Genomic DNA, 115,343 nt, shown 5'->3' with positions numbered 1-115,343 from the left:
GTTCAGAGCCCCTCCTTGCTCGATCCGCCTGGCGCATCGAACCCTTCGCCCTCAGCCGGCAAGAAATCCGGCAAGAGCGGCAAGAAGGGGCGCACCCGGCGGAAGGACCCTCTCTGGGCCCGGATCACCCTGGTCTTCGGCGCCGTGCTGATGATGACCAGCGGCCTCGCCATCGTCGGCAGCAAGGCCGTGATCGGTCAGGCCACCGGCAGCATCTCGCAGCGCAATCTGCTCGGCGAGGCAGGCAAGACGGTGGACGAGGGCGGCAACAACCTGGAAGGCCCGATCGACATGCTGCTGCTGGGCGTGGACGCCCGGGAGCGGTGGGCCGCCGACGACGTACGCGCGGACAGCATCATCGTGCTGCACATTCCGGCCACCCACGACCAGGCGTACCTGATCTCGATTCCTCGGGACACCGAGGCCCGCATCCCCGCCTTCCCCAAGACCGACTTCCCGGGCGGCACCGACAAGATCAACGCAGCGTTTCAGGCCGGTGCCCGCAACGGCGGCGGCTGGGAGGGCGGCGCCCAGTTGATGGCCCAGACCATCAAGGGCATGACCGGCGTCGGCTTCGACGGTGCGGCGATCATCAACTTCGGTGGCTTCAAGAACGTCATCGACGCCCTCGGCTCGGTGCGTATCTGCCCGAAGCAGGAGGTCAAGTCGGCCCACATGTCGTACGTCGACGGCAAGGTGATGTGGAACGCGGACGCCAAGAAGACCGGCAAGCAGCGGACCCCGGTGGTGCACAAGAAGGGCTGCCAGGAGATGGAGGGCTGGGCCGCGCTGGACTTCTCCCGGCAGCGGTACGGCCTGGCCAACAGCGACTACGACCGGCAGCAGAACCAGCAGCAGCTGATCAAGGCGATGGCGAAGAAGGCCAGCCAGAACGGCACGCTGACCAACCCGCTCAAGCTCAACGAGCTGATCAAGGCGGCGGGTAAGGCGTTCATCCTGGACACCGGCGGCGTGTCGGTGGAGGACTTCGTCTTCACCATGCGCGGGGTCACCGGCAACGAGCTGATCATGCTGAAGACCAACGGTGGCACCTTCAACGGCAACGAGAGCGGCCGGGAAGCCCTCAGCGAGCAGACCCTGGACATGTTCCACGCGGTCAAGCAGGACAAGCTGGCCGAGTTCGTTTTCTACAACCCCGAGGTGATCTCCAGCCGGAAGTGACCGGCGGGCGTACCCGGAAACCGCCGTCACGCCGCCGTCACCGTCCGTAGTCTGACATGAAGAAGATTCATGTCAGACGGACGGGGAGGACGTCACGGTCAGGAGGGCACGCGACGGCGGACCACGGGCAGCGGGCGGAGAGTACGGGCACCCGCGTTGGCCACGCGTACTGCTGGGGATCGGGCTGGCGGTGGTGCTGCTGGCCACGGTCGCCGTGGTCGGCCTCCGGGTGCTCGCCGACCGGTATGAGCGCACCATGACCCGGGCCGAACTGCTCGACCCGAGCGCCCGCGCCGACCGCACCGACCGGCATGGCCCGCTTAACTACCTGCTCGTCGGCTCGGACCGCCGCCCCGACGACACCGGCCCGGAACAGCGCACCGACACCATCTTGATGGTGCACGTACCGGCCGGACTGCGCGAGGGCTACCTGGTCTCCGTACCGCGTGACCTGCTGGTCGACATCCCGCCCGGGTCCGGCTACCTGGGCGGGGAGGACAAGGTCAACGCCGCGTACGAGTACGGCGGCGGCGGTGAGGCCGGTGCCCGGCTGCTCTCGGCCACCCTGACCCGACTCACCGGCGTCCGCTTCGACGGCGCCGCCCTGGTCGACTTCGCCGGTCTGCGCAGCGTCATCGACCTGCTCGGCGGGGTGACCATGTGCGTACGTACCGAGGTGCGCTCGATCCACACCGACCGGGTCTTCTCGCCCGGCTGCCAGCGGATGGACGGCGCCCAGGCGCTGGACTACGTCCGCCAGCGCTACGACCTGCCCGGCGGCGACTACGACCGGCAGACCCACCAGCAGCAGCTGCTGGGGGCGATGCTGCAACGGGCGGGGGAGACCCGGCTCCGCGAGAACCCGGTCCAGTTGCACCGGCTCGTCCAGGCCGTCGGCGGCTCGCTGACCGTGGACACCAACGGCGTACCCGTGGAGGACCTGTTGCTGGCGCTGCGCGGCCTTTCCACCGACGCGCTGCGCGGCGTCCAGGTGCCGTCCTATCCGCAGACCATCGACCAGGTCTCCTACGTCGTGCTCGACAACGGCGGGGAGGGACTGTTCGAGGCGGTCCGGGGCACCCGGATGCCGCAGTGGGCGGGTGCCCATCCGCACTGGGTCACCCGGCTCTGACCCGCCGGCCTACGCGATCGCCCCGACGGCCCTCTAGGCTTGGTAGCCGTGTTCGGATCCCACGTACCCACCATGACGGTGCCCGAGATCAACGACGAGACCTACCTGCTCGACGTCCGGGAGGACGACGAGTGGGAGGCGGGTCACGCACCCACCGCACACCACCTGCCGATGATGGAACTGCCGGCGCGCATCGCCGAGGTGCCCGACGACCGGGACGTCGCGGTCATCTGCCGCTCCGGCGGACGGTCCGCCCAGGTGGTCGCCTACCTCATGCACAACGGCTGGGACCAGGTACGCAACGTCGAGGGCGGGATGGGCGACTGGGAGGCGGCCGGACGACCGGTGGTCGACTCGAACGGCCAACCGGGCCGGGTCCTCTAACGGCCGTGCACACCCCGCTCGTCTTCGCGCACCGTGGCGCGTCGTACGACCTGCCGGAGCACACCCTCGCCGCCTACCTGCGCGCGCTCGACGAGGGCGTCGACGGGCTGGAGTGCGACGTCCGGCTGACCCGCGACGGCCACCTCGTCTGCGTGCACGACCGCCGACTGAACCGCACCAGCAACGGTCGCGGCCTGGTCAGCGCCCGTACCCTGGCCGAGCTGGAGGAGCTGGACTTCGGCTCCTGGCACCCGGGCTGCGTACCGGCCGACGGGGACGAGGTGCTCGACGACTCGCGGACCCGGCTGCTGACCCTCGAACGGCTGCTGGAGGCGGTCCTCGCCGCCGGGCGGCCGGTGCGGCTGCTGGTGGAGACCAAACACCCGTCCCGCTACGGCGGCGACGTGGAACGCCGGCTGGTCGCCCTGCTGCGCCGGTACGGCCTGACCGAACCGCGCCCCGACGACCCGGTACGCGTGACGGTGATGTCCTTCTCCCCGCTGGCCGTACGCCGGACGCGGGCGTTGGCCCCGGCGCTGCCGACCGTACTGCTGCTGGAGGTGCTGCCCCGCTGGCTGCGCCTGGGCCGGCTGCCGTTCGGTGTCGGCATCGCCGGTCCCGGGATCGGCCTGGTCCGGGCCCGCCCGGCGCTGGTGCCGTCGCTGCGGGCCGCCGGCAACCAGGTCTACGTCTGGACCGTCAACGAGCCGGCGGACCTGGATCTCGTGCTCGCCGCCCAGGTGGACGGCGTGATCACCGACCGCCCGGCGCAGACGCTGGCCCGGTTGAGGGGATAACCGACCGTCGGGGGTGCCGAAGAAGGTGAACGGAGGTGCACACTCGGGGACATGACGGACCGTACCGATTACTCGGCTCTCATCGCCGGGCACACCGTCGTCATCGAGATGATCAACTCGGGGGACGCGGGCCTTCCGGTACTGACCCAGCTACTGCGGGTGGCGCAACCGGCACTCGGTGCCGCCGGCATGGCCTTCGTCGAGTTCGCTCCCAGCGGCGGACGGGTGATCGCCGCCACCGGTGCCGCCGAGTGGACCATCGGGCGTCCCCTGCCACCCAGCGACCCGATCACCGCCTGCCTGCTCGCCGGCCCCCGCGTGCAGTGCGTACGCACCGACCGGCTCGGCAGCCAGCTCGCCGACGAGCTGACCGATCGCGGCCTGCGCCGGATGGTCGCCTCCCGAGCGGAGATCGGCGGGCACGCCGTCGGCAGCCTCCAGGCCCTGTACCGGGCCGGGGACGACGAGCCCGGCCCGGAGCAGCGGGGCGTGGTCGGATTCCTGGGCGCCTGCATCGCGCACATGTACGGCGACCAGAGCGGCCTGCCGGTGCACGGCGACGGCCCGGTGGTGGCGGCTCTCGCCGACGGGCTGGCGGTCGTCGACCGGGACGCCCACGTACGCCTCTGGAACCCGGCCGCCGCCGACGTCACCGGCCGGTCCGCAGCCGAGGCGATCAACAAGCCGCTGCCCTTCCCGGTGCCCCCGTCCGGGCAGGTCCTCGACCACCGTCTGCCGGACGGACGCTGGCTGCGGGTCACCTCGGGTGAGCTGCCCGGTCCGGGCGCGCTGCGGGTGGTCACCTTCCGGGACATCACCGACCAGCAACGGCACGACCACGAGCGGGACCTCTTCGTCGCGGTGACCAGTCACGAGCTGCGCACGCCGGTGACCGTGATCAAGGGGTACGCCGACACGCTCAACGACCACTGGGAGTCGCTCAGCGACGCCGATCGACGCCAGGCCGCGCAGGTCATCGGCCAGCGCGCCAACGAGCTGGCCCGGCTGCTCGACCGGCTGCTCTCCTCCGCCGCCGAGGCCTGGCCGGACGACGGGCCGGCGGTGCCGTTCGACCTCGGCGAGACGCTGCGCGGGGCGGTCGCCAACCTGCCCGGTGAGCTGCGTCGTCGGTCCACCCTCCAGTTCCCGGCCGACCTGCCCCGGGCGATCGGGCGTCGGCAGAGCCTGGTCACCGTGCTGACCGAGCTGGTCACCAACGCCGGCAAGTACTCCCCACCCGGCTCGCCGATCGAGGTGAGCGCGGCCTCGGACGGGCCGACCGTCTGCGTCCGGGTCAGCGACCGGGGCATCGGCGTACGCCCTGAGCACGTCGAACGGGCCTTCGACCGGTTCTGGCAGGGCGACTCGGGTGACAATCGTCGCTATCCGGGCACCGGACTCGGCCTCTATCTCGTCCGCCGGATCGTTGAACAGCAGAATGGATGGGTATTCCTCCGGCCGAGAACTGGTGGAGGTACGGTCGCAGAGGTGCGGCTGCCCCGTAGGTGATCGTGGGGGTCACCGGGGCGGAAGAGGGGCGGGACGTGTCGACGGGAGCGGTCGAACGAGCGTGGTGTGTGGTCGTACCGCACCACGCCAGCGGTGCGCGCGCCGCCCGGCACCGCCTCGCCGCCGAGCTGGCCGAGGTCGTGTCCCCGGTGGTGCTCGCGGATCTCGTCGCGGTCCTGGCCGAGCTGGTCGGCAACGCCGTCCGGCACGCGGACCCGCTGCCGGGCGGAGTGGTCCGGGTGGCCTGGCGGTTGATGACGACCGACGACGGGGCGCACGTCCGGCTGCGGGTCACCGACGGCGGCGCAACCGGTACGCCCCGGATCCGTCCGGCGGACATCGACGCGGCCGACGGCCGGGGCCTGCACATCGTCTCCGGCCTGGCGAGCCGCTGGGGGGTCGAACGGGACGGTCTGGGGCAGAGCGTCTGGGCTGATTTCGACGCGGTCCCCGAACGACCGGACCTGCTCGTCGCCGGCTGAGCCCGCGCAGGGCGGGTCCGGCCCCCGGCATCGCGTCCGGGCCTCTAGGCTGTGTCGCCGTGAGCAAGCGTCGAAAGAACCAGCGGGCCGCCGCGCCGACGAACCCGAAGCGGGAGAAGGTGCGGGACGTCTTCGTCCCCCGGCCCTTCGAAGGGCTGACCGACGAGCCGGAGTGGATCGCGCTGCGGGAACTCGTGCCCGCCGCCTCCGCACCGCTGCGGCTCACCCCCGAGCTGGTCGAGGAGTACGGCGACCGGCCGGTGACGCTGGCCACCGTGCTGCCGATGGCCGCCCCCGCGATGAGTCGCGCCGACGGGCAGGTGTTCGTCGGGCTCCAGCGACACCAGCAGTCCGGTGACGTATCCCGAGACCTGGCCGAGTCGCTGCTCTGCGCGCTGCGTACCGAGCCGGGTGCCCCGGTCCAGGTGCCGCCGCTGCCCGGCCCCGGGCCACGGCTCCAGGACATCCTGGTCGACGGCCCGTTGACAGTCACCCTGCACGAGAGCTTCGACTTCTGGCTGGTCCCCGAGGCCGTCGACGACCCGACCGTGCAGGCGTCCCTGGAACGGGCCAACGCGGCGATCTACCCGACCGTGGGGCTGGCGGCGGCGCGGTCGGCGTACTGGTGCCAGGTGCCGGAGAAGGCGCACGTGCGCTGGGTCCTGCCCGAGGCCGAGGAGGCCGCGCTGGACGCGTTGGCCCGGCTGGGTGCGGCCGGCTCGCTGACTCTCGGCGAGGGGACCAAGTTCGCCGGCATGTTCCGTGCCCACGGCCGGCTGGTGCCGGTCTGGGATCTGCCCGAGCAGACCCCGGCCGCCGAGTGGGAGGCACCGGTCGCCGACTTCGCCAAGCGGTACGCCGAGGCGTTGACGGAGACCGAGCCGCTCGACGCCGCCGCCCGCCGGTCCCGTCAGGGCCTGCTGGGTCGCCAGCTCACGCTGCGCTGAGCGTGCGCTTCTGGTGTTAGGAAGGGACCCCTGCTCTACCGGAGACGTTAGAAGGGGACCCCTCCTTACTCGCGCAGCAGTGGGCACGACATGCAGCGCGGGCCGCCCCGACCCGACCCCAGCTCGGAGCCGGCGATCGGGATGAGTTCGATCCCGGCCCGTTCGAGCTGGGCGTTGGTCTCCACGTTGCGTTCGTAGCCGACGCAGAGCCGGGGCGCGAGCGCCAGCGTGTTGTTGCCGTCGTCCCACTGCTCCCGCTCGGCGGTCACCGGGTCGAGCCCGGTGTCGATCACCCGGAGCTGGTCGAGGTCCATCGCGTCGGCGGCGGCCCGCAGGAACGGCGCCGGGCCGTCCACCCGTGGGTCGTCGCCGTCCGTCCCGGCGATCACCGTGTACGCCGACAGCGAGTGCGCGACGTTGGGATACATCAGCACCGCGTCGACGTCGACCATGGTGCAGACCGTGTCGAGGTGCATGGTGGCCCGCTCCTGGGCGATCGGCACCACCAGGATGGTGTGCGCCAGCCCGGCCGCGAAGACCTGCCGGGCCAGCCGCTCGGCACCGGCCGGGGTGGTCCGCTCGCCCACCCCGACGGCGAGCACCCCGGGAGCGAGCAGCAGCACGTCGCCGCCTTCGAGGTGCTCCAGGTCGGGCCGGTAGACGTACTCGGTGCCGGCGAAGCGCGGATGGTGCCGGTAGATCGCGTCGGTCAGGGTGGTCTCCCGCCGGCGGGCGGGCATCGCCAGGCTGGTCACGCCGACCCGCCCGCCGATCCACAGTGACGAGTCGCGGGTGAACAACAGGTTCGGCAGGGGCGCGATGACGAAGTCGTGCCGGTCCATCAGCGTGTAGACCAGGCCACCGCGCCGGTCACCGCCGAGCCGTAGCTCCTCGTGGGCGAGGCCGGCGACGAGGACGCCGGCGAGCGCGGCCGGGTCGAGGTAGGTCAGGTGCGCGGCGACCCGGGCGCGCAGGGTGTCGCCGAGCCGGGGCGAGGCGAGGACCTGTTCGGTCAGTTCGGCGCGGGCCTCCGCCACGGCCAGGGTCTCGGTGAGCAGATCGGTGAGATAGAGCACCTCGACATCGCGCTCGCGCAGCGCGGCGGCGAAGGCGTCGTGCTCCTCCTGCGCACGACCCACCCAGGGGATGGCGTCGAACAGCAGGGAGTCGTTGTTGCGCGGGGTCAGGCGGGCGAGTTCCGGCCCCGGCCGGTGCAGCAGCACGGTGCCGAGCCGACCGACCTCACTGTCCACGTAGTGGGTCACACCCGAAGCCTAGGGCAGGGTTTGGCGGCATCCGATAAAACAGCTGTGGGTGAATATGGCATTCATCCACAGTCATTCCGGCGTTCCGGCTTGCCGACTACCGGGACCCGCAACGTAGGGTAGTGAGAAAGTAACTTCGAGGGACCTTTTGCCGGAGGTCGCGATGACTGTCTTCCCCGCTCGTCGAGCCGTACCGTCCGCCCGGGCGCTGCCGCAAGCGGCGGTGCCACACCCTCGGGTCGAGGCGCCGGGGGTGGTCGCGGCCCCGCGTCCGTCGCCCTTGGAGTGGGCCCGCCGACGTCGCGCCGAGCGGGGCGCTCGTCGGCTGGAGGCCGCCGGTGCCCGCGCGCTCGGTCAACTCGACCATCTCGGGCCCGCGTGGCACGTGATCGACTGGCCGCGCACGGACGCCGCGGACGCCCTGCTCGACGAGAGCGACGACAACCGGGCCGGGTTCCTCGCCATCGGCCCGAGCGGACTCTTCGCCGTCACCATCGCCGACCACGGCCGGGCCCGCGTCCTGGTCGCCGGTGACGTGGTGCAGATCAACGGCAAGCGCCCGCCGTACGTGGCCGAGGCCCGCCGCGACGCCCGGCGCGCCAGCAAGGCACTGACCAGCGCGGTCGGCCATCCGATCCCGGTGACGCCAGTGCTCACCTTCGTGGGCTCCGGCGTCATCAGCGTCTACGGCCTGCCCAAGGACTGTCTGATGGCCACCCACCGGGAGCTCGACCGGATGCTCGTCGCCGGTGGCAACCGGATCAGCCCGGCCACCGCCGAGAAGCTCTCCCGGGTCGCGCAGCACCCCGGGACGTGGATGAGCGGCGGCTATCCGCCAGCAGCCGACTACCGGTGGTATGAGGACGGCCGAATGGCCGCTGACAAGCCGGCCACCCGGCGGTAACGTCTGCGGCGACGCCACGCGGCCGGGCCCCTGCACTCCGCACCGGCCGGCCGCGCCGTCGCAGACCGGCAGCGATCAGCACCGATGGCGTGGATACCAACGCGGTCAGCGGGGGCCGAGACGACCGGCTAGCGTGGACGTTCCGTCGGTGTGCATAGGAGGCGCGGTGGCCCACGTCGAACTCTCGCTCTCGGAAGTGTTCGTGCCCGACCCGGGAACACCGACAGAGCTGGGGTACGACAACATCGGCCGGTGGGCGGCCACTGTGTCCAGTGCCGACGAACCCTGCCTGCTGATCGACGCCGAGAGCCGCGTGGTGGCCGTCTCCGCCGCCGGTTGTGATCTGCTCGGCCTCGGCAACCCCGAGGACGTCATCGGACTGCCGCTGCTCGACGGCGGCCTGCGGCTGCTCGACTTCACCGCGTACCGGGGCGAGTTGGCCGAGCCGGACATCGACAAGATCCCGCCGCTGCTGGCGCTCGCCTCCGGCCGGATGGCCCGTGGCCTGTTACGGATCATGGCAACCACCGAGGGTGTCTCCGACGCGACCGTCGACGCCATCTCCACGCCGGTGCTCGCCGACGGGGCCGTCGCCGGCTCGCTCACCTTCTTCTCCGAGCTCTGACCCGGGCACCGCGTACCCGGCGGACCTTCACGTCGGCGGCGGATCCTCCTACCATTGGCTCGGCTCCGGCCGCCCCCGACGCTCGCCCCCCATCGAGGATCATCCCCGTGTCGCCCACCCCGATCCGTCGTGCCGCCCCCGGCCGCCGGCCCGCCCGACCGGGTGCCCGCCGGAGTCGTACCCGGCTGCCCGCAGTCGCCGGGCTGGCCATACTTGTGCTGGCCGCCTGCGGCGAACCGCCGGAACAGCGCGACGGGTCTACCCTGCCGACGCCGCCGCCCACCACCGCCGCGGCCGGGTCGGCCACCCCGACACCACCGCCCTTCGGCGAACCGCCCAGCGCCGCACCGACCGTCGCGCCGACCGACGCCGGCCTGGTCGCGGTCGCCTGCCCCGGCCAGCCGTCCCGGCAACGGATCGTCGACCTGGTCCGGGGACGCGACGGGCTGCTCCCCCGCAACGCGCGGGTGCAGGTCACCAGGGGGCCGCTCTGCGCCGCCGGCTGGCACTTCACCGGCATCGACGTCACCGGGTACGAGCCGCTCCAGGTGGTCACCCGGGACCAGGCCGGCACCCTGCGGCTGGTCACCGCCGGCACCGACGTCTGCTCGGTCGAGGTACGCGTGGCCGCGCCCGTCGGGATCAGGACGCTGGCCTGCGGCGACGAGGGGTCGGTGCCGGTACCGGTGGCGCCCGTGCCCTCTCCGCCACCGGTGCCCACGCCGACGCCGTCCGGGCAGTCACCGACGCCATCGGCGTCCACACCCTCGGCGGGTGCGTAGGCTGTTCGCCATGCCGGGAACGCCGCCGACCCGTTTCGTCTACCTCGGGCCCGAGGGCACCTTCGCCGAGCAGGCGTTGCGTACCCTGCCCGCCGCGGAGCGGGGCAGCCGTACACCGGCCCGCAGCGTCGGCGAGGCCATGGAGGCGGTACGCACCGCCGACGCCGACGCCGCGCTGGTGCCGCTGGAGAACTCGATCGGCGGAGCGGTCGGGGTCACGTTGGACGAACTGGCCGAGGGCGAACCTCTGGTGATCACCCGCGAGGTGATCCTGCCGGTGCAGTTCGTGCTCGGCGCGCGCACGGACACCCTGCTGCCGACCATCCGCAGCGTCGCCGCCCACCCGCAGGCGTCCACCCAGTGCCGGGGTTGGCTGCGGGCACACCTGCCCGACGCGGTCGTGGTCGACGTGCTCTCCAACGGCGCGGCGGCTGCCGGCGCCGCCACCGGTGAGTACGACGCGGCGATCTGCGCACCCATCGGCGCGGCCCGGCACCGGCTCGCCGTGCTGGCCGACAAGATCGCCGACCATCCGGATGCGGTCACCCGGTTCGCGCTGCTCTCCCGCCCCGGCCCGCCTCCGCCGCCCACCGGCGACGACGTGACCTCGCTGGCGGTCTACATCGCTCACGACGAGGTGGGCGCGCTGCTGTCCGTGCTGATGGAACTCGCGGTACGCGGGGTGAACCTGACCCGGATCGAGTCCCGGCCGACCGGTGAGGCGCTGGGCCGGTACGTCTTCTTCCTCGACTGCACCGGTCACGTCGCCGACAGCCGGCTCGGCGAGACCCTCCAGGGGCTGCGGCGGGTCTGCGCCGACGTCCGCTTCCTCGGTTCGTACCCCCGGCACCGGTGGGACGGCACGGCCGGCGAACGGCCGGTGCCGGCCCCGGCGGGACTCTCCGACGCCGACTACACCGACGCCGCAGCCTGGCTCGCCCGGCTCCGTGCGGGCGAGCTGGGCTGACCGACCGGGCTCAGCGGAACAGGCCGCCGAGCACCCCGCCCTGCTCCTGCTGACCGCTGCCCATGACCGGCGGCTCCTCGGACGGCTGGACGACGACGAAGCCGCGCCCGGCGAAACTCATCGTGTACGCCTCACCGGTCGTCCGCCCCAGCAGCGTGCCGAGCCCGAGCTGGTCGGCCCGGTGGTAGCCGGTCTGCAACCCCGCCGACCAGCAGACGGCGGCCTGCGGGTCCACGTAGGTGGGTGCGTCGACGCTGAGCACGACCGGGGTGCCCCGGGTGGTGACCGCGATCCGGCCGTGACCGGAGAAGACGCAGTTGAACAGGCCGGTCGAGGCCATGCCCGCGCCGCCGACCATCTTGATGTCGTAGCTCAGCGTCGAGTCGAAGGCCAGCACGCTGGACCCGTTGATGGACAGGGCATCGCCCGGCTCCAGGTCGATGACGTGCACGTCCTTGGCAAAGTCGGCGAGGAAGACGTCGCCGTGACCGGTCAGCTTCATCAGCGGCACACCCTCACCGGTGAGCTTCTGCTTGAGGAAGTTGCCGATACCACCGGAGCCGAGCGCCTGGAACTGCACCTGCCCCTGGTACGCGACCATCGAGCCGACGCGGGCCATCGCCTCGCCGTTCAGCTCGATCTTCAACATCTTGGCGTTCTGCAGCCGCATACCGGGCTGCGCGGACTCCTTCTCCAGGTTCGCCGCTGAGAACAGCTCGCTACGCATGGGTCCCTCCCGTACTCGCCGTGTCTGGCCGAGACGGTAGGGCAGCACCGCAAGAGGGCCGGCGGGTCAGCCCCAGCCGAGGTCGTGCAGGCGCGCGTCGTCGATGCCGAAGTGGTGGGCGATCTCGTGCACCACGGTCACCGCCACCTCGTCGATGACGTCGTCGTCGGTGTCACAGATCCGCAGGATCGGGTTGCGATAGATCAGGATGCGGTCCGGCAGGACTCCGGCGTAATCCCAGCCCCGGTCGGTCAACGCGTGTCCCTCGTAGAGGCCGAGCAGGTCCTCGCCGGGGGGCGGGTCGTCCTCGACCAGGATCACCACGTTGCTCATCAGCGCCAGCAGTTCCTCCGGAACCTCGTCCAGCGCTTCCCCCACCAACTCCTCGAACCGCTCGCGCTCCATCTCGACCGCCACGCCCTCATTGTTCCTCACCCGACGCGCGATCTCGCGCCTCCGAGGCCCCGGAGGGGTGCCGGGGTGCCGGAGGCGCGAGATCAGCGCGGGATGGTCAGGAGGTGAGGCGGGCGGTGAGGGTGATCTCCGCGCCGGGCGACAGCAGGCGCGAGATCGGGCAGTTCTGCTTCGCGGTCTCGGCCAGCTTGGTGAACTGTGCCTCGTCGATGCCGGGGACGTCACCGACGGTGTCCAGCTCGATGCGGGTCACCGTCATCCCGGCGTCGGTCTTGTCCAGGTGCACCGTGGCGGTGGTCTCCACCGACGTGGCGGTGGTCCCGGCGTCGGCGAGCGCCTTGGAGAAGGCCATCGAGAAGCAGCCGGCGTGCGCGGCGCCGATCAACTCCTCGGGGTTGGTGCCCTCTCCCTCCTCGAAACGAGACTTGAAGGAGTAGTTCCCCTGCAACCCGCCCTTGCCGGTACGGATCGTGCCGGAGCCCTCGGGAAGGTTGCCCTGCCAGCGTGCGGAAGCGGTACGGATAGGCATGCACCTGACGCTAGTCGACCCGACGCCGACAGGCGACCGACCAGCAAGGCTCACCGCCGGGAACCCGACGTCACCGGCCGGCTGTGGAATGATTCACGCGGACCCGCCGACCTGGTCAGCGCCTTCCGGGGCGTCCAGGCTCCGAGGAGAGGGCGAACGATGACCAACGACCTCCCCATCCCTCGTCAGGACGAACGCGCCGACGGTGCCAGCGTCCTCGAATGGGGTACGGCGGACGAGTCGGAGGGCGGAAGCCGCCTCCGGCGGGCCGTCACCGGCCTCGGCCGGGACCACCGGGTACCGATGCTGCTGGCCGGACTGGGTGCGGCCGCCGCTGTCGCCTCGCTGCTCGGCGAGTGGGTGACCATGAACATCCCCACCGGCCCGGACCCCGCCAGTCCGCTGGAGGTGACCAACGGGGTCGCCGAGATCGGCGGAATGGGCACCGGCTACCTGGTCGGTCTCCTGGTGCTCGGTTGCGCGGTGGCGCTCGCGCTACGCGGCACCAGGTCGGCGCAGGTCAACGCCCGGATCGCCGGCCTGGCGCTCGCGGCCGGCATGATCGCGCTGCTCGCCGCCGCCACGTCGTCGCTCGGCGACGCGACCCGTCGGAGCCTGATGTACTACTCCGGCGAGGAGAGCCTTCGCATCGAGCACGGGCGTGGTCTGTTCATGGCCTTCGCGGCCGTGCTGCTGTTCGCCGCCGCGCTCGTCCGGACCACCCCCGCCGGGGCCGAGATGCCGCCGAGCGGTGAGCCGGTCGGCCCCGACGACGCTTCCCCGGAGTCGACGTCCCGGCGTTCCCGGCGACGGTCCGAGCAGACGGATCCGGACGAGGGACGTCCGCCGGCCGACATCACCGTCAGCCCGACGGTGCCCTTCGCCCGTGAGGCCCCGCCCGACTGAGGTGTAAGGAGGGGTCCCCTGCTAACGCCTGGTGTATAGGAAGGGTCCCTTCCTAACAGCTCAACGCCGTGCCGCGCACCGAACGAGCGCCGAGCCGCGCGCCGAACGAGCGCCGTGCCGCGCACCGAACGAGCGCCGGATGAGCGCCGCGCCGCGCGTCGACAGTGCGGCGAGGTCCTGGCCGAACGTCATCTTCGGTGCGCCGTCCGTTGGCATCCGATTCGCCGGGAAGCCATGGTTGCGACCTGTTTCCCGAGGTACGGTTGCTGCCCGCCGTCACGCCGGGTCGCCTACTGGCGACCAGTACGGCTGGCTGCGACGGCGGCGGGCGAAGGAGGAACCATGACCCGCCCGGGCCTGCCCAAGCTGATCGCCACCGACCTGGACGGGACGCTCGTCCGCAGCGACGACACCGTCTCGGCGTACACCCACGAGGTTCTCGATCGGGTGCGTGCCGCCGGCATCCCGGTGGTCGGTGCCACCGGGCGCGGCCCCCGGCTGACCGAACTGACCCGCAACGACATCCGTGCCGCGGACTTCCTGGTGCTGGCCGGCGGCGGCCGGGTGGTGGACCAGAGCGACCCGGCCGGGCCGGTGGTGCTGCGCGACGAGCGCCTCGGGAGCGAGGTGCTGGCCGCCCTGCTGGCCGATCTGGAGGTCGCGGTCGGCCCCCTGACGGTGATGGTCGAGGCCTCCGACGAGCACGACGCCCCGCTCTGGGGCGACTACCACCCGGACTGGCCGTACCAGGACCGGTTCGAAGTCCGTACCCGGGACGAGTGCCTCGCCGGTGACGTGATCAAGGCGTTCGCGCGTACCGCCGACCACCACGTCGACGAGTTGCTGGCGGTCGCTCGGGAGATCGTGCCGCCGCATCTGGCCACGGTCACCCAGGCCGGGCTCGGCTTCATCGAGATCTGCCCGCCCGGGGTGGACAAGGCCGCCGGCCTCACCGTGGTCGCGCACTCCCTCGGCGTGGACCCGGCCGAGGTGCTGGTCTTCGGCGACATGCCGAACGACCTGCCGATGTTCGAGTGGGCCGGGTGGGCCCGGGTCGCCGTCGCCAACGCGCACCCGAGCGTGCGGGCCGCCGCCGATGACATCACTCTGCGTAACGACGACGACGGGGTGGCGGTCTACCTCGACCGGCTACTGTCCAGGTGATGGACGCGACGCCCGGCCTGATCGCCACCGACATCGACGGCACGCTGCTCCGCGACGACCGCACGCTCAGTGCGCACACCGCCGCGGTGCTGGCGCGGATCTCCGACCAGGGCACGCCGGTCGTGCTGGTCACCGGCCGTCCGATCCGCTGGCTCCGGCTCGTGTACGACCAACTCGCCGAACCGCTGCCGGCGGTCTGCGCCAACGGCGCGGTGGTCTACGACCCGGTCGACGACCAGGTGCTGCGCGCCGATCCGCTGGCTCCCGAGCTGCTCGCCGAGGTGGCCCAGCGCCTGCGGGCGGAGGTGCCGGACGTGAGCCTCGCGGTGGAGATCGTGGACAGCCGGGAGATGCGGCACGAGGCGCACTATCCGGTGCGCTGGGAGGCCGGTGACGCGGCGATCCGGGTCGTGGACAAACCGGAGGAGTTGCTGTCGGTGCCGGCGGTGAAGCTGCTGGTCCGAGCCGGCGACCAGGATCCGGACCGGTTCACCGAGCTGATCTCGGCCGCGTTGGCGGGGCTGGCGGAGGCCACCCACTCGTCGAACTCCGGGCTGGTGGAGATCTCGGCTGCCGGGGTGACGAAGGCGGCCGGGCTGGCCTGGTACTGCCACCGGATCGGCGTCGACCCGGCCGACGTGCTGGCCTTCGGCGACATGCCGAACGACGTACCGATGCTGACCTGGGCCGGGCGGGCGGTGGCAGTGGCCAACGCGCACCCCACCGTACTGGCGATCGCCGACGAGGTCACCTCGACGAACTCCACCGACGGCGTGGCCGCGTACCTGGAGAAGGTCTTCGGGGCCGACTGAGCGCGACGCGGCGTGCGGCCCGGCGGGGTCGCACGCCGCGTGCGGGGTCAGAGGTACTGACCGGTGCTGTGTCCTTCGCCACCGCCCGGCTGACCCATGCCGGGCATCCCGGGCAGCACGGCCCCGCCGCCGGGACCGCTAGGCAGCGCCTGCCGGCCGGAACGCATCTGTTCGAGCTGCACCCGGGCGGCCATCTGCTGGGCCACCAGGGCGGCCTGGATGCCGTGGAACAGCCCTTCCAGCCAGCCGACGAGCTGGGCGTGGGCGATCCGCAACTCGCCCTCGCTGGGCGCCTGGTCCTCGGCGAACGGCAGCGAGAGCCGTTCGAGTTCCTCGCGCAGCTCGGGGGCCAGCCCCTCCTTGAGCTCGACGATCGAGCGCTCGTGGATCTCCCGCATCCGGTGCCGGCTGGCGTCGTCGAGCGGAGCCGCCTTCACCTCCTCCAGGAGCTGCTTGATCATGCTGCCGATCCGCATCACCTTGGCCGGCTGCTCGACCAGGCGCGTCGGGTCCTCGCCGGGGCCGTCGTCGGTCTGCACGGTGCCGACCGGCCGGCCGTCCGGCCCGACCACCACCACCGTGCCGGAGTGCCCGGCCCCGTCCAGGCCAGGCTCGTCGTTCTGTCCAGCTGAGTGTGCTTCGGTCATGGCACCCATCTTTACCCAGTGGCCGCCGTCGCCGCCCGTCGGCCCGGCGCACCGGTCACCGTGTGTTCCGCCTGTCTGCCGACCTGGTCACCGTGCGTCGCACCCGACGCCGGATGCGGCACGTTCCGCGCTACGGTCGGCCGATGACCTCCGACCCGCGAGCCGTGCTGACCCGGCCCGCTCCCGCCCCGGACGTCACCGTCGCCTACGGCGAGCACCCCGACCAGGTCGCCGACCTGCGCCGGCCGTCCGGCAACGGGCCGCCCCGACGGCTGGTGGTCGTGGTGCACGGGGGCTTCTGGCGCCACGAGTACGACCGGCGGCACACCGACTCGATGGCCGCCGCGCTTGCCGCGCTCGGTCACCCGGTGGCGCAGGTGGAGTACCGGCGGACCGGGCAACCCGGCGGCGGATGGCCCGGTACGCCGGAGGACGTGCTGGCCGCGGTGACCGCGCTGCCCCGGCTGGCGGACGAGGCGCTGCCCGGTCTGGTGACGCCGACGCCAGCGGTCCTGGTCGGTCATTCCGCCGGTGGCCACCTCGCCCTGCACGCGGCGCGACACGTGCCGGAGGCGGTGGCCGGGGTGCTCGCTCTCGCGCCGGTCGCCGACCTCGCCGAGGCGTACCGGCTCGACCTGGACGGGGGTGCGGTGGCAGCGCTGCTCGGCGGTGGTCCGGGGGACGTACCCGACCGTTACGCGGCTGCCGACCCGCGATCCGTGGTACCGCTCCCGACACGCACCGTAGTGATGCACGGCACTCTCGACGAACAGGTTCCGGTCGCGATGAGCAGGGCTTACGTGGCCGCAAACCAGGCAGCAGGGGCCGATATGCGCCTTGTAGAGCTTTCGGGATGTGAGCATTTCGGGCTCATCGACCCCGAGGCGGCGGTCTGGCCCAAGGTAACCAGCGCGTTGCGGTCTCTTGGCGAAGATCATTAATCATTGACGCAGCGTCGCGAAGCAGGTAGAACGCCGATGGGGCGCACCCGCCTAGGCAACGCGTGTTGAAGGGAACCCGGTGTCGCACATGAACCGCAGGCGAGCACTACAGTTGCTGGCCGCGCTCGGAACAGGGAGCCTCGTCGCCGCGTGTGGCACGGACGGCGACGAGGGGACCACCACCGCCACCGGCGGCAGTCCGATCAAAATCGGTCTGATCGCGCCGCAGGCCGGCCCGAACAAAGCCATCGGCGACGAACTCACCAACGGCTTCCAGCTCTACCTCGACCTGAACGACCGGAGTCTCGGCGGTCACCCCGTCAATCTGGTCTCGGCAGACGAGGGAGACACCGTGAAGTCCGGTCAGGCCGCCGTGAGCAGCCTGCTCGAACAGAACGTGCTCGCGATGACCGGTGTCGCCAGTTCCGCCGTCATGTTCGGCATCCGGGACGCGGTCGAGCAGGCCCGGGTACCGCTGATCGGCTCCAACGCCTCGCCACCGAGCCTGCAGAGCGTCGTCTACATCTGGCGTACGTCGTACGTGCTGGACGAGGCGGGCCGGGCGCTCGGCCGCTACCTCAAGGACGAGTTGGGTACGGCCGACCGGGTGGCCATCATCCTGCCCGAGGGCGGTGGCGGTGGCGAGGACGTGCTGCGCGGCTTCCGCCAGGAGTTCGGCGAGTCCGACCCGAGGATCTCCGACCCGGTGATCTGGACCACCGGCAACCCGAACCCCGGCAAGACGGCCTACGTCAGCGACATCAACCAGGCGTTGAACCGCAGCCCGTCGACGGTCTTCTGCTTCTACTCCGGCGCTGCGGCCGTGGAGTTCGTCATGCAGTTGCGCGACGCCGGGTTCCGGGGCCGGATCTACGCGCCCGGGTTCCTCACCGAGGGCACGGTGCTGGAGAGCATCCGGCCGGCCAACGACGCGCTCGGCATCCGGACCGCCCTGAACTACTCCGCCGACCTGAACAACGCGGCGAACCGTCGCTTCGCGTCGGCGTACCGCAAGAAGCACAACGCCTCGCCCACCACGTACGCGATGGCCTCCTACGACGCGGCCAAGGTGCTCGACCAGGCGATCCGCCTCGCCGGTGAGACGCCGACGGCGCAGGAGGTGAACCTGGCACTCGGCCGGATCGGGCAGATCGACAGCCCGCGCGGCGCGTGGCAGTTCAACCAGCCACGTACCCCGCAGCAGAAGTGGTACCTGCGCGAGGTGCAGCGCGACGGCCAACTACTGTCCAACGTGCTGGTCAACGAGCTGGCCACGCTCGGCTGAGTCTCGACACGATGCCCAGGGCCGGACCGGTGCGATGGCCGGCCCTGGAGCGTCGGATCAGGGCCGCAGCTCGGCGACGCAGCACTTCACGCTGCCACCGCCCTTCTTGAGTTCGGCCAGTTCCACTGGCACCGGCGTGTAGCCGGCCGCCTTGAGCCGGCCGGTGAGCCGGGTCGCCTCGCTGTTGAGCATCACGTTGGCGCCGTCGCTGACCAGGTTCAGCCCGAACGACAGCGCGTCGTCGTCGTCCGCCACCACCGCGTCGGGAAAGAGTTGGGCGAGCACCCGCTGGCTGGCGGCGGAGAAGGCGCCCGGGTAGTAGACGACGTTGCCGTCGTCGATCGAGGCGAGCGCCACGTCCAGGTGATAGAAGCGCGGGTCGACCAGGTGCAACGACACCACCGGACGGCCGAGCGCCTCCTGTGCCTCGGCGTGCGCGGGCAGCTCGGTGCGGAAGCCGTACCCGGCCAGGACCAGGCCGCCGTGCGCCTCCGGCAGGTACGCGAAGTCACCCTCGCCCTCGTTGGTCTCGTTCGGCGCGATGAACCGCCAGCCCTGCGACTCGTAGAACGCCCGGTGCGCGGCGGCCTCGGCGGCCCGCTGCGGGTGCTTGAACCGCGCCCCGTAGGCCGTGCCGTCCACCGTGAACGCGCCGTTGGCGGCGTAGACCATGTCGGGCAGGCCCGCCTCGGGAGCCAGCAGGTGCACCTCGTGGCCGAGGCCCACCAGGGTCTCCCGCAGGCGGTCCCACTGCTTGACCGCCAGTTCCGGGTCGACCGAGGCGGTCACGTCCATCCACGGGTTGATCGCGTACTCGACCGCGAAATGCTCGGGCGAGCACATGAGATATATCCGCTTTCGCGGTACTCGCTGCTGGTTCACGGTGACCAAGGGTAGGTAGGCTGCAACTTTAGTAACAGCCGCAAACATTGCTTCTCAGGAGCAGAACATTGCAGATTGACGCCGTCGACCAACGAATCATTGCGCTGCTCGTCGCGGACGCCCGCGCGTCGTACGCGGACATCGGCACCCGGGTGTCACTCTCCGCTCCGGCGGTCAAGCGGCGGGTCGACCGGCTGCGGTCGGCCGGGGTGATCCGCGGATTCACCGCCATCGTCGACCCGGCCGCCGTCGGGTGGACCACCGAGGCGTTCGTCGAGCTGTTCTGCGCCGGTCGCACCACCCCGGCCCAACTCGGTGCGGCGGTACGCCGTCACCCCGAGGTCGTCGGGGCGTACACGGTCTCCGGCGAGGCCGACGCGCTCGTCCATCTGCGGGCCGCCGACATCGCCCACCTCGAAGAGGCGTTGGAACGACTGCGGGCCGAGTCGTTCGTCACCTCCAGCCGTAGCACCATCGTGCTCTCCCGGCTGGTGGAGTCCCCCGGTGTCGGACCCTCCACGAGCTGAACCAGCGTCTCGCCTGGCTGTCGTCCACTTAGCTCACCGTCCCACCTCCGTTCCCCGGCCGATGCCAGCGGTCGGGGAACCGGAGCGCCGGACGCCGCGTCGAACCGCGCATGACACGGGGAACCAAGGCCACCGCGGCCGGTGGCACGCTGATCGCACTGGCGCTGCTCGCCGGCAGTGTGTCGGCGCCACCGGTCGTGACACTGCCCATCGGCACCGACGGGCCGCGGATGGTGCCGGTCGGCCTGGTCTCCTTCGACTCCTGCGCGGACGCCCTCACCGAGCTGCGCGCGGCGGCCACCGCCTCGGTCGGCCCCTACGGCTTCGGCGGCGGCTGGCGTACGTTCAGCGACCGGGCCGCCCTCGGGGCCGGCGACGTGGCGAAGGGTGCCGAAGCCCTACCCGCGCCGACGGGAGCCGCGCCGGAGCACTCGACGACCAACAACCACGAAGTCGGCGTCGACGAGCCGGACCTGGTCAAGACCGACGGACGGCGGATCGTCACGACCACCGGCGGCGTCCTGCGGGTGGTCGACCCGGCCAGCCGGCGGATCACCGGCGAACTCGACCTCACCGACGGCCACGAGCGCCTGCGCTGGAGGGATCAGCGACTGCTGCTGCTCGGTGACCGGGCGCTGGTCCTGACCGAGGCCACCCCGCGCGCGACGCCCACCGGCGTCGCGGGTCGCATCCGGGGCCCGGTCGACGACACCCGGCTGGTCCTGGTCGACCTCTCCGGTGCACCCCGGGTGCTCGGCACGTACCGGATCCAGGGCCGCACCATCGACGCCCGGCTGGCCGGCACGACCGCCCGGGTGGTGGTGAACTCGGCACCCCGCCTGGAGTTCGCGTTCGAGCGGACCGGCAGCGACCGGGAGCGGACCGCACGCAACCGTGCCGTCATCGCGCGGGCGGGCATCGAGGCCTGGCTGCCCGAGTACGAGTGGACGGCGGGCGCCGAACGGCACAGCGGGCGGATCGGCTGCGACCGGCTGAGCCGCCCGGCACGGATGACCGGCACGTCGACGCTGACCGTGCTCAGCTTCGACCTGGCCACCGACCGTCTCGGCGACGGCGACCCGGTCGGCGTGGTCGCCGATGCGAGCACCGTCTACGGCACCGCGACCAGTCTCTACCTCGCTGGTCGTCGTCCGGTGGTCGACCCGGCCCGCTCGCGTCCAGCGGCGGACGACGAGGTCACCGAGATCCACCAGTTCGACACCGCCGCCCCGGGGCGTCCCCGCTTCGTCGCCTCGGGCACCGTGCCCGGCTGGCTGATCAACCAGTACGCGCTGTCGGAGTGGGACGGGCACCTGCGGGTGGCCACCACCGGTGACGTCTGGGGCGGCAGGGCGCAGGGCCAGACCTCCGAGTCCGCGGTGCGGGTGCTGCGCCGCGAGGGCGGATCACTGGTGCCCGCCGGAGTGGTCGGCGGGCTCGGCCGGGGTGAACGGATCTACTCGGTGCGCTACCTCGGCCCGGTGGCGTACGTGGTGACCTTCCGGCAGACCGACCCGCTCTACTCGCTCGACCTGACCGACCCCGGCGCGCCCCGGGTCACCGGCGAACTCAAGATCACCGGGTACTCGGGTTACCTGCACCCGCTGCCCGAGGGCCGGTTGCTCGGGGTCGGCCAGGAGGCCGACACGCGGGGTCGGACCCAGGGCGTACAGGTGTCCCTCTTCGACGTACGCGATCCGGGCCGCCCGTACCGGCTGGACCAGTGGCACCTGCCCCGGGGACTGTCCGGTGCCGAGTACGACCCGCACGCCTTCCTGTACCGGCCGGACAGCGGTCTGGTGGCCCTGCCGGTGGACGCCGGCATCCGGCTGCTGCGCGTCGGCGGCGACAGCATCCGCGAGATCGGCGAGGTGACCCATCCGGCGACGGACCGCGAGAGCCGACGGATGTGGTCCCCGGTGCGCCGGTCGCTGGTGATCGGTGACGTGCTCTGGACCGTCTCCGACACCGGCCTGCGCGCCACCGACCCGACCACCGCACGCAGCGTCGGCTGGATCGCGACGACCTGAACCTTCCTCCCACGCGGGTGGGGCCCGGTTTCTCGGGGTTTCCGGGTCCCACCCGCCCCTACCGCACGCAGAATCGGAACGGCCGACGGTCAGAGGTACATGCCGGTGCGGTGCTCACCCCGTCCCGGCTTGTCCCCCTCGCCGAAGAAGCGCTTGCCACCGAACTCGCCGTGCAGGCGGTCGTCCAACTCGTCCGCCAGGCCGGTCATCACCTGCACGGCGAGCATCAGATGGGTGGGTTGGAAGTTCCGGCCGAAGACCGGGATCGAGGCCCACACGGTGTCGTCGGCACAATAGAGCCGACCGATCGGCATCCGGTTGGTCAGCTCGGAGAGCTTGACGTACAACCGCTCGGTGGGCTCCACCTCGGTGAGGACCGGGGAGAAGACGTCGACCAGCGGCGGATTGTCCCGGACCCGGACAAAGACCATCGCCGAGCCCGCGCGGATGTTGATGTCGCCGTCGGAGTCGACCTGGACCCGGTCCGCGTCCGACTTGAGCATGGTGGAGACGACCGTGCGTACCCGCTCGGCCAGGTCCAGCACCTCGGTCTCCGGACTGTCCCCACCGGCGGCGGCCAGCGCCTCCTCCAACTCGGTGCCGATCTCCCGCACCAGGCCGAACTCGCTGCGCGCCGTACCCAGCGGGGCACCCGCAAGCGGCTCACCCTCGGCGTCCTCGATCTGATAGACCAGGAACGCGGGATGCGGCGCGCCATAGATGTCCCGCAGCGTACGGGAGAGCACCGCAGCCAGCCGGGTGGCCTCGTCGACCCCGCAGTGCAGGCCGAACTGGTCACCGGAGCCCTCCACCACGCCCGGCGGCGACCAGCCCAACGCGACCATGTCGGCGACGGCCGCGCGGTCCAGCCGGTACCCCTGCGGCAGCGTGGCGTTGCCGACCGCGCGCGCGTTGAGTCGGCCGTCCGTGTCGACGTCGGCCCCGACGGCGTAGACCGCGTCGTCCGTGCCCGAGGCGGTCGGGTCGAGCGTCAGCTCCACGCGCGCCCCCGCCGGCAGGTCGACCAGCCGGTCGGCCAGCGCCCTCGCGAACTCCCGCCACGCCTGGGTCACCTTCGCCCGCAGGTCGGCCGTGGTCGGCTCGTCGAGCAGGATCGACTCGTGGTGATGCGCCGGCGTGCCGGGCGGCGCCGAGGGGTGGTCTGCCGTCATGATCGCCTCCGTCCGTTCCGGTCACCCTACCCAGCCGCCGAATCGGTCGGCGCGGCCCGGACCGTGATCGGACAGCCCCCTCGGTTGCGGTCAGTCGGCCGGCCGGTCGCCGCCCAACTCCACCGGCCAGGTGCCGGCCAGGTCGGCGAGCCGGGCCGCCGCCGCGACCGGATCGGCGCCGCGCCCCACGGCCAGCCCGAGCAGGTACGCAGTGACCGGGGCACCCGGACGCACCACCTGGTGGGCCACGTCCCGGGCCAGGTCGAGCACGGTCGGCACCGGCACCTGGGCGGGTTCCAGCCCCAGTTCCGCGCAGACCGCCGTGACCCAGTCGTCCAGCACCGTCATCGCGCCCACTCCTCCGCCCGGCGTACGTCACCGTCAGTGTCGCAGTCGAACCACGGCGGTGGGCCGCCACCGGACCACGTCACCTCGCGCACGGTGAGCCCGGCGAGAAGCTCCCGCAGCGGCGCTCCGGAGTGCCGTCCGGCGAGCCGATCCAGCGCCGCACGCAGGGCGTCGGTACGCCACACCCCGCACAACGTCTGCCGCCGTCCCGAGGCGTCCACGAAACACACCCCGTCCACCTGCGGCGGCATCTCCAGCGGCGTGCCCGGTGGGGCGTTCGGTGGTGTGCCCGGTGGGGTGTTCGGTGGTGTGCCCGGTGGGGTGTTCGGTGGCGTGTCCAACTGGCGCAGCAGGTCACCGACGGCGGGCCGGGTCAACAGCGGCAGGTCGGCGGCGAGAAGCGCGACGACCGGTACCCCCGGTTCGAGCAGAGCCAGTCCGGCTGCGGTGGCGGCGACCGGCCCGCCACCGGGCGGCGACTCCCGGGCCGGGAGCACCCCCGCCGGGGCCGGCCCGGGACCGACCAGGATGCGGGGCGTCGCGTCGGCGACCGCCGCGAGCACCCGCTCGCGCATCGGTACGCCACCGACGGGCAGCGCCGGCTTGTCCCGCCCACCCATCCGGCGCGCCGCCCCACCCGCGAGCACGATCGCCGCGTACGCCGTCACCGGATCACGGTAACCCGCACGGCTCGGCCGTCTCCGGCGCTGCCGCCGGGCGGGGTGGCCGGGCGGGGTGGCCGGGCGGGGTGGCCGGGCGGGGTGGCCGGGCGGGGTGGCCGGGCGAGGTGGCCGGGCGGGGTGGCCGGGCGGGGTGGCCGGGCGGGGTGGCTGTTTCCGGCGCTGCCACCGGCCAGCTTTGTGGCCGGGTAGCCGGGCGGCCGGGTGGAGCGGTCGGATGCGGTGGGGTGTGCGGGCGGGGCAGGATGGCGGGGTGGGACGGGCCAGTGACCGACGTGGGGTGCTCCGCGTCGACCTCGACGCGACGGACACCGGACGCGTCCGGGTACGTCGACCGGACACTCTCGCCGCCGAGGAGCCGCTGGAGATCCGGGTCGGGCCGGCCGGTCCGGACCGACGCCGCCCGCTCTCGGTCACCATGCGGACCCCCGGAGCCGACCTGGATCTGGCGCTCGGCTTCCTGTTCACCGAGGGGCTGATCCGCTCGGCCGACGACGTGTCCACCGCGCAACTCTGTGCCGGCACCGAGACGCCGAACACCTACAACGTGGTCGACGTGACCCTGGCTCCGGGCGTGCCGTCGCCCGGAGCCGAGACGACCCGGCACTTCCAGACCACCAGCGCCTGCGGGGTCTGCGGCAAGGCGAGCATCGACGCGGTCCGTACCCGGTCCCGGTTCGACGTGGCCGCCGACCCGCTCGCCGTCCCCGCCGAGATTCTGGCCGAACTCCCGGAGCGGCTACGGGCCGGTCAGCGGGGCTTCGACCGTACCGGCGGGTCGCACGCGGCGGGACTGTTCTCCGCCGACGGCGAGTTGCTGGTGCTGCGCGAGGACGTCGGCCGACACAATGCGGTGGACAAGGTGATCGGCTGGGCGCTCCGCGAGCGTCGGCTGCCGCTGGCCGGGCACCTGTTGCTGGTCTCCGGCCGGGCCAGTTTCGAGCTGACCCAGAAGGCGTGGATGGCCGGGTTGCCGCTGCTCGCGGCGGTGTCGGCGCCGAGCACGCTCGCGGTCGACCTGGCTGCCGAGGCCGGGCTCACCCTGGTCGGCTTCCTGCGCGGACGGACGATGAACATCTACACCGGCGCCCACCGGGTGACCGGCTGACCGCCGCTTCGGGCGAGACCGCCCACCCGGTTGCTCAGCGGTTGGCCAGCAGCTCGAACAGTTCCAGCCGGACGGCGGCGTCCCGGGCGATGAGGAAACCCGCGATGCCCAGGATCCAGCCCAGCATGCTGCCCGACGACCGCACGATCCACGCGTTGAGGCGGGCGAGCAGTGGCTCGATCCGCCTCGGCCACGCCACCCGCGCGCCCAGCAGCACCAGCGCCGGCAGGATCATGACCAGGCAGTATCCCGCCAACAACGCGATCACCTGCGGCACACCCAGACCCGAGGTGGTGAGCAGACCCAGGGCACCGAGGTACGGCAGCATGGTCGCCACCTCGGCCAGCGCGGCGAACACCGCCAACCCGACCAGCCAACGGGCCGAGGAGTCACCGGACGTCGCCCGGTCCCGCCAGCGCAACACCCGACCGCCGCCACCGCCGCGTTTGCCGTCGTAGCGGAAGCTCAGCACGAACAACCCGACACCGAGCGCGAGCTGCCCCCACAGCACCGGCCGGTTGTCCAGCGCGCCGCCCAGCATCTCGGCCAGCCCGCTGCCGCCGAAGTAGAGCAACAAGCCGACCAGGAAGTAGAAGCAGGCGATGGTGCCCAGGTAGGTCGACACCCGCCCGAGGCGAACCGGGCCCGGGGCGAGCAGCAGCCAGACCGGGATGAACAGGGTGCCGATGCTGGTGCTGTCGACGAGCGCCAGACCCGCGAGGGACAGCAGTAGCGCGGCGCTCATGCCGGGCCTAGGGGACGCACGCTCATGCGGTGATTATCCGGGTGTCCCGGTCCGACGGCTGCCCTGGCACCGTGATCTGTCGAGCCTTCGGGACGGTCTCCTGAGGTGGGTTCGGGGGACGGTTCATGGTGCGCCACGGGCCACCGAGGAGCGGGGTGAGGACCACCAGGAGGTAGCCGACGCCGGCCACGACGAGGGTGGCCGTGGTGCCGGCATGTTCGCTGGCGAAACCCGCTGCGAGCGCGCCGAGCGGGATGGCGGCCCAGGCCACCGCGCCGATCACGCCGTACACCCGGGCCCGCATTCGGGCCGGTACGCGTTCGAGCTTGATCGCGCCGATCAGGGGGTTGATCGCCCCGGCGGCGAAACCGGCGCTGGCGAACACGACGAGCAGGACGGGCAACGGCAGCCCGGCGGCCATCGCCCAGAACGGCGGGGGACCGGCCACCGCGAAGGCCACCACGAAGGTGACCCGGCGGGGCAGCCGGTGACCGACGGCGCTGAACACCAACGAGCCCGCCAGCGCGCCACCGCCCATGGCACCGACGAGCAGCCCGAGGGCCGCCGCTCCGCCGAGGTCCCGGTGCGCGACGACGGGCAGCAGCACGTTGGTGTTGGTCGCGTCGAAGAAGTTGGTCACCAACACCAGCAGGACCAGGACCCGCAACAGGGGCTCGGCGAGCAGGAACCGTACGCCGGCGGCGAACTGGCGCCAGTAGCCGGTGTCGTGGCTGGTCGCTGGCCCGTCGACGGTCGCGGCCTCGTCGGCGCCGGGCTGGAGGTTCGCCGGCACCAGCACGGCGACGACCACTGCGGACAGCACGAACGTGGCCGCGTCGAGGACCAGCACGGGCAGCGCCCCCAGGGTGGCGACCAGCAGGCCGGCCACCGGTGCACCGAGCAGTCGGGCACCCCGCTCGGTCGCCTCGAACCAGCCGATCGCCCGCTCGGTCGGCAGGCCGGCGGCGGTGGCCGCCTCGGGCAGCAGGGCGACCCGGGCGGTCTGGCCCGGCGTGTCGAGCAGACCGCTGAGGAAGACCAGCGCGAGCAGCGCCCAGAACGGCAGACCGACCGTGGCGTGCAGGAGGGGGATCGCGGCGACCGTCAGGCAAGAGACCAGATCGGCGAGCACGCTCGCGCGGCGGTAGCCGATCCAGTCGACCAGGACTCCGCCCAGTGCGCCACCGAGCACGATCGGCGCGGTCGCGACGGCAGCGGTGAGGCCGGTGGCGGCCGGCGAGCCGGTCTCGGCGAGTACGTAGAGCGGCAGCGCGATGATCGTGAGCATGTTGCCGGTCAGCGAGACCGTGTGCCCGACCAGCAGACCGATCAGCGGCGTGCGGGACGGGCGGCTCATTCGGGTCGCCGGAACGCGTGATAGATCATCGTGACCGGGCGGGCGTCGGCGCGGTCCGGATCGCTGCGCTCCTGCCAGCGCGCGGCCAGCGCCTCCAGGTCGGCCCGCAGTTCCCGCAGTTCGGCCGCGGTGAGGTGATAGGCGTTGTCGCTGCTGGCGGTGCCGCGTACCCACTCCGGCTCGAAGGTCGCCTCGGCGGTGAGGTAACCGTTCAGGGCCGCCTGGTACCGCTCCAGCACGGCACGCCGCAACAGGTCCGAGGCGACCTTCCGCTCCGGGTCGTCGAGTGCCTCCAGTGGCTCCCAGGAGGTGGTGGCGTGCGCGGCTCGCCACCACCGTTCCCGACGGTTGCGCGCGCACTCCGGAGCCTCCCGCACGAAGCCGTGCTCGGCGAGCTTGCTCAGGTGGTAACTGACCGAGCCCACCGCCTCGTCGACGACCTCGCTGAGCATCCCGACGCTCTGCGGCCCCCGCAGCCGCAGTTCGCCGAGCAGCCGAAGCCGGGTGGGGTGGGCGAGTGCCCGCATGGCGCGGGGGTCGGTCAGGTGCAGCACGGTCTCGTCGTTCGTCATGTCGCCACCGTAGACGTACAAGAAATGACGTACAATACTTCTTGTTAATCATCGCGGGCGACGCCCGGATCGACGCCTGCCCCGCCGCAGCGCCTTCGGCGATCTCGGCCAACCGTCCAGGCGTGACGGCGGCACTCCCCGGCGGAGCAGGTCGTCCAGCAGCAGGCCGAGGGAGTAGTCCGGGTGCTCGGCCAGCACCCGCTCCAATGCCACCGCCGCCAGCGCGCCCTGCCCCGCGCGCCAGGCGGCGAAGGCGAGCAGGGCACCGGGCGCGGCGGACAGGTCCGGCTCGGTCCGGCGCATCATCTCGGTCCAGAACGCCACGTCCTCGTCCCGGCCGTCGGTGCGTTCCCAGGCGTGGTCCCGCACCGGCAGATGGGTCAGCAGCAGGCAGAGCCACGCCACCTCGTCGTCGGTCAACGGCTCGCCGTCGCGGTGACGTCGTCGGGTGGCCCGCAGCGCCGCCACCCCGGCCGTCCGCAGCGCCCGACCGCCGAGCAGGTCGGCCGGGGGCGCCTCCGCCAGCAGGTCGGCGAGCCGCCGGTCGGCCCGTTCGGCGGCGCGCCGCATCTCTGGCCCGTCGACCGGGGCCACCGCCGCGGCGAGAGCAGCCCGGTCAGGCAGCGCGACCTGGCCGGCGAAGACCGCCGCGGCCGGCACCGCACTGGCCCTCGGGTCGTACCGGGTGCCCTCGGGCGGGCAGCACTCCGGCTCCTGACAGACGTACGACCACCACCGGTCACCGGTGACCCGTAACACGTCCAGGACAGTGAGCCCCGCGTCGGCAAGCGCCACCCGGACCGCGTCCACGGCCGGAGTGACCCGCTCGGGCGGGCCGTACCCGATCGCCGTGGCCGAATCGGCGCCCTGCCGCGCGGTCACCGCGGCGATGTGCTCCGCCGACTCACGCGGATCACCCTCGCCGGGCAGGTCCGTCCGGGCGGCGAAGACGATCCGGGAGCCGGCCAGCGCCACCACCACGACGCTGTCGGTGGGGTGGAAGCCGAGCAGGTACGGCACGGCCGCGATGAGGTCGGCGGGCGATCTGACGGTGAGCCGGGGCAGGTCCGTGGAGTTCATGAGGGCAGCTTGCGAGCCGTCCGGTTCCCACCGCTGCCCCTGTGGACGACACGCGGGTTATCCACAGCCACTCTGCGTATCTGCCCAGCTCAACGCGATCCGCCTACTCCCCCGCACCGAGCACGGATGTTAGGAAGGGACCCTTCCTATACACGAGGCGTTAGTAGGGGACCCCTCCTTACACCCGAAGGGATACCTTGCGGGGATGGATCTGGCGTACCTGCGGGCGCATCCGGAGCAGTTGCCGACCTTCCTGACCCATCAACGGATCCGGGAGACGCCGGTGAGCGGCGGCGACATCTGCGCCGCCAGCCGGCTGACGCTGGACGACGGGCACTCGGTGTTCGCCAAGACCTGGCCGGAGCACGCCGACCGGCAGGTGCCGGACGACTTCTTCGCCACCGAGGCGGCCGGGCTGCGCTGGTTACGGGAGGCCGGCGCCGTCGCCGTACCGGAGGTGCTGGTGGCGCTGCCCGACCTGCTCGCGCTGGAGTGGGTGCAGCCGGGTGAGCCCCAGCGGGCGGCGGCCGACCGCTTCGGGCGTGAGCTGGCCGAGATGCACCGGGCCGGAGCGTCCGCCTTCGGGGCACGCTGGCCGGGCTTCATCGGCGCGCTGCCGGCGGACAACACCCCGCACGACGGTCCCTGGCCGGTCTGGTTCGCGCAGGCCCGGATCGTGCCCTACCTGCGTCGCTCGGTCGACGGAGGTGCGCTGGACGCCACCGCCGCCGCGCTCGTCGAGCAGGTCGTGACCCGGATCGACGAGTTCGGCGGTGACGAGCCGCCCGCCCGCATCCACGGCGACCTCTGGCCCGGCAACCTTCTCTGGGGCGCCGACGACCGGGTCTGGCTGGTCGACCCGGCCGCGCACGGTGGGCACCGGGAGACCGACCTCGCGCAGCTAGCGCTCTTCGGCGGGGCACCGTACGGGGACCGGATCCTAGCCGCGTACGACGAGACCTGGCCGTTGGCCGACGGCTGGCGGCACCGGGTGCCGCTGCACCAGTTGCACCTGTTGCTGGTGCACACCGCCCTGTTCGGCAGCGGGTACCGGGATTCGGTCGTGCACGCCGCCCGGGCGGCCCTGAGCGGGGCCGAGCGCGCTACGGTCGACGGGTGACCGTCGCCCCGCCGACCGCCGGCGCCCTTGTCGACCGGTACGGCCGCGTCGCCCGGGACCTGCGGGTCTCGCTGACCGACAAGTGCAACCTGCGCTGTACGTACTGCATGCCCGCCGAGGGACTGCCCTGGCTGGCCGGGCCGCAGCTGCTCACCGACGACGAGGTGGTCCGGCTGATCCGGGTGGCGGTGTGCCGGCTCGGCGTGACCGAGGTCCGGTTCACCGGCGGCGAACCGCTGATCCGCCCGGGTCTCGTGGGCATCGTCGCGGCCGCCGCCGCACTCGACCCGCGTCCCCGGCTCTCGCTGACCACGAACGGCATCGGGCTGCACCGGCTGGCTCCGGCGTTGCGCGAGGCCGGGCTGGACCGGGTGAACGTCTCGCTGGACACGCTGGACCGTGAACGCTTCACCCGGCTCACCCGACGTGACCGGCTCTCCGACGTGCTGGCCGGTCTGGCCGGTGCCGCCGACGCCGGGCTGACCCCGGTCAAGGTCAACGCGGTGCTGATGCGGGGCGTCAACGACGACGAGGCACCAGCACTGCTCCGCTTCGCCCTCGACCACGGCTACGAGCTGCGGTTCATCGAGCAGATGCCGCTGGACGCCCAGCACGGTTGGGACCGTGCCGCCATGGTCACCGCCGAGGAGATCCTGACGACGCTGCGCTCGGCGTACGCGCTGAGCCCGGACCCGACCGCGCGCGGCACCGCGCCCGCCGAGACCTGGCTGGTCGACGGCGGCCCGGCGCGGGTCGGCGTGATCGGCACGGTGACCCGGCCCTTCTGCGGAGACTGCGACCGGACCCGGCTCACCGCCGACGGCCAGATCCGCAACTGCCTGTTCGCCACCGAGGAGTCGAACCTGCGCGACGCGTTGCGGGCCGGGGCCGACGACGACGAGGTGGCCCGCCGCTGGACGGCCGCCACCTGGGGCAAGCGGGCCGGGCACGGGATCGACGACCCGACTTTCCTGCAACCGACCCGGCCGATGTCGGCCATCGGAGGGTGACCGTGGCGACCGTGACCGTCCGCTACTTCGCCGGGGCCCGGGCCGCCGCCGGTCGCGCCGAGGAGACCACCACCGCCGGGCGGTCGCTGGACGAGGTGCTGGCGGAGCTGTCCGACCGGCACGGCGCGCGGCTGGTGCCGGTGCTCAAGGTGGCGAGTTTTCTGGTCGACGGCGTCACCTGTCATGATCGGAAGCAGCCGCTGCCGGCCGGAGCGACGATCGACGTCCTGCCTCCCTTCGCCGGTGGCTGAGGGGGATCACACGTGTTCGCGGTACTCGGCTTCGTGGCCACGCTTGCCCTGATCACCGGGCTGATCCACCTCTACCTCTGGAAGCGGCTGGTCAAGGACACCACCACCGCCGGGCGCTGGCGGCGGATCGGCACGGTCACCGCGGTGGTGCTGGCGCTGCTCGTACCGGCGACCATGATCGGCACCCGGTCCGGGATGTACTGGCTCGCCTGGCCGGGCTACCTCTGGCTCGCGGTGATGTTCTACCTACTGGTGATCCTCGTCGCGCTGGAAGTGCCGATGCTGGTGACGCGGCTGGTGCTGCGCCGCCGGGCGGCGGCCGTCGCACCGGAGCCGGCCCTGGTCGGTAGCGCCACCCCGGCGGACCCGCCGGGCACCGACGACGCCGAGGCGAGCACTCCGGCAGCCGACCAGGCGGGTGACCCGCCGGCCGCCGGCGCGGTCGGCCCGGACCACGACCCGTCCCGCCGGCTGCTACTCGCCCGTGGCGCGGCGATCTTCGCCGGGCTCACCGCCACCGGCCTGGTCGGGTACGGGGTGCGGACCGCGATGGGCCCGCCCCGACTGGACCGGGTGCAGATCCCGCTGGCGAAGCTGCCGCGCAGCATGGATGGCCTGCGCATCGCCACCGTCTCCGACATCCACATCGGGCCGCTGACCGGGCGGGCGCACACCGAGCGGATCGTCGCCGCGATCAACCGCCTGGACGCCGACATCGTCGCCGTGGTCGGTGACCTGGTCGACGGCACGGTGGCCGAGCTGGGCGACGACGCGGCCCCGCTGCGCGACCTGCGGGCCCGGCACGGCAGCTACTTCGTCACCGGCAACCACGAGTACTACTCCGGCGTCGAGGAGTGGGTGGCCGAGGTCGACCGGCTCGGGCTGCGGGTGCTGCAGAACCAGCGGTTGGAGATCGCCGCCCGGGGTGGCGTGCTCGACCTGGCCGGCGTCAACGACGTCAGCGCCGTGGGCACCGGTGTCTCCGCCCCGCCCGACTACGCGGCCACGCTCGCCGACCGGGACCCGTCCCGGCCGGTGGTGCTCCTCGCCCACCAGCCGGTGGCCGCGATGGAGGCCGCGAAGTACGGCGTCGACCTGCAACTGTCCGGTCACACCCACGGTGGTCAGATCGTGCCGTTCAACCTGCTGGTCAAGCTGGAGCAGCCGGTGGTCTCCGGCCTGGGCGAGGTGGACGGGACCAAGGTCTACGTGACCAACGGGGCCGGCTTCTGGGGCCCACCGGTGCGGGTGGGCGCGGAGCCTCAGGTCACTCTCGTGGAACTGCGTTCGGCATAGCGAACCTCACGCCCGAGCGTGGCGGCGCGCATGGGCATGGCCGGTCGTGGCAGGATGCGGCGTGCCTCCGTTCAACGCCGTACCCCCCGGTGGCCGCCCGCCCTTCGTCGCGGATCTGCACATCCACTCGAAATACTCGCGGGCCTGCAGCCGTGACCTGACCCTGCCGAACCTCGGCTGGTGGGCGAAACGCAAGGGCATCGCGGTGCTCGGCACCGGTGATTTCACCCACCCCGCCTGGTACGACCACCTCCGGGAGACCCTGCGTCCCGCCGAGCCCGGTCTGTACCGATTGTCCGACGAGACCGAGCGGGACATCGCCCGCCGGTTGCCGCCCCGGCTCTCCAGTCACGCCGAGAGCGACCCGGTCCGGTTCATGCTCAGCGTGGAGATCTCGACGATCTACAAGCGGGACGACCGGACCCGCAAGGTCCACCACCTGATCTATCTGCCGGACCTGGACTCGGTGGGCCGCTTCAACACCGCGTTGGGCCGGATCGGCAATCTCGGGTCCGACGGTCGCCCGATCCTCGGCCTGGACTCCCGCGACCTGCTGGAGATCACGCTGGAGGCGAGCCCGGACGGCTACCTGGTGCCGGCGCACATCTGGACGCCGTGGTTCTCCGCGCTGGGCTCGAAGTCCGGCTTCGACGCGATCGCCGACTGCTACGCCGACCTGGCCGAACACATCTTCGCGGTGGAGACCGGCCTCTCCTCGGACCCGGCGATGAACTGGCGGGTCGGCAGCCTGGACGCCTACCGGCTGGTGTCCAACTCGGACGCTCACTCGCCGCCCGCGTTGGCCCGGGAGGCGACCGTCTTCGCCTCGGAACGGGACTACTTCGGCATCCGGGAGGCGCTGCGGACCGGCGACGGGCTCGCCGGCACGATCGAGTTCTTCCCCGAGGAGGGCAAGTACCACGCGGACGGCCACCGGCTGTGCGGGGTGAACTGGGCGCCGGAGCGGACCAGGGCGGCCGGCGGACGCTGCCCGGAGTGCGGCAAGTCGCTCACGGTGGGCGTGCTGAGCCGGGTCGAGGACCTGGCCGACCGGCCCGAGGGGTACCGGCCGGAGCACGCGCCCGAGGTGACCCACCTGATCCAGCTCGCCGAGATCCTCGGCGAGATCAACAAGGTCGGCCCGCGTTCCAAGAAGGTCGAGGGCAAGCTCACCGACCTGGTCGCCGCGCTCGGCTCCGAACTGGACATCCTGACGCGTACCCCGTTGGACGACATCGGGCGGGTCGGCGGCGAACTGCTCGCGGAGGGCATCGGCCGACTGCGCCGCGACGAGGTCCGCCGGGTGCCCGGCTACGACGGCGAGTACGGCGTGATCACCCTCTTCGAGCCGACCGAACTGGGTGCCGGCGCGGCCTCGGGCGGGCAGGAGACGCTGTTCGACGTACCGGTGCAGGTGCCCGTGCAGCGGCGACCGGCCGAGTCGAGCGGCTCGGAGACGAAGGCGAAGCGGCCGACGGCCAAGGCGGAACCGAAACGCAAGGCGGGTCCCGTGCCGGCCCCGGCACCGCCGATCGCGCCGGCACCCTCCCCGCACGAGCCGTTCGAGCCGATGCTCGCCGGCATGGAGGAGGTGGGCAGCGGGCTGCTCGACCGGCTCGACGCCATGCAGCGGGTGGCCGCCTCGGCACCCGGCGGTCCGCTGCTGATCGTCGCCGGACCGGGCACCGGCAAGACCCGTACGCTGACCCACCGGATCGCGTACCTCTGCGCGGAGCTGAACGTCTTCCCCGAGCGGTGCCTGGCGATCACCTTCACCCGACGCGCCGCCGAGGAGCTGCGGCACCGACTCGACGGGCTGCTCGGACCGGTCGCCGAGGACGTCACCGTGGGCACGTTCCACTCGCTCGGACTGACCATCCTGCGGGAGAACGCGGCCACCGCCGGTCTGCCGGACGACTTCCGGATCGCCGACGACGCCGACCGGACGGCGGCCCGCGCGGAGGCCGGGGACGATCCGGCGCGGTACACGTCGCTGCTGCGCAAGCAGGGCATGGTCGACCTGGACGATCTGCTCACCCTGCCGGTGGCGCTGCTGCGCGACGACCGCAGGCTGGTCGAGCGCTACCGGGACCGCTGGCAGTGGATCTTCGTCGACGAGTACCAGGACGTCGACCCCGTGCAGTACGACCTGCTGCGTCTGCTGAGCCCCGCCGACGGCAACCTCTGCGCGATCGGTGACCCGGACCAGGCGATCTACTCGTTCCGGGGCGCCGACGTCGGATACTTCCTGCGCTTCTCCCAGGACTTCACCGACGCCCGCCTGGTCCGGCTGAACCGCAACTACCGGTCCTCCGCGCCGATCCTGGCTGCCGCCGTGCAGGCCATCGCGCCGTCGTCGCTGGTCCGGGGACGCCGACTGGACCCGGCCCGGCTCGACCCGGAGGCCCCGCTGGTCGGACGGTACGCCGCGGCGTCCGTCGCCGACGAGGCCGACTTCGTGGTACGCACCGTCGACGAGCTGGTCGGCGGGCTGTCCCACCGGTCGCTGGACTCCGGGCGCATCGACGGTCGGTCGAGCACGCTGTCCTTCTCCGACATCGCGGTGCTCTATCGCACCGACTCGCAGGCCGCGCCGATCGTGGACGCCCTGGCCCGGGCCAACGTCCCGGTGCAGAAACGATCGCACGACCGGCTGCGGGACCGGCCCGGCGTGATGGCCATCGCCCGCGAGCTGCGGCACGTCACCGGCGTCGACGGCACACTGCCCGCCCGGGTACGCCTCGCCGGCCAGTCGCTCGCGGAACGCTTCGCCACCCCCACCCTCGACGGCTCGCACGGGGTCCGGCCGGAGGACGTGCGGACCGCGGTCGACCTGCTGACGCCGCTGGCCCGCCGCTGCGGTGACGACCTGGAGATGTTCCTGTCCCAGCTCGCCACCGGGGCGGAGGTGGACGCGCTCGACCCCCGTGCCGAGGCGGTCACCCTGCTGACCCTGCACGCCGCCAAGGGCCTGGAGTTCCCGGTGGTCTTCCTGGTCGGTGCCGAGGACGGACTGCTGCCGTTGCGCTGGCCGGGCACCACCCCGGACGACGAGGCGATCGCCGAGGAACGACGGTTGTTCTTCGTCGGGCTGACCCGGGCACAGGACCGGCTCTACGTCAGCCACGCGGCACGTCGGGTCCGGCACGGGTCGGAACGCGACTGCCGACCGTCTCCGTTCCTCGACGTGATCGACGCCGGCCTCTTCGAACGACTCGGCGACGCCGCCGGACCTCGTCGACCTAAGGACCATCAGCTCCGGCTCATCTGAGCGTCCGCCGACCCGCCCCGCCCTCGGCAGGGCGGGTGGGGCGGGGGCCGCAGTGACCGGTCCGTGATCGCGTAGGGACGATCAGTGAGACGGTCACACGCTACGGTGACGTGGGCGACGACCGGCTGCGGCCCACCGATTCCACCCACGGCTTCAGGAGTGCGTGCATGGCGAACTACGGACCACCGGCGGGCGGCGGTCCTTCGCCGTGGCACGAGCCGGGCCATGATGAGGGGTACGGCTCCGATCGTCGACCGCCCGACCGCCACCGCCCCTATAACGCGGCGTCACCACCCGACGACGGCCGGCCTCCCTACCGCGACGGACAGGGCCACGGCGGCCAGCCCTACGGCGCTCAGCCCTATGGCGGTCAGGGATATGGCGGTCAGGGCTACGGCGACGGGCGGTCCCACGGCGGGCAGCCCTACGGCAGCATCGGGCAGGGCCATGGCGGTGGCGAGTCCTACGGTGGCGGCTACGGTCCGGGGACGAGCGGGCCGCAGTACCCGGGCAGTGGACACGAGGCGGGCCACGGATCCGACTCGCAGGACACCGCGACGTACCCGGCCTATCAGGACGGCACGGCGGAGACCGCGTACGCCGGACAGCCGCCGCCGGAGCGCGGGCGCGGTCGGGGCCGGATCTTCGCGGTGCTGGCGACGGTGTTGGTGCTCGTGCTCGGCGGCGCGACCGCGTTCTACCTCATCGGACAGAACGACGAGACGCCGACGCCGGTGGCCGCTCCCACGCCCGAGGAGGCACCGGTGACCCCGGCCGGGCCGGACGACGAGGGCGAGGAGCCGGCCAGCTCTCCGTCGGACGCCTCGTCCACCGATCCTCGGTTCGTCGAGCCGGGCCAGTGCGTGCGCAACGAGGGCCCCGCCGGTGGCAAACCCAAGCTGGTGATCAGCGAGTGCGCGCCGAAGTCGTACGAGGTGCTGCGCCGCTTCGACGGCAAGACCAGCGGGGAGCGGGACGCCGAGGCGAAGTGTGCGCCGGTCGACGGCTACACCAACTGGTACTTCTACGACAGCGAGCTGGACTCGCTCGACTTCGTGCTCTGCCTCAAGCAGCGCGGCTGACCTCAGGCCCGCTGCCGACGATCGGTAAAACTAGTGCTGTCTAGCGTCCACGCTAGACAGCACTAGTTTTGGCTCGACCGGCAACACGCCGGTAGCCCCGTCTATCCATGTCTAGCCTCCCGCCTAGACGGCCCGATACTGTGCGATTCGTGGATCCGGTCCGCAACCCGTACGCCCCGGGCGCTGGTCAGCGCCCGCCCGAACTGGCCGGGCGGGGGCGGGAGCTGGACGTCTTCGACATCGTGCTGGAACGCATCGCCCGGGGACGTCCGGAGCGGAGTCTGATGCTCACCGGGTTGCGGGGCGTCGGCAAGACCGTGCTGCTGAACACGCTGCGCTCGCAGGCGATCAACAGTCTCTGGGGCAGCGGCAAGATCGAGGCCCGCCCGGACCAGTCGCTACGCCGGCCGATCGCCGCCGCCCTGCACATGGCCGTCCGGGAACTGGCCCCACGGCATCGCGCACCGGACCGAATCGACGCGTTCCTCGGAGTACTCAAAGCCTTCGCCCAACGGGGTGCCCCGACCGGTCGCGCCGGTGCCGCCAAGCTGCGCGACCGGTGGCAGCCCGGCATCGACGTACCGGCGGCCACCGGTCGGGCCGACTCCGGCGACATCGAGATCGACCTGGTCGAGCTGCTCACCGACGCCGCCTCGGTGGCCAGCGACGTCGGCACCGGCGTCGCCGTCTTCATCGACGAGATGCAGGACCTCGGGCCGGAGGATGTCTCCGCACTCTGCGCGGCCTGCCACGAACTTTCCCAACTCGGCGCACCGCTGATCGTGGTCGGTGCCGGTCTGCCGCACCTGCCGGCGGTGCTGAGCGCCGCGAAGTCGTACTCCGAGCGGCTGTTCCGCTACCAACGCATCGACCGGCTCGACCGCATCGCCGCCGACCAGGCACTCTGCGCACCGGCCGAGCGGGAGGACGTGGAGTACGAGCCGAAGGCGCTCGACCTGCTCTACGAGAAGTCCGGCGGGTACCCGTACTTCGTCCAGGCGTACGGGAAGGCGACCTGGGACCATGCCCCCCGGTCACCGATCACCGCCGCCGACGTACGGGTGGCCGCCCCGGAGGCCGAGGCCGAGCTGGCGGTGGGTTTCTTCGGTTCGCGTTTCGAGCGGGCCACTCCCGCCGAACGCGAGTACATGCGGGCGATGGCGACGCTCTCCCTGGTCGAGGGGGCAGCCGACGGAGGCGGCCGGGACGACATGGACGCCGCGGTGCCGACCGCCGAGATCGCCCGTGCTCTCGGCCGCAAGCCCGCCAGCCTCTCCCCGGCCCGCGACGCCCTGATCAAGAAGGGCTTGATCTACTCCGGGGAACGCGGCACGGTCGCCTTCACCGTCCCGCACTTCGGTCGCTACCTGCGCACCCAACCCGCCTGACCCGACCTGCCAACCTCGCCGCGAGATCACGCTCGATCCGGTATCGAGTGGTCTCGGGGCGAGGGTGACACCACTCGATTCCGCATCGAGCACGACCACAACTCCATAATCGCGGAGGCAGGTGAGGTGGGGCGGGTCAGACCTTGGACCACGGGGGCGGGAAGACGACCTCACCCCGTGGGGCGGCCGGCTCGCCCGAGGTCGTCGGAGGGAGGACCAGGGCCTGCCATGGCTCGCCCAGACCGGACCAGGGACTGGTCAGGCCCATCCGGTCGGCTCGGCTGAAGCCGAAGCGCCGATAGTACGCGGGGTCGCCGAGCACCACGATCAGCCGCTCGCCGAGTTCCGTGGCCGCCTCCAGGGCGGCCTGCACCACCGCGCCACCGAGCCCGATCCGTTGCCGGTGTGGTGCCACCGCCACCGGCCCGAGCACCAGCGCCGGGGCGTTGACCCCGTCCGCGCAGACCCGAACCCGGGTCAGCAAGGCGTAGCCGACGATCTCACCGCCGTACTCGGCGACCATCGCCAGGTTCGGGAGCCACGCGTCGCCGGCCCGCAGTTCGTCGACGAGGCGTACCTCCGGCGGGGTGGTCACGTCGGGGCGGGCGAAGGCGGCGGCCAGTACCCGGCGGACCGCGCCGGTGTCTGCCGGGTCCTCGGGTCGGAGCCGCAGCGTCGTCACGCGGGGAGGTTACCGCGCGTGACGCATCCATCAGTGACGGTCGCTGGAATCGGCGTGGCGTGTCGCCACTCGGGCCATCCGGCCCACCCGATCGATCGAGATGGGCCGTTGCGGGGCATGTCGAGGTCACGGACGGGGTATGACTGTTCCATGACGCCCGTACGATCCCTCGCCCGCGCCATGTTGAGCGGCATCTTCGTGGTCAGCGGCGCCCGCAACTTCACCAGCCCCGAACGTCTGGTGCCGGCGGCGCAGCCGGTCACCGACCGGGTGGCGCCGCTGCTGCAACGGGCGGACGCCCGCATTCCCACCGACACGGTGAGCCTGATCCGCGCCAACGCAGCCGTCCAGTTCGGCGCAGGGCTGATGTTGGCCACCGGGAGGTTCACCCGGCCGGCGGCGCTGGTGTTGGCCGGCACCTTGGTGCCGGTCACCCTCGCCGGGCATCCCTTCTGGCGTAACGACGACCCGGCGGCGCGGAACAACAACCAGATTCACTTCCTGAAGAACCTCGGTCTCCTCGGTGGGCTGTTGCTCGCCGCGGCGGACACCGAGGGGAAGCCGGGGCTGCGGTGGCGGGCCGGTCACCGGATCGGCCACTCCCGACGGTCGGTACGACGTGCCGTCCGGACCGCACGTCGCGAAGCCCGGATCGCCGTCCGCTCGGCGGCAACCGCGCGCCGGATCCCCGGCTGAGTCTCGTCACCCCTCGCTGACCTGCGTTTATCCCACCCCCAGTCTGGCTAAGGCCGCGAATCACCTGAACCGCCCGGTAGGCGTTAACGCGGTGGAAATGTCAAAAGATGGTGTGGGATCGGACACGGTCGCATAACGCGGGAGGCACTGACGTGAGGCGCCGTTCTAGGCTCCCTACCGGACCTGGACGGGTAGGACGACCTTGGTACGGGGGTGGCCGAGCCATGCCGACGAGCGTCGGTAGAAGGCTGGACCGCCTCGCCGCAGTCCGTCGCGTAACGCGTGGGATCGATCGTAGGACAGTCGTACGGGCCGGCATCGTCGCCGCCGTCGCCTATGCCGCATGGCTTGCCATCGGCGCTTTCGGGCGTCCGTACAACTTCTTCGACATGAAGATCTATCACGGCGCGGTGGTCTGGTGGGCGAGCGGTCACGAGCTGTACGAGTTCGTCGCGCCCGACACCACACTGGGTTTCACCTACCCACCCTTCGCCGGGCTGGCGATGCTGCCCATGGCGCACCTGCCGGTGGCTGTGGCGGGGCTGGTGAACGCGCTGGTCAGCATCGCCGCGCTGGCCGTGGTGCTGGCCGCCCTGCTGCGGCCGATCGTGGACCGGCTGGGCTGGCCACTGTGGTACACGGTGGCCATCGCCACGCCGGTCGCGCTCGCCATCGAGCCGACCCGCGAGACCCTCGGCTACGGGCAGGTCAACCTGTTGCTGTTCGCCCTGATCATGGCCGATCTGGTGGCGCTGCGCTGGCGGTCCCGGCGCGGCACGCACCAGGCGGACAGCGACGGGCCCCTGCTGCGGTTCGTCTACGGTGGCGCCTGGGCCGGCGTGGGCATCGGTCTTGCCACGGCCGTGAAGCTCACCCCGGCGTTGTTCATCTTCTACCTGATGATCACTCGCCAGTGGCGGGTGGCCGCGACCGCGATCGGCACCACCGTCGCCGTGACCATCGGCAGCTTCGGCATCGTGGGCGCCGAGTCCCGGGCCTACTTCGGCAACGTGCTGTGGCAGACCGAGCGGGTCGGCGCCGCCGACATGACGCCCAACCAGTCGCTGGCCGGTCTGCTGGCGCGGCTGTACGACTCGATCGAGACCCCCACGCTGCTCTGGCTCGCCTTCGCGGTGCTGGTGCTGGCGCTGGGCCTGTCCCGGGCCTCGCAGTCGCACGCCGACGGTGACGAGCTGACCGCCTTCACCCTGGTCGGCCTGACCGCCAACGTGATCAGCCCGATCTCCTGGACGCACCACCTCGTCTGGGTGATCCCGGCGATCATCGTGCTGGCCGACGCGGCGATCCGCCGCCACGACGCCAGCCGAGGTCCGGCTCTGCGGGCCACCTCCGGCGCGTACGGCGGTCCACCGGGTGTCTCCACGCTCCGCCCGCCGATCTGGTATCCGACGTTGACCGGGCTCCGGCACGGCATCGCCGCGCTCGGGCTCTATCTGCTCTTCCTGATCTCGCCGATCTGGCCGTACGAGCACCAGCTCCCCGAGGTCTCGCACTACGAGAACGGGCTGTTCGGGGTGCTGATGGAGAACTCGCTGGCGCTGGCCCTGATCGTGCTGGTCGCCGCTCTGCCGTGGCGTCCCGGTGCGGAACCCGCCTTCTACACCGACCGGATGGCCCGCATCGCGCTGCTGCACAGCCGGCGCTGACCGGGGCGTCGCAGGTGCCGGGTCGACGGACGTCACCCGGCACCTGCGGATCACGGGCAGTTGACCCATTCCTCGGTGCCGTCGGCGAAGACCTGCCGCTTCCAGATCGGCAGCCGGGCCTTCACCTCGTCCACCAGCTTGGCGCAGGCGGCGAACGCGGCCGCCCGGTGCGCGGTGCTGACCGCCGCGACCAGCGCCGCGTCGCCGATGGCGAGCGGGCCGATCCGGTGCGACACGGCCACCGCGTAGACGTCGGGATCGGCGGCGATCTCGGCGGCCACCTCCCGCAGGATGGCGGCGGCGCTCGGGTGGCCCTCGTACTCCAGGCTCACCACCGCACGGCCGTGGTCGTGGTCGCGTACCACCCCGGCGAAGGAGACCACCGCGCCGGCCCGCCGGTCGGCGACGGCCGCCTCGTGGGCCGCCAGGTCCAGCGGTTGCTCGGTGACGTCCCCGACCACGATCACCACGCCCGCTCCCCGGGCAGCAGCGGCAGCGGCACCAGCGGCACCCGGTCCCCGGCGGCACCGGTGCTGCCCGGCCGGATCACGGCGAACCCGTCCGCGCCGGAGAGGCCGCGCAGCATCGCCGACCCGACGTGCCGGACCGGGCGGGCCGTCCCGGCGGCCCGGTCGAGCCGGACCAGGGCGAGGTGGGTGTGGTCGCCGCGTCCCGGCACCGGCTCGGCCAGCGTGACGTGCGGCAGCACCGGTGCCACCCGGCCGGCTAGGCCTGCCAGCAGCGGCGCGACCAGCGAGACCAGCGCGACGACGGCGGACTGCGGGTTGCCGGGCAGCCCGGCGACGAACCGGACCCGACCGTCGTCGCCGACCACCCGGGCCAGCAGCATCGGGAAACCGGGGCGTACCGCGACGGTGTTGACCACGTAGTCCGCCCCTAGCTCGGCCAGCGCCGGATGCAGGTGGTCGACCGGCCCGTGCATCGTCCCGCCGGTGGTGCAGACCAGGTCGGCGTGGGCCAACGCGGTCCGCAGCGCGGCCACGTGGTCGGGCAGCGTGTCGGCCACCGGTCCGACCACGTCGGCCGGACGGATCTGACAGCCGTACCGGCGCAGCCAACTCGGCACGGTCGGGCCCAGCGCGTCCCGGACCCGCCCGGCGGCGGGCGGACCGGCGGTGAGCAGTTCGTCCCCGAAGACCAGCAGCGCGGCCCGGGGCTGGCGGCGTACCCGCAGCGTGTCGTGGCCGCAGGAGGCGGCCAGGCCGATCACGGCCGGGTCGACCGGGGTACCGGCCGGGAGCAGTTCCTCACCGGCCGCCGCCTCCTCGCCCGGATCCCGCCACTCCGGCGTCCCGCGCGGCACGCCGTCGACCGACCCGTCGGCGGTACGCGTCGACTCCTCCACCCGCAGCACGGCGGAGGTGCCCGACGGCACCATCGCGCCGGTGGCGATCTCGACGGTCGTCCCGTCCTCGGTCAACGGGGCCGGTGTGCCGCCGGCCAGCACCCGCCCGACCACCCGCCACGGACCGGTGCCGCGGACCGCCCAGCCGTCCACACTCGACGTGGGGAACGCCGGCAGGTCCGTCCGGGTGGTGAGCGGTTCGGCGAGGGTGTACCCGTCGACGTCGGCGAGTGGGCGCTCGACTGCGGGAAGTGCGGCGGCCAGGCCCACCGCGTACACCCGGGAGCGCGCCTCCTCCCAACCGGCCGGCGGCGGCGCGGCGGCGCCCTCGGTGGCGGATGCGGTTTCCGTTCTCACCCGGCCGAGCCTATCGGTTCGCCTAGTGGTCGCCACCGCGCAACTGGTCGACGGTGTGCGCGAGGATCGGCCCCAGCACGGCGAGACCGTCCCGCGCGCCACCGGTGGAGCCCGGCAGGTTCACCACCAGGGTGCGACCGGCCACCCCGGCCACCCCCCGGGACAGCACCGAGGTGGGCACCCGGTCACGGCTGTGCGCGCGCAGCGCCTCGGCGATGCCGGGGATCTCGTAGTCGAGCAGGGCCCGGGTCACGTCGGGAGTGCGGTCGGTCGGCGTGACCCCGGTCCCGCCGCTGGTGACCAAAACGTCGACACCGTCGGCCAGTGCGGCTCGGATGGCCTGACCGACCGGGTCGCCGTCCGGCACCACCACCGGCTCGTCCACCTCGCAGCCCAGTTCGCGCAGGCCCTCGACGAGCAGCGGACCGCTGGTGTCGGCGTAGACGCCGGCGGCGGCGCGGTTGGAGGCCACCACCACCCGGGCGCGGATCACGGCCGGTCCGCCGGACGCTCCCACAGGCCGGTCTTGCCGCCCTCCTTGCGCACCACCCGGATCGACTCGACACTCGCCGCCGGGTCGACCGCCTTGACCATGTCCACCAGGGCCAATCCGGCGACGGCCACGGCGGTCAGCGCCTCCATCTCGACGCCGGTCCGGTCGGCCGTGCGGGCGGTGGCGGTGATCTCGACGCTGTCCGTGGTGGGCACCAGGTCGACGGTGACACCGTGCAGCGCGATCGGGTGGCACAGCGGGATCAGGTCGGGGGTGCGCTTGGCGCCCATGATCCCGGCCAGTCGGCCGACCGCCAGCGCGTCGCCCTTGGGCAACCCGTCCCGGCGGAGCAGCTCGATCACCTCGGACGTGGTGCGCAGCCGACCGGCCGCGACGGCCACCCGGCCGGAGACCTGCTTGGCGGAGACGTCGACCATGCGCGCCGCACCGGTCGCGTCGACGTGGGTGAGCTGGGCGGGTTCCGTCACGCTGGCGAGCCTATCCCTCCGCACCGACGTGCCCGGTGTGCGGTGCTTCGCGGAAGGAGTGGCGCTCGCGCGCCGCCCCCTTCCGCACCCTGCCGTGGTAGTCGAGACGTACCGATGGCAGGTGTCGCGACGAGATCCGTCGGTGGCGGATCTCCCCCCGTCGGCGAACGTCGAGACGCTACCGAGCCGGTCGATAAGAAATCGATAAGCGACGGCAGCCGGGACCGAGGCTCAGGAGGACTCCGTGACGTGGCGGTGCCCGGTCTCGGTGACGTCCGCCAGTCGGCGTTCCATCTCGAACCGCTCCGGCACCCCCATCCGGCGGAAGATCGCCAGCGCACGCTCACAGTGCCGGCGCGCGGCGACCGGATCGTCGGCCCACAACTGGTCGGCCAGTCCCGCGAGTGCCCTTCCCTGCTCGTACGGATGACCGATCCGCGTCGCCACCTGCAATGCCTCACGGTGCAGGCCGATCAACCGGTCGACGTCCCCGGACTCGGCGAGGGTCAGCGCCAGGTCGTTCAGAGCGGCGGCTTCGACGTGGCGCTCACCTGAATCGATCGCCAGTCTCCGGGCGGTCTCGTGCTGGTCCACCGCCTCCTCGATCCGACCGAGACACCGGAGCACTATGCCCATCTCGTTGCGTGCCTCCGGCTCGGCGTACCGGTGACCGGTGCGTTTGCGGAGGATCAGCACGGTCCTCAGGGCTCGGAGCGCCTCCTCGTACCGTCCCATCCGGCACTTCACCCCACCGATGTGACTCAGCGCGTTGAGGATGTGGAAGGTGCTGCCCGCCTGACGCCCGGAGAACAGGTGCAGGCGATGGAGGTGCAGCGCCTCGTCGTACCTGCCCAACAGCATCAGGGCGAGCCCGATGTTCGGCAGGAAGCTGGGCACCTCGTCGGCTCCGTACCCGTTGGCGCCGCGGAGGCACCGCGCACCCACCCGTACCGCTTCCTGGAGTTCACCACGCATCCAGTGCACCGCGACGAGATTCGTCCGGTACCGGCCGAGGTTCGGCAGGTCGTCGCGCCGCTCGGAGATCCGTACCGCCTCGGTGACGTGGGCGAGCGCGTCCCGATAGTTGCCGGTGCGCAGGTAGGCAGAGGCGACATAGTTGTGCATGGCGGCCACGGCATCATCCGCCCCGGCCGCCTGGGCCGCCAGGAGCCCCTGTCGGTGGGTGAAGACGATGTCGTCGAAATAGGCGCGCACGTACAGAAATCGCCAGAGCAGCCTGGCCAGTCGCCATGCCTGTTCGTGGTGTCCCTCCTCGTACGCCCGGGCGACGAGTGCCACCAGGTTGACCCGCTCCGCCGCCATCCATTCCTCGGTGGGTTCACCCGCAGCGCTTCGCAGGTCGGGACGGCGGGGTGAATCAAGGGCCACATGCCGGCGGACGAATCTGGACTCGAGACGGTCGGCGACCGGAAAGCTCAGATGAAGCATGGTGTCGATCAGATTGCCGAAGGCCTCGTCGCGAACGGCCGCCACATCGTGTCGTAGCGACAGTTCGTGCGAGTACTGCCGGATGAGGTCGTGCATCCGGTAACGGCCGATCCCGACCTCCTCGACCAGATGACAATCCAGGAGGTCATCGAGTGCGTGGGCGGTGTCCGCAGCTTCGAGTCCGGACAACGCACTCGCGATCGTCATATCGAATTCGTCACCCGGATGAACGCTGAGCAGCCGGAACAGTCGTCTGGCGGCATCAGGCAACGACTCGTAGGAGGCAGCGAAGGCACCCGCGACGGTTCGGTCGCGCGACGTGAGGTGATCCAGCCGCCGGACGTTGTCCCCGAGCAGGGTCGCGAGGTCGGCCAGCCGCCAGGTTGGGCGATGTGCCAGCCGCGAGCCGGCGAGCCGGATCGCCAGCGGTAGCCGTCCGCAGTGCTCCACCACGGCCGCTGCCGCCTCCGGTTCCGCCGCCACCCGGTCGGTGCCGACGGCCGAGGCGAGCAGGGCCACACCTTCCGCTCGGTCCATCACCGGCAGGGACAACGGCGGGCTGACGTCCAGGCCGGTGATCCGTCGCCGTGACGTCACGATCACCACGCATCCCGGTGACGTGGGCAGCAACGCGGCGACCTGCTCGGCATCCGCCGCGTTGTCGAGCACAATGATCAACTTGTGGGCGGCCAGTTCCTCACGCCAGAGGGCGAGGCGGTCCTGGAGTTCGGGAGGTATGCGGTCACCGGGAATGCCGAGCTGCCGCAGCAACGTGGCGAGTGCCGCGGACGTGTCCACCTTCTCCGCACGGTCGTGCCCTTTGAGATCGATGAACAGTCCGCCGTCCGGATAGTGCTCCCGTAACTGTCCGCCCACGTGGACGGCCAGCGAGGTCTTGCCGCTGCCGGCCATACCGTCGACGAGGTGCACGACTGGGGCGCGCCCTCCGACCCGGCGCGTCTCGGTCAGCAGATGTTCGACGGCGGCATCCCGGCCCACGAAGTCCGGGACTGCGCGTGGCAGCCAGACCACCCCCCGCCGCGGCGCCGACCCGAGGCGCGGCTGCTCCCGTGGCTCGGACGTGCTGGTGGAGGAAGCCGGTGCGAGGTCAGGGCTCCGGAGAGGCGCACGTTCCTGCTCGACTATCTGCTGGTGGAGCTTCCGGAGTTCGGCTCCGGGCTCGATGCCGAGGTGTTCCCGCAGCAGACGGCGAGCCCCGGCGTATGCGGCGATAGCACCGGCGTGGTCGTTCCTGAGGTACAGGGCGCGCATCAGAAGCAGATGGGCCCGCTCCCGCAGCGGTTCCCTGGCAAGCAGTTCCCGCAGCAGCGGCAGGACGGGTTCGTAGCGACCGAGCCGGATCTGCAACTCGGCCAGGAGCTCGGTCGCCAGCATCCGGTCCTCGGTCGCCGAGGCCACGTGCGCCAGCAGAGCCGGCCCGAGGGCCACGCCGGTGAGCATGGGTCCCTGCCACCGAGCCAGAGCCTGGCCGAGCAGCCTCGCCGCCTCCTCCTCGTCCGTGCCGACGAGTGCACGTGCCGCCTCGGCCTCCGACTGGAAGGCGTAGACGTCCACCTCGGCCCGCTTCACCATGAGTCGGTAGCCGTCCCCGGCCCGGACCAGGACCTCACGCCCGGGAAGCATCGACTCGATGCCACGACGCAGATTGGCGGCGTACGTCCGGACGTTCGGCACGGCGGAGAGAGGCGGATCGTCCGGCCACAGTTCGTCGACGAGCTGATCGACCGAGACCAGATGCCCGGGATTGCACGCGAGTACCGCGAGCACGGTCTGTTGTTTCGGCGTGCCGAGGGTGAGCGTGACCGAGCCGAGACGGACGGCGAGCCCACCGAGGACCTGAACCTGCACTTGTCCCTCTACCGCATCCACCTGATCACCGTGTGCAGTTTAGCGACCACCAACCGGACCGATACCCCGCCCCGATGTGGGCATGCTGGCCGAAGCGGCGATGATATGGGCAGACACTTCGGCCACCCTTGTCGAAAGGGAAAGCCCGGCCATCACGCGCGCGAGAGAGCCACAACTCCACCAGCTGCGACCTTTAGACCCTCCGTTAGGGCAGTGGGACAGACCGTCACATAACACCATCATGTTGGCCCATTCTGCGCAATACGACATTTATTATAGCTAAATTGAGCAATCGCCCCCTAGTGTTCGGTCATCGAACAGGCCGGAACAACCAGGGGGTCGAGATGAACTCGCACGAGTGGAAGTAATCCGTCTTCTGCGCCAGCGACGACAGAAGTACGATTGCGGAGCGCAGTCCCTCGGTGACGAGTGAGGACGAGGTGTGGCTCCACAGCAACGACAGACCGGGACCGATCGGCGGCTACGCCCGCTAGTCGGTCTCGTCGTCGTTTCAGCCGGGCTGGCCGGCGCCGTGGCAATCGCCCACCTGCCAAGCTACGGCGGACGAGAGGCCACCATCGTCTGGGCCACGTTGATCTCACTGATCGCCGTCGCCTTCACCGTCACGGTCAGAATTCGAATTCGCTCCACGCATCACGAGATCGCCTGGACCGAAACCGCCATCGTGATCGGCCTCGCCGTGGCACCGGTACCGGTGGTGATTCTGGCCACCGGCCTAGGCGTCGCCATCGCCACGACTCCGACCCGACTGACGCCGGTCAAACGAGCCTTCGGCATCGGCAAGAACATGCTCGTGGCAGCCGGCGCGGGGCTCGTCCTACAGAGCTTTGAATGGTCACCGAACAACCCGGGCGTAGCCCAGACGGTCATTCCGCTGGCGGCCGCCTATCTGACCGCTGTATTGCTCGACGAAATCATCACCCTGCCGGTGATCGCAATGGCGACCGGTACCTCGCTACGAAAGCTTTTCCGCGACGACTGGGATCTCCGGCTGACCGCGGCGCTGACCCGCCTCCTCGTCATCGTCGGCACCGTTCTCACGATCAAGATCGACATTCGGCTGCTGCTCGCCGTACCCCCTCTGGTACTCAGCCTCCACCTGCTCTACTCGAGCAGGGTGCGCACCCGCACCGAACAACAAGCCTGGCAACGCCTCGCCCAGACCACCGACGCGCTCAACGTCGTCGCACTCGACGACGTACTCACCACGGCGGTCACCCGCGCCGCCGAACTCTTCTCCGCCGACGAAGTCGAGATCGAACTCCGCGAGGACGGCCGCGTGGTACGCGGCTCCACCGAGACCATCACGTACGACGGACCCATCGGCGAACCCACCGAGGTACACGGCGCCACCGTCCCCGTACGCCTCGAAGGCCACGACAAGACCGTCGACGTCGGCATGCTGCGTCTACGCTTCCGCGGCCCGGTGCGACTCTCCGAACGAGAGCGGTACACCCTGCACACCTTCGCCTCCGCACTGTGCACGGCCGTCCGCAACGCCCAGGCGTACGCCGAGCTCGCCCGGGTGGCCCAGGCCCACGCCCACGCCGCCGCACACGACGCGCTGACCGGCCTGGCCAACCGACGCCACCTGCTCGAAGAAGGCAACGAGCAGTTGCACCACCGGCACGCCGACGGCATCACCGCCCTGGTCCTCATCGACCTCAACCACTTCAAAGAGGTCAACGACACCCTCGGCCACGCCGCCGGCGACCAGATGCTGATGCAGGTCGCCGAACGACTCCGCACCGCCGCCCGCGCCGACGACCTGGTCGCCCGCCTCGGCGGCGACGAATTCGCCGTACTCCTGCGCGCGCTGCCCGCCCCCGCGGTCGCCGCGCACCGCGCCGACACCCTGCTCGCCGCCCTGCACGAACCGTTCGACGTCGACGGCATGCGGATCAGCGTCGAAGCCAGCGGCGGCATCGCCGTCGCCCCCGCCACCGGCGGCATGGTCGAGCTGCTCCGACGCGCCGACGTCGCCATGTACCAGGCCAAACGAAGCGGAAACCGGATCGCCACCTACGCACCCGCACGCGACACCGCCGACATCGGCCGACTCACACTCGGCGGCGAACTACCCCGCGCCGTCGCCGACCAGGAATTCACGGTCAACTTCCAGCCCATCGTCGACCTCGGCACCGGCGAAGTCATCGCCGCCGAGGCACTCGCGCGCTGGCACCACCCCACCCACGGCATGATCGACCCACTGCGCTTCCTGGAAGCCGTCGAACGCTCCGGACTGCTGCCCGCGTTCGCCGAAGCCATCCTCGACCAGGCCCTGATCGCCGCCGGCACCTGGCGCGACGCCGGCTTCGACGTCCCGGTGGCGGTCAACGTCTCCCCCCGCAGCCTGCTCGACGCCCGCTTCCCCGGATCCGTACTCGCCCGCCTACGCGCCCACGACCTACCCCCCGACCGGCTGGTCCTCGAACTCACCGAGACCCTCACCCTCAGCCAACTCGACGTCGTCGACCAGGGACTCACCCGACTGCGCGACGCCGGCATCCGCCTCGCTCTCGACGACTTCGGCACCGGCTACTCCTCGCTCTCCCTGCTCTCCCGGATCCCGGTCCACGAACTCAAGATCGATCGAAGCTTCGTGACCGCCATGGAATCCGCCACCGAAGCCGCCGCCATCATCCGCTCCACCCTCGACCTCGGCCGCAGCCTCAACCTGGCGGTCGTCGCCGAGGGAGTCGAACGCGACGCCCAACGCCGCGCCCTCTGGGAACTCGGCTGCACCGCCGGACAGGGCCACCTCTTCGCCCGCCCACTCGCCGCCGGCACACTCCTCGCCGCCCTCCAACGCGGATCCGGCGGCCGACCGGGACACCTCGCCACACCCCTGCACGACGCCGGATCCGTCGTCCGACTACCCAAGGGACGACGGCAGGGGGGCCGGGGCCACCACCAGCCCGCCTGACACACTGGCCGACGTGAGCGCCGCCACCTCGACCCCCCACCGCCCCGGCAGGTGGCACCGCCTCGACACCGCCGCCGACGGCCTCGCCCTCGACCTCGGCCTGTACGCCGCCGCAACCGTCTTCGCCGCGATCACCGCCGCCACCAGCACCCTCGTACCCCACCGGGCCTGGGGCACCATCGCCGCACTCGGCTACCTCGCCGCCGCACTCGCCGCCACCGGACAACTCCTCCTGCGCCGCCACCGGCCGCACTCGAAACTGGTCACCCTGCCCGGACGCGCCCTCGTCACCGCACTCGCCTGGGCCGGCACCGCCCTGCTGCCCCTGATCTGGCAGAGCGTGCAACGCACGGCCGGACGCACCGACCGCGCCCAGGAAGAGGTCCTGGTCGTCGAGGACTCCGGCGCCCGCCTCGTCGACACCGGCACCCCCTACCTCGGGCCCGACGCCATCGCCGCCCTGCCCCCCGGCGAACAACTCCTCGGCTACACCCCCTACCAGCCGGGCATGGCCCTGTTCGGAATACCCCGGGCGTTCGCCGACACCTGGTGGACCGACGCCCGGGTCTGGTTCGCCGTCGGCACCGCCGTGGCGCTGCTGCTCGCCATCCGCATCCTGCGTCCACCCACCGCCCGCACCGACACGACCCGGCACGAGGCCCTCCTGCTCCGCGGCGTACAGGCCGCCACCGTCCTGCCCGTCTGCGCCCTCACGCTCGCCACCGGCGGCGACGACCTGCCCGTACTCGCGCTCTGCCTGCTGGCGCTCGCCCTCGCCGCCACCGACCGACCCGGCTGGGCCGGCGTCGCCGTCGGGCTCGCCGGAGCCCTGAAACTCTTCGCCTGGCCGGTCGCCGCAGTACTCATCATCTGGGGCCTCACCCGCCGCGCCGGCCTCCGCGTCGCCGCCGGGGCCCTCGGCCTCCCCGCCGCCGCGCTGCTCCCCACCCTCCTGGTCGACCGCAACGCGCTGGTGGAGAACGTCCTGCGCTTCCCCCTCGGGCACGGCCTGGTCTCCAGCCCCGCCGCCAGCCCGTTCCCCGGCTACCTGATCGCGAACGCCCTGCCCGCCGGCCGGGTGATCGCCGCCGCGCTGCTGGTCGCCGCCGGCATCGCCATCGCCGTCCTGCTCGCCCGCCGCCCGCCGCGCACCGCCCGCAGCGTCGCCCTGATCTGCGGGTACGGCCTGCTCGTCGCCATCCTGCTGATGCCCGCCACCCGATTCGGCTACCTGCTGTACCCGATCGCGTTCCTGCTCTGGGCACCCGCACTCGACCTTCTCGGGATCCGGCAACCGCCGAGCGCGGACGACCGACAGGGCGTAGACCTGAGGACATGACCACCTACCGCGACCGCACCGAGGCAGGCCAGGCACTCGCCGACCGACTCACCGGCCTGATCGGCGAACCGGACCTCGTCGTGCTCGGCCTGGTACGCGGCGGCGTACCGGTGGCCCAGATCGTCGCCGAACGTCTCGGCGCACCCCTCGACGTCCTGGTGGTCCGCAAACTCGGCGTGCCCTGGGCACCTGAGGTCGCCTTCGGCGCACTCGGCCCCGGTGGCGAACGCGTCCTCAACGAGGTCGTCGCCGACCGGCTCAGCCCCGACGACATCGCCGCAGTACAGGCACGCGAACAGGCCGAACTGGACCGACGGGAACAGCTCTACCGGGCCGGCCGTCCACCCCTGGACCTCACCGGCCGTACCGCCCTGATCGTCGACGACGGCCTGGCCACCGGCGCGACCGCCCGCGCCGCCGTCCAGGTCGCCCGCCACCTCGGCGCCCGCCGCGTGGTGGTCGCCGTACCCGTCAGCGCGCCGCAGGCCCACGAGATGCTGGCCGCCGAGGCCGACGACGTGGTCAGCGCCCTGCGCCCCGCCGACTTCGGCGCGGTCGGCGCCTACTACGACGACTTCCACGAGGTCTCCGACCGCGAGGTGACAGCGGCGCTTACCACTATCGGGTGAACCGACCAGGTACCTTCGGGTCATGAGCCTGACCTGTCCCAAGTGTCGCGGTGAGATGCGCCAGTACGAGCGCAGTGGGGTCGTCATCGACCAGTGCGGCGAGTGCCGTGGGATCTTCCTCGATCGTGGCGAACTGGAGAAACTGTTCGAGGCAGAGGCCAACTGGAGCGCCGCCCAGCAGGCCCCGCCCGCCCCCCAGGGTGGCTACCAGCCCCCACCGCCGCCGCCCCCGGCGCCCGCCCCGCACCAGCCCGGTTACGGCGCGGTCCCGCCGCCCCCGCCTCCGCCGCATGGCTACCCGGCCCCGGCACCCGCGTACGGCCACTCCCAGCAGCACTACGGCTACCACGGCCACTATCGGCGTAAGAAGCGCAAGAGCTTCCTGGACGACATGTTCGGCTGAGCCACCCCGCGACCGGGCCGCCACCTCGGCCGGCCCGGTCGCCCGCCCGCTCGAACCGGTCCCGAACGGCTCAGACGATGGCCATGTCGACGAATCTCGACAGGTGCAACTGAGCTGCGACGGTCACCGTGTCGGTCGGACCATTTCGATGCTTGGCAACTATGAAATCCGCCTCTCCAGCCCGAGGCGATTCCTTGTCGTAGTAGTCGTCGCGATGCAGAAGTATGACAACGTCGGCATCTTGTTCAATCGAATTGTGGGCGGCGATTCCGTTTGCGACAAAGTTGTGCGTCCCGAGCACGGTCGCATCGAAGACATCCTGCTCACCGACTGACTCGATGGACACGACCTCGTCCCAGAAGACGTCGTTCGTGGCATGCAGGTCCAAGTCAGCGGCGTCCAGGACCCGAGCGATGTTCGCCAGTCGGGAACGACTCGGTGCACGCTTCCAGAGCGCACTCCCGCAGAACTGGGTGCCGATGGCCTTGGCGAAGTCACGATGACTCATGCCATTCTCGACAAGAATCTCGCGTACCCGATCCCAGACCTCGCGCGGCACGGTGTCGACGTTGGTGTTGGCCGTGGTCTCCGCCAGGAGGGCGAGCAGGGCGTCGCACTTCGCCGACCTGGCCCCGTGCACACCGATCTCGCGCAGGAACCGCAGTTGGTCGTCCCGCCCGGAGATGTCGAGGGTGTACTGCGGGCGATGCCGGGCCACCGGCACCGTCTTCAGCCGGGCAGTGATGCCGTATCTGAGCAGGAGACGAGAGATGTCCTCCAACATCCGCCGGCTGGTCGAAGCGAAGTAGATCCGTCCACCCCGACCGGACTTGTTGACGTGCACTGACCCGTCAGTCGCCCAGATGTGCCGAAGAAAGAGGGTGACCTGCTCCTTGGGCAAGCTGAACAGGCGTTGCGGTACGAACTTCTCGTGTGACCTGAGCCCGAAGAGGCCGAACCCGTCCAACCACTCGGCGATCGGGTTCCGTCGCCCACGAGCGAGTGGGTACGGAGCGGGAAGACGAAGAGTCGTGACCCGGGCCGCCGGATAGTCGTCGCGTACCGCCGTGATGCCGAAGTACTTTGCAGCTTCCGACACCGCCTGCAGGTTCGCCTCGTCGACGCTGGCGTAGCGAATGGGTTGACGCCGTACGAAAGAACCGTCGCCCAAGAGGTGTGCCAAGAGCACCACCTCTTCCTCGGCCATGGGTCGGACAGCCAAGGGCGGAGGCACGTGCCGCGGCGTCGCGAGACGCGTCCCAGGAGTCAACTCGCCGAGCGGGACCCAGCCCGCGAACGTGAGGAACGGATGGTTCGCCGTTGCGTCGACCTGCTTGCCCGACGTCAGCGTCAACCGGAACACCTCGCGATGGCCGCTCGGGAAGACGTGCGTCATCGTCCGTGGCGTGTACCGCAGGCTCTCGTCGAGTGCCCAGACCGGGATGTCCCTCGCACCGTCGGCCAGGAGTTGACCCAGCGTGACCTCAGAGTTGTCGTCGGCTCGGATGAGCCTCGTCTCGGCGGTCAGACAGCCGCTTTCCCGCAAGTCGGACAATTGCGGGCGCTTGTCGGTGCGCTGTTCGGGGCCACGGTTCAGCTGACTGACCGCGATGACTGGGCACTCGACCTCCTTGGCCAGCAGCTTCAGACCCCGAGACAGGTCCGCGACCTCCTGCTGCCGACTCTCGGTGCGCTTAGGGGAGGTCATCAGCTGGAGGTAGTCGACCACGATCAGCTTGAGGTCGTGCCGCTGCTTGAGCCGGCGGGCCTTGGCCCGAATCTCCATCAGGTTCATGCTCGGCGTGTCGTCCACGAAGAGTGGCGCCTCACTGATCTCACCCATGCATCGGGCGAGCTTCGTCCAGTCGTCGTCGGAGAGCTGCCCGCTGCGCAGCACGTGCAGCGGCACCCGCGCCTCGGCCGAGAGCAACCGCATGACGATCTCGACCTTGCTCATCTCCAGCGAGAAGATGGCCGACGCATGATTTGCCCGGATCGCTGCGTTTCGCGCGAAGTCCATGCTCGCCGTGCTGTTGTGCGTGGGAATCATCGACCGACCGGCCAGGTACAGATGATCCTCGTTGTCGACCGTCACGCACCGCACCGGGACGCTCGACACCGGTCGCACATCCACGATGTAGCGGGACCGAGTACCCGCACGGCCGGTCGCGTGCCGGCGCGTTGCGTGTGACTCCCGCTTCCGGGCCAACCGGAACACCTCGTCCGAAGTCGAGAAGTTCAGTATGAAAGCAATCGAGCTTTCGGGAGTGCGACCGTTGACTCGCTTGCGGTTGATCGAGCATCGGTAGCCGAGGCTGACGACGAGCTCGTACACGTCCTCGGCCAACCGCTCCGAGGTGGTCACGTATTGGACATGTCCGGCCGGCACGGCGGTACCGTCGGTGTCGAGCAGTCCGGCCAGCAGCTCCCGTCGCTGCTCCTCCGACGCTCGGAGGTACGCCTGCGGAATGTGCTTGTCGTCAAGGACACCGGCGGCTCGGAGCAGGCCCGTGAACGAGCCGCGCAACCGGCGACACGACGCGCACTGGCGGGCACCGTTCCAGCTGGACTTCGTCGTCGTACCGCACGTCTCGCAACCCTCGCGGTCGACGGTCTCGACCATGCCTCTCGACCTGGCACCACAGGTCCTTCCGCAGGTTCGCACCGCAGACGCGCGGGGAGTGAAGGTGACGCCGCAGACGATGCAGCAACGCTCGTCGAGTGGTGCCGGTGGCGGCAGCTTGATGCCGTAGGAGTAGGTCCCGCTGCCCGGGGTGACCCTGAAGCCGTCGGCTTCGACGTACTGTGCGATCTCCGGATCCGCCGATGTGAATCGGGCACCTGCGGAGTGCCCGTCACCCAACCACACCCCGAGTGTGTACGGGGGAATGGGCAGGTCCGCGCGGGCGGGCAGGGACAGCGGCCGAGCATTGGTCACCGCGTGGTTCGCGCGTCCGTCAGCCGGATGCCGCAGTGTCGCGGCGATGTGCTCGGTGGTGACGGTCCGCGGGTGAGCCACAGTTGTCTCGCTGTTGATGAGCCGACTCACCCGGCTCAGGTGCGCGTCGAACAGGACATGGGCGCTGTAGGCGTCGACCGTCCGACGCCAGGGCTTGCCGTTCCGGGAATACTGGCGTTCGACCTTGCCGGCGATGCCGACCCCGGCCGCCACGACATGCAGGACGCTCCGGAACTCGGACCCGGCGATCTCCACAGCTTCCCGGTACGTGACGAGCCGGTCGGGGGCGGAGGTGACTGCCCGGTGTACGGCTGCCGCCTTGGCGCATGCCGAGGCTTCCCACTGGTGGCGCGGCCGGAGTTCGTTCTGCTGGCGGCGTGAGGCGCGGGTGGTCGTCGTCCAGAGATGCTCGGCATCGGCGACGATGACCGAGCCGTCGGAGAACTCGACCTCGTAGCAGGGGCGGTTGTGGCGCACCTCGTAGGCGTGCGTCACCGTGGTGGGTCGACCGTCGGCACCGATCAGCTGGTCGCCTACCTTCACCTCGCCCATCGTGGTCCAGCCGGTCGGTGTCGGCAGCTGCGTGTCGAGCGCGAGCGCCTTTCCCAAACCGGGTCGACCTGCCACGATGATCAATTGGCCGGCGTGTAGGCCGTTGAGCAGGCGGTCCAGGTCCGTGAAGCCGGTCGGTACGCCGGTCATCACGCCGCCCTGCGCGCCGACGGCCTCGATCTCGTCCAGGGTCGGTTGGAGCATGTCCGCCAGGACGGCGAAGTCCTCGCTGACCCGGCGTTCGGTCACGTCGTAGACGGCCTGCTGGGCCAGGTCGACGACGTCGTCGACGTCGCGAGTGCCGCCGCCTCCGGTGCCGTATCCGAGTTGGACGATCCTGGTGCCGGCCTCGACCAGCCGTCGGAGTACCGCCCGCTCGCTGACGATGCGCGCGTAGTACGCGGCGTTCGCCGCAGTCGGCACGCTCGCGATCAGCGTGTGCAGGTACGGTGCGCCGCCGATCCGGGCCAGGTCACCGGAGTCGGCCAGCGCCGCGGCGACGGTGATCGCGTCGGCCGGTTCACCGCGACCGTAGATCTCCAGGATGATGTCGAAGATGGTGGCGTGCACCGGCCGGTAGAAGTCGTTGGTCTTGAGGATCTCGACGACGTCGGCGATGGCGTCCTTGGACAGCAGCATCCCGCCCAGGACGCACTGCTCGGCCGCGACGTCCTGGGGTGGCGTCTTGTCGAACTGGCCGTCGCGCGGTGGCGGGCCGGACGGCTGCCCTCCGTTGGGAAACGACTCTGTCCGCATGTCATCCGTGACCGACACCGAGCCCCCCTCCACTGCGTCGGATCGTTCCTGGGCCTGCACAGCCCGGGTGCGAGAGTCGACCGGCCGTCGATCGGGGGCATCTGGCGGCGGGTCGGGGGCTAACGATACGGAACCCGAGGTCAGCCACTCAACCAGACCGGTGGATGAGCCTCGGGACAACCTGTGGATGGCGGTGGACGAGCATGTGCGCAGCGTGTGCACAGCATGTGGATAACTCCTGGGGAACAGCGAGGCGCACGCCGCTGAGCTGGACAGGTAATGTCCACAGCCTGTGGACGGGAATTTCCGGGTAGGGCTTTGTCCTGAACGTCCCGTAGGATCGGTGCCCTACGGCTACACCTGGACAGCGGATTGCGCTTTCGGTTGAGAAGGGTCACGCTCCGGCCGTGAGTTACCGGGACTGGGTACGCGGGGAGGACGGCCCGCGTGAGCGGCCGACCGCTTCGTGGGCCGAGCCCGTGGAACGGGACCCGGACGAGCGGTACGACTCTGCGGTCGAGCGGTACCGCACCCCGAGTCGGCGCCGGGCCGCCGAGCGTGGACAGGAGGAGCCGGCCGAGCCGTACCTGCCGCGGTGGGCGCTGGAGTCCGGCGTGCGCAGTGTCGACGGTGGCGGGCGGCACGCTGCTCCGGATGAGGATGACGAGGTCGAGCGGCCACGGTACGCGGGGGGTCGGCGTTCGGCCGAGCGCGGTGGGAGCCGCCGGGCTGGTGAGTCGAGTTGGCGCGAGCCCACGGCACGGGCTGCCCTGCCGGCGTCCGATCACACCCGGGAGTGGACGTTCGACCGTCCACAGGAGGAGGGGTATGTCGGGAGTCGTCGCGCCGAGGACGACGACCCGGTCTCCGGTGTGACGCCGCAGAGCCGGCCGCGTCGGGCCCAGTCGCGGCGTCGCCAGGTGACCTGGTCGGGGCTTGCGGAGGAGGACGCCGAGTCCGACGCGTCCGAGCCGGCTGCCGAGCCACCGACCCGGCGTCGGCGGCGTGCGGCGGAGCCCTCGACGCCGGCGGTCGACCCGTGGCAGCGGGGCACGGAGCGGGCCGCCGAGCCGGAGTACCAGCAGCCGGCGGTGGATCCGTGGGACGCGTCCGGCCTGCACGCGTGGGACCGCTCGGCGGGTGATGGTCGCCGCGTCGACCCCGCGTCGGCCGATCCCTGGGACGCGGACAGTACGAGCCAGTGGCTTCAGGCGGCGGGTACGGATCCGTGGATCGAGCCGGACAGCACCGGCCAGTGGGATCGCTTCTCGGAGCCGGAGCCGAAGTCCGCGCCTGTGCCGGAGCCACGGGAGCGGGATCGGCCCCCGGAGCGGTGGGCCGGTTCCTCCGAGCCGGACCGGTGGGACCGGACGGAGCCGCCTCGTTCGGGGGCTGCTCCGGCGACCTCGGGTGCCGGACAGTGGTCCTGGACGGAGCGGGCGGAGCCAGAGCCGGCGCGGGAGCCCTTCTGGCCGGGTACGCGTCTGGCAGGCGACGATCCGCGGTGGGTGGACGCGCCGGAGTCGGCGCCTCGTTCGCCGGTGGTCGGGTACACCGCGCCTCGGCCACGGGCGGCACCTCGGCGGCGCTCGTCGCCCGCACCGGCTCCGCCTCGGCCGGTCGGTATGGCGGCCGTACGGCGGCGGATCGAGGCGGTCGGTTCCGGGGGCTGGAACCGTCGGCTCGAGGACGACCTGCTCGATCCGGATCCGGGTGGTCCGTGGTTGCCGTTGCTGTACACCGCGGCCTGTTACGTGCTGCCGGCGGTGGTGATCTTCGTCTGGCTGTTGACGCTCGACGGGGCGCCGCCGGCCGGCTGTGTGACGGATATCAGTGGCGGCGGCTGTGATTCGCCGCGGGCTCGGGCGTTCGGCGCGATGGTGGGTGGGTTGCCCCGCTTCGGGCTGGCGTTGATGAGCAGTTTGGCGGTGGCGATGTTGCTGCGCCGGGTGGGTACGACGTGGCGGTCGACCACGGTGGCGCTGGCGGCCGCGGTGGTCGGTGGTGGTCTCTCCACGGTGATGATCAGTGCGGTGACGGGCCAGCCCATCGGCTGACGGTTCGGTCGTCGCGTCCCGTCGTTCGTCGGTCGGATACGCGTATGCGACAGGGCCCGCACCGGTGATCGGTGCGGGCCCTGTCGGGTACGTCCAGCGGGGCTCAGCCCTGCACGACGTTGAGGTTGAACGTGGCGGTCACCTCGGGGTGCAGCTTGACCCGCACCGCGTGCGACCCGATCGCCTTGATGTGACCGGGAAGCTCCAGCCGACGCCGGTCGAGCGCCGGGCCGCCGGCCGCCTTGACGGCGTCGACGATCTCGGCGGAGGTGACCGAGCCGAAGAGCCGGCCACCGTCGCCGGCCCGGGCCTTCAGGTTGACCTTGAGACCCTCGAGCTGGCCCTTCACCTCGTTGGCGTGGCCCAGATCGCGGATCTCCCGTGCCGAGCGGGCCCGCTTGATCAGCGTGACCTGCTTCTCCGCGCCCTTGGTCCAGGCGATCGCGAAGCCCTGCGGGAGCAGGTAGTTACGGCCGTAGCCGTTCTTGACCTCGACGATGTCGCCGGGGGTGCCGAGCCCGGACACCTCCTGAGTCAGAATGATCTTCATGGCGGTGCCTCCTCTCAGCGGGCCGTAGCGGTGTACGGCAGGAGCGCCATCTCACGGGCGTTCTTGACCGCACGGGCGATCTGCCGCTGCTGCTGCGAGGTCACGCCGGTCACCCGCCGAGCGCGGATCTTGCCGCGGTCGGAGATGAACTTACGCAGCAGCGCGGTGTCCTTGTAATCGATGTAGGTGATCCCGTCCTTGTCGAGCGGGTTCACCTTCTTCTTCGGCTTGCGCAGTGCCGCAGCCTTCGCCATTGCTCTTGCTCCTGGTTTACGATCACGGGCGCTCGGCGCCATTAGAACGGAGGCTCCTCGTCGAAGTTGCCGCCACCCGAACGGGAGGGGGCTGGTGCGGCCGAAGCCCAGGGGTCGTCGAAGTTGCCTCCGCCGCCGCCCTGGCCACCACCACCGCCGCTGTTGCCGCCGCCGAAGCCGCCGCCGCTACCGCCGGAGCGGGACATCTTCTGCACCTTCGCCGTGGCGTAGCGCAGAGACGGGCCGATCTCGTCGACCTCCAGTTCGATGACGGTGCGCTTCTCGCCCTCGCGGGTCTCGTAGGACCGCTGGCGTAGCCGGCCCGACACGATTACGCGGGCACCGCGCTGCAACGACTCCGCCACGTGCTCCGCGGCCTGACGCCAGACGGTGCACGCGAGGAACAAGGGCTCGCCGTCCTTCCACTCGTTGGACTGCCGGTCCATGTACCGGGGCGTCGAGGCGACCCGGAACTTGGCGACGGCTGCCCCCGAGGGGGTGAACCGCAACTCGGGGTCATCGGTCAGGTTGCCGATGACCGTGATGGTGGTGTCTCCTGCCATGACCAACTCCTCGCGCACTCAACCGTTCCGCCGTACAGGTTCTCAGAACCCTCTGACAGCGCGGCTGAGGCTGTTCCGGGTGGGGCTAGGTGGATGGATTAGCGCATTTCCGGACGGATGACCTTGGTGCGCAGCACAGACTCGTTGAGTCGCAGCTGGCGGTCCAGCTCGGCCACCGCCTCAGGCGACGCCTGAAGGTCGACGACGGCGTAGATGCCCTCGGCCTTCTTGTTGATCTCGTACGCGAGGCGCCGGCGGCCCCACACGTCGGTCTTCTCCACCGAGCCACCCGCGGTCCTGATCACGTTCAGGTACGTGTCGAGCGACGGGGCGACGGTGCGCTCCTCGAGGCTGGGGTCGAGGATCACCATGATCTCGTAATGACGCAAGACGTGCTCACCTCCTGTGGGCTAAGCGGCCACGGTCCTTCCGTGGCAGGAGGTCGTGCGTCGCTGCCCGTCCCGCACCGGGGGAACCCGACCGGGAGCGGACAACCGGACCAGGATACCCGGCCCGGACGATCACCAGCACCGAGGTGACCGGCACAGCGAACCGGGGGTCCGCGCCGACGTCGCTGTCGACCCGGACCCCCGGTCACGGGACCGCGGGACGTCCCGTCCGCATTCCTTGGGTGGGACCTGGGGAGGAACGACCACACCGATGAGGTTGGACCGAAGACGCCCCGCGGAGCTTTATCACGTTGTTATCTGACGATATCCCGGAAGTCAGCGCTTCATGGGGCAAATCCCAGAATTACCGACATTCTTCTTCTGTTGACCTCTGTCGACGTCCCACCGATGCCGCTGCGCCGACCGGCTCCGGTCGGGCATCGACAGGCGACCGGTACGTCGACACCGGGATCAGGAACGTCCGAAGCGCCGGATCCATCGGTATCAACGAGTTCCGGCGGCCACGGTGACGCCATCGGGCCGGTGGGCGTCACCCCGGCCGTCGGTCGCGCGACGTAGGCTCCCCTGCATGCGTATCGGAGCCCACGTCGATCCGACCGACCCGCTGGCGGAGGCGACCGCCCGAACGGCCGACGCCGTGCAGTTCTTCCTCTCCGACCCGCAGGGTTGGAAGGCCCCACAATCCCGTGCGGACGCGGAAGTGCTGCGCGCCGCCGAGGTCGACGTCTACGTGCACGCGCCGTACGTCGTCAACGTCGCCACCGGCAACAACCGCATCCGCATCCCGAGCCGGAAACTGCTGCTCGCACACGCGCAGGCCGCCGCGGCGATCGGCGCCAAGGGGCTGGTGGTGCACGGTGGCCACGTGAACGCCGGTGACGATCCGGCCAGCGGCATCGAGAACTGGCGCAAGGCCCTGGCGTACGCGGCGGACTCCGGCGGTTTCGGGCTGCCGGTGCTGATCGAGAACACGGCCGGCGGCGAGAACGCCTGCGCCCGTCGACTCGACGCGCTCGCCCGGCTCTGGGACGTCATCGGTGAGTACGACGTGGGGTTCTGTCTCGACACCTGCCACGCGCACGCGGGCGGCGAGGAACTCCTCGGCCTGGTCGACCGCGTGAAGGCGATCACCGGACGGATCGACCTGGTGCACGCCAACAACTCCAAGGACGCGTTCGACTCGGGCCGGGACCGCCACGACAATCTGCGCGGCGGCACCATCGAGCCGGACCTCCTGGTGGCCGTGGTCCGGGCGGCCGACGCCCCGGTCATCGTGGAGACCCCCGGCGGGGCCGACGGGCAGAGCGGCGACATCGCCTTCCTGCGTGGACAACTCGGCCCGGGGACGTCGGCGGCATGACCACGGGCCAGTCCGCCACCGGCGGCGCACAGTCGACCCCCCAGGACAGCGCTGCGGCCGAGCCGCCGCCCCCCGGTGCGTCGACCGACGTCCCTCCGGCGGCGACGAGCGCAGGGACCGACGCCGACACGCGTGCCACCGGCCCGGACACCACCGCCGCCGACAGCAAGGAAGCTGCGGCCGTCGGCGACCGGGCGGGTTCCAGCTCGGACCGGGACACCGAGGCCGAGCCGACCGGCACGGCCGACCCACCGGCCACCACCACCGGCGCGGACGCCGGCAGCGGCGACACCGGAAACGGCAAGACCGCCAGGGACCACAAGACCGCCGGGAACGACAAGACCGCCGGGAACGACAAGACCAGCGGCAAGGACACCGCGAGCAAGAGCTCCACGAGCAAGGACGCCTCCGGCAGGGGCGACGACAAGGACGCCGGCGACTCGGACAAGGAGAAGGCCGGCGAGGGCGCCACGGGCGACGCGAAGCCGGACCCCTGGGCCGCCTTCGGGCCTGCTCCCGTCCCGGTACCCACCTGGTACGGGCGACTCGGTCGCCGCCTCGGCCGGTTCGCCATCCACGAATGGACGCTGGCCGCTCTCGGTTCTCTGGCGCTGGCCGTCCTGATGACCTGGCCGACGCTGCGCTATCCACGGCACACCCTGCCGCAGGACTACTGGGACCCGAGCCTGCAGGCATGGCAGATGGCCTGGTCAGGGCACATCCTGAAGACCGACCCGGCGCAGCTCTGGCACGCCAACACGTTCTTCCCGGAGCGGTGGAGCTTCGCGTTCTCCGACACGCTGCTCGGGTACGCCCCGGCAGGCATGATCGGGACCGGCCCCGAGCACGCGCTCCTGCGCTACAACATCATCTTCGTGCTGGCCCACGCGCTCGCCACGTTCGGCGCATACGTGCTGGCGCGACAGCTCGGGGCCAGCCGGATCGGGTCGGCGGTGGCCGGGGTCAGCTACACCTACGCGCCGTGGTTGCTGGCGCAGGCCGGTCACCTGCACGTGATCTCCAACGGCGGTATCCCGCTGGCGCTGGCCATGCTCGCACGGGGGCACGGTTGGTCGCTGCGGCACGGCTACCGGCCCGAACGCCGCAACCCTGGTTGGGTGTACGCCGGCTGGCTGGTCGCCGCCTGGCAGTTGAGTCTCGGCTTCGGCATCGGCCTGCCGTTCGCGTACGTCCTCGCCGGCACGGTCGTGGTGGCCGCCGTCATCTGGTACGCCAAGCGCATCTTCTGGCGGGTGAAGCGGCCCTTCGGTCAGCGGTTGTTGACCGCCGACCTGATCGGTGGCCTCATCTTCGCCGGAGTCGGCATCCTGCTGGCCATCCCGTACTTCACGGTGACCCAGCTGCACCCGCACGCGGAACGCTCCATCGCCGACATCGCCGTCTTCTCCCCTCCGGCGACCGGCTTCGTCACCGCTCCCGGTGAGTCCCGCGTCTGGGGCGAGCTGCACGAGGGTGCCCGGGCGATCCTGCCCTGGCACCCGGAGATGACGCTGCTGCCCGGCTTCGTGCTGTACGCGTTGGCGGCCGGCGGCCTGTTCTTCTCGATCTGGACGGCCCGCCAGCGCCTGCTGCTCTTCCTCGGCGTGCTGGTCACGATGGTGTTGGCGATGGGCACCGAGTTCTTCGGCGGCACCTTCACCTTCGTCCCGCTCTTCGAGCACCTGCCCGGCTGGAACGGCATCCGTACGCCGGGACGGCTGATGCTCTGGACCACTCTGCTGTTGGGGTTGCTCGCGGCGGGCGCGGTCAGCGCGTTCGCCGAACGGGTACGGGAGATCTCCGCCGAACGGATCCCGTCCTGGCCCAGCCCGTGGCTGCGCCTGGCCACGCTGGTCCCGCTGGTGCTGGTACTCGCCGAGGGAACGAACACCACCCCGCAGCCGGTGGTGCCAACGCAGCCGGCCGCCATGCGTGAGGTCGACGGTCCGATGCTGGTGCTGCCCAGCGGGCAGAGCCACGACCAGCCGGTGATGCTCTGGTCGACCTCGCGGTTCCAGCAGGTCGTCAACGGCGGCAGCGGCTTCGTGCCCCGGCAACTGGACGACGTCCGCCGCGTGACGATGGCCTTTCCGGACCAGACCAGCGTCGACTACCTGCGCACCCTGGGCGTGCAGAACGTCCTGATCCTGCGGGACCTGGTCGTCGGCACGCCCTGGGAGATCAGCATCGACGCGCCGGTCGACGGGCTCGGCATCACCCGTGAGGAGATCGGCTCGGTCGTCGTCTTCCGCCTCTGAGCGGGCCGGTGACCGTCAGGTGGCGGTGGGTACGGGAGCCGGGGCGGGATCGGTGGTCGTGCGGCGACTTCGCCATCGGTCCAGCCAAGGTGCGTCGGGGGCGCCGTCGATGACACCGCCGTCCGGGTCGTCCGGGTAGGTGCTGCGGACCGCGTCCCGCTCGGGGTGCAGGATCTCGCGGATCACCAGCACGCACAGGACCACCACCGTGGTCAGTCGCAGGCTGGCGGCCAGCACGAAGACGCCCTCGGGAAAGACCGGCCGGCCGGTGGAGGCACCGAGCAGTTGGCCGTAGAACGCGACGAAGTAGCAGACCTCGGCGGCCTGCCAGACGAGGAACGCTCCCCACTTGGGCCGGGCCAGCACCACCAGCGGCAGCAGCCAGAGGACGAACTGCTGCGACCAGACCTTGCTGAAGATCAGGAAGGCGGCGACCACCAGGAAGGCGAGTTGGCCGAGTCGGGGCCGGCGCGGCGCCAGCAGCCCGAGGGCCCCGATGCCGAGGCAGGCCAGTCCGAAGAGTACGTACGACAGGTTGTTGAGGGTGGGGATGTTGGCGTCGAGCCACTGGAAGGGGCCGATGCTCGCCGGATCGCCGACCTTGCCGTCAAGGTAGCGACCGATGTACCACAGCGTGCCCCAGTCGATCGGGCGCTCGGTGTTGAGTTCGAAGAAGCGTTTCCAGCCGTCGCGGGTGGCTTCCGGAATGGCCACCGGCAGGTTCACCGCCAGCACCGTGACCGCTGCCGCGCCGATTGCCGTGAACGCGGCGCGTAGTCGGGCGGTGCGGAACGCGAGCACCAGGATCGGGCCGAGTATGAACAGTGGCCACATCTTCGCCGCCCCGGCCAGCCCGAGCAGGATCCCGGCCAGGACGGGTCGGCTGCGTGCCCAGGCCAGCAGCCCGAACGCGCCCAGTCCGATGGCGAGCAGGTCCCAGTTGACGGTTGCGGTGATCAGCAGTGCGGGGGCAAGGGCGAAGAGTGCGGCGTCCCATGGTCGTCGTCGGCGTAGCGACAGCAGCACCGCCACAGTGGCCACCGCCAGCGCCCCGAGCACGAGCACGTTCAGGTTGTAGAACCACTGCCCCTGGTTGATCTGCGGGTTGCCCTCGCCCACGGCGTGCACGGGCAGCCCCAGCGCCCCCATGAAGTATCCGGTCAGCACCGGGTACTCGACCGGGTGGTCGCGGTAGGGCACGGCACCCTCGTGGAGTCGCTCCGCGTAGTAGAGCGCCAGCACGTCGGTGTAGCAGAAGCGGGTGTACTGCTTGTTGTCCACCCAGGCGCCGTCCTGGCAGGGCGATTTCTGTACCCAGTGCAGGGCCAGGGTCAGGCAGGTCAGCGCCAGGACGATGCGTACCGCCGTCCAGAACCGGCGTTCCGAGCCGCTCTGGCGGTCGCGCGTGGTGGCGTGGTCGCCGAGCGGGCCGCCGATCAGCCCGGAGAGCCCCCGCACGAAGCCGTCGGAGCGGGACGGGTGGTCGGGGACACCGGGTTCATCGATGCCTGGCGTCGACTGGGTGCTCATGACCGTGCATCCTGCCGTATCAGTTGACCGCACAGAAGTCGAACCACGGCAACGCCTACCGATCAACTGTCGACGAATGCCTATTTGTCAGCGGCTATGAACGCCGCGTGGGCGGTCCGAACCAGGTTCGGACCGCCCACCACGTGGACCGGAGATCAGTCCCGAGTGCTTCTCGGTGGCAGCAGACCACCGCCGCCACCACCCGGTCCTTCATTGTTGTCTGGTGGATCGAAGGGGCTGCCACCGCCCGGGCCGTTGTTGCCACCGCCCGGACCACCGTTGCCGGGGCCGTTGTTGTTGCCACCGTTGTTGTTGCCGCCGCCCAGCAGGCAGCGCAGGTCCGTCGGTTCACAGCCGCCCGGGTTCGACGGCCCCGCAGGCGGCGGAGGCGGCGGTGGTTCCTCGCCGTTGCCCAACTTGTCGTCGCCGACGCCGGTCACGTTCGGCAGGTCGGACGGGTCGGAGCCCTTGAGCGCGTCGTCCATGTATTTCTTCCACACGGCCGCCGGGAAGCCGCTACCGCCGACGTTCTTGCCGTCCTTGTCGACGATGGCCGGCTTCTTCGGGTCCTTGCTACCGACCCAGACGGCGGTGGCCACGTTCTTGTCGTAGCCGACCATCCAGGCGTGCGCGTTCTTGTCGGTGTTGTTGTGCTCCCAGGTACCGGTCTTGCCGGCCGCCTGCCGGCCGTTGCTCAGTCCGGCGTTGCTGCGGCCCGGGATCTCCTTCAGCACGGCGGTCACCTCATCGGCGACCTCCGACCTGATCACCTGCGTGCCGCCGCCCTTCGTCAGCTTCTCACCGGCGATCTTGTCCCACTTGCCGGTCGCCTTGTTCTGCTTCTCCACCACCCGGACGAAGTGGGCCTTGTTGTACTTGCCGCTGTTGGCGAGCGTGGCCAGGCCGTTGGCGTGATCGAAGACGGTGATCGGGTACTGCCCGAAGCCGATGACCCGGTCGAACGTCTTCTTGCCGAGCTCCTCCGGCTTGTTCTTGGTCAGGTCGTACGGCTTCGGCGGGTCGACCGACCAGATGGTCCGGATGCCGGCCCGGCGGGCGATGTCGATGACCTTGTCCTCACCGACCTGCTCGGCGATGTGGAAGAACGGCACGTTGTAGGAGAGCACGGTCGACTCCTGCAGCGTGCAGCCCTTGCCACAACCCTGCCGGACGTCTCGGCCGGCGTTGATGATCTCGTTCGCGTAGCCCTCGGGCTTGAACGGGGTCGCGTCCCAGCGCGACTTGACCGAGATCCCGGCGTCGATCGCCGCCGCCAGCGTGTAGACCTTGAACGACGAGCCCGGCGGATGGCCGCCGACGATGTCGCCGTTGCTGTTGGTGTTCATGCCGGCGTAGTCGAAGTCCGCGCCGCTGTTGCCGCCGTAGTAGGCCAGCACCCGCCCGGTCTTCGGGTCGATGGAGACCGCTGCGGCCATCAGGTTCTTCGGCTGCCCGTACAGCACCGAGCCCTTGCGGTCCGGGCGGGCCGCCTCTTCCAGGGCCTTCTGCATCTTCGGGTCGATGGTGGTGGTGATCCGGTAACCGCCCTCACGCAGCTCCGTCACGCAGTTCGGCTTGTCCGGAGCGCCGGAGTTGGAGCAGATGCCCCACTCCTCCATCTCCTTGCGCACGTAGTTGATCACGTTGCCGACCGGAGTGGCGACGCCGAACCCGTTGTCCTTCTTGATCTTCTGGACCTTCGGGTACTCGGTCGGCCGCTCGAGCTTGCCGGGCACGCCCAGCCAGCCCTCCTCGACCATGCCGTTGATGACGTACTCCCACCGGGACTTGGCGTCGACCTCGTTGACCTCCGGGTCGAATCCCTTGTGGGTGGCGCTGGCGACCGGCTGCTTGATCAGCGCGGCGAGCACCGCCGCCTGCGCCGGGGTGAGCTTCTCGGTGGTGGTCTTGAAGTACGTCTGTGCCGCCGCCTCGATGCCGTACGCACCTCGACCGAAGTAGATCACGTTGAGGTAGTTCTCCATGATCTGCTCTTTGCCGAAGTTGTCGTTCAGCTTGGAGGCGAGGATCGCCTCCTTCACCTTCCGGCCGTAGCTGTCGTCCTGGAGGTTCTCGTAGGCGTTACGGGCGTACTGCTGCGTGATGGTCGAGGCGCCCTGTCGGTCACCGCCGGAGAGGTTGTTCCAGGCGGCCCGGGCGATGCCCTTGTAGTCGACGCCGGAGTGCCGGTAGAAGTTGCGGTCCTCGGCGGCGGCGACGGCGTGCTGTACGTGTTCAGGGATCTTGTCGATGGTGACGAAGATCCGGTTCTCGTTGCCGAGCCTGGCCACGACGCTCTTGCCGTCCTTGGCATAGACCGCGGTGGAGAGCGGCAGCGGGATCTCCTTGGGCAGCACCACGTTCGTCGAGTAGTAGGTAAATCCGACGACGCCGATACCGGCCAGCATGATGAACACCGCGAAGCTGGCGATCAGCATGTTCATCCGCTTGCGCTTGCGGGCGCGGGACACCGCGTTCGGGTCGCGACCACCGCGACCGGGACCGGCCGGACCACCCGGCCCACCCGGGCCGCCGGGTCCACCCGGCCCACCAGGACCGCCGACACTGGCCCGGGCCACCGCAGCCCGGCCCCCGGCACCGCCCACGGACGCCGCACCGACACTCGCCCGGCCGGCCGACGCGGCGCCGACGGACGCCGCCCCGACGGAGGCACGGCCGGCGGGCCCACCCGGTGCCGGGCTGACCGGCACCGAGGCGCGCCCGGACCGACCGGGGGCGGGCGAGACGGGAACCGCAGCGCGGCCGGGCGCGGCCGGCGAGACCGGCACCGAGGCCCGACCGGGGCCGGCGCGACCGACGGAGGCGGAACCGGCGACGGAACCGCCATGCGGGGGTACGCTCGCCGACCCGCCGACCGAGGCCCGACCACCGACCGAGGCGCGGGCCGACGGGCCGGACGACTCCGGGCCGCTCGACCAGTTGCCGCCGCGCGGTTCACCACCCGGGTAGCGGTACGCGTCGTCCGCCTGCCCCGGGTCGTCCTGGCCCGGAATCCGGGCCCGTCCGCGCGAGGAGCTGGGATCGCCGTACGAATTCATTCCTCACACCCTGCCGTCGCGGTGGGGCGCACTCGCACCGCCACCGGTTTGCCGTGAGTTGGGACACGTGAGTGCGGGGCACGGGGGTGCCGCCACAGTGGTGCCACATCCGAATCAATCGGACTATTCAGACCTACAAGCCGTCGGGCGCCCCGGTCGTGTGCAGTACGGCCGGGGTCGGCCGATCGAGCTCGAATCACCGTTGCGCCTCTCGCCTTCGCCGGGCACCTGCTCCACTGGCGGCAGCCACTCCACCCGGCGTCTCCTGCTCCGACTCGCCACCGGTCAACCCGTCCCGTCCGAGCAGGTACTGCTCGACGAGATGGTTCCAGTCACAGCCGAGACACACCTCCACCACGAAGACCTGGAACTCACGCAGCGTCATCGCCAGCACGGACAACTCCGCCACCGTACGGGCCTGGCCGGCAGACTGCTTGAGCTCGTCGCCATAAATGTAATGGACGTGCGTGAGGTTCTCGCTCCGGCAAATCGGGCAACGCTGCTCAGTGGGCTCGCCGTGGAACCGAGCCGCGTTCTTGAGGTAGGGAGACGCGTCGCACAGGTCATAGGTGCCGACACGACCGGCGAGGAGTTCACGCAGCAGCGCTCGCTTCCGGAGCGAGTAGTCGACGACCTGGCGCTGCGTACGCATGCGGCAAAGGGTACGCGGTCTCGTCTGGCGGGGCGACCACCGTGACGATCCGTGATGAGGGGACCTCGGAGCGAGGAGTTTGCCCGCCGAGGTGTGAGACGCTACGGTGCGATGTATCGGCCCGATACATCGCGGCGGTTAGCGCTCCACGCACAGGGTAAGGGAAGGGTGGCTGTGCTCGAACTCGCCATCCTCGGCCTGTTGCAGGAGGCCCCGATGCACGGCTACGAGCTCCGTAAGGAGCTCACCGCCAAGCTCGGGGCGATCCGAGCTGCGATCAGCTACGGCTCGCTCTACCCGACCCTGCGCCGGTTGCAGGCGGCGGGATGGATCGCCGAGGCCGCCGAGACACCCGCCACCGCCGAGGAGGTTCCCGCGCTGACCAGCCGACGAGGTCGGGTGGTCTACACCATCACCGCGGAAGGAAAAGAACGCTTCGCTCAGCTCATCGCACAAACCGGGCCGGAGACCTACGGCGACACCGGTTTCGGTGTGCACTTCGCGTTCTTCTCCCGAACCGACCGGGCGACCCGACTCCGAATTCTGGAAGGTCGGCGCCGCACGATCGAGGAACGTCGCGAGGGCCTTCGCGACATGCTGGGCCGGGCGGCCGAGCGCCTCGACGCGTACACCCTGGAACTGCAACGCCACGGCCTGGATGCCTGTGAGCGTGAGGTCCGGTGGCTGGAGGAGCTCATCGCCAACGAGCGCTCCGGCCGTGCCCCGACGGTCCCGCACGACGGGACGGCCGGCGGCCGACGAGATGACAACAGCCCGCCTCCGCCTGGAGAGACCAGGACAGAGCGGCCGTGACCAAGAAGAAGGAGGCACACGCGATGGGCTCCGTCCGCGTCGCCATCGTCGGTGTGGGTAACTGCGCCTCGTCCCTGGTACAGGGCGTCGAGTACTACCGGAACGCCGACCCGAACGACCGCGTCCCGGGTCTCATGCACGTCACCTTCGGCGACTACCACGTCTCTGACGTGCAGTTCGTCGCGGCGTTCGATGTCGACGCCAAGAAGGTGGGCATGGACCTCGCAGAGGCGATCGTCGCCAGCGAGAACAACACCATCAAGCTCTGCGACGTGCCGCCGACCGGCGTCACCGTGCAGCGCGGCCCGACCTTCGACGGCCTCGGGCAGTACTACCGCGAGATCATCAAGGAGTCGGACGTCGAGCCGGTCGACGTGGCCAAGGCGCTGCGCGACGCGCAGGTCGACGTGGTCGTCTCCTACCTGCCGGTGGGCTCGGAGCAGGCCGACAAGTTCTACGCCCAGGCCGCCATCGACGCGGGCTGCGGGTTCGTCAACGCCCTGCCGGTCTTCATCGCCTCGGACCCGGAGTGGGCGCAGAAGTTCACCGACGCCGGTCTGCCGATCGTCGGTGACGACATCAAGAGCCAGGTCGGCGCCACCATCGTGCACCGGGCCCTCGCGAAGCTCTTCGAGGACCGGGGCGTCGAGCTGCTGCGCACGTACCAGCTCAACTTCGGCGGCAACATGGACTTCATGAACATGCTGGAGCGCAACCGCCTGGTCTCGAAGAAGATTTCGAAGACCCAGTCGGTGACCTCCCAGGTGCCGCACGAGATGGCCAAGAGCGACGTGCACATCGGCCCGTCGGACCACGTGCCGTGGCTCGACGACCGCAAGTGGGCGTACATCCGCCTGGAGGGTCGTTCGTTTGGCGACACCCCGCTCAACGCGGAGCTCAAGCTGGAGGTGTGGGACTCGCCGAACTCGGCCGGCGTCATCATCGACGCCGTCCGGGCTGCGAAGATCGCGCTGGACCGCAAGATCGGTGGCCCGATCCTGTCGGCCTCGTCGTACTTCATGAAGTCCCCGCCGGTGCAGTACGCCGACCACGAGGCGCACGCTGCCGTCGAGGGCTTCATCACCGGTGAGGTCGAGCGCTGACGCGCTGACCACCAGCAGCACCTCGAAGGGCCGGGTCCATGAGGACCCGGCCCTTCATGTCGTCCGCCGTCCAAGGCGACACTCGGATCGTGGCACTGTGGCTGCTCTCGGCCCGGCGTGTCGACTTCCCACAGTGCCACGATCGAGGCGGGTGTCAGGACCAGGCGCGTTGCAGGGCGACCCGGGCCTCCAACTCCAGCAGTTTGACCTTTCGGTCCAGACCGCCGCCGAAGCCGACCAGTTTGCCGCCGGCCCCGATGATCCGATGACACGGCACGATGACCGGGATCGGGTTACGGTTGCACGCCACCCCGACCGCGCGGGCGGCACCGGGATCCCCCAGCCGCCGGGCCACCTCGCCGTAGGTCAGCGTCTCGCCGTACGGGATGAGGGTCATTTCCCGCCACACCGCCCGCTCGAACTCGGACCCCCTCGGCACCCGCACCGGCACACCGAACTCGGTCGACTCGCCGGCGAAGTACGCGCGCAGCTCCGCCACCGCCCGCCGGGCCACCTCGTCGACCGGCTCCCTCGGCGCGCCCGCCACCGCCGCGAAGTGCGTCGCGCACACGCTGTCGCCCTCGATACCCACGGAGAAGTCCCCGATCGGCGAGTCCAGCACGGTCCAACGCATCTCGCCATTGTCCCCACCCCCGACGACCGGACGCCCACCGCCCCGAGCAGAGCCCCACCCTCACCCAACCAGCGCCACGTGCCCGGCCGGTCACCCGAGCCGAGCCTGCGCCCACCCGGGCGCACTACACCCGCCGCGCACCGCCCCACAACCCGTGCGACGCACCCCGAACCTCCGCAATCGCAACCATGATCGCGCTCGATCCGGGATCGAGTGGTGCCCCACGACGTCCGATGCCCCTCGATCCGGGATCGAGGGGCATCGGACGGTCCTGTGCACAGCGGCGCAACGGCCAGCGCCCGCCGGAGCGTCCCCGTTCGGGGTGCTCCGGCGGGCGCCGGGGGTGGTACGAGAGGTCAGGCGATGGCGAAGAAGAACTTCTCGCCGTTGCCGAGACCCAGGTCTTCCCTGTTCCAGTTGATGTTCTTGCTCGAGATCAACTGCTTGTTGCCGGCCTTACCGGCGGTGACCGCCTGGCCGTCCCGGGCACCGAGATAGACCGTGCCGTCCGGGTTGTAGTTCAGGAAGTCGAACGTCTGGTACGTACCGGTCGACTTGCTGTTGGCGATCAGCGGCTTGGTGCCTTTGCTCGCCGCGATCACGTACCGGTTGTTGGCCAGGGCCTTCAGGTAGAAGAAGCCGTTGCCCCGGTTGACCATCTGGTACTTGGTCGACTTGGTGACCGACTTGCTGGTGGCGATCAGCGGCTTGCTGCCCGCGACCACGTACCTGTTGCTCGCCTTGGCCTTGATGGTGACCACCGGTGCCGGCGCGTCGAAGGTGAACTTCTCCGAGGAGCCGACGCTGGTCTTGCTCGCCTTCAGCGACGACTTGCCGGACTTCGCCGCGGTGACGAACTTGCCGTTCGCCTTGGCCTTGAGGCTGACCGTGCCGTCGGTGTGGTGCACGATCGTGAACTTGCCCGCGTTGACGATCGTCTTGTGGCTGGCGATCAGCGGCTTGGTGCCCTTGCTCGGCGCGACCACGTACCGGCCGGTGTTCTTGGAGCGCAGCGCGACCAGCCCGCTGCCGGCGTTGACGACGTCGTACCGCTGCGCGGTACCCAGGCTCGAACCGTTGTTGACCAGCGCCTTCTTGGTGCTGGCCGCAGTGACGAACTTGCCGTTGGAGCTGGCCTTCAGGCCGTACCCGTTGCGGGCCTGGGTGACCGAGCCGACGGTGAGCAGCCGGTCCATCGAACCCTTCGGGTCGTACACCGCACCGGCGAGGCCGGTGGTGACGATCCGGTCGCGGACCTGCTTCGGCTTCCACGTCGGGTTGCTGTGCAGCAGCAGGGCCGCCGCGCCGGCCACGTGCGGAGCGGCCATCGAGGTGCCGCTCATCCCGACGTTACCGGTGTTGTTGTCGTGCCGGGCCGAGACGATGCTGACGCCGGGGGCGAACACGTCGAGGCACCTGCCGTAGTTCGAGAACCACGCGCGCATGTCGATCCGGTCGGTGGCACCCACCGTGATGGCGTCCGGCACCCGAGCCGGGGAGACGTTGCAGGCGTTCTGCGACTCGTTACCGGCCGCGATCGCGAAGGTGACGCCCGAGTCGATGGACTTTCGCACGGCTGCGTCGATCGCCGACGACACGCCGCCACCGAGGCTCACGTTGGCCACGGCGCGCCTCGGCGCGTTCTTCTTCGCATCCTCGGTGACGAAGTTGATGCCGGCGATGACGCTGTCGGTGCTGCCCCAGCCGTCGCAGTCGAGCACCCGTACCCCGACGAGCTTGACCTGCTTGGCCACGCCGTACTTGGCGCCGCCGACAGTGCCGGCCACGTGCGTGCCGTGACCGTCGCAGTCCTCCTCCGACGCCGGCACCGGCGTGGTGGGAGCACCCGGCTCCGGGTCGACGGGCGGCTCGGCGAAGTAGTCGAACCCGATGCTGGCCCGGCCGCCGAAGTCCTGGTGCTTGGTGTTGATGCCGGTGTCCACGATGTACGCGGTGACGTTGCTGCCCGTGTTCGGGTACTTGAAGCTCTTGTTCAGCTTCGCGGACGCCTGGTCGAGCCGGTCGAGACCCCAGGACGGCGGGTTGCTCTGGGTGCCGCTGGCCGACACCCGACGGACCTGCTCCACGTAGGCGACGGCCGGATTCGCCGCCACCTTCTCGGCCTGCTGGGTGCTCATCGAGGCCGAGAAACCGCTCAGCGCCGTACCGAACACCTGCCGGACGTTGCCGCCGTTGGCCCGGGTGAGCGTGGCGGCGAGGGCCCGGACCGAGGTGTAGGTGGCCCGCTGGTCCTTCAGCACGACGATGTAGCGACCCGGTACGACGTCGGAGCGCTCGGTGCCGCGCACCGCGGCCCGCGCGGGCTCTTCAGGGGTGGTCGCCGACGCGGCTTGGCCGGTGGCGACGGTGATGATGGAGGAGGCGGTCGCGAGGGCGAGCCCGGCCGCCGCCGAGCGGCGCAGTACGCCACGGCGTTTCACTAAATGATCTCCCCGTTGTGTCGACCGTGCCGGTGGGCAGGTCGGACGGATGGTGAATCGTCTCGCTTCGGCAGTGAATCTGCGAGCTGAAGAGACGTGCCAACATCATGTACGACCGGCGCAACGACCCGTCTCAACCTTTCGGTCGAAACGTCGGCGTTTCGTCGTAGCGTCCGCCCCGTCGGGACGAGCCACGATGGACGTCGGGACAGCGCGGTGTCCCGAATCCGCAATGGCGTGACGACGGCGGTCGGCGGTCAGCCGACGATGCCCTCCTCGCGCGCCCAGCGCAGCAGCTCGGCCTCGGCGGTGTCGCGGTCCAGCGGTCCGTGTTCCAGGCGCAGGTCCTTGAGGTGCTTCCAGGCGCGGCCCACGATCGGTCCGGGCGGCACGCCGAGCAGCTCCATGATCGCGTTGCCGTCCAGATCGGGTCGGACCCGGGCCAGGTCTTCGTCGGCCGCGATCCGGGCGATCCGCTCCTCCAACGCGTCGTAGTCGGCGGCGAGCTGGGCGGCCTTGCGTCGGTTGCGGGTGGTGCAGTCGGACCGGGTCAGCTTGTGCAGGCGGGACAGCAGGTCACCGGCGTCGGTCACATACCGCCGTACCGCCGAGTCTGTCCACTCGCCCCGGCCGTAGCCGTAGAACCGCAGGTGCAGCGCGACCAGCGTGGTGACCTTGGCGGTGATGTCCTTCGGGTAGCGCAGCGCCTTCATCCGCGCCTTGGTCAGCCGGGCGCCGACCACCTCGTGATGGTGGAAGCTGACCCGTCCGTCCGTACCGACCGACTTGGTGGCCGGCTTGCCGATGTCGTGCATCAACGCGGCCATCCGCAGGACGAAGTCCGGGCCGTCCTGCTCGTACGAGATCGCGTTGCGGACCACCGTGAGGGTGTGCTCGTAGACGTCCTTGTGCTGGGCGTGCTCGTCGATCTCCAGCTTGAGGCCGGTCAACTCCGGCAGGAAGCGCTCGGCCAGCCCGGTGTCCACCAGCAGCCGCAGCCCGGTGATCGGGTCGGCCCCGGTGAGCAGCTTGGTGAACTCGTCCCGGATCCGCTCGGCGGTGATCCGGTCCAGGTCGACCGCCATCCGGCTCATCGCCGCGTGCACGTCCGGGTGGACCGCGAAGCGGAGCTGGGCGGCGAACCGGGCGGCCCGCAGCATCCGCAGCGGGTCGTCACCGAACGACTCGGCGGGCGTGCCCGGGGTACGCACCACCTTCGCGGCCAGATCGGCCAGTCCGCCGTACGGGTCGGTGAAGCGGTGCTCGGGCAGGCTCACCGCCATCGCGTTGACGGTGAAGTCCCGCCGCCGCAGGTCCTCGCTCAGGCTGCTGCCGTACTGGACCACCGGGTTCCGGGTGACCTGGTCGTAGGACTCGGCACGGAAGGTGGTGATCTCCAGCCGCAGGCCGTCGCGCTGGCAACCGATGGTGCCGAACTCCCGGCCGGTCTCCCAGATCGCCTCGGCCCAGCCGCGCACGACGGCGAGTGTCTGGTCCGGGTGGGCGTCGGTGCAGAAGTCGAGGTCCTCACCGAGTCGGCCGAGCAGGGCGTCGCGTACCGAACCGCCCACGAGGTGCAGTTCGTGGCCGGCAGCGGCGAACCGGCGACCCAACTCGTCGGCGACCGGCGAGACCCGGAGGAGTTCGGCGACGGCGTTGCGCTGCGCGGCGGTGAGTTCGCGGCGGTCGGTGGTGTGGGATGCGGCGGCTTCGGACATCGGACCAGCAGCCTATCGGTCCAGATCGGCATCTCATCCGCCGGGCGCGGGTAACGGGCCGGGGTTGACTAAGGTCTGTGGCGTGTGGGCCGGTACGGCTCCGGCGTACCCCTGGGAGGCACAGCATGAGCGGCGGGCTCTACCGCAGCGCGAACGCCGCACAGGGCGGCGCGCCCGGCGGCCGGCCGGACGACGGTGCCACGTTCATCTCCGCCGACCCGCTGAACCAGCCGGCCGTCGAGTCGGTCGCGCCACCTCAAGAACAGGTCGCCGAGGCCAGCGCCGCGACCAACAGCGCGGTCATGGCGATCGGCAGCCTGGTCAGCCGAGGTACGGGCTTCCTGCGCAACCTGGTGATCGGCGCGGCGCTGGGCGGGGCGTTGGTGGGCGACGCCTACACCACCGCGCAGATCCTGCCGGGAATGGTCTACGAGTTCCTGCTCGGCGGCATCCTGACCAGCGTGCTGATCCCGGTGTTGGTACGCCGACGCAAGGCGGACAGCGACGGTGGCCAGGCGTACACCCAACGGCTGTTGACCCTGGCGCTGCTGACCCTCGGTGCCGCCGCCCTGCTCGCAGTCGCCCTCGCCGTACCGCTGACCTGGCTCTACGGTGCCAGCGAGTCCGCAAACGGCTACTCGGATCTGGTCACCATGCTGGCCCGGCTCATGTTGCCGATGATCTTCTTCTCCGGCCTGAGCGCACTGATCAGTGCCGTGCTCAACACCCGGGGCCACTTCGCCGCACCGATGTGGGCGCCGATCCTCAACAACCTGGTGGTCATCGGCACCGCCGGCCTCTACATCGGGATCTTCGGTGCCGAGATCGTCGGGCCGGACGACATGACCACCGGGCGGGTCCTGCTGATCGGTGGCGGCACACTGCTCGGCGTCGCCGTCCAGGTCGCCGGCCTGATGCCGGCGCTGCGCAAGGTCGGCTTCACCTGGAAGCTGCGGTTCGACTTCCGCAAGCTCGGGCTGGCCGAGCTGGGCCGACTCGGCGCATGGATGATCTGCTACGTCGCGGTCAGCCAGATCGGCCTGATCGTGCTGTTCAACCTGTTGAACCGCGCCGGTAAGGAGAACTCCGCCGGTCCGCTGATCTACAACAACGTGTTCCTGCTGTTGATGACCGCGCACGGCATCATCGCCGTATCGATCATCACGGCGTTGATGCCCCGGATGAGCGCCGCCGCAGCCGACGGCCGGTACGCCGACCTCGCCGCAGACCTGTCCCGGGGCACTCGCACCGTCTCGGCGGTGCTCGCGCCGATCGCGGTCTGCTACGCCGTGCTCGCCACCCCGATCGCGTTCACGCTGTTCCGCTGGGGTGCCTTCGATGAGGACAACGCCAGCGCGACGTCCCTGGTGCTGCTCGCCGCCGCACTGGCCCTGGTGCCGTTCGCGATCAGCCAGCTCTTCACCTTCGCCTTCTACGCGCTGCCGGACACCCGAACCCCGGCCCTGATCAACATTCCGGTGGTGGCGCTGCGGATCGGCGTGCAGATCGCGCTGTTCCTCGCCTTCTCGGCGAGCTTCGCGGGGGCCGGAATGATGATCGGCAACACGGTCTCGTACCTGGCCGCTGCCATCATCTCCGCATGGCTGTTGCGGCCCCGGGTGGGCCGGATCGGGCTGGGCGCGATCCTGCGGACCCTCAGCCGGGTGGCGGTCGCGGCGGTGGGAGCAGCGGTGGCCGGCGCGCTGGTGGTCGCCCTGCTGCCCGGGGGCGACACGCCGACCCGGCTGGAGGCGATCGTGCAGCTCGTGGTGGGTGGCGCGGTGATCGGCGGTACCTACCTCGGGCTGGCCACGGTCCTGCGGATCTCCGAGATCACCGAGGTGATCGGGATGGTTCGCAGCCGTCTCGGGCGCTGATCGCCCGACGCCGGGCACCGGTGCACTGAGCGTGACCGGGGATCACCAGCCTGGGGATGCACCTGTGGATAACTCCGCGATTCGCCGCTCAACTGCCGGATCGGCCTGTGGATAACCAACCGGAAGGCCGAGTGTGGTCAGCCGTTCGACGGGAACCCGCTGACGTCGTACCCGCCGTCGCTTTCGGTACCGCCCCTGCGGCAGCCGAATGTGGACGACCTCTAGATTGGTAACTACATGTACCGGCAACGTGGCTGACATCGGTCGCAACGGGACGAGTACGCCTGACTGCGAACTCCCCGGCCGGCGACGGCGGGAAGATGACATGTCGGGGAGCGGGCCAACCCAGGTAAGGTCGCTCTCGACGGGTACGGCAGGAACGGCGCGCGTCACCTCGCGGGACCGGTCCGTCCGATGCCACACGAATGCGGAGCGGGAAGTCAGATGCCCAGCAGCGCGGGTCCATCGATCGACACGATCACCGAGGGAGGACGGGTGACCCAGGTCGGCGAGGGTCAGGACGCGGACGAGACCACTCCGCCGGTCATGACCTTCGGTGCTCCCGCAGTCGGTGAGATCCTCGCCGAGCGGTACGAACTGGTCGAGCACATCAACAACGACAGCGCGGGCCGGCTGGTCTGGCGCGGCGTCGACGTCGTGCTCCGCCGACCCGTCGCGGTCGTGATGCGCTATCCGGGTGGTGACTCCGCCACCGAGATGCTCCAGGCCGCAGTCGCCGCGAGCCGGGTCATCCACCCCAACCTGACCGGTGTCTACGACGCCATCGACGAGGCCGATCGGGCCTACGTCGTACGCGAGTGGGTCGACGGGCGCTCCCTGCGGGAACTGGTCGCGGACGGGCCGCTGGACGGGGCCCGGGCCACCGCCGTCGGCAGCGCCGTCGCCAGCGCGCTGGCCGCCGTGCACGCCACCGGCATGGTGCACGGCAACGTGCACCCCGGCACGGTGATGATCAGCGACGACGGCCGCGTGGTGCTGGCCGACGCGCGGACCGACGGGGACGACAGCCAGGAGAGCGACGTCCGGGCGGTCGGTGGTGTCCTCTACTACGCGCTGACCGGCTACTGGCCGCACACCGAGGCACCGCTGCGGGGCGCCACCGCCGGGCACGGTCGGGCGGCCATCCCCGACGCGGTACGCGACGCCAACGGTGTGGTGGCGGCTCCCCGTCAGGTCCGGGCCGGAGTGCCGGCCTACCTCGACGACCTCACCACGGACCTGCTCGACGGCGGGATCGCCCCGCCCTCGTCGGACGTACTCGCCGCCGAACTGGCCCGACTCGACGTACCCGCCGACGACGACTACCTCGACAACAGCGGTCCGCTGCGCTTCGCCGCCGAGTCCGGTGACGAGCCCTCGCCGCTGGCTGCCGCAGGCGGCCGGAAGGTTGCCCTGGGCATCGCCGGTGTGCTGGTGGTGGCCCTGGTCGGCCTGCTCGTCGGGATCAGCGCCCTCGGTGGCGACGACGACAGCCCGCAGACCGACCCGGTCGCCGCGCCCACGTCCAGCGCGGCGGTGAGCGAGGAACCGCCACCCCCCCTCGCCGCGCGGGACCTCCAGATCAGTGCCGCCCGGATCATCGATCCGGACAGCGACAACCGCACTGAGGTCCGCGACGCCGAGAAGGTCTTCGACGGCAACCGGGACGAGGGCTGGTCCACGGAGACGTACAGGGGAAGCGGCAACTTCGGTAACCTCAAGGAAGGTATGGGGGTCTGGGTCGACCTCGGCACCGAGCGGACGGTCAAGTCGGTGCAGGTCCACCTCTCCAGCACCGGGGCCTCCGCGTCACTGCTCACCGGCACCGTCGACGCCCCCTCGACCAGCGCCGGTGACCGCCAGGTCGTGGACGCGTTCAAGAACAGCGTCATCGGGCAGCCCTTCGAGGAGCACGACGGCACCACGATGACCTTCAACGGCTTCGACGCCGACCAGAAGTACCGCTACCTCATGTTCTGGATCACCGAGTTGCCGTCGAACAACGGTGGCTTCAAGCTCGGCGTCCAGGAGATCACGGTCCAGGGGTCATGATCTGGTCGCCACCGGAGCGGCACACCCAGCGGACCCGGTGATGGAGGTACGCGGCCGGGACGCTGCCGGCGTACCGCTGGACGGGGCGGTCAGCGACATCGACCTACTCCGCGCGCACGCCGACGGTGACCGGGACGCGTTCGCCACGCTGTTCCTGCGGCACCGGGACCGGCTCTGGGCGGTCGCCCTGCGTACCCTCGGCGACCGCGAGGAGGCCGCGGACGCGCTCCAGGACGCGATGCTGTCGGCTCACCGTGCCGCCGCGCGGTTCCGGGGCGACGCCGCCGTCACCACCTGGTTGCACCGGATCGTGGTGAACGCCTGCCTCGACCGCATCCGCCGTCGGCAGGCCCATCCCACGGTGCCGTTGCCCGACGGTACGCACGACACCGATGCTGGGGGCGGCACCGGTGGCACCGAGCCGACCGCGCCGGTACGCGACCACGACACCGCGATGGTGGTCCGGGAGGCCCTGGCCACCCTGCCGACCGAGCAGCGGGCCGCCCTGGTCCTGGTGGACGTGCAGGGCTACCCGGTCGCCGAGGTCGCGCGGATCCTCGGTGTCGCCGAGGGCACCGTGAAGAGTCGGTGCGCCCGAGGTCGTGCCCGGTTGGCGCTCCTGCTCGGGCACCTGCGTACCGGCAGCGAACCAGCCCCCGCCGGCGCCGCTGAGGTGCCGCGGGTCACCCGGGGGAACCCCGGAGCCCCGCACGGCGTCCGATCGAGGTCGGGAAGCCATCGCCCGGATGCCAACCAGGAGGATTCGTGAGTACCGGGGAGTTCAGCGGGGTCGACCTCGACCTGCTCGCCGATTACCTCGGCGGCGCGCTGGACGGCACCCCGCAGCAGGCCGAGGTCACCCGCCTCGTGGATCAGGACCCGGACTGGGCGCGGGCACACGCCCGACTCGCCCCGGCGGTGGACGAGGTCCGGGACGAGTTGGTCGACTGGGGTGCGCCAGCGGTCGAGATGCCGCCTGCGGTCAGCGATCGGATCCTCGCCGCACTGCGCGACGCCGATCTCCCGACGGCCGTGCCCTCGGTCGGCGTACCCGAGGAGGACGTCGACACCGACGACGCGGCGACCACGGAGGCCGACGACCATACTTCGACGAAGCCCTCGCCGGTGCCGGCCCAGCCGCTCGGCGGTACCCGACGGCCCGGCGGGAGCCCACGCCCGGGCCAGGAGCGCGGTACCCCGAGCCACCCGGGTCGGCGTCGGCGCCGCTGGGCCCGCCTGGCCGGACCGGTCGCGCTGGCCGCCGCGGCGGTGGTCGGCCTCGGTGCCCTGCAACTGTCCCGTCCCCAGCAGGGAGGTGACTCGACTGCCGGCACGGCCCTGAGCGATCGGGGCACCAGCCCGGTCGTGCCGCACGCGTACCCGGAGGGATCCGCCGAGCAGGCACCGCAGGCGGCCTCGCCGGACCGTGCCGCCGCCTCGGCACCCACCCCATTCCGGATCGCCAGTCCGCCGCTGCGCACCGGGTCCGACTACACGCCGGAGAGCCTCACCGGGCCTACGGTGATGAACGCCCCCGGGAGCGGCGCGGAGCCCACGGACAGCACCGAGAGCGACAACCGGCCCGCCGTGCCCGGCGAGCTCAGCCGGCTCGGCGACCAGGCGGCGTTGAGCGCCTGCCTGGCCGAGATCGGTGTCGAGCACGGCGATCAGCCGCTGGTCTTCGACGTCGTCGACTACGCCCGCTTCGGCGGGCTCCCGGCTCTGGTGGTGCGCTTCACCGACGGCTCCGGCGAACAGTGGGCCTGGGTCAGCGGGCCCGAGTGCGGAATCCCCCGATCCGGCTCGGACACCCGCTATCGATCGCGGGTAGGGTGAATCGCGGCCACCGCACGTTTGGCCGACCAAGTGACGTGACCCACCGGATGACCGGCTCGGGAATCTCCGCTTCGTACGATGACGTTCTGCAGGTCAGAATGCCGCCGCGTCGGCACTCGGTTCGGCATCGGCGGATGACGCCGGTGGCGACGCTCAACACGATTGGGAGATGGCAGTGGACGAGGTCCGCAACCTGATCATCATCGGCTCCGGGCCGGCGGGTTACACCGCAGCGGTCTACGCGGCGCGGGCGAACCTCAAGCCGCTGGTCATTGAGGGCGTACAGTCCGGTGGCGCGTTGATGACCACCACCGAGGTGGAGAACTTCCCCGGCTTCGCGGACGGCATCCTCGGTCCCGAGCTGATGGACAACATGCGCAAGCAGGCCGAGCGGTTCGGTGCCGAGTTCCTGACCGACGACGTCACCCGGGTCGAGCTGGCCGACACCGGCCACCCGGGCGCGGTGAGCACCGTCTGGGTCGGCGAGAGCGCCTACCGCGCCTCGGCCGTCATCCTCGCCACCGGTTCCGCCTGGCGGCCGCTCGGCGTACCGGGTGAGCAGGAGTACCTGGGCCACGGCGTCTCGTCCTGCGCCACCTGTGACGGCTTCTTCTTCCGCAACCAGCACATCGTGGTGGTCGGCGGTGGCGACTCCGCGATGGAGGAGGCCAGCTTCCTGACCCGCTTCGCCGAGTCGGTGACCATCATCCACCGCCGCGACTCGTTCCGGGCCAGCAAGATCATGGCGGAGCGTGCGCTGGGCAACGACAAGATCAAGGTCGAGTGGAACACCGTGGTCGAGGAGGTCCTCGGCGCGGACGGCAAGGTCACCGGAGTGCGGGTACGCAACGTGCACACCGGCGAGGCCAACGTTCTCGACGTCACCGGCGTGTTCGTGGCGATCGGGCACGACCCGCGCAGCGAGCTGTTCCGGGGCCAGGTCGAGATGGACGACGAGGGCTACGTCAAGGTCCAGGCCCCCAGCACCCGGACCAGCATCCCGGGCGTCTTCGCCGCTGGTGACCTGGTCGACCACACGTACCGGCAGGCCATCACCGCAGCCGGCACCGGCTGCGCCGCCGCACTCGACGCGGAACGTTTCATCGCCACGCTGCCCAAGGGCTGAACGAGACACATCCCGGAGGAGGGGTCACACAGTGGGAGCAACCAAGTCGGTTACCGACGCTAGTTTCGCCGCAGACGTACTCAAGTCTGACAAGCCGGTCCTGGTGGATTTCTGGGCCGAGTGGTGCGCGCCGTGCCGCAAGGTGTCGCCCTTGCTGGAGGAGATCGCCGGCGAGATGGGCGACCAGGTCAGCATCGTCAAGCTCAACATCGACGAGAACCCGGAGACCGCCCGCGCCTACCGGGTGATGTCGGTGCCGACGCTCACCGTCTTCAAGAACGGCGAGCCGGTGCAGTCGATCGCGGGTGCCAAGCCCAAGGGCGAGCTGGTCAAGCTGATCGAATCGGCGCTCTGACCCCAGCAGCATGATCGCCGACCCCGCCCCGGGGCAGCCGGGACGGGGTCGGCGCGTTTTTCGCCGCCCGCACCCGCACCGAACGCCCAGCGCCTAACCTCGAACTCGGGGCCGCCGGACGCCGGTGAGCACCTGGTCCCCGTCGCACTGCCACGCGTGCCGACACAGGACCCGGTAAGCCACCGATCGTGCAGAGGGGGCCGAACGTGCGTCCGATCCGTCCCGGGGACCGGGGACCCGCCGTGATCGAGATCCGAGCGGTGCTGACCAGCCTCGACCTTCTCTCCAAGGCGACCGGTCCGTTCAGCGACGAGTTCGACGCAGCCACCGAGCGGGCGGTACGAGCGTTCCAACAGTCCCGTGGGCTCAGCGTCGACGGTCGGGTCGGTGCCGAGACCTGGCGGGCGCTCGACGCGGCCCGCTGGCGCCTCGGTGCCCGCACCCTCTATCACGCCGTCCCGGTGCCGCTCACCGGCGAAGACGTCCGGTCGTTGCAGGAACGCCTGCTGGAGATGGGCTACGACACCGGCCGCGCCGACGCCATCTACGGCATCCGGACCTCGCGGGCGGTGGCCCAGTTCCAGCGCGAGATGGGGCTGGCACCGGACGGGACCTGCGGCCCGCAGACCATGGACGCGCTGCGGCGACTCGGCCGTAAGGTGGTCGGCGGCCGCCCGCAGTGGCTCCGCGAGTCCGACGCGATCCGGCAGTCCGGGCCGACCCTGGTCGGTCGCACCGTGGTCATCGACCCGGGCCACGGCGGCACCGACCCGGGCGTGGTGGTGCCGGACGGCCCACTGCGCTGGACCGAGGCGGACCTGGTGCACGACCTGGCCAGCCGGCTCGAAGGGCGACTCGCCGCATCCGGCGTACGGGTGCAGCTCACCCGGGGCCCGGCATCGGAGACCTGCCTGCCCGACATCGACCGGGCGCAACTGGCCAACTCGCTCGGCGCGGACGTGTTCATCTCGCTGCACGTCGACGGGCACGCCAACCCGGAGGCCGAAGGCGTCGCCACGTACCACTACGGCACCGACAACGGGGTGACGTCGGCGACCGGGGAACGGCTGGCCGGGCTGGTCCAGCGGGAGATCGTCGCGCGTACCGGGCTGCGGGACTGCCGTACCCACGCGAAGGCGTGGGACCTGCTGCGGATCACCCGGATGCCGGCGGTACGCGTCGAGGTCTGCTACCTCACCTCACCGGCCGACCGGGCACGGCTGATCGACCCCCGGTTCCGGGACCGGCTGGTCGAGGCGATCGTGGCGGCGGTGCAACGGATGTACCTGCCGATCGAGCGGGACGTGCCGACCGGCTCGATCGACGTGAGCGAACTGCGGGCGGCGGTCGCCGCAGGCACCGTCGTCGACTGACCGCCCCCTGCTGCCTCAGCCCGCCGTGGAGCGGGTGGCCGGCGCGGGTCGGACCGGACGCAGCAGCGACTCCGGGCTCATCGAGCCCAGCAGCTTCTCCAACGCGTACTCGACGTCCGACTTCCAGCTCAACGCCGTCCGCAACTCCAGCCGCAGACGCGGGTAGCGGGGGTGCGGTCGGACGGTCTTGAAGCCCACCGAGAGGAAGAAGTCGGCGGGTGCGACGCAGGCCCCGGCGGGATCGGCGGCGTCACCGAACTTGGCGTCGCCGAACGCCTCGATCGCCTTGATGCCCCGCTTGGTCAGGTCGCGGGCGACCCCCTGCACCAGCATCCGACCCAACCCGCCACCAGCGAAGGCCGGCACCACGTTCGCGGTGGTCAGCAACGCCGCGTCGGCCGACACCGGCGAGGTCGGGAAGGCCATCGAGCGCGGCACGTAGGCCGGTGGGGCGTACATGACGAAACCGGCCGGCATGCCGTCGACGTAGATCAGCTTGCCGCAGGAGCCCCACTCCAGCAGCGTCTGGGAGACCCACGCCTCCTTCTCCAGCCCCGGGTCACCCGCGGCGCAGGCGCGATCGGCGGAAACCGGATCAAGCTCCCAGTAGACGCACTGCCGGCACGGACGGGGCAGGTCCTCCAGCGTGTCCAGGGTCAGACTGACCAGACGTCGCGACATTGGCGCTTCCCCACACTAGGCTCGGACTCGGGACCGACCCGGATGGCTCCGCCGCATCCCCGCCCCCGACGAGCGATCGTACGCCGCCGATCGGCGACGCGGGAGGGGACGCGCAAATGCCCTCCTCAGGCACGGTCGACACCGGTCCGGCATGTGGACGCGCGGTAATCGAGGGCGCTCCTGACGGTGTATGGCGGCTACCATCGACACTCGGCGCGCCGTGTCGCCATGGTCGCCGGTGTCCTGGGTATCCCGGGACGGGAGCTGTCCGAGCAGCATCGAGGTGATGTCATGACCGGCACGACACTCGACGACTACACCGACCGGTACGCGCGCCGGGTGCGGGGCATGACCGCCTCGGAGATCCGCGCACTGTTCGCGGTCGCCAGCCGTCCGGAGGTGGTTTCGCTCGCCGGCGGCGCCCCGTACATCGCCGCGCTCCCGCTGGACGCCGTCGGCGAGATGCTCGGCCGGCTCGCCGCCGAGCACGGCACGACCAGCCTCCAGTACGGCATCGGCCAGGGAACGCTGGAGCTGCGTGAACGGATCTGCGAGGTGATGGCCCTCTCCGGGATCGACGCCGCCTGCGGTGCCTCGCCGGAGGACGTGGTGGTGACGGTCGGCGGCCAGCAGGCGCTCGACCTGGTGGCCCGACTCTTCCTCGACCCGGGTGACGTGGTGCTCGCCGAGGGGCCGACCTATGTCGGCGCGCTCGGAGTGTTCCAGGCCGCCCAGGCACAGGTCGTGCACGTACCCATGGACGACGACGGCCTGATCCCCGAGGCGTTGGAGATCGCCATCGCCGAGCAGGCCCGGGCCGGGCGGCGGGTGAAGTTCCTCTACACCATCCCCACCTACCAGAACCCGGCCGGCGTGACGCTGAGCGAGGAACGCCGGGAGCGGGTCCTCGACATCTGCGAGCGCGCGGGCCTGCTCGTGATCGAGGACGACCCGTACGGCCAGTTGGGTTTCGAGAGCGAGGCGCCGGCACCGCTGCGCGCGCGCCGCCGGGACGGGGTCTTCTACCTCAGCACCTTCTCCAAGACGTTCGCCCCGGGGTTGCGGGTTGGTTGGATCCTCGCCCCGCACGCCGTACGCGACAAGCTGGTCATCGCCAGCGAGGCGCAGATCCTCTGCCCCAGCGCGTACGCCCAGGCCGCCGTGAGCACCTACCTGAGCACCATGCCGTGGCGCGAGCAGTTGAAGGTCTACCGGGAGGTCTACCGGGAGCGGCGGGACGCGATGCTGACCGCCCTGGCGGACCTGATGCCGGCCGGGACGAGTTGGACCGTCCCCGGTGGCGGGCTCTTCGTCTGGGCCACGCTGCCCGAGGGCCTGGACTCGAAGGCGATGATGCCCCGGGCGATCGCCGCCCGGGTGGCCTACGTGCCGGGCACCGGCTTCTACGCCGACGGCACCGGCAACGGCCACATGCGGCTCAACTTCTCGTTCCCGCCCCCGGAGCGGATCCGCGAGGGGGTCCGTCGGCTGGCCAGCGTGATGGAGCAGGACATCGCCATGCGGCGGGTGTTCGGGGCGGTCGGCGCGCCGGACGCGCGGCGCGGTCGGGCCGGCTCCGACACCCCGGGTCCCGACTTGGCATGATGCCCGGCATGGGTGCCACCGCTGCCAGAGAATCCGCCGTGTCCGGTCCCGCCACCACCGACCTCCGCGTCCTCGTGCTCGCCGGTGGCCTGTCGTACGAACGGGACGTGTCGCTGCGTTCCGGCCGCCGGGTACTCGACGCGCTGCGCTCCGTCGGGATGGAGGCCGAGCTGCGGGACGCGGACGTGGCCCTGCTGCCCGCGCTGGACTCCGACCCGCCGGACGCCGTGGTGATCGCCCTGCACGGCGCCACCGGCGAGGACGGCTCACTGCGTGGCGTCCTCGACCTCTGCGGTGTGCCGTACGTCGGGTGTGACTCCCGCGCCTCCCGGCTCGCCTGGGACAAGCCGTCGGCCAAGACGGTGCTGCGCGAGGCCGGGATCGCCACGCCGGACTGGGTGGCGCTGCCGCACGACCGGTTCAGCGAGCTGGGCGCGGTGGCCGTGCTGGACCGTATCGTCGCCCGGCTCGGACTGCCGCTGATGGTGAAGCCCGCGCAGGGCGGCTCCGGCCTGGGCGCCGCCGTGGTGCGGGACGCCGCGTCCCTGCCGGCCGCCATGGTCGGTTGTTTCGCGTACGACTCGACCGCGCTCGTCGAGCGGTACGTGCCCGGCATGGACGTGGCGGTCTCCGTCATCGACCTGGGCGACGGCCCGCAGGCCCTGCCACCGGTCGAGATCGTGCCCCGCAACGGGGTCTACGACTACGCCGCCCGCTACACCGCCGGCCGGACCACCTGGCACACGCCGGCTCGGCTGGACGCGGCGGTGGCCGACGCGGTGGCGGAGGTGGCGCTGGCCGCCCACACCGCACTCGGTCTGCGGGACCTCAGCCGCGTCGACCTGATCGTCGACCCCGCCGGGCAGCCGCACGTACTGGAGGTCAACGTATCTCCGGGGATGACCGAGACGTCGCTGCTGCCGCTCGCGGTGCAGGCCGCCGGACTGGACTTCGGCCAGGTGATCGCCGACCTCGTCGCCCGAGCCGCCACCCGCTGAGCACCTCCTGGCGGCTCCGGCGACTCCGTCGGCACCCTCACCCCTGCTGATCGGCCGTACGGCCGTTCACCGCCCGCTGGACGCTGTTGCCGGGCGAGGGGTCACTGTGCCGGGCGGGCGCCTTCGCCGCCGGGGGCCGCTGCTGCCGTCCCCGTGGTGGTGGACGACTCCACCGAGGTCGCTGCGGCACCCGTCTCGCGGGGCTCCTGCTTCGCCACCGGGCGCTCCGCGACTGGACCGTCAGCCGTAGCCGACGGCTCAGCTTCCTGGTCCTCAGCATCCTTGTCCTCGGCGGGTTCGTCCGCGACGTCCCTCGCCTCCCCGTCCGAATCCTCGACGGCCTGCTCCGGGAGCGTGGTGCCGGGCGGACCGCTCGGCCGTTCGGCCGGAGACTCGTCGGCGAGCGCAACGTCCGGCGGTTCGGCCGTCTCGCCGATGGCGTCTAGGAGCGACCCGCCCTCGCTCGGCTGGGTCTTCTCGGCAGGTGCCGCCTGAGCGGCGAGGCTGGACGGTGCCTGCCACTGGATCCGGGGTGGCTCGGCCAACGGCCGACCCCCGAACTCCGCGAGCCAGGCGGCGACCAGCGCCAGGTTCTCCCGCCACTTGTCCTCGGAGATGGGCGGCAGGATCGAGTCCCAGAGAGAAAGGAACGTGCCGCGCAGTTGGAGCCGCCCGTACGGTCGGGCGAGGAACCAAAGGTGCAGGTGCGCCGACCCGTCGCCCCAGCGGTTGACGTGCACCCGGGCCACCCCGTCGAGCGAGCGGATGGCGCGCTCCAGGCGCACCGTCATCACCCCCAGCTCGGCCGCGAGCAGGTTGGGCAGGTCGCCGAGATCGAGGTGCGACCGGGACTCCAGGATGAGGACCATCGGCAGGCCGGTAGGACGGTCCATCGCCCGTACGCGCCACCTCTCACCCACCCAGATGTACGCCTCGTCGGGTGCCTGGCATGCGGTGCATTCACGATGCGCCTCGCCCTTACGGGGCGGCTCCACCGCGACCGGTTCGTCGAGTCGCTTGACTTGCAGGTCACCTTCGAAGGGGAATGACGGCCACTGGGTGAAATCCGGGACTGAGGGAGGGGTGTCGTGCACGAGGCTGACCCTAACCGAGTACGGCACCAGTGTCCCTACCCGAAGCATGTTCGATTCCGCAGCGGCTCGGATCGCGGGACAGCAGCCCACCCTCCCACTTTCCCCAGAGTTATCCACAGGCTTGCACCTCGACGTGTGGCCATCGTCATCCCCAGTTCGACAAGGGTTTTCGGCCTCCGTTTCACGTGAAACGGAGGCCGACCTGTGGAAAACCGGTGTGGATAACTTTCTAGCCGCTGGCGACCTCTGCCACTGCCGCTCGTTTCACGTGAAACGGCGGAGTCAGCGGGCCGGTTCGATCGGCTCCGCTCCGAGCCGAACGACACCCTCCGGGCCCGAATCCGCGACGTGAGCGGATCCCTCGGCCTTGAACCCACCGCCCTACCCCGTCTCACGGCGGACCTTCCTCCAGGGCGGCAACGGAGTAGTCGTCGTTGATGCCGCCCTCGCGGTAGGTGGTAACGCCCGGCTGCGGCCGACCTACCGACAGTCGGCGGCAGGTGAACACGCTCCCCACCACTGAGCGTCCTCGCCCAGTTCGCTCCCCATGGCGGATCCTGTGCCGGAGCGCGTGGCCGCTTGGCGCGCCCGCTTTGCGATCAGGCCGGGCTCGCCCGCAGCGCCTAGGCAACGGGCGGTGGGGCATGCGGTCGCAACCCCTCGCTCTTTAGGTTCGCGGCCCAACTGAACGACGTCGGCCTGATTCGCGGATGCCAGACATGTCGTCGACGCGCTGCGGGCGGGATCCACTGGCGACGGGCTTTACCCCGGACCCCGGTCGAGGCCGCCGCATCGCCATGCCGCGACGGAGTCGCCACTTCCCGCCCCTGGCCGCAATCAGCGTGTGAGCCGCAGATGGGAACGGCGACACCCACGCGGTGCCCAGACTGACGAAGTCGGATTGCACCGGCCCGTTTCACGTGAAACGGGCCGGTCGAGCGGAGCGTTGCCGGACATCATCGGGTCGACTGTGGCGGGTACCGAGGGCAGGAGTCGACCTCACTCGGCCGAATGCGCGGTGGATACGAGCGGCAGCCGTCACTGCCGTCGAGTCGCACGCTCGACCTCCGAGGTGGGTTCCGCCTCTTGCCTCCGCCTTCGGGCAACGTCGCCGGTGCCCCCATGCACTGGCGTGTTGGTTGGCGCGACTCCGGATCACAGGGAATATCCGTCGAGGTGCGTCCGTCCGTTGGCTCCTCCCCAGGACCAGCTCCGCAGAGGCCGCTACACCGAGATGGCCCTCATAGAGGTCGGTCCACCGAGGCTGTTTCGTGGAGGAGTCTCATCGCCCACCCGCACCTGGCATACTCGCGCTCGACTCGGGCGGCAGCAGCACCTTCAGTAGGCAGCAGGAGGAGCCTCGTACCCTCCGCCGCCCGTACCCCCGGTTTCGAACTTCTCAGATCGTCCAGGCACCGGACGGGTCCGCGCCGGCGGCGAGTGCCTCCGCACCTCCGCCGCGAGCCCTACCACCCGCGGGCCTTTCCGTCCGCGTACCTCCCTGCCGCGAACGGGAGGCCGTCCGCCTCGGCCCGAGGCCCCGCCCACGACGCGGCCCCTCCGCTCCCGGCCTCCTCCTGCCACGAACCTTCCGCTCGCGCAAACCCCGCCGCGAGCCCTTCAGCTCGCGCTCCACCGGCCTCGGACCCTTGCGGTCGCCGAGTTTGCGCCGCGTCGAACGCTGCCAGCCCGGGAGGCCGCTTCTCCAGAGCGCTGAGCGGCCCGTGAGCGCCTCGTACGACGCAGTGCGTCGACAGAGGCTAGGGGACACGATCTCGCGACCTCAGGCGGCTCTCAGGCGGCGTTATCTGGTGGGCCGTGCCGGTCTGCCTGGGCAATGACAACGGCCGCGCCCTCTCGGGACACGGCCGTTGGTCGGAACGAGGATGGCTCAGTCCTGTGCTTCCTCGGCCTCGACCCCGATGATGCCGACGATCCGCTCCAGGTCGTCGACCGTGGCGAACTCGATCGTGATCTTGCCCTTGCTCCGCCCGATGTCGACCTTCACTCGGGTGTCGAACCGATCCGAGAGACGGTCCGCGAGGTCGTTCAGAGCCGGGGCGACCGGCTTCGGCCGGCGCTTGGCCGCCTCCTTCTTGCTGGGGCCTTCGCTGAGCGCCAGCGCGACGATCTCTTCGGTGGCGCGGACCGACAGCCCTTCGGCGACGATCCGCAGCGCGAGCTGTTCCTGCGTCTCCGCGTCCTCCAGGCTCAGCAGCGCCCGGGCGTGACCGGCGGAGAGCACTCCGGCAGCCACTCGCCGCTGCACCTGGGCCGGAAGGTTGAGCAGGCGGATGGTGTTCGAGATCTGCGGCCGGCTGCGCCCGATACGGCGAGCAAGCTCCTCGTGCGTGGCCCCGAACTCCTCCAGAAGCTGCTGATAGGCGGCCGCCTCTTCCAACGGGTTGAGGTTGGCGCGGTGGATGTTCTCCAGCAGGGCGTCCCGCAACATCGCGTCGTCGCGGGTGTCCCGGACGATCGCCGGGATGCTCTCCCGACCGACGGCCTGGGCGGCTCGCCACCGCCGCTCGCCCATGACGAGTTCGAACTTCTCGTCGTCGAGCTGCCGCACCACGATCGGCTGGAGGAAGCCCACCTCCTGGATCGAGGTCTTCAGCTCCTCCAGCGCCTCCTCGTCGAAGACCTGCCGAGGTTGCTTCGGGTTGGGCACGATCGAGTCGACCGAGATCTCGGCGAACCGGGCGCCGGGCACCGGGCTGAGGACCGGGTCGGGAGTGACCGCGGGAAGCGGCGCTTCCGGTACGAGCGGCGCGGGTGCCTCCGGCGCTCCGACGGCGGCTCCGTTCGTGATGACGCCGGCACCGGCACCATCCGGCTCCTGTACCGGCCCGGTCGGGATGAGTGCCCCAAGGCCCCGCCCCAGACCGCCCCGAGGACGGTTCTTCATGCCACGCCTCCCAGCGCCTCTTCCGCACTACGCATTCCGGCTCACCGGCTCCTTGACGCCACGCTCGGCGATCTCCTGGGCGGCCTCGAAGTAACTCGTCGCCCCCCGCGATCCGGGATCGTAAGTCACCACCGACTGGCCGTAGCTGGGCGCCTCGGAGACACGTACGTTGCGCGGGATCACCGCCTGGAGCACCTTGTCGCCGAAGTGGTTCCGGACGTCCTGCTCGACCGCGTCAGCCAGGCGGGTACGCCGGTCGTACATGGTGAGCAGAATCGTGGAGACCTCGAGCTGCGGGTTGAGGTGCTGACGGACCAGGTTGATGTTGTTGATGAGCTGGTTCAGCCCTTCGAGCGCGTAGTACTCGCACTGGATCGGGATGAGCACCTCCTGGGCCGCGACCAACGCGTTCACGGTCAACAGGCCGAGCGAGGGCGGGCAGTCGATGAAGACGTAGTCGAAGTGGCCGGGGTAGGCGGTGATCGCACGGGCGAGCCGCGACTCACGGGCCACCACCGAGACCAACTCGATCTCCGCACCGGCCAGGTCGATGGTGGCCGGTACGCACCAGAGGTTGGGGATGCCCTCGACCGCCTGGGCCACGTCCTCCAGCGGGACGGAGTTGATCAGACAGTCGTAGACGTCCGGCACGCCGGTGTGGTGCGGCACGTTCAGCCCCGTGGAGGCGTTGCCCTGCGGATCGAGATCGACCACGAGCACCCGGTTGCCGTGCAGGGCCAAGGCCACTGCAAGGTTCACCGTCGTCGTGGTCTTACCTACGCCGCCCTTCTGGTTCGCGACGCACATGACCCGGGTCCGGTCCGGCCGAGGCATGGTCACCTCGCCACTGGGGTTCAGGATCTGCACGGCGCGCATCGCCTCCATTGCCAACGGTGGATCATCCTCTTCGCGCGTCGGGGTTTCACGTGAAACGTACGCGGCCCCGGTGTCGGCCGGCTCGTAGGGCCCGGCCGAAGGGCCAGGCGTGTCGGGGGCCGGACGGGGATCGGGCACCACTCCAGGGGCCGCTTGATATGTCGCCGCCTCGAACCGCGTGGCGGCCGAGGTGTTGCGGCGGATCGGGATCACACGTGCGTCAGGGGTGGCGTTCACGGGTCGACCGGTCCCGTCCGACGCGTCCCGGCCGGACGAGAGCTCCGGACTCGGTGACCACGGTACGCCAGACGTCGGCCTGTCCCGCATGGACTCCGGCGGGTCCTGGGCGCTCCCTTGAGAGCGCCAGCTCGGGTAGTCGGTTTCACGTGAAACAGGGTCGCCCGCTGACCCGGTCACGCGCGGATCGTCGTACCTGCCGTCGTCATGCACCTGTCATCCCTGCCCGCTTCGGATGGTCGGTCTGCACCCGTCACCCGGGCCTCTCGCGCTGTCCTCGCAGAGGTACCGCCCGGCGGGAGCGGCCGGCCTTCGGGGAGACCCATCGCCGCCCGCCCCACACTATCGACGCGCGGTCAGCCTACGGCGCATGGGCGTGGCGGGTCCACGTCGGGTTCGCAACCCGCCGGTCAGGATGACGCGATCCGGGACAGGAAGCGGCCTCACGGAGGTGTTCGATCAGCGCTGTCCGGCCGGAGGGTTAGGAAGGGACCCTTCCTATGCACGAGGCGTTAGGAAGGGTCCCTTCCTTACATCCGGCGGCGGGAATTCTTGGAGGTGCGCTTGGCCGCCGGGACGATCACCCGTTCACGGACGACCTCGACCACAGTGGTCGGTGGCGTGATGACGTCCTCGCCACAGCGGCGCAGCACTGGCTCCCCGCCGCCGAGGCGGTGTACCGCCCGGGCGTGCTCGGCGATCTCGTCGGCGGCCGAGGCGCCCTTGAGTGCGATCAGGCGTCCGCCCGGCGCGGCCAGCGGCAGGCACCAACCGGCGAGTCGGTCCAGCGGCGCGACCGCCCGAGCGGTGACCACGTCACTGGGAAGCAGTTCCGGTTCGGCGACCGCCTCGTCGGCCCGCCCCCGGAACACCCGCACCGAGGCGGTCAGACCCAGCGACTCCACGGCCTCGTCGAGAAAGACGGTGCGCCGGGCCAGCGGCTCGACAAGCGTCACCGTGAGGTCGGGGCGGGCGATGGCGAGCACCAGACCGGGCAGACCGGCCCCCGATCCGACGTCGACCACCGTCGCACCCTGCGGAATCAGTTCGCCGACGACGGCGCAGTTCAGCAGGTGACGGTCCCAGATCCTGGGCGTCTCGCGCGGGCCGATCAGTCCGCGTACCACACCGTCGGTGGCCAGCAGTTCGGCGTAGGCGGCGGCGAGGTCGAGCCGGTCACCGAACAGGTGCCGGGCCGCCTCGGCCAGTTCGGGTGGCAGCACGGCCACCGCAGGGTCGGTACCGTCGGCTGCGGCCGGGGACGGATGGGGCCGGGGCGGAACAGCCGCCGGCCCGGGCGGCGTACCACCCGGGCCGGACGGGGAAACGCCCCTGGCGTCGTCTGCGGTCACCCGTCAGCCTGCGGGCTGAACGACGATGCGGCGGTTCGGCTCGACGCCCTCGGACTCGCTCTCCACGCCGTCGATCGCGTTCACCACGTCGTGGACGCACTTGCGCTCGAAGGCCGACATCGGCTCCAGGCGTACCGCCTCGCCGTGCTCCTTGACCTTCTCGACCGCGTTACGCGCCACCGCGGCGAGTTCCTTGCGCCGGTTGGCCCGGTAGCCGCCAACGTCGAGCAGCAGCCGGCTGGGCGAGCCGGTCTGCCGGAAGACGGCGAGCCGGGCCAGTTCCTGAAGCGCCTCCAGGGTGGCGCCGCGCTGGCCGACCAGGTTCTGCAGCCGGCCACCGACGACCTCCACCACGGGACGGCCGCCCGACACCAGCTCGTCGATGTCGCCGTCGTAGTCGAGGATGTCGAGCAGCCCTTCGACGTAGTCGGCTGCGATTTCGCTCTGCCGGAAGAGGTCGCCCTCACCGGCGGCCTTGCTCGGCGCCTTCTCGGCGTCGGTCTCCTCCGGCTCGCCGTCGACCGGAGCCGCCGCCGTCGGCTCCTCGTCGTCCAGGGGCTGGTCGGCGCGGGGGATGCTGGTGTCGGTCACGGTGTCATCTCCGTACTCACTCGGCCGGACCTCGGGTCCGCTGGTTTCCCGCGGCCGGCGGGACGTCGCCGGTGCCCACGGGCACGTCTGTAGGGCAGTGTCGCCCGTTCGCCACGTCGTAGGCGGCGCTTCCACGCTCCGGCGCCGGCCTCTCGGCGGCAGCACGTCGCGCAACGGGCCGCCGTCGGTCTCCCGACGGCGGCCCGGCCGTTTCAGCCCTGCCGTTTGGCGGGGCGACTCTTCTTCGGGTTGGTCGGCTTGGCGCCCGGCTTCGGGCCGGCGACCTTCGGCGCGGCCGGCGCGGGCGGCGCCTCGGCCGGCTTGCTGCGGCCGAACAGGCCACGGTTCTTGGCCGGCTGCGCGCCGTTCCGCGCGGCGGCGGTGGTGGCCGGCTTGCTGGTGGCGGTCACCGGCGGCGGGAACTTCCGCAGCACCCACTGCTGCTGGCCGAGGGTGAAGAGGTTGTTGGTGACCCAGTAGATGATCACACCGATCGGGAAGATGGCACCGGAGATGAGCAGCGACAGCGGGATGCCGTAGAGCATCAGGCGCTGGATCATGCGCTGCTGCGGGTCCTCGGCCCAGCCGGTCTTGAGGATCATCTGGCGGCTGGTGAGGTAGGTGGTGCCCATCATCACCAGCACCAGGACACCGGCCATGATCTTCACGACGGTGCCGTTGGCACCGAGCTGCGCCAGCTCCGCGGCGGTGGAGCCGAACTTGCTGGCGATCGGCGCGGTGAAGAGGGTCGCGTCCGAGGCGCTGTTGAACTGGTCGACCGTCCAGCCGTAGATGTCCTTGTTGTTCTTCGCCGGGTCCGGGTTGAGGCGACGCAGGACGTGGAACAGGCCGAGGAAGACGGGGATCTGGAGGAACATCGGAAGGCAGCCCATCAACGGGTTGGCCTTTTCCTTCCGATAGAGCTCCATCATCTCCTTCTGGAGCGTCTCCCGGTCACCCTTGTGCTTCTCCTGCAGCGCCTTCACCTGCGGCTGGAGCGCCTGCATGGCCCGCTGGGACTTGATCTGCTTGACGAAGACCGGGAACAGGATCACCCGGACGGTGACCACCAGGAAGACGATGGCGAGAATCCAGGCCCAGTTCGTGCCGAGGACCGTGGCGTCGGGAATCCCGATGGCCTCCCAGGCCGAATGCCAGGCCAGCAGGATCCACGAGATCGCGTAGTAGATCCAGTCGAGACTCAATTCTCGGCTCCAGTCACGTCGGCAGGTCGGCGGCTGCCCGGCTCCGGTACCGGGTCGTATCCACCAGGATGGAATGGGTGGCAGCGCGACAGTCGCCGGACCGTCAGACCGGCTCCCCGCAGCGCGCCGTGCCGGGCAATCGCCTCCAGGGCGTACGCACTGCACGACGGGTAGAACCGACAGCGGGCCGGCAACGCCGGACTTATCCACCGACGGTACGCGATGACGGGCAGGGTCAGCACTCGGGCACCGGTGGTAGCCGGGCGCGGCGACGTGGGCTCTGAGCTCACCGTGGCCGCCGTTCCCGGCCGGTCCGGCCGGCTTGGGCGGCGGCGAGCGCCGCGTCCAGGTCCGCACCGAGTCGCTGGTACGTCGCGTCGGCGGTGGCCGGCAGCGCGCGTACGACGAGGGTGCTCCCGGCCGGCAGCGCGGCGAGCCGTTCCCGGGTTAGATGCCGCAACCGGCGACGGACCCGGTTACGGACCACCGCGGGCCCGACCGCCTTGGAAACCACGAAGCCGGCGCGGGACACCGGTGCGGAGTCTTCCTCCGCACCGCCCCGCGCCGGCTTCGGCGCTACTTCTGCGGCTCCGGGTGTGACCGGCAGCGTCAGGTGCACGACGAGCGTGCCCCGACCGGCTCGTCGGCCACCGCGAACCGCTGCGGCGAAGTCGATGCTGCGCCGCAGTCGTTGTGCGGCCGCCAGCACGACTGCCGTCCCCGGAGCGGACCCTGTCGGCCTCAGGCCGACAGGCGGGTGCGGCCCTTGGCGCGGCGGGTCGAAAGGATGGCGCGGCCGGCCCGGGTGCGCATGCGCAGCCGGAAGCCGTGGGTCTTCGCGCGCCGGCGGTTGTTCGGCTGGTAGGTGCGCTTGCTCACGTCAGGCTCTCCGTTGTCGGACGCCCGGACACGTGGATCGTCCGGGTCGTGGTGGTCCAGGCCGCCGCTGCGGTGGCCCCGATCGGCGCTGCCCGGATGGCTTGTCACCCCGGCGTTACGGGGCGCGACCACGGGCAGCAAGCACCCATCACCCTAGCAGAGGGCGTGAGAGCAGCCCCTCCAGCCTAGGTCGGGGGGCAATCACCGTCAAACCGGCGCGGTCGGGCCGTCACCTGCGGCGACAACCGCCCGAAAGCGGGGGATTTCGCTGATGCCGACAACGTGCCAGGCGCGTCGACGGTTGATGATGCGGCGACATCGCTGTTACCGTGCCCGATTGCGGTCAGCGTCTCCAGTTCCGGGATGTCGCCGCCAGGCAAGACCGGACACGGTAGTGAATCGTTCGGCACGGTGAACCCGCTTCAGCGCCCGGCCACGGCAGGGGGGCAGGTCCGACCCGCGCCCGGCGGGCGGCCACAATCGGTCGGCACACAGGCTGTGGATAACTTGTGGAGGACGACCGGTGCGGCGTCCGGGTGGGTGAGAAGTCACACCGCTCGGTACCAGGCATCCGGACAGCCGGAAAACGGCGGCGTCCGGGGGAGCAGAGGCGAGGGGGTGGCACGACGGTGGCCGGTACGACCGACCTTGCCGCGGTGTGGACGGCGACGACGGACGAGCTCGCCGACGAGATCATCTCCGCGCAGCAGCGGGCGTACCTGCGGCTGACCCGGCTACGGGCCATCGTCGAGGACACCGCGCTGCTCTCGGTGCCGGACGCGTTCACCCGGGACGTGATCGAGTCTCGGCTGCGGCCGGCCATCACCGAGGCGCTCACCCGTCGGCTGGGTCGGCCGATCCAGGTCGCGGTCACCGTCCGCGTACCCGAGGACGGGCACCCCACCGGCACCGTCTACCGCAGCTCGCCGGAGCCCGGCATCGGCCCTCAGGACGGCCCGGTCGACTTCGACGCTCACGGGTCGGACGTCGGCCCCGCCGGTGACCCCGGTCGGCAACAGCTCCCGCTGATCCCGGAACAGCCGCAGCCGGGCCGGTTCGACCGGCCCGTGGCGGAGGTGCCACCGGCCGACGGCGGTGGGCGTACCGGTCACGGTCCTCCGTTGGTCGACGGCCAGGAGACGCTCTTCGGCCACGCCTTCGGCGAACCGTCCCGACCGCACGACCGGCCGACCGAGGTGCCCCGGCGGCCCGCCGACCGACTGGGCTTCACCGAGCAGGGTGGCCGGATGGACTCGCCGCAGAGCGGTCCGCACGGCTTCGCCGGACGGTACGGCGACGCCCACGGGGTCTCTCCCCGCGACCAGCACGTGATCCGGGCGATGCCGAACGACGGCGGCACCGACAGTGGGCCCGGTCGGGGCAACGCCGACCACCGCCCGGTCGGACGGGACGACCGTCGGCTGCCGACCGGCGCGGACAGCGGCGGTAACCGGCTCAACCCGAAGTACATGTTCGAGACGTTCGTCATCGGTTCCTCGAACCGGTTCGCGCACGCGGCGAGCGTGGCGGTGGCCGAGTCACCCGCGAAGGCGTACAACCCGCTGTTCATCTACGGCAGTTCGGGGCTGGGCAAGACCCACCTGCTGCACGCCATCGGGCACTACGCCACCACGCTGGGCAACGCCCGCTCGGTCCGGTACGTCTCGACCGAGGAGTTCACCAACGACTTCATCAACTCGCTGCGGGACGACAAGACCAGTGCGTTCCAGCGCCGCTACCGCGACGTCGACATCCTCCTGATCGACGACATCCAGTTCCTGGAGAACCGCGAGCGCACCCAGGAGGAGTTCTTCCACACCTTCAACACGCTGCACAACGCCAACAAGCAGATCGTGATCACCTCCGACCGCTCGCCGAAGCAGTTGGCGACGCTGGAGGACCGGCTGCGGACCCGGTTCGAGTGGGGCCTGCTCGCCGACATCCAGCCGCCGGACCTGGAGACCCGGATCGCGATCCTGCAGAAGAAGGCGGCCCAGGAGCGGCTCTACGCCCCGCCGGACGTGCTGGAGTTCATCGCGTCCCGGGTGTCGAACTCGATCCGGGAACTGGAGGGTGCCCTGATCCGGGTCACCGCCTTCGCCAGCCTGACCCGGTCGAGCGTGGAGCTGTCGCTGGCCGAGGAGGTGCTGCGGGACTTCATCCCGGACGGCGCCGGCCCGGAGATCACCGCCGACCAGATCATGGTCGCCACCGCCGACTACTTCGGTGTCAGCCTGGAGGACCTGCGTGGGCACTCCCGCTCCCGGGTGCTGGTCAACGCCCGCCAGGTGGCCATGTACCTGTGTCGGGAGCTGACCGACCTGTCACTGCCCCGGATCGGGCAGGCGTTCGGTGGACGGGACCACACCACCGTGATGCACGCCGACCGCAAGATCCGTCAGCAGATGGCCGAGCGGCGTTCGCTCTACAACCAGATCGCCGAGCTGACCAACCGGATCAAGCAGAACACCTGAGGCGTACGCCCGCTAAGCGGTGCCCACGACCCGGCCGGAGCCCTCCGGTCGGGTCTCTTTTTGGTCTCGACCGTGGACTCTCGACGAGGTGTAGACCACACCATCGCAGGCGTGTCCGCTCCGGCCCGCGCTCGTTGTCCACAGCTCGTTGTCCACCGCCGGTGGATAACCACGAACCGTCGGCACCCGGTTACCCACAGGCTGTGGAGAAACCCTGGGGACAACCCTGTGGACGCCTGTGGGCGACTGGGGACAACGCGTCGCTCTGTCCACCGACGACGACCCACCTGTGGACGCCCTGTTGAAGGTTCTGGGGATGACGGGGTCCGAGACGGTCTCGGCTGTCCACAGGACTGGGGAGAAAGTCGGTGGATTACCGGTGGACAACCGGTGGACGACGGTGGACAACGCGGTGCACGACGAGGGCCTGTGGACCACCAGGCGAGTTTTACCTCGGGTTCTCCACAGCGAAACCACACGTGGATAACGTCCTGACCTGCGTCGACGCGAGTTCTCCACAGTTTGCACAGGTGCGATGAAGACGATGGGTTATCTCTTCTAAGAGAACGAAAACCAATCATCACCGTTGGACTTCCTGTGGATCGGGCCGATGCTGTCGGAGGCACCCGTCAGCATCGACTCGATCGCCAGGGGTCGGGCGCACAGCCGATACCCTCGCGCCCTAAGGTGCGATGGGTACCCGCACGCCAGGTGGGTCGGTGGGTAGCGGCCGGCATGAGAGAGTTGACGACGTCGACGTCGACGCGGAGGCATTGATGAAGTTCCGAGTGGAGCGCGACGCGCTCGCTGAGGCCGTGGCCTGGACCGCGAAGAGCCTGCCCAACCGGCCGTCCGTACCGGTGCTGGCCGGAGTGCTGCTCCGGGTGACCGAGGGCAGCCTGCAGGTCTCCGGCTTCGACTACGAGGTCTCCAGCCAGGTGACCGTGGAGGTTCAGGGTGACGCCGACGGCGCCGCGCTGGTCTCCGGTCGCCTGCTCGCCGAGATCACCAAGGCACTGCCGGCCAAGCCGGTGGACATCGCCGCCGTCGGCGCGCACCTCGAACTGGTCTGCGGCAGCGCCCGGTTCACCCTGCCCACCATGCCGGTGGAGGACTACCCGACCCTGCCGGAGATGCCGGAGAGCGCCGGCACCGTCGACGCCGCCGCCTTCGCCTCCGCGGTCGCCCAGGTGGCGGTCGCCGCCAGCCGGGACGAGACGCTGCCGATGATGACCGGCGTACGCGTCGAGCTCTCCGGCGGCACGCTGGCCATGCTCGCCACCGACCGCTACCGGCTGGCGCTGCGCGAGATGGAGTGGAACCCGGACGACCCGGAGACCAGCATCAACGCGCTCGTGCCGGCGCGGACCCTCAACGACACCGCCAAGACCCTCGGGCCGCTCGGTGGGCACGTCGTCCTCGCCCTCTCCCAGGGCGCGGCCGGCGAGGGCATGATCGGTTTCTCCGGTGGCACCCGGCGGACCACGAGCCGCCTGCTGGACGGCGCGAACTACCCGCCGGTGCGATCGCTCTTCCCGGCCACCCACAACGCCGACGCCCGGGTGGCCGTCAGCACGCTCATCGAGGTCGTCAAGCGCGTCGCGCTGGTCGCCGAGCGGACCACCCCGGTGCTGCTCAGCTTCAGCGCCGACGGCCTGGTCGTCGAGGCCGGCGGCACCGAGGAGGCCCGGGCCAGCGAGGCCATGGAGGCCACCTTCACCGGCGAGCCGCTCACCATCGGCTTCAACCCGCAGTACCTGATCGACGGACTGGCCAACCTCGGGTCCCAGTTCGCCGTGTTGCAGTTCGTCGACGCCTTCAAGCCTGCGGTCATTTCCCCCGCCGGCGAGGATGGCGAGCTCATCCCTGGGTACCGGTACCTCATCATGCCGATCCGCGTGTCCCGCTGATCGGTAGAGCACACCCGAAACCCACCGAAAGGTAAGAACCGATGCAGCTCGGCCTGGTAGGACTCGGCCGGATGGGCGGCAACATGCGCGAGCGGTTGCGCGCTGCCGGTCACGAGGTGGTCGGCCTCGACCACAACTTGGAGCTGAGTGACGTCACCAGCCTGGCCGAGCTGGCGGAGAAGTTGGATGCGCCCCGGGCGGTCTGGGTGATGGTGCCCGCCGCCGTCACCGATGCCACGATCGACGAGCTGGCCGACGTGCTCGGCGCGGGCGACCTCATCATCGACGGCGGCAACTCGCGGTTCAGCGACGACGCCCTGCGCGCGGAGCGACTCAACGAGCGCGGCATCGGCTACGTCGACGTCGGGGTCTCCGGCGGCGTGTGGGGCCGTCAGAACGGCTACGGCCTGATGGTCGGCGGTGCCGATGAGCACGTCGAGCGGCTGAAGCCGATCTTCGAGTCGCTCAAGCCCGAGGGCGAGTTCGGGTTCGTGCACGCCGGTCCGGTCGGTGCCGGCCACTACGCCAAGATGGTGCACAACGGCATCGAGTACGGCCTGATGCACGCCTACGCCGAGGGCTTCGAGCTGATGGCCGCCTCGGAGCTGGTCACCGACGTGCCAGGCGTGATCAAGTCCTGGCGCGAGGGCACCGTGGTCCGCTCCTGGCTGCTGGACCTGCTCGACCGCGCGCTGGACGAGGACCCGGAGCTGAACCAGCTCAGCGACTACACCGAGGACACCGGCGAGGGCCGCTGGACGGTCGACGAGGCGGTCCGGCTCGCCGTACCGCTCCACGTCATCACCGCGTCGCTCTACGCCCGGTTCGCGTCCCGGCAGGACGAGTCACCGGCGCTGAAGGCCGTCTCCGCGCTGCGTCAGCAGTTCGGCGGGCACGCCGTCCGTAAGCGCTGACCGGCGTCCGGCCCCGTGTACGTCCGCCGGATCGAACTGGTCGACTTCCGCTCGTACGAGCGGGTCGGCGTCGACCTCGAACCGGGGCCGAACGTGCTGATCGGTGCCAACGGCGTCGGCAAGACCAACCTGGTCGAGGCGCTCGGTTACGTGGCGACGCTCGACTCGCACCGGGTCGCCACCGACGCGCCCCTGGTACGCGCCGGGGCCAGCGCCGCGGTGATCCGCTGCGCGGTGGTGCACGAGGGCCGGGAACTGCTGGTCGAGTTGGAGATCGTGCCGGGCAAGGCCAACCGGGCCCGACTCGGTCGCTCCCCGGCCCGCCGCGCCCGGGACGTGCTCGGTGCGCTGCGGCTGGTGCTGTTCGCGCCGGAGGACCTGGAACTCGTCCGGGGCGACCCGGCGGAACGCCGCCGCTACCTCGACGACCTGCTGGTGTCGCGTCAGCCCCGCTACGCGGGGGTCCGCGCCGACTACGAGCGGGTGGTCAAGCAACGCAACGCCCTGCTGCGGACCGCGTACCTGGCCCGCAAGACCGGTGGCTCCCGGGGCGGTGACCTCTCCACCCTCGCCGTCTGGGACACCCACCTGACCCGGCACGGCGCCGAACTCCTCGCCGGTCGGCTGGAACTGGTCGCCGCGCTGGCACCGCACGTGGCCAAGGCGTACGACGCGGTGGCGGCCGGACGCGGCGCGGCGGGGATCGCGTACCGGCCGTCGGTGGAACTCGCCGAGCCGACCACCGACCGGGAGGCCCTGGCCGAGATCCTGGCCACCGCGCTCGCGGAGTCCCGGTCCGCCGAGATCGAGCGGGGCACCACCCTGGTCGGTCCGCACCGGGACGAACTCGCCCTCACGCTCGGCCCGCTGCCGGTCAAGGGGTACGCCAGCCACGGCGAGTCGTGGTCGTTCGCGCTCGCGCTCCGGCTGGCTGGCTACGACCTGCTGCGCGGCGACGGCATCGAACCGGTCCTGGTGCTCGACGACGTCTTCGCCGAGTTGGACGCCGGACGGCGGGAGCGGCTGGCCGACCTGGTCGGCGGTGCCAGCCAACTGCTGGTGACCTGTGCGGTCGCCGACGACGTACCGGCGGCCCTGCGCGGCGCCCGCTTCGAGGTGGCCGAGGGGACGGTGCGCCGTGTCGGATGAACCGGACCGGCCGCGCACCGACGCGGCACCTGCCCGAGCCCCGCGAGCCGACGACAGCGCCGCAGCGCCCCGACGAGCGCCCCGGGGCCGGGGTACGCGTGGCGCGGGCCAGACCGCCCCGACGGGCGGCGTGGAGGCGGGTGCCGGCGGGCCCGCCGGGAAGCCGGCCGATGGCCGGGACGCCGGCCCGGCCGGCGTGAGCGCCGACGCGGGAACCTCCGTAGCCGGTGCGGACGGCGCGTCCGGGCCGCAGCTCGCGCGGGCGGTGCTGGACGCGGCGAAGGCCCGCCGGGAGACCGCTGCCAAACCGCGCCGACGCGGCGTCACCGGAGCGGGTTCGGGAGAACGGCGGTTACGCGGCTACTCCGGCCCGGGACCGGATCCGCGTGATCCGCAACTGCTCGGCACGGTGCTGGCACGGTTGGTCAAGTCGCGCGGATGGCAGCAGCCGGCCGCCGAGGCGACCGTCTTCGGCGCGTGGGAGCGGGTCGTCGGGCCGGAGGTGGCCCAGCACAGCCGTCCGGTGAAGCTGGAGAACGGCGAGTTGACCGTGGAGGCGAGGTCCACCGCCTGGGCGACCCAGCTCCGCCTGCTCGCCGGATCGCTGCTGCAACAGATCGCCCGGGAGGTCGGCCACAACGTGGTGCGCAAGCTGCACATCCACGGCCCGGCCGCGCCGTCCTGGTCGCGCGGCCCACGCCGGGTACGCGGCCGTGGCCCCCGCGACACGTACGGCTGAGGAATCCGCGTGGCGTACGCCGCACCCCGCGGGGTGCGGCGTACGCCTGCGGTCAGGAGTGCGCGGCGCGACGCGGCGCGGCCGACTCGGCGTAGACGGCGAAGCCCCGTTCGGCGCAGCGCCGGTAGAAGGCGGCCACCACACTCAGCTCGGCGCAGGTGAACGTCCACTGCGGCGGCGCACCGCTCTCGTCCAGCAGGGCGTCCAGCCGGCTGTCCAGCCACCGCAACTGCTGCTCGGCCAGGCGACCGTCGGCGAGCAGCGACCGCAGCACGGTGCCGACCGACTCGAAGGTGACCGCCTCACCGTGCGGACGGTGTGCGATGACGAAGCGCTCGATGCCGCCCGCGATCCAGGCGCAGCCGTCCGGGTCGATGACCGGGTCCTCGTCCTCGGCCGCCGCGTCTGTGGCGTAGAGCACACCGTCGAGTCCGAGGATCAGATCGACCACCTCTGTGTACGCGGTGGCCCGGACCGTACCTGTCTTCGCGATCAGCTCGGCGAGCGCGGCGGTCGGCGCCGAGATCCCCGGCACGTCGACGATCTCGCCGAAGTCGACGAAGTCGGCCGGCGCGACCGGATCGTAGAACTGGCCGGTCCGCGGCCACTGGACCGCGACGTTGTCCAGCCCCATCTTGGTGTCACCTCTCAACGGCACGGGTGGGTCAATCGGGTCGATCGTCCGGTTCCGGCCGTGAAAGATCAAGGCCGGCCCGCCAACACGAACGGACGGCAAGACCATGGTGGGCGATACCCGCCAGTAGCGCTGTCGGCAGCGCCGCCCGGGTCGTGTCGCCGTCACGCGACGGATCCGGCGATCATGCCCTTGCGTGTAGGGGGAGTCGCAGACAGCGCGGTTCGGCCCGCTGCGTTAATCTCAGCCGCCGCGAAGGGGTGCCGAGTGGTGGTTCTGTCGCCCGCGCACAGTAAGATTGGTGTGAGACGAAGACCCGGTGCGGAGCGACGGGTCACGGGTCCGACACGGGCCCGCGATCATTGTCCGACTCGGGTCGAGCCGATCGCGATCCGCGGGCACCCGCGGCGACCGGCGCGTTCGACCCGTACCCCGGATTCTGTCCCCGGTGCCGGTCTGCGTGCCGACGTCGCGTCTGTCCGCCGAACCCGCGCCGGACGTGCCTGACGGCGCGGACGGCGCGAGAAAGTGGCCGAGGGTGGCAGCGCAGGACAATCAGCAGTACGGCGCCGAGTCGATCACCGTCCTCGAAGGTCTGGAGGCGGTCCGTAAGCGGCCCGGTATGTACATCGGGTCCACCGGCGAGCGGGGCCTGCACCACCTCGTGTGGGAGGTCGTCGACAACGCGGTGGACGAGGCGCTGGCCGGTCACTGCGACACGATCGACGTGGTGCTGCTCGCCGACGGAGGCGTCCGGGTCACCGACAACGGGCGTGGCTTCCCGGTCGACCTGCACCCCAAACTGAAGAAGCCCGGCGTCGAGGTGGCACTGACCGTGCTGCACGCCGGTGGCAAGTTCGACGGCAAGGCGTACGCGGTCTCCGGTGGTCTGCACGGCGTCGGCGTCTCGGTCGTCAATGCCCTCTCCACCAAGATGGCCGTGGAGATTCACAAGGACGGCTTCGTCTGGCGGCAGCAGTACCACCACTCCAAGCCCACCACCCTGGAGAAGGGCGAGCCGACCGACACCACCGGCTCGGCGGTCTCCTTCTGGCCCGACCCCGACGTTTTCGAGACGGTCGACTTCGACTTCCAGACGATCTACCGCCGCCTCCAGGAGATGGCCTTCCTGACCCGTGGCCTCAAGATCCACCTGCTCGACGAGCGGGTCGCCGAGGGCGAGGAGGGCAAGCTCCGCGAGGTGACCTTCCAGTACGAGGGCGGCATCGCCGACTTCGTCCGGCACCTCAACGCCTCCAAGAGCCCGATGCACAAGACGGTGATCGAGTTCGGTTCCGAGGAAGAGGGCATGTCGCTCGAGATCGCCATGCAGTGGAACGAGTCGTACGGCGAGTCGGTCTACACCTTCGCCAACAACATCAACACCCACGAGGGCGGCACCCACGAGGAGGGCTTCCGGGCCGCGCTGACCAGCGTGGTCAACCGCTACGGCGCGGACAAGAAGCTGCTCAAGGGCGACGAGAAGCTCTCCGGTGAGGACATCCGCGAGGGCCTCGCGGCGATCATCTCGGTCAAGCTGACCAACCCGCAGTTCGAGGGTCAGACCAAGACCAAGCTCGGCAACACCCCGGTGAAGAGCTTCGTCCAGCGGGTCTGCAACGACCGGCTGGTCGACTGGTTGGACCGCAACCCGGCCGAGGCGAAGATCATCATCACCAAGGCGTCCCAGGCCGCCCGCGCCCGGATCGCCGCCCAGCAGGCACGCAAGCTGGCCCGACGCAAGTCGTTGCTGGAGTCCGGCTCGATGCCGGGCAAGCTGGCCGACTGCCAGTCGACCGACCCGCGCGAGTCCGAGGTGTTCATCGTCGAGGGCGACTCGGCGGGCGGCTCGGCCAAGCAGGGCCGTGACCCGCGTACCCAGGCGATCCTGCCGATCCGCGGCAAGATCCTCAACGTGGAGAAGGCCCGGATCGACCGGGTGCTCAAGAACAACGAGGTGCAGGCGCTGATCACCGCGCTGGGCACCGGCATCCACGACGACTTCGACATGGAGAAGCTGCGCTACCACAAGGTGGTGCTGATGGCCGACGCCGACGTCGACGGTCAGCACATCCAGACGCTGCTGCTCACCCTGCTGTTCCGCTTCATGCGACCGCTGGTCGAGCTCGGTCACGTCTACCTCGCCGCCCCGCCGCTCTACAAGATCAAGTGGAACAAGAAGGGCGACGACGCGCAGTACGCGTACTCCGACCGGGAGCGCGACGGGCTGATCGCGCTGCGTCAGCAGAAGAAGCCGAACGCCAAGCCCGACGACATCCAGCGGTTCAAGGGCCTCGGCGAGATGAACTACCCGGAGCTGTGGGAGACCACGATGAACCCGGCGACCCGGACGCTGCGTCAGGTCACCCTGGACGACGCCGCCACCGCCGACGAGCTGTTCAGCGTACTGATGGGCGAGGACGTCGAGGCACGCCGCTCGTTCATCCAGCGCAACGCCAAGGACGTCCGCTTCCTGGACATCTGACGGGCGCGCCTGCCGGGTCGCAACGTCGGCCCGGCAGGCCGGTCCACAGAGTTATCCACAACTTGGCCGCTATCCACAGCAGTTATCCACAGGCACAAAAACGACTCTCAGTCTGATAAGGGTTAACAGTGACCGATTCCCCCGAGTCCACACCGAACGAGCCCGAGGTCCCCGAGGCGCCGGCTGCCGTGGTCGCCCACGACCGCATCGAGCCGGTCGGGCTCGAGGTGGAGATGCAGCGCTCCTACCTCGACTACGCGATGAGCGTCATCGTCGGGCGGGCGCTGCCGGACGTCCGGGACGGGCTCAAGCCGGTCCACCGCAAGATCCTCTACGCCATGTTCGACTCGGGCTACCGGCCGGACCGTGGTTACGTCAAGTGTTCGCGCGTCGTTGGCGACGTGATGGGCCAGTTCCACCCGCACGGGGACTCGGCCATCTACGACGCCCTGGTCCGGATGGCCCAGCCCTGGTCGCTGCGTTACCCGCTGGTGGACGGCAACGGCAACTTCGGTTCGCCCGGAAACGATCCGGCTGCCGCCATGCGCTACACCGAGTGCAAGCTCGACCCGCTCGCCATGGAGATGCTGCGGGACATCGACGAGGACACCGTCGACCTGCAGGACAACTACGACGGCCGGGCCAAGGAGCCCACCATCCTGCCGTCGCGGATCCCGAACCTGCTGATCAACGGCTCCGAGGGCATCGCGGTCGGCATGGCGACCAAGATTCCGCCGCACAACCTGCGGGAGATCGGCGCGGCGGTGCAGTGGTGCCTGGAGAACCCGGAGGCGGACGAGGCCACCACGCTTGAGGCGTTGCTGGAGATCGTCAAGGGTCCGGACTTCCCCACCCACGGTCTGATCGTCGGCCAGTCCGCCATCCAGGACGCGTACCGCACCGGTCGGGGTTCGATCCGGATGCGCGCGGTGGTGGAGGTCGAGGAGGACAAGCGTGGCCGGCCGGCGCTGGTGGTCAGCGAGCTGCCGTACCAGGTGAACCCGGACAACCTGGCCGAGCGGATCGCCGAGCTGATCAAGGAGGGCAAGCTCGGCGGGATCGCCGACATCCGCGACGAGTCCTCCGGGCGTACCGGCATGCGGATCGTGCTGGTGCTCAAGCGCGACGCGGTCGCGAAGGTCGTGCTGAACAACCTTTACAAGCACACCCAGCTCCAGGAGACCTTCGGCGCGAACATGCTGGCGCTGGTTGACGGGGTGCCGCGCACGCTGAACCTGGCGCAGTTCATCCGCTACTACGTCGAGCACCAGATCGAGGTGATCCGGCGGCGGACGGCCTTCCGGCTGCGCAAGGCCGAGGAGCGGGCGCACATCCTGCGAGGTCTGGCCAAGGCGTTGGACGCCCTGGACGAGGTGATCGCCCTGATCCGGCGTTCGCCCACGGTCGAGGACGCCCGGCAGGGCCTGATCCGGCTGCTGGAGATCGACGAGATCCAGGCGACCGCGATCCTGGACATGCAGCTTCGCCGCCTCGCCGCGCTGGAGCGGCAGCGGATCCTCGACGACCTGGCAAAGCTGGAAGTCGAGATCGCCGACCTCAAGGACATCCTGGCCAAGCCGGAGCGGCAGCGGCGGATCGTCTCGGAGGAGCTGGGCGAGATCGTCGCGAAGTGGGGCGACGACCGGCGTACCCAGATCATCCCGTTCGACGGCGAGGTCTCGATGGAGGACCTCATCGCCCGCGAGGACGTGGTGGTGACCATCACCCGCACCGGGTACGCCAAGCGGACGAAGGTGGATCTCTACCGCTCGCAGCGGCGTGGCGGCAAGGGTGTCAGCGGTGCCACGCTGCGGCAGGACGACATCGTCAGCCACTTCTTCGTCTGCTCGACGCACGACTGGATGCTGTTCTTCACCAACAAGGGGCGGGTGTACCGGGCCAAGGCGTACGAGCTTCCGGAGGCCAGTAGGGTGGCCAAGGGCCAGCACGTGGCCAATCTGCTCGCGTTCCAACCGGACGAGCAGATCGCACAGATCATCGAGATCCCGAATTACCAGGTGGCGCCCTACCTGGTCCTGGCGACGAAGAACGGCCTGGTGAAGAAGACGCGGCTTGAGGAGTTCGACTCCAACCGGTCCGGCGGAATCATCGCGATCAACCTCCGCGATGAGGACGAGCTGGTCGGTGCTGCGCTGGTCGATCCCGGCGAGGACCTGCTGTTGGTCTCCAAGAACGCCCAGGCGATCCGCTTCAACGCGACCGACGAGGCCCTGCGGCCGATGGGTCGGGCCACGTCGGGTGTGATCGGCATGCGCTTCAGCGACGAAGACGAGTTGCTGGCCATGGAGGTCGTCCGCGAGGGGCTGGACGTGCTCGTCGCCACGAACGGGGGATACGCGAAACGTACCCCGATCGAGGAATACCCGGTCCAGGGCCGGGGAGGTAAGGGCGTACTGACTGCGAAGATCACCGAACGGCGCGGTGGTCTGGTCGGCGCTGTGGTGATCGACCCGGACGACGAGCTGTTTGCCATCACTAGCAACGGTGGCGTTATCCGGACTCCGGTGAAGCCTGTACGCCGTACACGCGACCGGAACACAATGGGGGTCAAGCTGATGGACCTCCCGGATGGCGTGACTATCGTGGCGATTGCTCGCAATGCCGACGAGCCTGACGAACAGGACTAGTTGAATGACGGAGACACAGGCGAAGTCGGGGAACGCGGGGACCTCGGCCAACCCGGTCGACGAGGACGCCGCGAAGACCGGCACGCCAGCAACCGGCCGCGCGGCCGTGGGCCGGGCGACCGTCCCGGCCGACGCGCCTGCCCCGAAGTTCACTCGGGCCCCCGGTATGGCTCCGCCGCCCGACAAGCCCACAGACGGGAAGGACGCCGAGGCGTCCGGCGACAAGCCGGGCACCGAGGCCGCCGGCTCCCCGGGCACACCGACAGCTGTCGCTAGCGCCGCCGGCAAGCCGTCGACCGCGTCGACGACCGGGCCTCGCCCGGGTCAGTCCTCGCCGGGCACCACCGGCGTGCTGCCGGCGGCGAGCACCGGGACGACAGGTACCCAGCCCCGGATCACCGGCCTCGGGGCGAGGCCGGACACCACTCGCCCGCTCGGTACGGGTGGCCGCCCGACGAACGGGGGCGGTCTGCCTCCGGGAGTCGGCTCGTCGGCCGTCGGTGCCGCGCGAGTGGGCGAGGCGGTACGCGCCGCGCGTACCTCAGTCAGCTCGGCCGCGTCGCGCGGACCGCGCCGGGCCCGACTGAACCTCAAGCGGATCGACCCCTGGTCCGTGATGAAGTTCGCGTTTGCGGTGTCGGTGGTGCTGTTCATCGTCATCGTGGTCGCGACGTCGGTGCTCTACCTCGCGCTGGACGCGATGGGCGTCTTCGCCAGCGTGAACGACAGCCTGGCCGACCTGGTCAACGCGGGCGGTGGGCAGGGCACCAGCGGCTTCCAGATCACCGCACGCGGCGTGATCTTCAGTTCGGCGCTGATCGGCCTGGTCAACGTCGTCCTGTTCACCGCGCTGGCCACGCTCGGTGCGTTCGTCTACAACGTCTGCGCCGACCTGGTCGGCGGCATCGAGCTGACGCTCGCCGAGCGCGACTGACACCTGAGCAACATCGCCTCCGGGCCGGCCGATCTTCGCGGCCGGCCCGGTCGCCGTTTCCGCCCCCGACCCGGGGCGTCCCGGGTATCTCGGTGGGCTCACCACCGGCTCTCGGGTAGGTTCGAGTACGACGGTGTCGGGCAGTCCCGAGGGCCCACCCCGATTTGGGGCGGCGTGAGCGGATGGGTTAACCTTGCTCGTCGCTACGCGGGGCTATAGCTCAGTCGGTTAGAGCGCAGAGCTGATAACTCTGAGGTCGCTGGTTCGATTCCAGCTAGCCCCACCGCAATGGTCCGACGGTGCGTCGAGCGTAAGGGGCAGGCCCCATGTTCAAGAAGCTGTTGATCCTGGCCGGCGTCGTCGGTGTGGCCGCCGTGGTGGCCATGAAGATCAAGGAAGCGAACGACGAGCGCGCGCTCTGGCACGAGGCCACCACCTCCCCGGACCTGCGCTGACCGTCACCGACGGGCGTCTCAGCCCGCGTACGGGGCCCTAGCTCAACTGGCAGAGCACTGCCTTTGCAAGGCAGGGGTTAGGGGTTCGAGTCCCCTGGGCTCCACTCACCTTCCTGGCCTGCTGTTTTGGGGGCGGGATGTGATCGCCATGCGGACCGGCGGCGTGGCATCTGAAGGAACGGCAGACGCCCCGACGGCTTTAGGAATCAGCCTGCTGAGCTGTTGGGGCGGGTGCGCGGCCACCACGAGCGAGTGACGGTCACGGTGCACGGCTGGCCGTCCGCCGTGCTGGTTCACGCTGCACACCACGGCCGACCGTCTGCCGAGCGCTCCCCGAACGGTTGCCAGAGACCGTTGCGGTCGCCGCGTGTGGGTTCACCGGGCTGCTGGTGCGAGAGCCCCACGGGGGCGGAAGCTGCTGCTGCCGCCGTCGTTGGATCGGACCGCCGCAGGGCGGTATTCCTCGGCGGCTGGCCGGGTTACCTCATTCGTAGTGGTAGCGGCACTGTGCGATCTGCACTGTGTCGTCCAGGATCCGGTATACGAGGCGGTGCTCCTGGTCGATGCGTCTCGACCAGAATCCCGCCCAATTGCCGCGGAGCTGCTCCGGCTTGCCGATGCCCTGGTGGCCGTTGCGTCTGATGTCCTCGATCAAGGCGTTCACTCGTTTGAGCATCTGACGATCTCGTTGCCAGGTCAGGTAATCTTCCCAGCCTCGGCCGGCGAATTGGACCTTCACGCTGCCGGTGCCTCGCCTGAGCTGGCGTCGGGGTCAATCAGGTCGCGCATCTCCCCACCCCCGTTGCGCAGCTCTTCGACGGCTTCATTCAGCCGGCGCGCGTTGGCGGGGCTGGCCATCAGGTAGGCCGTCTCCTTCAACGACTCGTACTCGCGCAGCGAGATGATGACCGCGGCCTCCCGGCCGGAGCGGGTCACCACCACTTCCTCGGCGTCGTCCACGACATGGTCGAGCATCTTGGCCAGATTCTGCCTGACCTCAGAGTAAGGAACGGTTCGCATACTGCCTCCCAATGTTACGTACAATAAATTGTACAAGACGGCGTGCGGAGCTGCGTGCCAGCTGGTGCAACGTCTGGCCTGGAACGGTCGATTAGGTCCAGCGGCGGCGCGGGCGCAGCAGGTGCGGCTCGCCGCACGGGGCTGAATGGCGTGCAGCTCCCCACGCCCCCGGTCGATATGCCGAGCGCCGTCTTCCATCCCAACATCTCACCGATCTCGACGGCAGACTCTCCGGCTGAGTTATGACCTGGCAGTGTGGGAGGGCGTGCAGCCCGGAGACGACGTTGAAGCCGGCGCGGTGTACGACCAACTCTACGAGGAGTGCATGGAAGGTGGAGAGCTCGATCCGACCCCGCGCATCGTCTCCTACGCCGAAGCGCTAGTCGAGCGCTGGGACGCCATGGGACTGGGACCCGGAGTTGCATCGGCAGATGGAGACCGGGTGTCTGCCGGCGATGCTGGACGGCGACGGGGAGGGTGACATCTCCTTCTCGGCGTATCTGGCGGGCTGGCCGGAGGGTGGTTTCGCGGACCTGCTGTCTGCTGGTTTCGACGCGTCCGACGAGGGGTTCCTGCGCTGTGCGGAGTGCTCGGAGCGTCTATCGCTGGGCCGCGTGTTGCGGGATCGGGTGGGCGCGCCGCTGCTGTTCCACGCGGGTGAGGTTGACGGGGTGCCCAACTCTCGGCAGCCGGACCTGAACCGGGCGGCCTGGCGCTTCCTGACCGTGCACTTCACCCATCCGATGCGGGTCGTCACGACCGCCGTCGGGGACGCGGGCGAGTACGCCGAGCAGGACCTCGGGGGCGATGCCACGGTCGGCGGTACAGGACCCGGGGCGGTGCCGCTCACGGCGTACGTCGCCGATTTCTCTGGGTGAGTCGGGGCATGTCGGGTGAGGCGTCGGGCGCAGGCTAGCGTCGACGGTGTGAGCACTGGATCTCCGCGTGTCCTGCCCGCCGAGGGTGACCTGACCGAGGCCGCCTCGGTGCTGCGTACCGGCGGGTTGGTGGCTTTTCCCACCGAGACCGTCTACGGCCTGGGGGCGAACGCGTTGGACGCGCGTGCGGCGGCCCGGATCTTCGAGGCGAAGGCGCGGCCCAGCTTCGATCCGTTGATCACTCATCTTGCCGACGCCGCTGACCTGGCGGCGTTGGTCGGGGCGGTTCCGGCGGATGTGGCGGCGCTGGCGGACCGGTTCTGGCCGGGACCGTTGACGTTGATCGTGGACCGGCCGGACGTGATCCCGCCGATCGTCACCTCCGGGTTGGCGACGATGGCGGTACGGGTGCCGGACAACGAGTACGCGCGGCGGCTGATCGCCACGGCGGGGGTGCCGGTGGCGGCGCCGAGCGCCAACCGGTTCGGGCAGCTCAGTCCGACCCGGGCGGAGCACGTGGTACGCGGGCTGGGCGGCGCGGTGGACGTGGTGCTCGACGGCGGGCCGACACGGTGCGGGATCGAGTCGACGATCGTGGACGCCCGGGGGGACCGTCCGGTGGTGCTACGTCTGGGCGCGTTGCCGGTCGAGGAGTTGGAGAAGGTCACCGGCCCGGTGACGGTGCGCCAGGGCAGTTCGGGGCAGCCGGTCGCGCCGGGGACGTTGGCCGCGCACTACGCGCCGCGTACGCCGCTGCGTCTGCGGGACGCGGGGACGTTGCCTGTCGAGGACGGGGTTCGGCGCGGCTACCTGGCGTTCCGGGATCGGCCGGCGGAGGGTTGGGCGGCGGTGGAGGTGCTCTCGACCGCCGGTGACCTGACCGAGGCGGCGGCGCGGCTCTTCGAGGCACTGCACCGGTTGGATGCCGCCGGGGTCACCGAGATCGTCGCCGAGCCGGTGCCGGAGAGCGGGGTGGGGCGGGCGGTCAACGACCGGCTGCGTCGCGCCGCCGCGACCTGGCATTCCGCGGGCTGACGCTCAGGATTCCTGCGGCCCGGGACCGACCTGGGAAGCCCGACCGTCCGACGACGCCGGGCTCGACGACGCACCATCGGCCCGCGCACGCTCGGTCTGAGCGTCGTCACCCCGGTGACCGTCACCCCGCGCAGCCTCCACCTGGACACCGTGGGCCCGAAGGACTCCTTCGGCCCGGCGTCCGCCAGCCGACACACCGTCGGCATGAGCGCCGTCGCCACCAGCGCCGTCAGCGGGAGAGCTGTCGGCAGGAGCGCGGTCGGTCTGGGGTAGGCGGGCGATCAGCTTGGTGAGGGCGCCGTTGGCGAAGGTCGCGCCGAGCGCGGAGCCGGTCGCGATGGTCCAGCCGACCGGTCCGAGCGGGGTGCACCCGAAGAACTGACTCACGCCGGGGGTCTGCACCACGACGGCCAGTACGCCGACCGAGGCGGCGGTGGAGGCGAGTACGGACGGGCTGGTGCCGCCGGCCAGTACGGTCTGGCCGAGTTGGGTGCCGACCAGCGAGACCAGGGCGACGGTGCCGGCGCGTCGGCGGCTGCCGGTGTAGCGGGCCAGCGTCCAGCCAGCGGTGGCGCCGAGGGTGGTGGCGGCGGCGCGCAGCCCGATCTCTCGGGTCATGGTCTCGCCGAGGGAAGTGTCGGGGCCCTCG

100 protein-coding genes, 2 tRNA genes and 3 pseudogenes (2 of these 105 only partly in view) are annotated in these 115,343 nt (G+C 70.8%); 60 read left to right on the top strand and 45 right to left on the bottom strand.

Annotation, left to right across the window (positions count from 1 at the left end):
* From ACZ31C_RS04780 to ACZ31C_RS04750, 7 genes are all read left to right on the top strand, one after another.
* Positions 1–1,182 carry the 3' portion of an LCP family protein gene (locus ACZ31C_RS04780; RefSeq protein WP_465794178.1) on the top strand. It extends 6 nt beyond the left edge of the window, so the window shows 1,182 of its 1,188 coding nt (coding positions 7–1,188); the start codon falls outside the window, past its left edge; the stop codon is at positions 1,180–1,182.
* Between the two features lie 190 nt (positions 1,183–1,372).
* Complete coding sequence (locus ACZ31C_RS04775; protein WP_465794177.1) at positions 1,373–2,314, top strand: LCP family protein; 942 nt, start codon at positions 1,373–1,375, stop codon at positions 2,312–2,314.
* 48 nt (positions 2,315–2,362) lie between these two features.
* Positions 2,363–2,698 (top strand): rhodanese-like domain-containing protein, encoded by a 336-nt coding sequence (locus tag ACZ31C_RS04770; RefSeq protein WP_350698047.1) that lies wholly within the window; start codon positions 2,363–2,365, stop codon positions 2,696–2,698.
* A gap of 5 nt (positions 2,699–2,703) precedes the next feature.
* Positions 2,704–3,495, top strand: a complete 792-nt coding sequence (locus ACZ31C_RS04765) for a glycerophosphodiester phosphodiesterase (protein ID WP_465794176.1) — start codon at positions 2,704–2,706, stop codon at positions 3,493–3,495.
* 51 nt (positions 3,496–3,546) lie between these two features.
* Positions 3,547–5,004 carry a PAS domain-containing sensor histidine kinase gene (locus tag ACZ31C_RS04760; RefSeq protein ID WP_465794175.1) on the top strand — a complete coding sequence of 486 codons (1,458 nt, stop codon included), beginning with the start codon at positions 3,547–3,549 and terminating at the stop codon, positions 5,002–5,004.
* A gap of 68 nt (positions 5,005–5,072) precedes the next feature.
* Positions 5,073–5,486 carry an ATP-binding protein gene (locus ACZ31C_RS04755; RefSeq protein ID WP_465794174.1) on the top strand — a complete coding sequence of 138 codons (414 nt, stop codon included), beginning with the start codon at positions 5,073–5,075 and terminating at the stop codon, positions 5,484–5,486.
* Positions 5,487–5,545: 59 nt separating this feature from the next.
* Positions 5,546–6,433: a DUF5926 family protein gene (locus ACZ31C_RS04750; RefSeq protein ID WP_465794173.1), complete on the top strand. Its 888-nt coding sequence runs from the start codon at positions 5,546–5,548 to the stop codon at positions 6,431–6,433.
* 65 nt (positions 6,434–6,498) lie between these two features.
* On the opposite strand, the gene ACZ31C_RS04745 is transcribed toward ACZ31C_RS04750, so the two are convergent.
* Entirely contained in the window at positions 6,499–7,698 is a 1,200-nt protein-coding gene (locus ACZ31C_RS04745; protein WP_396743575.1) for an arginine deiminase, read from the bottom strand.
* A gap of 163 nt (positions 7,699–7,861) precedes the next feature.
* Here ACZ31C_RS04745 and ACZ31C_RS04740 point away from each other — a divergent pair, with 163 nt between their 5' ends.
* The 4 genes and pseudogenes from ACZ31C_RS04740 to pheA all read left to right on the top strand — a co-directional run bounded on the left by ACZ31C_RS04740 (position 7,862) and on the right by pheA (position 10,976).
* Complete coding sequence (locus ACZ31C_RS04740; RefSeq protein ID WP_350698041.1) at positions 7,862–8,602, top strand: hypothetical protein; 741 nt, start codon at positions 7,862–7,864, stop codon at positions 8,600–8,602.
* 166 nt (positions 8,603–8,768) lie between these two features.
* Positions 8,769–9,227, top strand: coding sequence for a PAS domain-containing protein (locus tag ACZ31C_RS04735; RefSeq protein ID WP_465794172.1), 459 nt, complete (start codon positions 8,769–8,771; stop codon positions 9,225–9,227).
* Between the two features lie 185 nt (positions 9,228–9,412).
* Positions 9,413–9,901 (top strand): annotated as a pseudogene (locus ACZ31C_RS04730) (hypothetical protein); the annotation flags it as partial.
* A gap of 118 nt (positions 9,902–10,019) precedes the next feature.
* Positions 10,020–10,976, top strand: a complete 957-nt coding sequence (gene pheA, locus ACZ31C_RS04725) for a prephenate dehydratase (protein ID WP_465794364.1) — start codon at positions 10,020–10,022, stop codon at positions 10,974–10,976.
* A gap of 10 nt (positions 10,977–10,986) precedes the next feature.
* Here the strand turns inward: pheA and ACZ31C_RS04720 are convergent, their stop codons facing one another.
* From ACZ31C_RS04720 to ACZ31C_RS04710, 3 genes are all read right to left on the bottom strand, one after another.
* The gene (locus ACZ31C_RS04720) at positions 10,987–11,703 is read right to left on the bottom strand and encodes an AIM24 family protein (RefSeq protein ID WP_396743579.1); all 717 of its coding nucleotides are present in this window, start codon (positions 11,701–11,703) and stop codon (positions 10,987–10,989) included.
* Between the two features lie 66 nt (positions 11,704–11,769).
* Complete coding sequence (locus ACZ31C_RS04715) at positions 11,770–12,108, bottom strand: metallopeptidase family protein (protein WP_117228335.1); 339 nt, start codon at positions 12,106–12,108, stop codon at positions 11,770–11,772.
* Positions 12,109–12,214: 106 nt separating this feature from the next.
* On the bottom strand, positions 12,215–12,646 hold the full coding sequence (locus tag ACZ31C_RS04710; protein WP_465794171.1) for an OsmC family protein: 432 nt from the start codon (positions 12,644–12,646) through the stop codon (positions 12,215–12,217).
* 159 nt (positions 12,647–12,805) lie between these two features.
* Here ACZ31C_RS04710 and ACZ31C_RS04705 point away from each other — a divergent pair, with 159 nt between their 5' ends.
* The 3 genes from ACZ31C_RS04705 to ACZ31C_RS04695 all read left to right on the top strand — a co-directional run bounded on the left by ACZ31C_RS04705 (position 12,806) and on the right by ACZ31C_RS04695 (position 15,528).
* On the top strand, positions 12,806–13,552 hold the full coding sequence (locus ACZ31C_RS04705; protein WP_465794170.1) for a hypothetical protein: 747 nt from the start codon (positions 12,806–12,808) through the stop codon (positions 13,550–13,552).
* 342 nt (positions 13,553–13,894) lie between these two features.
* Positions 13,895–14,716, top strand: coding sequence for an HAD hydrolase family protein (locus tag ACZ31C_RS04700; RefSeq protein WP_465794169.1), 822 nt, complete (start codon positions 13,895–13,897; stop codon positions 14,714–14,716).
* Positions 14,716–15,528, top strand: a complete 813-nt coding sequence (locus tag ACZ31C_RS04695) for an HAD family hydrolase (protein WP_465794168.1) — start codon at positions 14,716–14,718, stop codon at positions 15,526–15,528. Before ACZ31C_RS04700 ends, ACZ31C_RS04695 begins: the two co-directional genes overlap by 1 nt.
* 47 nt (positions 15,529–15,575) lie before the next feature.
* On the opposite strand, the gene ACZ31C_RS04690 is transcribed toward ACZ31C_RS04695, so the two are convergent.
* Entirely contained in the window at positions 15,576–16,184 is a 609-nt protein-coding gene (locus ACZ31C_RS04690; protein ID WP_396743591.1) for a bacterial proteasome activator family protein, read from the bottom strand.
* A 134-nt stretch (positions 16,185–16,318) separates the two neighbouring features.
* Between ACZ31C_RS04690 and ACZ31C_RS04685 the strand changes: the two genes are divergently transcribed.
* A complete protein-coding gene (locus tag ACZ31C_RS04685) occupies positions 16,319–17,116 on the top strand; it encodes an alpha/beta hydrolase family protein (RefSeq protein WP_465794167.1) in 798 nt (265 codons plus the stop codon).
* Positions 17,117–17,195: 79 nt separating this feature from the next.
* Positions 17,196–18,401, top strand: a complete 1,206-nt coding sequence (locus ACZ31C_RS04680) for an ABC transporter substrate-binding protein (RefSeq protein ID WP_396743597.1) — start codon at positions 17,196–17,198, stop codon at positions 18,399–18,401.
* 57 nt (positions 18,402–18,458) lie between these two features.
* Here the strand turns inward: ACZ31C_RS04680 and ddaH are convergent, their stop codons facing one another.
* Positions 18,459–19,292 (bottom strand): dimethylargininase, encoded by an 834-nt coding sequence (gene ddaH, locus ACZ31C_RS04675; RefSeq protein WP_465794166.1) that lies wholly within the window; start codon positions 19,290–19,292, stop codon positions 18,459–18,461.
* A 59-nt stretch (positions 19,293–19,351) separates the two neighbouring features.
* On the opposite strand from ddaH, the gene ACZ31C_RS04670 reads away from it, so the two are divergent.
* Together ACZ31C_RS04670 and ACZ31C_RS04665 are read left to right on the top strand one after the other, a co-directional pair.
* A complete protein-coding gene (locus ACZ31C_RS04670; protein WP_350698030.1) occupies positions 19,352–19,810 on the top strand; it encodes an Lrp/AsnC family transcriptional regulator in 459 nt (152 codons plus the stop codon).
* 110 nt (positions 19,811–19,920) lie between these two features.
* Positions 19,921–21,840 (top strand): beta-propeller domain-containing protein, encoded by a 1,920-nt coding sequence (locus tag ACZ31C_RS04665; protein ID WP_465794165.1) that lies wholly within the window; start codon positions 19,921–19,923, stop codon positions 21,838–21,840.
* 89 nt (positions 21,841–21,929) lie between these two features.
* On the opposite strand, the gene ACZ31C_RS04660 is transcribed toward ACZ31C_RS04665, so the two are convergent.
* The 3 genes from ACZ31C_RS04660 to mobA all read right to left on the bottom strand — a co-directional run bounded on the left by ACZ31C_RS04660 (position 21,930) and on the right by mobA (position 24,028).
* Positions 21,930–23,012 (bottom strand): T3SS (YopN, CesT) and YbjN peptide-binding chaperone 1, encoded by a 1,083-nt coding sequence (locus ACZ31C_RS04660; protein ID WP_465794164.1) that lies wholly within the window; start codon positions 23,010–23,012, stop codon positions 21,930–21,932.
* Positions 23,013–23,102: 90 nt separating this feature from the next.
* On the bottom strand, positions 23,103–23,360 hold the full coding sequence (locus tag ACZ31C_RS04655) for a DUF6457 domain-containing protein (protein ID WP_465794163.1): 258 nt from the start codon (positions 23,358–23,360) through the stop codon (positions 23,103–23,105).
* Positions 23,357–24,028 carry a molybdenum cofactor guanylyltransferase gene (gene mobA, locus ACZ31C_RS04650; protein ID WP_465794162.1) on the bottom strand — a complete coding sequence of 224 codons (672 nt, stop codon included), beginning with the start codon at positions 24,026–24,028 and terminating at the stop codon, positions 23,357–23,359. The genes ACZ31C_RS04655 and mobA overlap by 4 nt, the downstream gene beginning before the upstream one ends.
* 265 nt (positions 24,029–24,293) lie before the next feature.
* Here mobA and fdhD point away from each other — a divergent pair, with 265 nt between their 5' ends.
* The gene (gene fdhD / locus ACZ31C_RS04645) at positions 24,294–25,148 is read left to right on the top strand and encodes a formate dehydrogenase accessory sulfurtransferase FdhD (protein WP_465794161.1); all 855 of its coding nucleotides are present in this window, start codon (positions 24,294–24,296) and stop codon (positions 25,146–25,148) included.
* A gap of 34 nt (positions 25,149–25,182) precedes the next feature.
* Here the strand turns inward: fdhD and ACZ31C_RS04640 are convergent, their stop codons facing one another.
* Genes ACZ31C_RS04640 through ACZ31C_RS04625 form a run of 4 tightly spaced genes read right to left on the bottom strand, consistent with a single transcriptional unit; the run spans position 25,183 to position 28,902 of the window.
* Positions 25,183–25,893 carry a GAP family protein gene (locus ACZ31C_RS04640; protein ID WP_350698024.1) on the bottom strand — a complete coding sequence of 237 codons (711 nt, stop codon included), beginning with the start codon at positions 25,891–25,893 and terminating at the stop codon, positions 25,183–25,185.
* Positions 25,894–25,915: 22 nt separating this feature from the next.
* The gene (locus tag ACZ31C_RS04635; protein ID WP_465794160.1) at positions 25,916–27,250 is read right to left on the bottom strand and encodes an MFS transporter; all 1,335 of its coding nucleotides are present in this window, start codon (positions 27,248–27,250) and stop codon (positions 25,916–25,918) included.
* Positions 27,247–27,822, bottom strand: coding sequence for a helix-turn-helix domain-containing protein (locus tag ACZ31C_RS04630; RefSeq protein WP_465794159.1), 576 nt, complete (start codon positions 27,820–27,822; stop codon positions 27,247–27,249). Before ACZ31C_RS04630 ends, ACZ31C_RS04635 begins: the two co-directional genes overlap by 4 nt.
* Positions 27,823–27,870: 48 nt before the next feature.
* On the bottom strand, positions 27,871–28,902 hold the full coding sequence (locus ACZ31C_RS04625; protein ID WP_465794158.1) for a DUF4192 domain-containing protein: 1,032 nt from the start codon (positions 28,900–28,902) through the stop codon (positions 27,871–27,873).
* Between the two features lie 205 nt (positions 28,903–29,107).
* On the opposite strand from ACZ31C_RS04625, the gene ACZ31C_RS04620 reads away from it, so the two are divergent.
* The 7 genes from ACZ31C_RS04620 to ACZ31C_RS04590 all read left to right on the top strand — a co-directional run bounded on the left by ACZ31C_RS04620 (position 29,108) and on the right by ACZ31C_RS04590 (position 38,320).
* Positions 29,108–30,022, top strand: coding sequence for a fructosamine kinase family protein (locus ACZ31C_RS04620; RefSeq protein WP_465794157.1), 915 nt, complete (start codon positions 29,108–29,110; stop codon positions 30,020–30,022).
* Complete coding sequence (moaA, locus tag ACZ31C_RS04615; RefSeq protein WP_465794156.1) at positions 30,019–31,032, top strand: GTP 3',8-cyclase MoaA; 1,014 nt, start codon at positions 30,019–30,021, stop codon at positions 31,030–31,032. Before ACZ31C_RS04620 ends, moaA begins: the two co-directional genes overlap by 4 nt.
* The gene (locus ACZ31C_RS04610) at positions 31,029–31,283 is read left to right on the top strand and encodes a MoaD/ThiS family protein (RefSeq protein ID WP_350698018.1); all 255 of its coding nucleotides are present in this window, start codon (positions 31,029–31,031) and stop codon (positions 31,281–31,283) included. Before moaA ends, ACZ31C_RS04610 begins: the two co-directional genes overlap by 4 nt.
* A gap of 12 nt (positions 31,284–31,295) precedes the next feature.
* Positions 31,296–32,579, top strand: a complete 1,284-nt coding sequence (locus ACZ31C_RS04605; RefSeq protein ID WP_465794155.1) for a metallophosphoesterase — start codon at positions 31,296–31,298, stop codon at positions 32,577–32,579.
* 61 nt (positions 32,580–32,640) lie between these two features.
* Positions 32,641–35,850 (top strand): UvrD-helicase domain-containing protein, encoded by a 3,210-nt coding sequence (locus tag ACZ31C_RS04600; RefSeq protein WP_465794154.1) that lies wholly within the window; start codon positions 32,641–32,643, stop codon positions 35,848–35,850.
* Positions 35,851–36,017: 167 nt separating this feature from the next.
* Positions 36,018–36,932: an LppU/SCO3897 family protein gene (locus ACZ31C_RS04595; protein WP_465794153.1), complete on the top strand. Its 915-nt coding sequence runs from the start codon at positions 36,018–36,020 to the stop codon at positions 36,930–36,932.
* Positions 36,933–37,081: 149 nt separating this feature from the next.
* Positions 37,082–38,320 (top strand): AAA family ATPase, encoded by a 1,239-nt coding sequence (locus ACZ31C_RS04590; protein WP_396743646.1) that lies wholly within the window; start codon positions 37,082–37,084, stop codon positions 38,318–38,320.
* A 136-nt stretch (positions 38,321–38,456) separates the two neighbouring features.
* Here ACZ31C_RS04590 and ACZ31C_RS04585 read toward each other — a convergent pair whose 3' ends face one another.
* Positions 38,457–39,002 carry a GNAT family N-acetyltransferase gene (locus tag ACZ31C_RS04585; RefSeq protein WP_465794152.1) on the bottom strand — a complete coding sequence of 182 codons (546 nt, stop codon included), beginning with the start codon at positions 39,000–39,002 and terminating at the stop codon, positions 38,457–38,459.
* A gap of 150 nt (positions 39,003–39,152) precedes the next feature.
* Between ACZ31C_RS04585 and ACZ31C_RS04580 the strand changes: the two genes are divergently transcribed.
* Positions 39,153–39,698: a DoxX family protein gene (locus tag ACZ31C_RS04580; protein WP_396743652.1), complete on the top strand. Its 546-nt coding sequence runs from the start codon at positions 39,153–39,155 to the stop codon at positions 39,696–39,698.
* A 224-nt stretch (positions 39,699–39,922) separates the two neighbouring features.
* Complete coding sequence (locus ACZ31C_RS04575) at positions 39,923–41,365, top strand: glycosyltransferase 87 family protein (RefSeq protein WP_465794151.1); 1,443 nt, start codon at positions 39,923–39,925, stop codon at positions 41,363–41,365.
* 50 nt (positions 41,366–41,415) lie between these two features.
* Here ACZ31C_RS04575 and ACZ31C_RS04570 read toward each other — a convergent pair whose 3' ends face one another.
* From ACZ31C_RS04570 to ACZ31C_RS04550, 5 genes are all read right to left on the bottom strand, one after another.
* Positions 41,416–41,835: a molybdenum cofactor biosynthesis protein MoaE gene (locus ACZ31C_RS04570; RefSeq protein ID WP_449943570.1), complete on the bottom strand. Its 420-nt coding sequence runs from the start codon at positions 41,833–41,835 to the stop codon at positions 41,416–41,418.
* On the bottom strand, positions 41,829–43,088 hold the full coding sequence (locus tag ACZ31C_RS04565; protein WP_465794150.1) for a molybdopterin molybdotransferase MoeA: 1,260 nt from the start codon (positions 43,086–43,088) through the stop codon (positions 41,829–41,831). The genes ACZ31C_RS04570 and ACZ31C_RS04565 overlap by 7 nt, the downstream gene beginning before the upstream one ends.
* Before the next feature lie 22 nt (positions 43,089–43,110).
* Positions 43,111–43,581: a MogA/MoaB family molybdenum cofactor biosynthesis protein gene (locus tag ACZ31C_RS04560; protein ID WP_465794149.1), complete on the bottom strand. Its 471-nt coding sequence runs from the start codon at positions 43,579–43,581 to the stop codon at positions 43,111–43,113.
* Positions 43,578–44,069: a cyclic pyranopterin monophosphate synthase MoaC gene (gene moaC, locus ACZ31C_RS04555; RefSeq protein ID WP_465794148.1), complete on the bottom strand. Its 492-nt coding sequence runs from the start codon at positions 44,067–44,069 to the stop codon at positions 43,578–43,580. The genes ACZ31C_RS04560 and moaC overlap by 4 nt, the downstream gene beginning before the upstream one ends.
* Before the next feature lie 231 nt (positions 44,070–44,300).
* Positions 44,301–47,387, bottom strand: a complete 3,087-nt coding sequence (locus tag ACZ31C_RS04550) for an AfsR/SARP family transcriptional regulator (protein ID WP_465794147.1) — start codon at positions 47,385–47,387, stop codon at positions 44,301–44,303.
* Positions 47,388–47,829: 442 nt separating this feature from the next.
* On the opposite strand from ACZ31C_RS04550, the gene ACZ31C_RS04545 reads away from it, so the two are divergent.
* Genes ACZ31C_RS04545 through ACZ31C_RS04530 form a run of 4 tightly spaced genes read left to right on the top strand, consistent with a single transcriptional unit; the run spans position 47,830 to position 52,705 of the window.
* Entirely contained in the window at positions 47,830–50,334 is a 2,505-nt protein-coding gene (locus tag ACZ31C_RS04545; RefSeq protein WP_465794146.1) for a putative bifunctional diguanylate cyclase/phosphodiesterase, read from the top strand.
* A 13-nt stretch (positions 50,335–50,347) separates the two neighbouring features.
* Positions 50,348–51,673, top strand: a complete 1,326-nt coding sequence (locus ACZ31C_RS04540; protein WP_465794145.1) for a glycosyltransferase family 87 protein — start codon at positions 50,348–50,350, stop codon at positions 51,671–51,673.
* On the top strand, positions 51,670–52,302 hold the full coding sequence (locus tag ACZ31C_RS04535; protein WP_465794144.1) for a phosphoribosyltransferase: 633 nt from the start codon (positions 51,670–51,672) through the stop codon (positions 52,300–52,302). The genes ACZ31C_RS04540 and ACZ31C_RS04535 overlap by 4 nt, the downstream gene beginning before the upstream one ends.
* 22 nt (positions 52,303–52,324) lie before the next feature.
* Positions 52,325–52,705: a TFIIB-type zinc ribbon-containing protein gene (locus ACZ31C_RS04530; protein WP_465794143.1), complete on the top strand. Its 381-nt coding sequence runs from the start codon at positions 52,325–52,327 to the stop codon at positions 52,703–52,705.
* A gap of 70 nt (positions 52,706–52,775) precedes the next feature.
* On the opposite strand, the gene ACZ31C_RS04525 is transcribed toward ACZ31C_RS04530, so the two are convergent.
* Positions 52,776–56,855, bottom strand: coding sequence for a replicative DNA helicase (locus ACZ31C_RS04525; protein ID WP_465794363.1), 4,080 nt, complete (start codon positions 56,853–56,855; stop codon positions 52,776–52,778).
* A 524-nt stretch (positions 56,856–57,379) separates the two neighbouring features.
* Between ACZ31C_RS04525 and ACZ31C_RS04520 the strand changes: the two genes are divergently transcribed.
* Complete coding sequence (locus ACZ31C_RS04520; RefSeq protein ID WP_465794142.1) at positions 57,380–59,029, top strand: hypothetical protein; 1,650 nt, start codon at positions 57,380–57,382, stop codon at positions 59,027–59,029.
* A 103-nt stretch (positions 59,030–59,132) separates the two neighbouring features.
* Here ACZ31C_RS04520 and rplI read toward each other — a convergent pair whose 3' ends face one another.
* From rplI to rpsF, 4 genes are all read right to left on the bottom strand, one after another.
* Entirely contained in the window at positions 59,133–59,579 is a 447-nt protein-coding gene (gene rplI / locus ACZ31C_RS04515) for a 50S ribosomal protein L9 (protein ID WP_350698001.1), read from the bottom strand.
* A gap of 14 nt (positions 59,580–59,593) precedes the next feature.
* Positions 59,594–59,833, bottom strand: a complete 240-nt coding sequence (rpsR, locus tag ACZ31C_RS04510; protein ID WP_007073789.1) for a 30S ribosomal protein S18 — start codon at positions 59,831–59,833, stop codon at positions 59,594–59,596.
* Between the two features lie 41 nt (positions 59,834–59,874).
* Positions 59,875–60,414, bottom strand: a complete 540-nt coding sequence (locus ACZ31C_RS04505; RefSeq protein ID WP_465794141.1) for a single-stranded DNA-binding protein — start codon at positions 60,412–60,414, stop codon at positions 59,875–59,877.
* 80 nt (positions 60,415–60,494) lie between these two features.
* Entirely contained in the window at positions 60,495–60,785 is a 291-nt protein-coding gene (gene rpsF / locus ACZ31C_RS04500; protein WP_117228245.1) for a 30S ribosomal protein S6, read from the bottom strand.
* A gap of 589 nt (positions 60,786–61,374) precedes the next feature.
* On the opposite strand from rpsF, the gene ACZ31C_RS04495 reads away from it, so the two are divergent.
* On the top strand, positions 61,375–62,166 hold the full coding sequence (locus ACZ31C_RS04495) for a deoxyribonuclease IV (protein WP_465794140.1): 792 nt from the start codon (positions 61,375–61,377) through the stop codon (positions 62,164–62,166).
* Positions 62,163–64,424 carry a hypothetical protein gene (locus ACZ31C_RS04490; protein ID WP_465794139.1) on the top strand — a complete coding sequence of 754 codons (2,262 nt, stop codon included), beginning with the start codon at positions 62,163–62,165 and terminating at the stop codon, positions 64,422–64,424. Before ACZ31C_RS04495 ends, ACZ31C_RS04490 begins: the two co-directional genes overlap by 4 nt.
* A gap of 15 nt (positions 64,425–64,439) precedes the next feature.
* Here ACZ31C_RS04490 and ACZ31C_RS04485 read toward each other — a convergent pair whose 3' ends face one another.
* From ACZ31C_RS04485 to ACZ31C_RS04475, 3 genes are all read right to left on the bottom strand, one after another.
* Positions 64,440–65,954, bottom strand: a complete 1,515-nt coding sequence (locus tag ACZ31C_RS04485) for a glycosyltransferase family 87 protein (RefSeq protein ID WP_465794138.1) — start codon at positions 65,952–65,954, stop codon at positions 64,440–64,442.
* Between the two features lie 155 nt (positions 65,955–66,109).
* A complete protein-coding gene (locus ACZ31C_RS04480; RefSeq protein WP_465794137.1) occupies positions 66,110–69,013 on the bottom strand; it encodes a transglycosylase domain-containing protein in 2,904 nt (967 codons plus the stop codon).
* Positions 69,014–69,209: 196 nt separating this feature from the next.
* Entirely contained in the window at positions 69,210–69,665 is a 456-nt protein-coding gene (locus ACZ31C_RS04475; RefSeq protein ID WP_396743700.1) for a DUF5318 domain-containing protein, read from the bottom strand.
* Positions 69,666–69,839: 174 nt separating this feature from the next.
* On the opposite strand from ACZ31C_RS04475, the gene ACZ31C_RS04470 reads away from it, so the two are divergent.
* Together ACZ31C_RS04470 and ACZ31C_RS04465 are read left to right on the top strand one after the other, a co-directional pair.
* A complete protein-coding gene (locus ACZ31C_RS04470) occupies positions 69,840–70,478 on the top strand; it encodes a PadR family transcriptional regulator (RefSeq protein WP_396744173.1) in 639 nt (212 codons plus the stop codon).
* A gap of 23 nt (positions 70,479–70,501) precedes the next feature.
* On the top strand, positions 70,502–71,581 hold the full coding sequence (locus tag ACZ31C_RS04465; protein ID WP_350698100.1) for an inositol-3-phosphate synthase: 1,080 nt from the start codon (positions 70,502–70,504) through the stop codon (positions 71,579–71,581).
* A 154-nt stretch (positions 71,582–71,735) separates the two neighbouring features.
* Here the strand turns inward: ACZ31C_RS04465 and ACZ31C_RS04460 are convergent, their stop codons facing one another.
* From ACZ31C_RS04460 to ACZ31C_RS04450, 3 genes are all read right to left on the bottom strand, one after another.
* On the bottom strand, positions 71,736–72,215 hold the full coding sequence (locus ACZ31C_RS04460; RefSeq protein WP_465794136.1) for a methylated-DNA--[protein]-cysteine S-methyltransferase: 480 nt from the start codon (positions 72,213–72,215) through the stop codon (positions 71,736–71,738).
* A gap of 356 nt (positions 72,216–72,571) precedes the next feature.
* Positions 72,572–74,656, bottom strand: coding sequence for a S8 family serine peptidase (locus ACZ31C_RS04455; protein ID WP_465794135.1), 2,085 nt, complete (start codon positions 74,654–74,656; stop codon positions 72,572–72,574).
* A gap of 257 nt (positions 74,657–74,913) precedes the next feature.
* Positions 74,914–76,374 carry a CCA tRNA nucleotidyltransferase gene (locus ACZ31C_RS04450; protein WP_465794134.1) on the bottom strand — a complete coding sequence of 487 codons (1,461 nt, stop codon included), beginning with the start codon at positions 76,372–76,374 and terminating at the stop codon, positions 74,914–74,916.
* A 125-nt stretch (positions 76,375–76,499) separates the two neighbouring features.
* Here ACZ31C_RS04450 and murJ point away from each other — a divergent pair, with 125 nt between their 5' ends.
* The 7 genes from murJ to ACZ31C_RS04415 all read left to right on the top strand — a co-directional run bounded on the left by murJ (position 76,500) and on the right by ACZ31C_RS04415 (position 84,993).
* Positions 76,500–78,251, top strand: coding sequence for a murein biosynthesis integral membrane protein MurJ (gene murJ, locus ACZ31C_RS04445; protein ID WP_465794133.1), 1,752 nt, complete (start codon positions 76,500–76,502; stop codon positions 78,249–78,251).
* Positions 78,252–78,695: 444 nt separating this feature from the next.
* Positions 78,696–80,303 carry a protein kinase family protein gene (locus ACZ31C_RS04440; protein WP_465794132.1) on the top strand — a complete coding sequence of 536 codons (1,608 nt, stop codon included), beginning with the start codon at positions 78,696–78,698 and terminating at the stop codon, positions 80,301–80,303.
* A gap of 40 nt (positions 80,304–80,343) precedes the next feature.
* Positions 80,344–81,072, top strand: coding sequence for an RNA polymerase sigma factor SigM (gene sigM, locus ACZ31C_RS04435; RefSeq protein WP_465794131.1), 729 nt, complete (start codon positions 80,344–80,346; stop codon positions 81,070–81,072).
* Positions 81,069–82,139, top strand: coding sequence for a hypothetical protein (locus tag ACZ31C_RS04430; protein WP_465794130.1), 1,071 nt, complete (start codon positions 81,069–81,071; stop codon positions 82,137–82,139). The genes sigM and ACZ31C_RS04430 overlap by 4 nt, the downstream gene beginning before the upstream one ends.
* A gap of 175 nt (positions 82,140–82,314) precedes the next feature.
* Positions 82,315–83,265: a thioredoxin-disulfide reductase gene (gene trxB, locus ACZ31C_RS04425; RefSeq protein WP_465794362.1), complete on the top strand. Its 951-nt coding sequence runs from the start codon at positions 82,315–82,317 to the stop codon at positions 83,263–83,265.
* A 31-nt stretch (positions 83,266–83,296) separates the two neighbouring features.
* Complete coding sequence (trxA, locus tag ACZ31C_RS04420; protein ID WP_117228228.1) at positions 83,297–83,620, top strand: thioredoxin; 324 nt, start codon at positions 83,297–83,299, stop codon at positions 83,618–83,620.
* 206 nt (positions 83,621–83,826) lie between these two features.
* A complete protein-coding gene (locus ACZ31C_RS04415) occupies positions 83,827–84,993 on the top strand; it encodes an N-acetylmuramoyl-L-alanine amidase (RefSeq protein ID WP_465794129.1) in 1,167 nt (388 codons plus the stop codon).
* Positions 84,994–85,008: 15 nt separating this feature from the next.
* On the opposite strand, the gene ACZ31C_RS04410 is transcribed toward ACZ31C_RS04415, so the two are convergent.
* Positions 85,009–85,674 carry a GNAT family N-acetyltransferase gene (locus tag ACZ31C_RS04410; protein WP_131052118.1) on the bottom strand — a complete coding sequence of 222 codons (666 nt, stop codon included), beginning with the start codon at positions 85,672–85,674 and terminating at the stop codon, positions 85,009–85,011.
* 291 nt (positions 85,675–85,965) lie between these two features.
* On the opposite strand from ACZ31C_RS04410, the gene ACZ31C_RS04405 reads away from it, so the two are divergent.
* Both ACZ31C_RS04405 and ACZ31C_RS04400 read left to right on the top strand, forming a co-directional pair.
* Positions 85,966–87,279: an aminotransferase-like domain-containing protein gene (locus ACZ31C_RS04405; protein ID WP_465794128.1), complete on the top strand. Its 1,314-nt coding sequence runs from the start codon at positions 85,966–85,968 to the stop codon at positions 87,277–87,279.
* A gap of 8 nt (positions 87,280–87,287) precedes the next feature.
* The gene (locus tag ACZ31C_RS04400) at positions 87,288–88,277 is read left to right on the top strand and encodes a D-alanine--D-alanine ligase family protein (RefSeq protein WP_449943641.1); all 990 of its coding nucleotides are present in this window, start codon (positions 87,288–87,290) and stop codon (positions 88,275–88,277) included.
* Between the two features lie 101 nt (positions 88,278–88,378).
* Here ACZ31C_RS04400 and ACZ31C_RS04395 read toward each other — a convergent pair whose 3' ends face one another.
* From ACZ31C_RS04395 to rpmH, 10 genes are all read right to left on the bottom strand, one after another.
* Positions 88,379–89,371, bottom strand: a complete 993-nt coding sequence (locus ACZ31C_RS04395) for a hypothetical protein (protein WP_465794127.1) — start codon at positions 89,369–89,371, stop codon at positions 88,379–88,381.
* A gap of 391 nt (positions 89,372–89,762) precedes the next feature.
* Complete coding sequence (locus ACZ31C_RS04390) at positions 89,763–89,888, bottom strand: hypothetical protein (RefSeq protein ID WP_465794126.1); 126 nt, start codon at positions 89,886–89,888, stop codon at positions 89,763–89,765.
* A gap of 1,374 nt (positions 89,889–91,262) precedes the next feature.
* On the bottom strand, positions 91,263–92,279 hold the full coding sequence (locus ACZ31C_RS04385; RefSeq protein WP_465794125.1) for a ParB/RepB/Spo0J family partition protein: 1,017 nt from the start codon (positions 92,277–92,279) through the stop codon (positions 91,263–91,265).
* A gap of 27 nt (positions 92,280–92,306) precedes the next feature.
* On the bottom strand, positions 92,307–93,368 hold the full coding sequence (locus ACZ31C_RS04380; protein ID WP_396744179.1) for a ParA family protein: 1,062 nt from the start codon (positions 93,366–93,368) through the stop codon (positions 92,307–92,309).
* Positions 93,369–93,922: 554 nt separating this feature from the next.
* On the bottom strand, positions 93,923–94,621 hold the full coding sequence (rsmG, locus tag ACZ31C_RS04375; RefSeq protein WP_465794124.1) for a 16S rRNA (guanine(527)-N(7))-methyltransferase RsmG: 699 nt from the start codon (positions 94,619–94,621) through the stop codon (positions 93,923–93,925).
* A 126-nt stretch (positions 94,622–94,747) separates the two neighbouring features.
* Positions 94,748–95,335, bottom strand: a complete 588-nt coding sequence (locus ACZ31C_RS04370; RefSeq protein WP_396743745.1) for a protein jag — start codon at positions 95,333–95,335, stop codon at positions 94,748–94,750.
* 212 nt (positions 95,336–95,547) lie between these two features.
* Entirely contained in the window at positions 95,548–96,540 is a 993-nt protein-coding gene (gene yidC, locus ACZ31C_RS04365; protein WP_465794123.1) for a membrane protein insertase YidC, read from the bottom strand.
* The gene (gene yidD / locus ACZ31C_RS04360; protein WP_217706055.1) at positions 96,537–96,782 is read right to left on the bottom strand and encodes a membrane protein insertion efficiency factor YidD; all 246 of its coding nucleotides are present in this window, start codon (positions 96,780–96,782) and stop codon (positions 96,537–96,539) included. The genes yidC and yidD overlap by 4 nt, the downstream gene beginning before the upstream one ends.
* Positions 96,783–96,826: 44 nt before the next feature.
* Positions 96,827–97,249, bottom strand: coding sequence for a ribonuclease P protein component (gene rnpA / locus ACZ31C_RS04355; RefSeq protein WP_465794122.1), 423 nt, complete (start codon positions 97,247–97,249; stop codon positions 96,827–96,829).
* A 32-nt stretch (positions 97,250–97,281) separates the two neighbouring features.
* Positions 97,282–97,419 (bottom strand): 50S ribosomal protein L34, encoded by a 138-nt coding sequence (gene rpmH, locus ACZ31C_RS04350; RefSeq protein ID WP_067300964.1) that lies wholly within the window; start codon positions 97,417–97,419, stop codon positions 97,282–97,284.
* Positions 97,420–98,048: 629 nt separating this feature from the next.
* Between rpmH and dnaA the strand changes: the two genes are divergently transcribed.
* The 5 genes from dnaA to ACZ31C_RS04325 all read left to right on the top strand — a co-directional run bounded on the left by dnaA (position 98,049) and on the right by ACZ31C_RS04325 (position 104,605).
* Positions 98,049–99,893 carry a chromosomal replication initiator protein DnaA gene (gene dnaA / locus ACZ31C_RS04345; protein WP_465794121.1) on the top strand — a complete coding sequence of 615 codons (1,845 nt, stop codon included), beginning with the start codon at positions 98,049–98,051 and terminating at the stop codon, positions 99,891–99,893.
* Between the two features lie 776 nt (positions 99,894–100,669).
* Complete coding sequence (gene dnaN, locus ACZ31C_RS04340; RefSeq protein ID WP_396743755.1) at positions 100,670–101,803, top strand: DNA polymerase III subunit beta; 1,134 nt, start codon at positions 100,670–100,672, stop codon at positions 101,801–101,803.
* 41 nt (positions 101,804–101,844) lie between these two features.
* Positions 101,845–102,717: a phosphogluconate dehydrogenase (NAD(+)-dependent, decarboxylating) gene (gnd, locus tag ACZ31C_RS04335; protein WP_465794120.1), complete on the top strand. Its 873-nt coding sequence runs from the start codon at positions 101,845–101,847 to the stop codon at positions 102,715–102,717.
* A gap of 15 nt (positions 102,718–102,732) precedes the next feature.
* A complete protein-coding gene (gene recF / locus ACZ31C_RS04330; RefSeq protein ID WP_465794119.1) occupies positions 102,733–103,866 on the top strand; it encodes a DNA replication/repair protein RecF in 1,134 nt (377 codons plus the stop codon).
* 130 nt (positions 103,867–103,996) lie between these two features.
* On the top strand, positions 103,997–104,605 hold the full coding sequence (locus ACZ31C_RS04325; RefSeq protein WP_465794361.1) for a DciA family protein: 609 nt from the start codon (positions 103,997–103,999) through the stop codon (positions 104,603–104,605).
* A gap of 52 nt (positions 104,606–104,657) precedes the next feature.
* On the opposite strand, the gene ACZ31C_RS04320 is transcribed toward ACZ31C_RS04325, so the two are convergent.
* Positions 104,658–105,239 carry a hypothetical protein gene (locus ACZ31C_RS04320; RefSeq protein WP_396743764.1) on the bottom strand — a complete coding sequence of 194 codons (582 nt, stop codon included), beginning with the start codon at positions 105,237–105,239 and terminating at the stop codon, positions 104,658–104,660.
* A gap of 538 nt (positions 105,240–105,777) precedes the next feature.
* Here ACZ31C_RS04320 and gyrB point away from each other — a divergent pair.
* The 7 genes and pseudogenes from gyrB to ACZ31C_RS04285 form a co-directional block, all read left to right on the top strand.
* A complete protein-coding gene (gyrB, locus tag ACZ31C_RS04315; protein ID WP_465794118.1) occupies positions 105,778–107,724 on the top strand; it encodes a DNA topoisomerase (ATP-hydrolyzing) subunit B in 1,947 nt (648 codons plus the stop codon).
* A gap of 128 nt (positions 107,725–107,852) precedes the next feature.
* A complete protein-coding gene (gyrA, locus tag ACZ31C_RS04310) occupies positions 107,853–110,372 on the top strand; it encodes a DNA gyrase subunit A (protein WP_465794117.1) in 2,520 nt (839 codons plus the stop codon).
* A gap of 4 nt (positions 110,373–110,376) precedes the next feature.
* The gene (locus tag ACZ31C_RS04305) at positions 110,377–111,306 is read left to right on the top strand and encodes a DUF3566 domain-containing protein (RefSeq protein ID WP_465794116.1); all 930 of its coding nucleotides are present in this window, start codon (positions 110,377–110,379) and stop codon (positions 111,304–111,306) included.
* A 209-nt stretch (positions 111,307–111,515) separates the two neighbouring features.
* Positions 111,516–111,589: transfer RNA gene (locus tag ACZ31C_RS04300), tRNA-Ile, on the top strand.
* Between the two features lie 43 nt (positions 111,590–111,632).
* Entirely contained in the window at positions 111,633–111,761 is a 129-nt protein-coding gene (locus ACZ31C_RS04295; RefSeq protein WP_223884585.1) for a DLW-39 family protein, read from the top strand.
* A gap of 31 nt (positions 111,762–111,792) precedes the next feature.
* Positions 111,793–111,865: transfer RNA gene (locus ACZ31C_RS04290), tRNA-Ala, on the top strand.
* A 106-nt stretch (positions 111,866–111,971) separates the two neighbouring features.
* Positions 111,972–112,055 (top strand): annotated as a pseudogene (locus ACZ31C_RS04285) (type II toxin-antitoxin system prevent-host-death family antitoxin); the annotation flags it as partial.
* A 190-nt stretch (positions 112,056–112,245) separates the two neighbouring features.
* Here the strand turns inward: ACZ31C_RS04285 and ACZ31C_RS04280 are convergent.
* The gene (locus ACZ31C_RS04280) at positions 112,246–112,500 is read right to left on the bottom strand and encodes a Txe/YoeB family addiction module toxin (protein WP_350697970.1); all 255 of its coding nucleotides are present in this window, start codon (positions 112,498–112,500) and stop codon (positions 112,246–112,248) included.
* Positions 112,497–112,781, bottom strand: a complete 285-nt coding sequence (locus ACZ31C_RS04275) for a type II toxin-antitoxin system Phd/YefM family antitoxin (protein WP_449956093.1) — start codon at positions 112,779–112,781, stop codon at positions 112,497–112,499. The genes ACZ31C_RS04280 and ACZ31C_RS04275 overlap by 4 nt, the downstream gene beginning before the upstream one ends.
* Positions 112,782–113,212: 431 nt before the next feature.
* Here ACZ31C_RS04275 and ACZ31C_RS04270 point away from each other — a divergent pair, with 431 nt between their 5' ends.
* A complete protein-coding gene (locus ACZ31C_RS04270) occupies positions 113,213–113,659 on the top strand; it encodes a hypothetical protein (RefSeq protein ID WP_465794115.1) in 447 nt (148 codons plus the stop codon).
* A 48-nt stretch (positions 113,660–113,707) separates the two neighbouring features.
* Entirely contained in the window at positions 113,708–114,694 is a 987-nt protein-coding gene (locus ACZ31C_RS04265) for an L-threonylcarbamoyladenylate synthase (protein WP_465794114.1), read from the top strand.
* 243 nt (positions 114,695–114,937) lie between these two features.
* Here the strand turns inward: ACZ31C_RS04265 and ACZ31C_RS04260 are convergent.
* A pseudogene (locus ACZ31C_RS04260) lies at positions 114,938–115,343 on the bottom strand (cation-translocating P-type ATPase) (its annotated part continues 3,983 nt past the right edge of the window); the annotation flags it as partial.

The sequence above is a fragment of the Micromonospora sp. NPDC023869 genome (assembly GCF_055559695.1).
This window is presented reverse-complemented; position numbering and strand designations above follow the sequence as displayed.

Excerpts from the sequence above, each read along its gene's own strand:
- ACZ31C_RS04480 (WP_465794137.1), bottom strand. The coding sequence starts at position 69,013 with ATGAATTCGTACGGCGATCCCAGCTCCTCGCGCGGACGGGCCCGGATT.
- sigM (WP_465794131.1), top strand. The coding sequence starts at position 80,344 with ATGGAGGTACGCGGCCGGGACGCTGCCGGCGTACCGCTGGACGGGGCG.
- ACZ31C_RS04460 (WP_465794136.1), bottom strand. The coding sequence starts at position 72,215 with ATGCGTTGGACCGTGCTGGACTCGCCGATCGGGGACTTCTCCGTGGGT.
- ACZ31C_RS04700 (WP_465794169.1), top strand. The coding sequence starts at position 13,895 with ATGACCCGCCCGGGCCTGCCCAAGCTGATCGCCACCGACCTGGACGGG.
- ACZ31C_RS04685 (WP_465794167.1), top strand. The coding sequence starts at position 16,319 with ATGACCTCCGACCCGCGAGCCGTGCTGACCCGGCCCGCTCCCGCCCCG.
- ACZ31C_RS04385 (WP_465794125.1), bottom strand. The coding sequence starts at position 92,279 with ATGAAGAACCGTCCTCGGGGCGGTCTGGGGCGGGGCCTTGGGGCACTC.
- ACZ31C_RS04440 (WP_465794132.1), top strand. The coding sequence starts at position 78,696 with ATGCCCAGCAGCGCGGGTCCATCGATCGACACGATCACCGAGGGAGGA.
- pheA (WP_465794364.1), top strand. The coding sequence starts at position 10,020 with ATGCCGGGAACGCCGCCGACCCGTTTCGTCTACCTCGGGCCCGAGGGC.
- ACZ31C_RS04655 (WP_465794163.1), bottom strand. The coding sequence starts at position 23,360 with ATGACGGTGCTGGACGACTGGGTCACGGCGGTCTGCGCGGAACTGGGG.
- ACZ31C_RS04740 (WP_350698041.1), top strand. The coding sequence starts at position 7,862 with ATGACTGTCTTCCCCGCTCGTCGAGCCGTACCGTCCGCCCGGGCGCTG.
- ACZ31C_RS04495 (WP_465794140.1), top strand. The coding sequence starts at position 61,375 with ATGCGTATCGGAGCCCACGTCGATCCGACCGACCCGCTGGCGGAGGCG.
- rpsR (WP_007073789.1), bottom strand. The coding sequence starts at position 59,833 with ATGGCGAAGGCTGCGGCACTGCGCAAGCCGAAGAAGAAGGTGAACCCG.
- ACZ31C_RS04525 (WP_465794363.1), bottom strand. The coding sequence starts at position 56,855 with ATGCTGCTGTCCAAGGACGCCATCGCCGACGTCGTCGAGATCCTCAAG.
- ACZ31C_RS04760 (WP_465794175.1), top strand. The coding sequence starts at position 3,547 with ATGACGGACCGTACCGATTACTCGGCTCTCATCGCCGGGCACACCGTC.
- ACZ31C_RS04405 (WP_465794128.1), top strand. The coding sequence starts at position 85,966 with ATGACCGGCACGACACTCGACGACTACACCGACCGGTACGCGCGCCGG.
- ACZ31C_RS04295 (WP_223884585.1), top strand. The coding sequence starts at position 111,633 with ATGTTCAAGAAGCTGTTGATCCTGGCCGGCGTCGTCGGTGTGGCCGCC.
- ACZ31C_RS04710 (WP_465794171.1), bottom strand. The coding sequence starts at position 12,646 with ATGCCTATCCGTACCGCTTCCGCACGCTGGCAGGGCAACCTTCCCGAG.
- ACZ31C_RS04400 (WP_449943641.1), top strand. The coding sequence starts at position 87,288 with ATGGGTGCCACCGCTGCCAGAGAATCCGCCGTGTCCGGTCCCGCCACC.
- ACZ31C_RS04690 (WP_396743591.1), bottom strand. The coding sequence starts at position 16,184 with ATGGGTGCCATGACCGAAGCACACTCAGCTGGACAGAACGACGAGCCT.
- ACZ31C_RS04490 (WP_465794139.1), top strand. The coding sequence starts at position 62,163 with ATGACCACGGGCCAGTCCGCCACCGGCGGCGCACAGTCGACCCCCCAG.
- ACZ31C_RS04575 (WP_465794151.1), top strand. The coding sequence starts at position 39,923 with ATGCCGACGAGCGTCGGTAGAAGGCTGGACCGCCTCGCCGCAGTCCGT.
- ACZ31C_RS04625 (WP_465794158.1), bottom strand. The coding sequence starts at position 28,902 with ATGAACTCCACGGACCTGCCCCGGCTCACCGTCAGATCGCCCGCCGAC.
- ACZ31C_RS04660 (WP_465794164.1), bottom strand. The coding sequence starts at position 23,012 with ATGACGGCAGACCACCCCTCGGCGCCGCCCGGCACGCCGGCGCATCAC.
- murJ (WP_465794133.1), top strand. The coding sequence starts at position 76,500 with ATGAGCGGCGGGCTCTACCGCAGCGCGAACGCCGCACAGGGCGGCGCG.
- ACZ31C_RS04535 (WP_465794144.1), top strand. The coding sequence starts at position 51,670 with ATGACCACCTACCGCGACCGCACCGAGGCAGGCCAGGCACTCGCCGAC.
- ACZ31C_RS04635 (WP_465794160.1), bottom strand. The coding sequence starts at position 27,250 with ATGAGCCGCCCGTCCCGCACGCCGCTGATCGGTCTGCTGGTCGGGCAC.
- ACZ31C_RS04305 (WP_465794116.1), top strand. The coding sequence starts at position 110,377 with ATGACGGAGACACAGGCGAAGTCGGGGAACGCGGGGACCTCGGCCAAC.
- ACZ31C_RS04270 (WP_465794115.1), top strand. The coding sequence starts at position 113,213 with ATGGAGACCGGGTGTCTGCCGGCGATGCTGGACGGCGACGGGGAGGGT.
- ACZ31C_RS04580 (WP_396743652.1), top strand. The coding sequence starts at position 39,153 with ATGACGCCCGTACGATCCCTCGCCCGCGCCATGTTGAGCGGCATCTTC.
- ACZ31C_RS04450 (WP_465794134.1), bottom strand. The coding sequence starts at position 76,374 with ATGTCCGAAGCCGCCGCATCCCACACCACCGACCGCCGCGAACTCACC.
- ACZ31C_RS04620 (WP_465794157.1), top strand. The coding sequence starts at position 29,108 with ATGGATCTGGCGTACCTGCGGGCGCATCCGGAGCAGTTGCCGACCTTC.
- ACZ31C_RS04695 (WP_465794168.1), top strand. The coding sequence starts at position 14,716 with ATGGACGCGACGCCCGGCCTGATCGCCACCGACATCGACGGCACGCTG.
- ACZ31C_RS04640 (WP_350698024.1), bottom strand. The coding sequence starts at position 25,893 with ATGAGCGCCGCGCTACTGCTGTCCCTCGCGGGTCTGGCGCTCGTCGAC.
- ACZ31C_RS04465 (WP_350698100.1), top strand. The coding sequence starts at position 70,502 with ATGGGCTCCGTCCGCGTCGCCATCGTCGGTGTGGGTAACTGCGCCTCG.
- ACZ31C_RS04595 (WP_465794153.1), top strand. The coding sequence starts at position 36,018 with ATGGCGAACTACGGACCACCGGCGGGCGGCGGTCCTTCGCCGTGGCAC.
- ACZ31C_RS04715 (WP_117228335.1), bottom strand. The coding sequence starts at position 12,108 with ATGGAGCGCGAGCGGTTCGAGGAGTTGGTGGGGGAAGCGCTGGACGAG.
- gnd (WP_465794120.1), top strand. The coding sequence starts at position 101,845 with ATGCAGCTCGGCCTGGTAGGACTCGGCCGGATGGGCGGCAACATGCGC.
- ACZ31C_RS04720 (WP_396743579.1), bottom strand. The coding sequence starts at position 11,703 with ATGCGTAGCGAGCTGTTCTCAGCGGCGAACCTGGAGAAGGAGTCCGCG.
- ACZ31C_RS04485 (WP_465794138.1), bottom strand. The coding sequence starts at position 65,954 with ATGAGCACCCAGTCGACGCCAGGCATCGATGAACCCGGTGTCCCCGAC.
- ACZ31C_RS04705 (WP_465794170.1), top strand. The coding sequence starts at position 12,806 with ATGACCAACGACCTCCCCATCCCTCGTCAGGACGAACGCGCCGACGGT.
- dnaN (WP_396743755.1), top strand. The coding sequence starts at position 100,670 with ATGAAGTTCCGAGTGGAGCGCGACGCGCTCGCTGAGGCCGTGGCCTGG.
- ACZ31C_RS04530 (WP_465794143.1), top strand. The coding sequence starts at position 52,325 with ATGAGCCTGACCTGTCCCAAGTGTCGCGGTGAGATGCGCCAGTACGAG.
- ACZ31C_RS04410 (WP_131052118.1), bottom strand. The coding sequence starts at position 85,674 with ATGTCGCGACGTCTGGTCAGTCTGACCCTGGACACGCTGGAGGACCTG.
- rplI (WP_350698001.1), bottom strand. The coding sequence starts at position 59,579 with ATGAAGATCATTCTGACTCAGGAGGTGTCCGGGCTCGGCACCCCCGGC.
- ACZ31C_RS04275 (WP_449956093.1), bottom strand. The coding sequence starts at position 112,781 with ATGCGAACCGTTCCTTACTCTGAGGTCAGGCAGAATCTGGCCAAGATG.
- ACZ31C_RS04320 (WP_396743764.1), bottom strand. The coding sequence starts at position 105,239 with ATGGGGCTGGACAACGTCGCGGTCCAGTGGCCGCGGACCGGCCAGTTC.
- ACZ31C_RS04475 (WP_396743700.1), bottom strand. The coding sequence starts at position 69,665 with ATGCGTACGCAGCGCCAGGTCGTCGACTACTCGCTCCGGAAGCGAGCG.
- ACZ31C_RS04665 (WP_465794165.1), top strand. The coding sequence starts at position 19,921 with ATGACACGGGGAACCAAGGCCACCGCGGCCGGTGGCACGCTGATCGCA.
- ACZ31C_RS04630 (WP_465794159.1), bottom strand. The coding sequence starts at position 27,822 with ATGACGAACGACGAGACCGTGCTGCACCTGACCGACCCCCGCGCCATG.